Here is a 97,301-nt window from a genome sequence, read left to right as displayed (position 1 = left end):
GATTATCCATGGCTGAAAGAGCGTCTGTCCGCCCCCTTTCAACTCCGATTAGTGTGAGACGGCAACCACGGACAGGTAATCGAAACAGTTTCAAGCCTGGAATGGGGGAGAACTATGCCCGGACGGAATGAAAATCTTCGGTACAGGCCATGGTTTGTGTAGNAAGAACTACCTTTCCGATGCCTTCTGAAAGAAGGAAAGGCGGAATTTTCCCAAAAAGGAGTGGGCGGAACAACTTCGGCCGACCTTTTATTATTTATGCGTCAGCACTGTGTTATGGCTGAAATTAAAGAGGCGCATCAAGTGCTTAAAAACAGCAGGGTAGATCTTGTTCAGAACTATATCGACCGGGCGCAAAAAGATCTGCTTGGCGGTTTTTCATCTTACCATTTCGGTGAAACCGGGGGGCTGATCATTTTAAATACAGTGGCTAAGAAAACGCTGATTGCGTCTGATTTAAATTTTTTTATGCACGATAGGTGGATTCACACAATGTTGACCACAAAAAAGAAAAACCATCCATCTGCAAAAGTCTTCGAACACTATGTGGTGGGATATGAGATATACCCCGACTGGAACTGGCTTGTGGTGGTTTTTATAGAAAAGAAAGAGATCCTGGAGGCCAGGAACCGTTTTCTTTATCAGGCGATCTTTATTCTTACCGGGAGTCTGGCAGCAGGAATTTTGTTGTTGATCTGGTTTAACGGCAGGGTCATAAAACCGATTCGCCAACTTACGGTGGCCGCGGAAAGCATCAGCAAAGGAGAGTGGAACGTCCCGCTGCCGGAAATAAAGGGTAAAAATGAAGTTGTACAACTTTCATCCATTTTTAAAAAAATGTCCCGGAACCTGGCCGGCATGTACAGTGAGCTGAAAAGGAATTTAGACGATATCGCAGAATCTAGAGAAAAGCTGCGTCTAAGCAGAGAGAAGTTCAGGGGACTTGTAGAAACAAGCAGTGATCTGATCTGGGAGGTGGATAATGTTGGCCGGTATACATATATCAGTCCCCAGGTGACTCAATTGCTTGGATATATTTCGGCTGAACTTCTTGGTACAAGCCCTGATGGTTTAAACGCCCCTCAGAACCATCAGGATGAACGGCCACAGATTAAAACACTGCTGTCAGATGGCGTAGCCTTTGCCGGAATTGAAAGGCATCTGCTGAAAAAAAATGGAGAAACCATTATTTTGGAAAGCAGCGGCGTGCCGTTTTTCAGTTCACAAGGGGAAAAACTTGGATTCCGCGGCATTGATCGTGATATCACCGAACGTAAAAAAGCGGCGGCCGAACAGCAGCATTTGCAGGATCAGCTTATCCAGACACAAAAAATGGAGGCAATCGGACGTCTTGCCGGTGGGGTGGCCCATGATTTTAATAATATGCTCAGCGTCATCATTGGTCACGCCGAGATGGGGCTTGATCAACTTTCTGCCTCTGATCCCCATTACCAGGACTTTTATGAAATCAGAAATGCCGGGGAACGATCCAGCCGCCTTACCCGCCATCTTCTGGCGTTTGCCAGAAAGCAGACCGTTGAACTTCAAGTCATCGATCTCAATGAAGTGATTACTGAAATGACCTCCATGTTGAAACGCCTTATCGGAGAAGATATTGATTTTGAATGGATCCCCGGCAACGGGCTCTGGCAGGTTAAGCTTGATAAAAGCCAGGTGGATCAAATTCTTGCAAACCTTTGTGTGAACGGACGGGATGCCATTTCCGGTGTAGGAAAAATAACCATTGAGACATCAAATGAAACAATAGAAGCGGAATATTGTATACATAACACCAATTTTTTGCCGGGTGATTATGTTTGTCTGGCCGTAAGTGATAACGGCTGCGGCATGGATCATGAAACAGTCAGCCGGATCTTTGAACCGTTTTTCACAACCAAAGAAGCGGACAAAGGTACGGGGCTTGGCTTATCAACGATATACGGCATCCTGAAGCAGAACAGAGGCTTTGTTAATGTGTATAGTGAGCCAGGGCAAGGGACGACATTTAAATTATACTTCAGACGCTATATTGGAAACAATGTTGCTTTAGACACACAACACAAAATAAGGACGGCACCGGTAGGCACAGAAACCATTCTGCTTGTTGAGGATGAGCCGGCAATCTTGAAGATGATCTCCTCTGCGTTAAACAAAAACGGATATCATGTGCTGAAGGCAAACATTCCGGACGAGGCCATTAAACTTGCCGGTGAAAATAAAAAAATCGACTTTTTGCTTACCGATGTGATCATGCCTTCCATGAACGGGCGTGAATTGGCAGAATTAATCACAGCCCGGCATCCGTCAATCCGGTGTTTATACATGTCCGGATATACCGCAGACGTCATCGCCCATCATGGGGTGCTGGACGATAACATCAACTTTATCAGCAAGCCGTTTACTGTGAAAACCTTGCTCCGCAAAATACGTTCTATATTAGATGATACTCAGCAGTACTGAAGAACCATTCAATCGAATCAGTGCCGGGGCTGCATCCAGATTAAAGACAACATCCCGGACAATAATTTCGACGCCCTTTAACCTGGCTTGCATCAACTTTTTTGCATATTCAGGGTCAATATCGGCGGCCGGAGTGAAGGCATGGGCATCTGTGCGCTGAACAAGGAAAAACAAAACCGCCCTGTGTCCGCCTGCGGCCAATGCCACAAGTTCCTGGATATGCTTTTGTCCCCGCTTGGTAACAGCATCCGGAAACCTTGCCATTCCGTTTTCCACCAGGGTGCAGTTTTTAATTTCCACAAAACATGGCGCTTTATTGTCGTCTTCCAGCATCAGGTCCAGACGGGTGTGCTCGGAGGTTTTTACTTCCGAGGATACCCGGCTGTAACCGGAAAGCTCCGGAATCAGATCATTTTCCACTGATGCCTTGACCAGCCGGTTGGGCACCAGTGTATTAATACCGATGAACGTGCCGTCAATCCGGGTAAGTTCCCAGGTGTATTTAAGTTTTCGTTTCGGATTGGTGCTTTGTGAGATCCACGCCTCGGCGCCCGGCTGGGCACAGCCTTTCATAGACCCCGAGTTAGGGCAGTGGGCCGTGACCACCTCTCCGTTTTCCAGCTCTATATCAGCCAGAAAGCGTTTATATCGCTTTAAAAGTCTTCCCTTGATCAAAGGCGGCAGTTCATACCCGTTATACATGATAAGTATCGTCCTTTAAAAACCGTTTCAGCTCAGCCATATCAAGTCCGTCACGGATGCCGAACCGAGTCAGACAAAAATCATATTTCACCGGATCATCCGGGCTGATCCGCCTGAAGCCTTCGGTAATCTGGGCGGCACAGACTCCGTCGGCACTTCGTCGTTTTGTAAACCCAAGCAGATGGCCGATTTTAAACATGTGCGCATCCACGGGACACGTCAGCACTTCGGCCGGGATATTAGACCAGCCTCCCGGATCCACCTGATCTTTGCGCACCATCCACCTTAAAAACAGGTGACTGCGCTTGCAGGCAGACGCTTTTAAGGGATCGGCCAGAAGATGCCCGGCATCCCCAGCCCGTAAAACCCGTGTTCTAATCCGGGCAAGTCCTTCAGACAGATCTGCTCCGCCCGCCTGATCCTCAGTAAAACAGGCGCCCAGTGATCCGTAATCGTCAATAACCGCCCGAAGACCCATGATCAGGGCACTTAAGTGATCCCCTGTGGCAAACCTGTATTTAAAGTTTTGAAACATGCAGGAAACGTTTTTCGGATCGGCGTTCATTACAAACCCGCGAAGGTCCGGCCCCATTTTTTCAAGCACGGTCGACACCGCCTGCATGATCATCGCCACCCGGCCATATGCCAGGCCCGATGCGATAATCCCTGCGATCTCCCGGTCCCGGACATCCGGATAGTTGTAAAGAAACAGCAATGGATCAGGATCAACATACTGTTTGCGGTTATATGCTAAATAAAGTTGATCCAGCTTTGATTTGAGTTTTTGTATGCCAAGTTTCATATCAACACGTTAAGCAAAATAGGGGCCAATTCACCTGGAAATAAAAATACGGAGATTCTTCAATTAAATTGAATTTTGTCTTTTCAAAACAGGCACAACATATGGGATGGATAATTTCGGAAAGTGTTCAATCCTGCGAAATTGGCATTAGACTGTAGACAAGTTGCAGGGGATTGGCATACGCAGGGATGATATTTGCCTTGACACGAATTCAGACTGGGCCATAGTATAGGCTCCTTATTATTACTTCAGCCCAAAAAAGGAGGCGGAATGCTTCAGGATAAAAAAATCGGTTTCATTGGAAGCGGAAATATGGGGGAAGCCCTGGTCAGCGGACTTGTGCTGTCCAAGGCGGCCAGACCCGAAAATATTATTTGCTCGGATGTTTTTCCCGAGACACTCAAGGCGATTCAGGAAAAATACGGGGTGTTGACTACATCCAGTAATATTGAAGTGTGTGAAAAATCGGAAATTATTATCTACGCCACCAAACCCCAGATTTTGGGTTCCGTACTTAAGGAGACCGCACCGGCTCTGGATAAATCCAAGCTTGTGATTTCTATTGCTGCGGGTGTGCCTTTAGCCGCCATTGCCGCAGGCCTTAAAAAAGAGTTGCGCCTGATCAGATCCATGCCCAATATCTGCGCATTTGTCAAAGAGAGCGCCACAGCAATATGCTCGGGGCAATTTGTCCAGGATGGCGATGTGGAACTGGCCCGGGCGGTTTTTGATTCCGTGGGAAAAACCGTTTTCATCCAGGAAAATATACTCATGGATGCGTTCACCGGATTAAGCGGGTCGGGCCCGGCCTATATTTTCACCATTGTTGATGCCATGGCTGATGCCGGCGTTAAAATGGGGCTGTCCAGAAAAGATTCTCTGTTTTTATCCACCCAGACCGTATTGGGTGCGGCACGTCTGCTTCTTGAAAGCGGGGAGCATCCGGGACAGCTCAAAGACCGGGTGGCCTCTCCAGGGGGCACTGCCATTGCCGGTATCCACACCCTGGAACAGGGAGGGCTCCGCACGACCCTGATCAATGCCGTTGAATCCGCTACCAAGCGGTCCATGGAGCTGGGTGACATGATGGTGAAGGATTTTATTAAAAACGCCGAGAACTAAGGTCTCGACGGACATTCGGTGTTTGGCGCAACGTTGTCCAGATGCAAGGCACAAAAAAAGTTGCAACCGGAGCAACCTCACGGTTGTGAAGATTGGAAATTTTTGCCGCAGGTGTGTGGCTTTGCGTTCAAACACTAAAAAAACCGGAAGATGGTCAGGACGTCCATCCTCCGGTTCCGAAAAAAAGGAAATTAATGCAGGTGGTTATATGTTGACGGCGGATTACGCATTAAGTTCCTTTTTAAGCCAGTCTCTGACTTTTCCTTCCACGGCATAAATCCCTTTGTACTTGCCGATACCCTGCATGAATTCCGAAACAACATCTCGGGGCAGATCAAAACTGCCGAGTTCTTCGGAATCAAACCCCTTTCTTCTGACAAGGGTCAGGATGGGGTTTTTCTTCCAGGTATTGATAACAAAATAAACGGTTTCATTATTATTGTCCCTGGAATTGTAATAGCTCTGGGAACGTAACGGCCCCCATTCCAGATGCAGGGCAATGGCTTCTTCAGGGGTCATGTCCCAGTCTACGGAATTGATGAGGTTGTAGTCTTTTTTTATGTCTTTAAGTCTCATAGGAAGCCTCCTGTTTTTGCGTTTAATCTTCAGCTGTGAAGATTAAAAAGCAAGCCTTGTGCCAGATTGTACGGAATGATTGTATTGTACATGATAACAAATAGTTATGTCTGAATTAAATCACGCCGGTTACGTGTGAAATTTGTAGTGATACAATAAGAGAGACAGTTTCTCTGAGACGATTTTGTATCTGTTGAGCTGCTTAAAGATCTGAAAAAATCGAAAATGTTTATTGCTTGGGGAATAATAAATAAACGCCTTGCCGGCTTTACCCAGGCAAGGCGTTTATTTATTTAAAACCCGTTATCCGGTTCTGTTTTGCCGAATATCGCCGGACCGTATTTTCAGCCCAGGCACTTAAAGCTTTTCGGGCTGGCACCGCAGACCGGACAGCGCCAGTCTTCGGGCAGGTCTTCAAATTTTGTTCCTTTTTTAATTTTTCCTTTTCGATCACCCCTGTCCGGATCATAAATGAATCCGCAATTGGTAACCTGGCACTGGTACATATCCTTGGGATCTGACATAATTCCTCCTTATATTTTATATATGCCTGTCGTTAAAATTTTCATCTGCCCTAAACCCAAACGCAGTTTTTGTTTCTGGGCAGACATTCTTCCAAAGAATTTGAAGGATATATTAGCAATCAATGTACCACGTTTAAATTAAAACCCAGGGTATCCCGGTATTTTGATTTAAACTGAGAGCACCTTAGTGCCCGTTTATCAGCGCCATACCGGCCAACCTGGCCTGCTGCTGCAGCATGACATCAGCCAGCACAAGGGCGGCCATGCTCTCCACAATGGGCACCGCCCTGGCTACTACACAGGGGTCATGCCGACCCTTGGCCGCAAGCGTGGCCTTCCGGCCCTGGAAATCCACCGTTTCCTGGGCAATTCCGATGGTGGCCGGGGGTTTAAACGCCACCCGGAACGTAATGGGTTCCCCGTTGGAGATCCCACCCTGGATGCCGCCGCTGAAATTGGTTGTGGTGCCGAGCCGCCCGTCTTTTTGGATAAAAGGATCATTGTGGGCGGAACCACGCATTCGCGCCCCGGTAAATCCCGATCCGATTTCAAACCCCTTGGTGGCGGGAATGGAGAGCATGGCATGAGCCAAAAGTGCCTCAAGTTTGTCAAATATGGGCTCGCCAAGGCCTGCCGGTACATTGGTGCAGACGCATGAGACAACGCCACCAATGGAGTCTTTGTCTTCTTTGGCCTTCAGAACAACCGCTTCCATGGCCTTTGCTGCATCCGCATCCGGGCAGCGGATCATGCTGGCATCCACCATGGCCCGGGTAAGATTCAACCCATCGGTTTCCGGTGCTTTGATCTGACCCACCTGACTGACCCAGGCCACAATATCAATTCCCAGTGCGGTGTTGAGCATTTTTTCGGCAATGGCGCCGGCACAGACCCGGCCAATGGTCTCCCGGGCAGAAGAACGTCCGCCGCCTGAGGAGGCCCGGATCCCATATTTTGACTGGTAGGTGAAATCCGCATGGGAGGGCCGTGGAATATCTGCCATGGATTTATAATCCCCAGGGCGATGGTCCTTATTGGGTACAAACAGGCTGATGGGCGTGCCAAGGGTGAGGCCGTGTTCCGTGCCGGACTGAATGACCACCTGGTCCGATTCCTGCCTGTCCGTTGAAACGGCGCTTTGACCAGGACGCCTGCGGTCGAGCTGGCACTGAACATCGGGCTCAGTCAAAGACATGCCGGGCAGACACCCGTCCACAACCACCCCGACCCCGGGGCAATGGGATTCACCAAAGGTGGACACACGAAACAATTTTCCAAATGAACTTGACATGGATTTTCCTTTATATGAAAGATTATTAATCTAATATTGTTGGGTTGCTTTTATGCTTTTACGGGTTACGCCCCGGTGTTTATAGACCAGGTCAGCCTATGGCTGTTTTAATAAACCTGGTCCTGGGAATCAATATACTTTTTTACTGTCCGCCGGTCCAGCCCGGCAATGCGGGAAACCGCTTCATAGGTGCCGTGTTTTTCATACAGGCGGGTGCAATAAAGGGCAAGCAGGTCTTGGGCACTGAGACTGCCGTCTTGAATTTGCCGGGTTAAATCGTCGGTTGTGGACGCCTGTGCCGGTGCCTCATTTATATCATAAGCATTACGCAGCACCACACGCCTGACACATTGTTCCAATTCCCGCACATTGCCCGGCCATGGATATGAAAGGGTCAGTCTGGATTCGATATATCCAAGCACACGGGAGACAATTTCCGGGGAGGGCTGTCCCACAATACGGGCCACCGTATGTGCCAAAAGATCCGAAAGTTCTTCGGGGTCCTGGGCAATCCTTTTGTGCAGGGGTGGCACCGTGATGATATCTGAACATAGGCGATAGTAAAAATCATCCCTGAATATCTTCTTTTCCCGGATCTCCCGGATGTTGCGGTTTGTAGCGGCAATGATTCTGCCGTGAAACCGATGTTTTTCATCGCTTCCCACGGGTGAATAGACGCGTTCCTGAAGCACACTGAGCAGTTTTATCTGAACATGGGTGGACAGTTCACCGATTTCATCCAGAAGAATAGAACCGTTGGGGCTGCACCGGCTGAATACACCCTTATGGTCCTTGACGGCCCCTGTAAATGCGCCGCGCACATGGCCGAACAATTCGGATTCGATGATGGTTTCAGGAAATTCGCTGATATTGAGTGTGGTAAAGGTATTGACAAAATTATGGGTGAACCTGTTTTCATTCTCATCAAAGGGGATATAGCCGGAGCGCCCCATGGCCAGGGCAGCGGTTCCTTTGCCCGTGCCGGTTTCACCAAACAGCAGGGTGGAAAAGTTTTCCATGCGGTTCCATAGATACTGGTCATACATAAGGATGTCATGGGTGAATACATTCTGCCACAGATCCCGCCGCAGTTCCTGCATACAGCGGCTGCGGCCTACCAGATGCCGGAAAATAAAATAATAGGCCCGCCGGAACTGATACGCCAGGGCAATGAAGCGTCGGCTCTCCTCAATACCGAATCCCCAGCCACGCAAAAGAGTCAGGGCCTCGGGCGCAAAATGCGCTTCCAGGGACTCTTCTGCATCATCAAGCTGGCGTGTGATCAGGGTGTCGATCTGTTTTCTGAACAGATGGAAAAAGTGAAACAGCAGTGCAGACCGTAAAAAATACCGGGCCTCTCCCTTAAACGAACTCAAATTGATCCTGCCGCGCGCTTCCATCTGAGCCAGGCGATGTCCCACGGCCTGGCACGCCTTAAGCACCCTGATCTCTTTGGGACTATCCGGTGAAACGCCTGCAATTTCCGCTTCCCGCAGAACCCGTTCCCTGCCGAAGGGGTTGGCGGCACCGGCGTAGTGAACGCATTTAAAAAAAGCCAGCTCTTCGGGCAGAAAATCGGCTACTTCTTTCATATTCCGATCCAATGATTAAATTGTTGTTCATTTGTTGTATGCCACGAATACATTTTTTGTACAATAAAATATAATTCAAATTTTATTTTTTGATTCATGAGATTTATTTCTCTTATATATTCAGATTGTTATCATGCTGTTACACAAGGGTGGCACGATCTTTGTTTGCGTTTTGCCGGAGTAAACTGAAAATAACAAGGAGAAACCCTGTGCTGAATAGAATACTGACCACCCGCCTGCCTTTGCTGGCATATCATCCCCCGAAAACATATGACATTGATTTTTTTAAAACCATCTGGCTGGCTGGTGCCATGCCTGTTTTGGATACTGAATTTATAAGCACATCAACGCTTTCTGATCTGCTTGGACAGCTTAAAAAACAAAATCTGCGCCACGGTATCCGTATCTATGCTGAGGATGAAGATATATGGGACTATTTTAAACAGCACCCGGCAGATCTGCCCGAATGCGTTATTGTTGCCTACCATAATCCGGATTCGCTTATCAAACACAAACAGGTAAATGCCCAGATCCTGATAATGGAGATTTATGATCCCGGGCTTGAATCCATACTAAAAAAGATCAATCCCCATGGCATCATTTTAAAGGGCAGGGAAGCCGGCGGCAGGGCCTCTTCTGCATCAAGCTTCATGCTCAGTCAATATTATGCACAAAAAAGTGACATGCCGTACTTTGTCCACGGCGGCGTGGGGTTCCACACCGCGCCGGGATTCTTTGCAGCCGGGGCTGCCGGTCTGGTGCTGGATGCCCAGCTTTATCTGGCCCAGGACGCGCCGGTTTCCACGGCGTTTAAAGAGGCCCTTGGAAAAATGGAAGAGACCGACACGGTCATTTTAGACGGTGACGGCAATACACAGCACCGGGTGTTTGCCAAACCCGGGACAAAGATTGTCCGGGACCTGATCAAAAAAATCAGTATTAAAAAGGCAGAAGGACAGAGTCTGGATTTTATCAGAACCGAGATTGAACAGAACATGGCATCCCTGGGCGAGGATAATGACGCGCCCATGCAGTCCCTGTTCTATCTTGGCCAGGATGCCTTCTTTGCCCGCCACTTTGCAAAGCGCGGCAGCGGACTCAAGGGGATGATCCGGGCGCTGTTCACTTGCGTGGGGCAGGCCCTGAACGCTGTGGAACAATTTGATCCCTTAACAGAAAACACGGCACTGGCAAAGGAGCACGGTACCCGTTATCCCATCACCCAGGGCCCCATGGCCAACATTTCGGACAACAAGGAATTTGCCAAGGCCGTTTATGACAACGGCGCTTTGCCTTTCTTTGCGTTAGGCAGTCTTCCCATCGAGATCGCAGACGGTATTTTGCCGGAAAAATCCGATGAGCTGCCGACGTTTGGTGCCGGCATGATCGGTATCAAAGCGTTCAACCCCACCCTGGATCATCATCTGTCACTGATTAAAACAAAGAAAACCCCCTTTGCTCTTTTTGCCGGCGGCATCCCCTCCCAGATCAATGAATTGGAAGCCTGCGGCACCCGGGCCTACCTTCATACCCCCATGCCGGGCGTTTTGAAAAACGCCTTTGAGAAAGGCACAAGGCGTTTTATCCTGGAAGGCAATGAAGCCGGCGGCCATATCGGCAGCCTTTCCAGCGCGGTTTTGTGGGAACTGAGCATTGAAGCTCTGCTTGATATGCACGCCGATCAAAGCCTGGATGATGTGAGCGTTCTGTTTGCCGGAGGGATTATCAGTTCTGTGGGATCCCATTTTGTTTCCGCCATGACAGCTCTTCTGGCAAAACAGGGGCTGAAAATCGGTATTCAACTGGGCACAGCATATCTGTTCACAAAGGAGATTGTTGAAACAGGTGCCTTGACACCGGTTTATCAGCAGGTGGTCCAGGAGCACACGTGCACCACCATCATCGGTTCCACCGTTGGGCTGAACTGCCGCACCGCCGACACGACGTTTGCCGGCCAGATGATGAAAAATGAGCATTGCCGCCTGGCAGACGGCGCCATGAATTTAGGCGAACGCAAAAGTGCATTTGAAAAGGATAATCTGGGTTCTCTTCTCATCAGCGCCAAAGGCAAAACCCCTGATTTCAGTTATCAAAATAACGGTCAGTGGATTATATACACCGATGAGGAACAGCGGGAAAGCGGCAATTTCATGACCGGAGAAGGACTGCTTTTCTTTGAAGAGCAGACCACCATCGCCCAAATTCATGAGAAATTATTTCTGACAAAGGAGCCGATGATTGCCCGGCTCAATGCACTTGAAGTTTTGACCTCTGCTGACGGTCAAATCAATGACGACATTGCCGTGGTGGGCATGGGCTGCGTATTTCCCGACGCCCATGACACAGACACCTTCTGGCAGAATATTATTAATAAGAAATACAGTATCGGCAAGGTACCTGACAACCGTTGGGAAGAGTCCCTTTACTATGATCCCGATCCAAAGGCTACAGACAAGTCCTATACCCAGGTCGCAGGTTTAGTGAATGACTTTCAATTTGATAATGAACGGTTTGGTTATACACCGGCCAAGGCATCCAAATTGTCCCGCAGCCAGCAGATGCTGCTGCATGCCGCTTACCAGGCCGTGGAAAATGCAAATCTTTTAACCGATGACAACCGGATTGCAGCAAACGTACAGGACCGCACTGCGGTTGTTGTAGCTACATGCCTTGGCAATGAAATGGCATCGGACCTGCATTTTAAGTACTTTTTCCCGGAGATTAAACAATACCTGCGCAATACGCCGGAATTCAATGCCCTGTCTGAAGCAGAACAAAAGAAATTCATTGACGAGCTGCGCGTAAAGATGTCCCAGGGCTCGCTTTACGAACCTGTGCACGGTGTCACCTTGAACATGGAAGCGGCCCGCATTGCATATCATTTGGGCATCACCGGCATCAACTATGTGGTAGATGCTGCATGTGCCACATCCCTTGCCGCCATTGAATGCGCAGTTCATGAGCTGTTGAGCGGGGCCCATGACATGGTTATCGCAGGTGGTGTCAACACCAATCTGACACCTGAATCCTTTGTGGGATTCTGCAAAATGGGCACCCTGTCCGCCAACGGGTCATTCCCCTTTGACGAACGGGCCGACGGATTTGTTCTGGGCGAAGGGTCCGGCGTCCTGGTCCTGAAACGTCTTAAAGATGCCATCCGGGAAAAGGATCACATTCTGGGTGTCATCAAGGGTATTGCCTCGGCTTCCGACGGCAAAGGCAAAGGCATTGCCGCCCCGGATAAAGAGGGGCAGAAACTGGCATTTCAGCGCTGCCATGAAAATATCAAGACGAAATTTTCTCCGGGGATGGTGCAGTTTATCGAAGCCCATGGCACCGGCACAAAGGTGGGGGATGCCGTTGAGATGGATACCCTGTGCCAGGTATATGACCAAGAGGCGTCCATTGGTGTCTCCTCCATCAAATCCCAGATCGGTCATCTGCTCGGGGCGGCCGGTATGGCCGGCATGATAAAAACATTGCTGGCGTTAAACCATCAAACCTTGCCCCCCAACGGCACATTTGAAAAATTATCTCCGAAAATCGACATGGCAGATACATCCCTGTTTGTTCTGGGCGATCCTAAACCCTGGGATGCACCGGCCAATGGACCGCGCATGGCAGCGGTGAGCTCCTATGGATTCGGGGGCATTAATTACCATGCCGTGGTCAGCGAGTTCCGCCAAGCAGACGCAACGCTTTCCCGAAAGATTTTTGTAGACCTTGACCATGATCCCAATGACGACAGAATCGTTTTTGCCGGCATGGGCGTTGTCCTGCCGAAGGCCAAGAACAAAGACGCGTTCTGGGATGCCATGGTTTCAGGGCAAAAGGCTTACCAGCCTATGCCTGCCGATCGTCTGGCCAATGACTGCTATGCCGAAGAGGACGAAAATTCAGGCTTTCGCCTACCCATGATGAAAAACGGCATTGTTGACGATTTTATGCTGGACCCCAAAACCTTTAAGATTCCGCCTTCCGCCATGACCTACATGGACCGGGCACAGTTGTTCGGCCTGGATGCGGCAGGGCAGGCCCTTGAACATGCCGGTCTTCAGGATAAACTAACTCCCGGCAATAAAATCGGTACCATTTTGGGTACTATTTCCGGGACCCGGAATGTTGAATCTATCATCCGCACCCGGATTCCGTTACTCCAGCGCATGATCCGGTCCATTTCGGAGGTGGATGAAAATACCCTTTCTGCCATTGCAGGTCACGTGGGAGATCTTTTAACTGAGAAGTATCCTGCCATGACCGGGGACAGCATTCCCGGTATGCTGTCAAACATTGTATCGGCACGCATCTCCAAACATTATAATACCCAGGGCACCAATTTTGTGGTGGATGCCTCATGTGCGTCTGCCACCATGGCCTTATATCTGGCGGTTAAAAATCTGCGTGCAGGCAACCTGGATGCCGTACTCACCGGCGGGGTGGACACTAACCTGTATCCGGGAGTGCTGCTGGCATTCAAGCGTCTGGGCATTCTTGCGGAAACAGAACCCAGCCTGTTTGACAATAATGCCAACGGATATGTCATGGGCGAAGGGGCTGCCTGTCTGGTTGTCACCACCTATAAATATGCAAAACAGAACGACATGCCGATCCTGGGTGAATTAAAATGCCTGAACATGGCTGCAAGTGCGCCAGAGCATTTGCTGTCACCTTCTGAAAATAAATATGAAAAGGTGATTGCAAATGACACCGGGGCTTTTAAAACCCGGAAACCCGATCTGGCATATCTGGATGTGTTTGGTGTGTCCCACCCGTTCTTGGATCTGGTTGAAAAACAGGCCATTGAAAAAAGCCTGAACCATCCCCTGGCATACGGAAATGTCAAAACCGAGTTCGGGTACTTTAAAGCCGCCAATCCCGCTGTGGTCATGTCAAGGCTTTTGATGATGTCGGAAAAAGGGGTGCTGCTGCCCACCCATGGATACAAACCCGACTCCACACTTATCGAAAAGGACAGCTTGCTGCACCCGGTCAAAGAGATCACGCCGCTGGCTGATGGTGCGCTTTTAGGCGCTGATGTCAACGGTATCGGCGGCAACCATGCTCATGTGATCATCGGCAGACTGCCCCGGTTTCTGCGGTCCCAAGAGGAGTTGGCCTCAGTGGAACAGCCGGCTGTCACCCCCGGGGCCTGGCCGGATACGGTCCGGACCGCTGCTGTCACAGCCCTCCTTTCAGGCCAGGGCGCTCAGTCGGCAGGCATGCTGAAAGGCCTTTATGATACTGTTCCTGAAATCAAAGCTCTGATGGATCAGGGGGATGCCATTTTCCGGGAGCGCCGGGGAGCATCTTTGCTGGAGATCATGAATGCCGGCGGTTCACCGCTCAACCAGACGGAAAATACCCAGCCCGCCATCTTCCTTTCCACGGCGGCCATCTATCATGCATTGCAGCTCAAAGGCTTTGAACCTGATTTTTATATCGGGCACAGTGTCGGAGAATACTCAGCCCTTTATTGCGCAGGCTTGGTTGATTTCAGTACGGGCATGAACCTTGTGATTTCCAGGTCTGATTTCATGGCCCGGGCAGCAAGTGAAAACCCCGGCGGAATTATGGTGGTCTTTGACGGAGAAAAAGCCGCACAGGACATGATCGACAAGTCCGGTGTCGGAGATATCTGGCTGGTCAACAAAAACAGCGAAAAGCAGACGGCCATTGCCGGTACAACAAAGGGCATAGACCTTTTTTGCGCCCATCTGAAAGACAAAGATATTTTCCATAAAAAACTGGCCCTGTCCGCACCCTTCCACACTCCGTTGCTGGAACCTGCGGCCGACAATATGGCCAAGACCCTTGGGTCGGTAAATTTTAATCTTAAAAATGCCCATAAAATCATCTCAAATCTGACGGCTAAACCCTATCCTGCCGATGAACAGATGATCCGGACCCACCTGGCACGTCAGATCGTCTCCCCGGTGGAATTTGTAGAATCGGTCAAAGGCGTTCATGCCCAGGGCTGCAAACGGTTTATTGAAATCGGGCCGGGCAGACTGCTGTGTAACCTGTTGAAAAACATCTCCATTGAAAATCCGGAATCCATGCCCACGGCAGATGCCAAAAAGGGAGAACTTGAAAGTTTCAACCTGGCCGCAGAGCGGTTTATTGCACCCAAGGCAAAAGAGACTGTTCAGACAAGTGAAGCAGCTCCGATTGAATTGATGAACTTTGAACCTAAAAACCTCAATAATAAAGATGTGAAGCATAAGAGTCAGGAAAAAACAGAATCCCCAAGAGAAGTAATGCACAAGGATATGGATTTTAACACCTTTTTAGAACAGAACAAAAACCTTGTACAGGCGACACTACAGCGCGAATATCAGGCGTTTCAACAGAAAAATGCCCTGGCGGCCATTGAAAATTTAGGCCTGTACACCGGTTCCGTCTGTATTGCCGGTGTTGCCGTGGGCCTGCCGGGCAAAGGACACCAGGTATTCAATGAGAAAAATTTTGACCGTATTCTGGCCGGGAATAATTTCATTGAACCTTTGACCCAGGAAGAGAAACACAAAATTGTGGACATGAATATTACCCGGGTCTACAAACAACCCAACGGCAATGCCAGGTTTGTGGATATCGTAAACACCCAGGATGTGATCCAGCTGGCCGGGAAACTCGGGTATTTTGATCTGTCTACGGAGTACGGTATCAGCCGCAAGTTTGACCTTGTGGATGAACTGGCTATGGCAGCCGGGCTTGAAGCCTTGAAAGACGCCCATATCCCCTTGGTCCAAGGGTATAAAAAAACCTCCACCGGCAGCAGCATCCCCGACGCACTTGTCTTGCCCGAAGAGATGCAGGAGACAACCGGCGTGATCATGACCGGTATTTTCCCCGGGTTTGAGACCCTGTTGCACCATCTCAATGCGTATTATTACAACAAGTTTTACGTCAGACCCTATGAAGAGCTGGAAAACATCTACTATCACCTGATGGAGAATCTTTCGGACAAGGATATGAAGGATGTGATTACGGACTGGTTCTTTAAAATCCGTGAGCGCCGCAAGGTATATGGCCAGTATAAATTTGAGCGCAATATCCTTTTTGACATCGTGTCCCTGGGCGGCGCACATTTCGCCCAGCTTATCCGGGCAAAGGGGCCCAATATTCATTTGACCGGGGCGTGTGCGTCCACCACCCAGGCCATCGGCGTGGCAGAGGACTGGATTAGAAACGACCGGTGCGACCGGGTGATTGTCATCGGCGGGGAAGCGGCCACAAGTGAGGCCCAGATGCCGTGGGTGGGATCCGGATTTCTGGCCATGGGCGCCGCCACCAGCAAGGAAGTGGTTTCAGACGCTGCCAAACCCTTTGATGAGGACCGAAACGGAACGATCCTAGGTTCAGGTGCTGTAGGGCTCGTTGTGGAACGACAAGACACCCTGAAACACAGGGGGTTGAACGGCCAGGCCCGGATTTTAGGCACCTATATCGGCAACAGCGCATTCCATCCCTCCCGTATTGATGTGCACCACCTTGCCGGTGAACTTAATAAATTCGTAAACAAGGTGGAAAAACAAAACGCTTTATCCCGCACGGACATGGCCAAGCAACTGGTGTTCATGTCCCATGAGACCTTTACGCCGGCCCGGGGCGGCAGTGCCTCGGCTGAAGTTGAGGCGTTAAAAACAGCGTTTCCAAATCTTTACAAGCAAATTGCAATCACCAATACCAAGGGATATACCGGACACACCCTGGGTGCGGGCATTGAGGATGCCATACTGGTCAAAGGCCTGCAGAAAAAGACCTTTCCGCCTGTGGCCAACCTGGATCATGTACCTGCTGAATTTTCAGATTTGAATTTTACACAATCAGGGCATGGCGATTACCGCTTTGGACTGCATTTCAGCGCCGGATTCGGATCCCATTTTGCCTTTTTACTGGTGGACCGGGTCCAGGAAGCTGACGTGGAGAACAACCCAGTCTACCATGAGTGGCTGGCACGGATTACCAAAAGCCCAGAGCCCATGCTGGGTGTCATAAACAGAACCCTGTGCGTTTTCCCCAAGGATAAGCACGCAGACACAAAGGCCCCGGAGAAGGTGGCGGAGAAAGTGAGTCGTGCCGCCAGCCAAGACGCACCTGAACGCCGCACATCAAAGAAAGACGATGAACCCAAACAACCGGCAAAAGCTGCGGGAAATGTCCAGGCCACAGATGTTTTAAGCCAAATCACCGCCTTGATTGCCGAACAGACCGGTTACACGCTGGACATGCTGGAACCGGACCTGGACCTGGAAGCGGATTTGGGCATTGACACAGTCAAGCAGGTGGAGACCTTCGGTAAGATCACCAAATCCTTTGGCCTGACCGTTCCCGAAGATATCAGCCTTTCGGAACTGAATACCATCCGCAAAATTGCCGAGTATATCGGCAGCCAGATTCAGACGGATGATACTCCGAAACAGGCTGAATCCGGCACAGCAGTCCAGGCACCGGATTCAGGTTCCGGCAGCGGCCCGGATGTCATGGATGACATCACCGCTTTGATTGCCGAACAGACCGGCTACACGCTGGACATGCTGGAACCGGACCTGGACCTGGAAGCGGATTTGGGCATTGACACAGTCAAGCAGGTGGAGACTTTCGGTAAGATCACCAAATCCTTTGGCCTGACCGTTCCCGAAGATATCAGCCTTTCGGAACTGAATACCATCCGCAAAATTGCCGAGTATATCAGCAGCCAGATTCAGACGGATGATACTCCGAAACAGGCTGAGTCCGGCACAGTTGCCCAGGCACCGGATTCAGGTTCCGGCAGCGGCCCGGATGTCATGGATGACATCACCGCCTTGATTTCAGAACAGACCGGTTACACGCTGGACATGCTGGAACCGGACCTGGACCTGGAAGCGGACTTGGGCATTGACACGGTCAAGCAGGTGGAGACCTTCGGCAAGATCACCAAGTCTTTTGGCTTGAGTGTCCCCGAAGATATCAACCTTTCTGAACTGAATACCATCCGCAAAATTGCCGAGTATATCGGCAGCCAGATTCAGACCGAGGATATTCCAAAGCAAGCTGAATCCGGCACAACTGAACCGGCACCGGCTTCAGGTACTGATAGCGGCCAGGACATTACGGGCGACATCACGGCCATGATCGCCGAGCAGACCGGTTATACCCAGGACATGCTGGAACCGGACCTGGATCTGGAAGCGGATTTGGGTATTGACACGGTTAAGCAGGTGGAGACCTTCGGTAAGATCACCAAAGCATACGGATTGTCCGTTCCCGAGGATATCAATCTGTCTGAATTGAACACTATCCGTAAAATCAGTGAATATATACAGGCACAAGTCTCCGGGGAGGGCAACGATAATGCGGATACCCCGCCGACGCCGGCAGCCCAAAGCGCCCAGGCATCTGAAACTGAACACGCCGGGCAGTCAACGTCAGAGACCTCTGAGCAAACGGGAATTCAACGCTATACCTTTGGATTGCGCAAGCTGCCCGACGCAACACCTGGCAACCCTAGTTGTGAAGGTCAAACTTATTTGATCACCATGGACAAACAGGGATTCGGCCAGGCTGTGGCGAATTTAATCAAAGAAAATAAAGGGAATGTCATCAGTGTGGGCAACAGTGAGCAAGATGATTACATTGTTGATTTAAGCACCGTTGACGGCGCCGAAGAGGTCATTTCCCGGATCAAGGCGGACCATGAGGGTATTGCAGGGATCTTTTTCCTTCACCCCCTGGATTTTGCCATGGAGGCAGGTGAGAACCCGGTGGCAGAGAGTGCATCAGTCAAATTTTTATTTCTGTTGTGCAAGGCATTCGGCATTCGGCTGGATCAATCCCACGGCCGTTTGGCGGCCCTATCGGTTCAGTCCGCCCTGGCCCGTTTCAAGGAACCTGCACCGGATCAGATTTTCCCTGTGTTCAGCGGCATTTCAGGCCTGCTGAAAACCGTGGCCAAAGAGTATCCGCAAACAGGGGTGAAAGTTGTGGAGTTCATGGATAAAAATGAACTTGCGGATATGACCCAGGCCGCTTCCATATTTATGGAAGAGGTGTTCAGCACCAGCACCCGCCGGGAGGTGGGCATTGAAAAGGGGGCAAGATTCGGCATCCGGGCAAAGACCGGGAGTCCTGAAACATCACAGTCCCAGGGCGAAGAGTCCTCTGTCATCAAAGGTACTGACACGCTGCTGGTTACAGGCGGTGCTGCGGGCATCACCTATGAACTGCTCAAGGCGGTCATCCGTCCGGATATGAATTTGGTTATTCTAGGACGCAGCCGGGTGGAGGATGAATTGGAGATTCCTGTGACCGATGCCATGGATGACACACAAATCATGGCCGCGCTCAAGTCCATACACCCGAACGCCAAACCCGTGGAGCTGAAAAATAGAACAGCCGGACTGCGGCGGATTCTTACGGCCCGGGAAAATCTGGGCCAATTGCGTGCCCAGGTAAAATCAGTGGATTACCATGCCGTGGATGTCACCGATCCCGACGCCGTTCTTAAGGCGGTCAACCAATATGACCGTATTGACGGGGTGATTCATGCCGCCGGTGTGGACCGAAGCATTATGATTGAGAAAAAATCCATGGAGGATTTCAATCTGGTTTTTGATACCAAGGTCCAGGGGATGGCTAATGTACTGGCAGCCATTGAAAATAAAAATTGCCGCTATCTCATCGGTTTTTCATCCATTACCGCCAGATTCGGCAATGAGGCCCAGTCAGACTATACGGCCGGAAACGACATGATGGGGGCCATGATACAGGCAATCGCCTTTAAAACACCGGAAATGACCTACAAGGTTTTTGACTGGACCGCCTGGGCCGAAATCGGAATGGCGGCCCAAGGCACCATTGAGGCTGTGTTAAAGGAAAAGGGCATTGCCTTTCTTCCGGTGGCCCAAGGGGTTCGCTTTTTCCAGGAAGAACTGCTCAATCCGGCCGGCAATGAAATCCTGATCGGTGCGCCTCCTGAGAAAAATCCAGCCGCATTCGATCCGGACGGCCTGCTTGCCGTGGGGCCGTTCCTGGATACCGTGGAAAAAGATACCGGTCGGGACAGGCTGAAATTCAAACGCCTTCTGGAAGCGGACAGGGATCTTTTTCTTTTCGACCATGCCAGAAAAGGCGTGCCCCTGTTTCTCGGGGCAACCGGGCTGGAAACCATGGCTGAAGCGGCCCTTGAATGCAGCGGTTCCCAAGGACGCGTCCTTGAAGTCAGTGATTTTAAGATCCCCTATGGCATCAAATTGTTGAAAAATCGCCCGAAACATATTGAAATTTTTGCTGAAAAAAATGCGGACGGTTCAATAACAACAGAGATCCATTCTGTTTTCACTCCCCCGGGTGGTAAAGCCCCTGTCCAGGACACCCTGCATTACCAGGGCAAATTTAAAATCGGCACGGATTTTCCCGTCCTGGATGAGATCTCCACCCCGGCATTGTCCGAATTCAAGGTTGATACCCAGTGGCAGGAACAGATCTACCACCCGGAGCGCCTGTTCATGGACGGGTTGTTCCGCTCCGTGGATCAGCTGGCCGCCTTGGACGAGGACAGCCTGGTTACAGTGGTTCAATGGCGGCCCGGCCGCGAATTTTTCAATGGCCAGACCTATCCTGAATTTGCCACCCCAGTGGTGATCATGGATGCCGTATTCCAAACCGGAGGAATACTGGAGTTTTTCACCAGTGCTGACGTGATGCTGCCCTATGCCATTCGCAAGGTTTCGTTTGCAGGGGATGTTCTGCCCAATACCCCTTATTTCTGCGTGACCCGGCGTATGGCCCAGGACAGTGACACCAAAACGTATCATATGCAGCTGGCAGATCCTTCGGGCCGTGTGGTCGTTGACATTCAGGATTTTCAAATGGTCCGGGTGGATCACCTGGCCGAAGAGAATCGTCCGGCTATGCCCACGCTGAATACGGTCACCGCCTGATGGCCGTATAGATGCAACGCATGAACCTGCTGTTCCGTGAACAGGGCATCCATTTTTGCCTTGTTCACATCCCGGACATGCTCAAAGCGTTATTACCCCAAACTGTCGGGCCTGGTTACCAGACCAGGCCCGGCTGCCGATTCTGTCCGGATCAGTTTGCAAGGCCCATGCTTTCCCCGGCCGAACTCAATAAGCTGAATCAATTGTTTGCCCTGAAAAAGCAGGTGGAACGACTGGCCGGACGATGGGCGGTAAAAAATCTTGTCATGCAGGAGACAGGCCTGTCCCCGGATGCCATTGAGATACATAATGACGCATCCGGGGCACCCGTCCTGGCCCCTGCCTTTGATTATGCCATATCCATCTCACATTCAGGGGATTACGCCCTGGCCGCTTTGTGCAAAAAAGCCCATGCCATCGGTGTTGATATGGAGACCATAATCCCTATGGATATCCCGGCCCTTTTACACGCCGGATTTTCCAACAAAGAACAGAGTGCATACGCCGGGGAAGACCTTGAAAACATCCTGAAAATCTGGACCATCAAAGAAGCCGTGCTTAAATACCGGCGAACCGGTTTAAAAAATTCTGCAAAAAAAATCGAATGGCTGGATGAAACACTATATGAAAATCATGCCCCCGTTGATGACGCTTTTGTAAAATCATACCAGCGGGATAAAATTATTTTTTCGGTGGCCGTTCCAATTCTAAAGGCGACCGGTATGGGATAACTCTTCCAGTCCCCCATGATCTAAAATCAAAAATTTTTTCCCATCCGCCTTGATAAATTCGGCCTGGTCCATTTTTTTCAATACACGGGAAATGGTCTCCGGGGTTGTGCCGATGAGGCTTGCCAGTTGAACCTTTGAAACAGGCAACGATACCTTGGTTGACGTCCGGTGTTCTTTTTGTGAATGCACGCTCTCTTCCCGTGCCAGGGTCAGAATATAAGCGGCAAGCCTGGCAGGCACTTCCTTCAAACTTAAATTTTCAATTTGAACCGTGAATTCCCTCAGGCGCCTGGAAAGGTCTGCCAGCATGTTCATGGCAAGGGCGGGGGATTTTCCAATTTGCCGGACAAAGGCTTGTCTGGGCAGAAAAAGAATGGTTGAGGGTTCCAGGGCCATGGCAGACGCCGGGAAGCTTGTTCCCTGGAATACCGGAACCTCACCGAATGTATGGCCTGGGCCGTATATGTGCAGGATCTGCTCTTTCCCCTCAAAAGACATTTTGAATACTTTGATTTTTCCTGCTGCCACAATGTAAAACCCTTCGCCCCGGTCGCCTTCCTGGAAAATAATTTCGCCTTTGTTTACGGTTAATTCACTGGCCAAAGCGGCGAGAGTCGCACTCTGGTCTTCCGTCAGTCCTGAAAAAAGGGGAATGATGTGCAGATACTGTTCGATGTTTGGTCTCCGGAAAAGTTTTTCAGCAATGGTTTCAATTGGATTGTCTGGACAACCGCAAAAAAATCAACAAAAATTTAACGGCTTGATTCAGATCAAGGTTTTCCCTTTTTTTCTATAGTAACTTCAAACCAAGATGTAAACTTAATTTAAACTTTAATCATAAAAGGTAAGCCCCATGAAAGTTATCCGTAAAATTATAGAGATAGACGAAGAAAAGTGTGACGGCTGTGCCAACTGCGTACCCTCCTGTGCCGAAGGGGCCATTCAGATTATTGACGGCAAGGCAAAGGTTATTGGCGATAAGTATTGTGACGGGCTTGGCGCCTGTCTTGGCGATTGCCCCAGAGGCGCGCTTAAGCTCATTGCGCGCCGGGCTGACGAATATGATGAACAGGCTGTACATGCACGGCTTGACAGGCAAAGGTCCGCAACGATCTCAAAACCCAATGGGTGCCCGTCCCAGCAGGTCACAACATTTCCCATCTCTCCGTTACCGGGTATGGGGGCGGCGACAGATGGATCTGCCGGCGGCTCAGCCCTGGGGCACTGGCCGGTGCAGCTTCGGCTGATCCCTGCCGCAGCGCCCTTTTTAAAAGATGCAACCCTGCTGATCACAGCCGACTGCGTTCCTGTTGCCGCCCCATCGTTTCATTCCGATTATCTGAAAGGCAAGGTCGTCATGCTCGGCTGTCCTAAATTTGATGATGCCGATCTCTATATTGACAAGCTTGCAGATATTTTTGCCCAAAATAATATCCAGGGCATCACCATGATGGTCATGGAAGTTCCCTGCTGTTCAAAAATGAAATGGATTGTTGACTGTGCCATGGAAAAATCCGGAAAGAGTATTCCTGTTCACCGGGTAACCATTTCAACCACAGGCCAACCCTTACCCTGAAATACCTGTCTTTTTTTCCTGCCGATTGTGGGTACAACATGCTGTGCCCATAATCGGCTGGGGTATATTCTCAGCAGAAATACAGCAATTCCCGCATTTACACTTTTGCACCGGAACATTACGATATTGGGTATGGGGAATTGCAACGATACGATTCCCAAAGCTGAAAAGAAGCGTCTACGTGTCTATAAATTCAAAGGAGAAAATCATGAATTCCAAAATCTTGCTTCCGTTCGATGACACTGACAGTGCCGGAAATACTGTTTCCTTTGTCGCAGAACACTTAAATAAAGAGCACGAGATCACACTGTTTCACGTAGTGCCGGATACGGCGGCAGCCTGCGGGCTCGACAGTCCCAGCCTTACACCCTATTTCGAAAAAGAACGTAATGCGTTTTGCCGGATGGAGGAACGGCGCCAGGCTATGATGAAAGAAATCCTTGATGCTGCAAGGCATGTTTTAATTAATGCCGGGTTTTCCAAAGAGAATATTCACATCAAAATTGAGGCCCAGAACAAAAATATCGCCAGTGACATTGTTCAGGAAGCCCAAAAAGGAAAATATAGTCTGGTGGCCATGGGACGAAGGTCGTCTTCAGGCATTAAGGACTTTTTCATGGGCAGCAACGCTTCGCGGGTGATGCACGCCTTGAACGGCATACCCGTGATCATCATTGACTGAGTGAAATATGGGCAGAATCAAAGGTGACGATGTCGTCAAAAATCTTCCGCTTACTGCCTTATGGTGCCTGGCCAGACGTTTGATATGCTGTATGTCTGCAGTTGTTCCCAGGCCAGGCACCAAGTTTTGTAGCCGGACATCTTTATCTATCCGTCGATTGGGCTTTTCACCGGCACCGGTTGATCAATGGCCGCTTGCCCCAACACCTGCCGGATTACTTCGTCCAGTTCACCTGCTGTAAAGATTTTTATTCCCTGCTTGAGCGTGTCATCCATGGCTGCAATTTCAGCCTGGTTTTTGGCAGGAAAAATGACTGTTTTGATTCCGGCGGTTTTGGCTGCCAGCAGTTTTTCACGGATGCCGCCCACAGGAAGGATTCTGCCGCTTAAGGTTACCTCTCCCGTCATGGCCATATCCCGGGGACAGGGAATATCCTTTAACAGAGAAACCAGCGCCACGGCAATGGTCATCCCGGCGGATGGACCGTCCTTGGGAATGGCCCCCGACGGCACATGAACGTGGATATCCCGGCCCTGGAAAAAGTTTGCAGCCAGCCCCAATTGTTCCGTGTGGCTGCGGATGTAGCTTAAGGCGGCCTGGGCGGATTCCTTCATGATTTCGCCTAAATATCCGGTGAGGATCAGACGTTCGGCTCCCATCATCCGCGTGGTCTCCACAAAGATGATTTCCCCGCCGCTTTCCGTCCAGGCAAGGCCTGTGGCGCACCCCACCCGGTCCCGTGCCCCTGCAATTTCATAGTGGTATCTGGCAGGCCCCAGAAGTTTTTCTACGGTATTTTCATCTATTTTTATTTTCCGGGACGCATTGGGCGTATTGAGATACCGCCGGGCAATTTTGCGGCAGATGGCTGAAATTTGGCGTTCAAGTCCCCGTAATCCCGCCTCCCGGGTGTGTTCCCTGATGATGGCACAAAGCGCATTTTGCGTAAATTCAAGGTCGAATCCCGAAAGTCCCGTGTCCTCCTTGGCCCGGGGAATCAGGTGGCGTTGGGCAATGTGTGTTTTTTCTTCGATGGTGTATCCGGACATGGATATCACCTCAAACCGGTCAAGCAACGGCCCTGGAATCCGTGCCACCATATTGGCCGTTGCAATGAACATCACCTTGGACAGGTCAAAGGGAATGTCCAGGTAATGGTCAATGAATTTCGAGTTCTGCTGGGGGTCCAGCACCTCAAGCAGCGCCGAGGCAGGATCGCCTTTGAAATCCTGTCCGATTTTATCGATTTCATCGAGCATGAGCACGGGATTCAAAGATTCGGCCCGGCGTATTTCCTGGATGATTCGTCCGGCAAGGGCACCGGCATAGGAGCGCCTGTGTCCCCTGATATCGGCTTCATCCTTTATGCCGGCCAGGGAGATCCGGACGAATTTACGTTCCAGGCTTTGGGCAATGGACTTGCCAAGTGACGTCTTTCCCGTGCCCGGAGGACCGGCAAAGCAGATCACAGGCCCCTTGGCTTCCACAAGCCCTGTTTTTTTGCCCAGGGCCTTTTTGACGGTTTCCCGGATATTATCAAGTTTAAGGGGCTTGGGAATAAAGTGAAATGAGCCCCGCTTGATGGCATCCACGGCGGTGAGTACCGTGGCATACCCGGAGATGATGATCACTTCTGTGGAGGGGCTTGTGGCCTTTATACGTTCCAGAAGCGCCATACCGTCAATTTTGTCCATTTTAAGGTCCGTGATCACAAGATCTACGGTTTTGTCTTTTAAAAATTCCAGGGCCTGGGTACCGCCGTCGGCCGTGCTGACCTCATAACCCTCTTTGGACAGGACATGCTCCAGGTTCATCCGGGTGATCTGCTCATCATCCACCACAAGAATGGTGTTTTTCCGGGACAGCTTCATTTGCCGGACCGCCAGATGTTCGAGGATTCGCTCCTTGATTTCTTCAAGTCCATAATGGTCGGAGTTCAGGATTCTTTCCGCGCGCTGGATGTCAAGATTGTCCTGGGTGTATCGGTTCCAGGGCAGGGTGGTCACATAGTCGATATGATTGAGCCCGATGGTGTACTCGGCCGCACTTGGATTGATCTTTTCAAGCCGGTCCACCTCTTTGAGTAAAATTTTTTCAATTTCAGCCGGGATTTTTTGCTCCAGCACGGCCTCGCGCAACGCAGCAATTTCTTCTGCTCCCGTATCAACAACCTGCGTTTCTTCTTCTTTTTTAAAGATCCGTTTCACCCTGACAGCCCTTTCTTCTAAGAACTTCAAAATTTGAAAATTATTCAGTTTTTTTTAGCTTAGAGCAATTACCATGCCTGATACCTGATTTGGGGTACGGCGGTTCCTTAAGAAGGGAAGTCATAAGGCTTTTTCACCTTACATCAACCCAAAGTAAGAGATGAATCTCTGATGAATCGTTTCATTGTGCAACACAAACATTGACAATTGCAATGTTTGTAAACAAGCGCGAGATAAGGCTTTGATAATAATTTTTAAATAATATTGCATTCTGCAACACAACCGGCGGCGCAGGGCTGGTGGGAAATCTGTGAAAAGCCCCACTGTGTAGGCAATTAAGACGGTTTTTGGAAACTGGTATGCAACTTGCTCATTATTTGCCAGCAAAGATGGTAAACCCAATACACTTATTAAGGAGGACAGTCGCGTATGCAGTTTTTAAATAGAATATTAAACCTTGGTAAAAAACACGGCAATGCGGAAAAACCGATTCAATTTTCCCAGCGTTGCGATAGCAACGATGCTGGTACAGATGGGGATCAGTGCATGTTGTGCAAGGAAAACGAAGGGAAAAATCTGGTGGTTGCCACCCTTGAAAGCCGGTTTTCCGATGATATGGTTGAGTATGCCCTGGATATGGCCAAGCGCATGGATTACGGCATTATTGCGGTAAATGCAGCTAATCTGACCCATGATGTAACCTCATTTTTTTCCACCACCCAGGAAGAACTGTACGCCGATTTTAAGGAAACGGCGGCAAAAAATGTATCGCCGTTCGAGGCGAAGGCCACAGAACTGGGCCTGAAATTTGCCCATACCACAAGCCAGGCCGATGTGGACCATGCCATTGCCGATATCACCAAGGAGTGCGGCCACATTGAATTTATTATTTCCGAGAACAAGCGCCCTGCTGCGGTAAGGGACGCTGCCGTCAACCAGGATCGGATTGCCCAGCGGCTTTGCGTTTATTCAGTGAATTAGGAGGACTGTTGCATGAGTGCTCATTTTATCATCGGTCTTTGTATCGTTTTGTTTACAGCGGTGCTGTGCTTTATCTACAGAAATGAAGAAGAAGAATAGTACCGGCATTTTAAAATAGTTAATTTTCAATGGAGTGTTTTTTAGAATGACACCTGATATGATTATGACCATGATCATCCTGGTCTTTGTTATCTGCCTCTTTGTGTTCGAATGGGTGCGGGTGGATGTGGTCGGGATAATGATGATGGTCCTTCTCCCCCTGATTGGACTGATCTCTCCTAAAGAAGCCTTTGTGGGCTTAAGTTCCAATGCAGTTTGTTCCATTATTGCCGTAATTATCATTGGTGCGGGGTTGGATAAAACCGGCGTTATGAATAAAGTGGCCAAGCCCATCCTGGCCCTGGCAGGCAAAAGCGAAGCCAAGATCATGCTTTTGGTCTCAAGTACTGTGGGTATTATTTCAAGTATGATGCAGAATATTGGGGCCGCAGCCCTGTTTCTGCCCGCCACCCAGAGAATCTCCAAGCGGGTGGGGATTCCCACCTCCCGCATCCTGATGCCCATGGGGTTTTGCGCCATTATCGGCGGAACGCTTACCCTTGTGGGCGCAAGCCCGACCATCCTGCTCAATGACCTTATGGTGCTGGGCGGTGAAAAGCTTGAACCTTTCGGGTTGTTCACCCAGACGCCCATCGGTGTGTGTTTGTTGGTTACGGCGCTTTTATATTTTTTGATTTTCGGACGGTTGATTCTTCCCAACGCAAGCGGCGATTCCGGCAAAGGCGCCACAGATGTGCTCATTAACGAATATCAGGGTGTCAACAGTCTGGTTGAACTTCACGTACCCGAAGAGACCGGTACCACAGGGCTTCTGGATGATTTAAATATTCGTCCCCGGTTTCTTGTTACGGTCATCGGCATATCTTCTCCCTCTACCCGGACCACCAACCATGTGCCCCGCAGTTATGAAGGCATCAACGGCGGCGATGATATTGCCGTGGTCGGCAAAAGGGAAAATATAGAGCAGCTTGCCAAAGAGTATGGCTGGGAGATAAAGCCGGCCCTTGAAACTTTTGCAGAATTTTTGGCCAATACCAATGCCGGTATGGCCGAGGTCATTGTGGCACCAAGATCCGAACTCATCGGCAAAACATTGAATGAGGTTAATTTCAAGGAAATGTACGGACTTAATCCGCTGGTGCTGTTCAAGGACAATCGAAAATATTACTCCGGGCTGACCAATATCCGGCTGGCCATGGGGGACACGCTGTTGCTCCAGGGGCCATGGGAGAAGTTTCATATTCTGATGAACAGGCCCAAACCCAGATCTTTGGTGTTTGCATCCAAGCTGGAAGGTGAAATCCTGCGGCCCCAGAAAGCGATGCTGGCTGTAGGGTGGTTGGCTCTTGCCCTTTTCCAGATCGTGGTCTTGAAAATTCAGCTGTCCGTGGCGCTTATGTCCGGGGCGCTTGGGATGATCATTACCGGGGTTCTCACGGTTGACGAGGCATATCTGTCCGTCGACTGGATGACAGTATTTCTATTGGCAGGGCTCATTCCCCTGGGCATTGCTTTTGAAAAAACCGGAACAGCCGGGTTTATTGCCCATACGGTGCTTAACCTGATCGGGACGCCTTCACCCATTGTTCTTCTGGCGGTTGTGGGGATTATGGCATCCTTTTTTACCCTGGTTATCTCCAATGTGGGGGCCACGGTGCTTCTGGTGCCCCTGTGCATGAACATGGCGGTGATGGCCGGGGCAGACCCGAGGATGGCTGCGCTGGTGGTGGGGCTCTCTGCTTCCAATACTTTTGTGCTGCCTACACATCAGGTGAATGCACTGATCATGCGTCCGGGCGGCTACAGAACCATTGACTACGCCAAGGCCGGTGCCGTGATGACCGTGCTGTTTCTTGTTGTGGAATTGACCGTGATCTATTTTTTCTACGGTATTTCTTAAACCAAAAAAACAATGCTATTCCCCGGGCCGATCGGATGACCTTATGTCCGGTCGGCCTGTTTATTGTAGCGATTATTTTACCATGAAGACCATGAAGCGCACGAAAAATATATACCGGGAAATCAATCTTCATGTCCTTCATGCGCTTCATGGTTTTAATCCGGAAGTATCTTAACTTTATGACATTGGCCTTGTTTCCCATAGAGAACATATATATATATTGATTATTATGCGTTTTAGTCTTAGACAAAAAGTATCATTTCTTTTCCTGGTTTTCATGGTGGTGAACAGCATTATCTGGTTCATAAACCACTACAGCAATTCCACAGTGTTAAGCACCCTGGTGCTCATTGAAAAAAAACGGGATCTGTTGGATACGGTGCTGGAGGCCCGGCGTTACGAGAAGAATTTCTTTTTAAGAAAGGACATCCGGGATTTGTCCATGGCCCTGTCATACATTGGTAAAATTGATGAAAAACAGGCTCATATTGAAAAAGAGTTTTCTGACCTTGTAGTCAGGGACCCCTTTTTCCAGCAACGCAGCCAGGCCATCAATGCCTACCGCACCAACATGGAAACCCTGCTAAACTTGTATAAAAGTGGTACAGTTTCTTCTGAGCGGTCTTTGCAGATTCAAAATACGGTGACCCAGCTTGGGCGGGAATTGACTACTGATATTGAACAAGTGGTAAAAGCAGAGAAAAAAAAGGTGTTTGAACTGCTGGACCGGTCCAGGGAATACTTAATGGTTTCTCTGCTCCTATTGTTTATTCTCACTGTCGTGGCCACCATTTTTTTGGTCATCAAGCTTAACCGCCCCTTAAAAGCCATTGAAACCGGCATCAAACACATTGCCAAGGGCGATTATGATAAAATTCCGGCAATAAAAACCGGAGACGAGTTTGAGTCTTTGGCCGTGAGTCTGAATGATATGATTGAAGAGCTGGATCGCCGTAAAACCCAGCTCATCCAGGCCGAGAAAATGTCGTCCTTGGGCACGCTTACCTCCGGGGTGGCCCATGAACTGAACAATCCGTTGAACAATATCTCCACCAGCGTCCAGATTATCCAGGAGGAAATTGAAGACCCGGATATTGATTATAAAAAAACGCTGTTGGCCAATGTTGAACAGGAGATCAACCGGTCAAAGGAAATTATCCGGGCCCTGCTTGATTTTTCCAGACAAAGTGATTTCAGTGTTGAACCGGTGGTGTTTAAAAAACTGGTCGGCAACACCATGCACCTGATTACAGGGGATATCCCTTCGGATATTGATGTGGAAATCTCCGTTCCCGATGATATTGAGGGCCACATGGATCCCCGGCGCATCCAGCAGGTGCTGCTTAATCTGATTATCAATGCCGTATTTGCCATGGAGGATCAGGACGGTGGACGTCTGACCATTTCGGCGTTTAAGGACGACCAGGCACGCGCCTTTGTTTTTGCGGTTCAGGATACGGGAAATGGGATAAAAGAAGAACATCTTGCCAAGATTTTCGATCCTTTTTTCACCACCCGGGAAGTGGGAAAGGGGTCTGGCCTAGGGCTTTCCATTATACACGGCATTATTGAGCAGCACGGCGGAACAATCAGCGTGAATTCCAGCCTTGGACAGGGTACGATATTTACAGTCAGCCTACCTGACGAACATTAGGAGAAACATGCAGGAAAACATTCTGATAATCGAAGATGAGCAGATCGCTCTTAAAAATCTTGAACACATTCTTCTCAAGGATGGATACAAGGTTACGGCTGTCGAGAGCGGAACCAAGGGGTTGAATCTTATCAAATCCAAAACCTTTGATCTGATTATCACCGATTATAAGATGAAAAAGATCGACGGCATGCAGATCCTTGAACACAGTCGGAAGTTGCAGCCCCACACCGAAGTTATCTTAATCACCGGCTATGCCACCGTGGACAATGCGGTGATCGCCATGAAAGAAGGGGCCTATCACTATATTGCAAAACCCTACAAAATAGACGAAGTTCGGCAGATCATCAAACAGGCGCTGCTTAAGCGATCCCTTCAATTGGAAAATCAGGCGCTTAAGAAACAGCTTGACCAGCAGGCAAAGCTGCCTGAAATCATCGGTAACAGCCCGCCCATGCGCCAGGTGAAAAAGACCATTGCCCAGGTAGCCCAGACCGATATCTCCGTGTTGGTTTTAGGGGAAAGCGGCACGGGTAAAGAGCTTGTGGCAAGGGCGATTCACAGTCTTTCCAGCCGGAAAAATCATGAAATGGTGGCCTTCAACTGTGGCTCGTTTTCAGAGGATCTCATGGCCAATGAGCTTTTCGGCCATGAAAAAGAGGCCTTTACCGGTGCGATGAAAACCAAAAAAGGCCTGTTTGAGTTTGCCGACCAGGGCACGGTGTTTTTTGATGAAATCGGGGATATGCCGGCTTCCATGCAGATCAAAATTCTGCGGGTGATCCAGGAAAAAGAGATCATGCGGGTGGGCAGCACCCAGACGATAGGCGTGGATTTAAGATTCATCGCTGCCACCCACAGGGATCTGCGCCACGAGGTGGACAAGGGCCATTTTCGCCAGGACCTTTATTTCCGGCTCAACGTGGCATCCATCATACTGCCTGCCCTGGCAGACAGGAAAGAGGACATTCCCTTGCTTGCCTATCATTTTCTGGCAAAAAAAAACCGGGATATGGGAAAAAGTATCAAGGAAATTGATCGCACCACCATGGAGTTTCTTGTCAATTATGCCTGGCCGGGAAACGTCCGGGAACTTGAAAACATCATCGAACGGGCCGTGGCCATGGAAAACAGCGAAGTGATATATCCCGAGGCACTGCCCGACCATCTCACTCAGCTGGCTATTGAAACCTACCGAACGGCCCCGGAAGGCAAAATTCCCACCATGAAGGAGCAGGAAAAACGGTATATCCGGTGGGTGCTGGAACAGACCAACTGGAACAAAACCCGGGCTGCCGAGATCATGGAGATCGACCGGGTCTCTTTGTGGCGCAAGATCAAAGCTTTTAAGTTAGAGTAGCAGCCATGGGCTGACCTTGGTTTATCGAAACCCAGGTTCAGCCCACAACAAGAACCGCACAACTCTCCTTCCATGTTTATGACGTCCGATCAAAAGACGTTCTGTTTTCAATCTTCAATCGGTTTCTATAATCCTGATATTTTAGTATGAGACAACTCTGAAATGTAGTATTCTAATTTCGTAGATCCAAAGACAGGAGAAACAATAATGGGAAAATTACATGGGTCGGCGATTTTATTTTTCATTTTTTTCTGTGCCGCAAGTTTGTTCATTCCTCCAGCGGCGATTGCCGGGAGCGATCAGACAATTGCGCTGGTAATGAAGGCTTTGACCAATCCATTTTTTGCAAAAATGGAACAGGGTGCCAAAAATTTCGCAAAAGAGAATGAAATTCCATTGGAAGTATTCGGTATTATCAATGAAACGGACACGTCCCACCAGATAAGCATTATGGAAAGTCTGATTTCAAGAAATATCCGTGCAATTGTACTTGCGCCGGCGGATTCAAAAAAATTGATACCTGTTTGTAAGAAAGCCGTTGGGCAAGGCATTACAATTATCAATATTGATAATCCGTTAGATAGTAACCTGCTCATTAAAGCGGGGCTAAGCATACCCTTTGTAGGATCGAACAACCAGACGGGTGGTGAACTTCTCGGCACATATATTAAGCAACAACTGAAAGGCAAAGGTCGTGTTCTTGTTATAGAGGGTATCCGGGGGGTAGAAAATGCGGAGCTTCGAAAATCCGGTTTTGTAAAAGCCGTTACGAAAAATTCTTCAATTTGGGTTGTGGGGTCAGAGTCGGCAAATTGGAATACGGAGGAAGCGTTTTCTGTAACCATGAAGTTTTTGCAAAAATATCCCTCCATTGATGCGATCTTTTGTGCAAACGACCAGATGGCCCTTGGGACATTACAGGCCGTCGACATTCTGGATTTGAATAAAAATATCCTCATTGCCGGATACGACAATATAGAATCTGTCAGAAATGAAATCAGACATAAAAAAATCCACGCAACAATGGAGCAGCATCCCGAACTTATGGGGGCATATGGTGTGATGCTGGCCCAAAAAAAAATAAACGGAGAGGTGGTTCCTGATAACTTGGCTACACCTTTGGATATTATCACTTACGAAACTTTTGGTAAAAACGTTGCGTTCTCAATCTCTGATATGAAAAATCCCTTTTTTTTATCAATGGCCGGCGGTGCCCGAAAAGCTGCCGAACTATATGGCGTTGAACTGACGGTTAAAAGTGCTGAGAATAACGATTCAAAACAATTAATGGACCTGGTTGATTTTCAAAAGAATCATTCTGATCTCATTATTTTAAACCCGACACATGCTGAGTCCGTCGTTCCGGGTATTGAGATGGCCGTTATGAATAAGATACCGGTGATCACGGTGGATAGAAAATCCGCCGGCGGAAAAATTCTTTGTCATGTCGCCTCGGATAATATTGAAGGTGGGCGAATGGCGGCAAAATTAGTGGCGGATTTATTAAAAAATAAGGGACGTATTATCGAAATTGAAGGCATTCCAGGTACATCCGCAGCCCATGACCGTGGTTACGGGTTTAATGATGAAATAAAAAGATTTCGTGATATAGAAGTCATTGCCAGAGAAGTGGCAAATTTTGACAGAGAGCAAGCTAAACAGGTGATGGTTAAGCTATTGGCGGAGAAGATCTCTTTTGATGCTGTTTTTGCGCATAATGATAATATGATTTTGGGGGTAGCGGACGCATTGGCAGACGTTGAATTAACCCAAAGTAAAGTTCTTGTGGGATTCGATGCGATTAGAGATGCTGTCCAGGCTGTTAAAACAAAAAAGATATCCGCAACAATAGCACAACACCCCCAGGAAATGGGACGAATGGCTCTTGAAGTAACGGCAAAGTATTTTCGAGGTGAAGAAATTTCATCCAATATACCCGTAACACTTTCCGTAATAAGATAGAGGTGTTCATTTGTTCAGAACCATTACCAGTAAAATCAGTGCGATAGTATCCCTTCTTCTCCTTTTGTTTGTGATGAATTATGGGTTGTTAACTTATTTTCTTAATGAGCAGAAAATATTGGCAACACAGATGTTGGAGATGTCCCAGGCTGAGAGAAGACTGCATTCATTAAATGGTAGATTTTATGAAGTCCGATTTTGGGAAAAAAAAGTTCTTGAAGAAAAAAATCCGGACGCGATTGCAAATTATGGGTCTTCAATTTCAAGTATTAAAGCCGAACTTAGTGATTTAGAAGCGCTTGGAACCAATAAAAAGATTCAAACCGAATTGCATGCCATTCGGGTTGGTATCCTCCGGCATGAAACAATTTTCAATGAGGCCCAGCAATTAAAAACAACCTGGAACCTCCACAGAACAAGCCTGAACACAAGTTATCGATCTTTGATTTCCAATGTTCTGAATAACGATATGAGGCAATTGTACAAGCCCCTGTTCAATTTAAATCATTTCTTTATCGTTTACATCATGCAGCAGGATGGGCCTGTTTATCATTCACTGATCATGGTCGTTGATTACCTCTATAAGAAGATTGAACAAATAGATCCGGCAGACGACAGGACCCGGGAATATCTTCTATCCTTTAAACATTTATTGGCGGAGGATTTTAACCTTTCGATTTTAATTAATAATACCGAAGAAAAGTTCGAGTCGGCAAACAATGGCCTTTTCGAGCAGTTTGAAAGTGTTTTTACACAAGCGTCAGCATTGTTTAAAAATAAATACGTCGAGGCGGAATCCAAAAGAAACAATCTGAATAACATGGCGTTAGTGCTGACAATAGTCAGTGTAATCCTGCTGATTTTTGTTTTTTATCTGTTTTCAAGAACGATAGTTAAACCGATTCGCTCTCTTGCCATAGTGATGCGTAAGGTTAAAGAAGGAAGCTTTGATGAAAGATTCTCTTGGGCCGGCAACAAGAAGGATGAATTAATCAGATATGGATATCATTTCAATACAATGTTGGACACACTTCAAGAAAATGAAGTGCTTCTAAGGACGCTCATTGAAGTTATCCCTGATCTTATATGGCTGAAAAGTCCCCAGGGAGAATACCTGTTATGCAACTTAAGATTTGAACGCTTTTTTGGTGCAAAACAAAAGGATCTCATAGGAAAGACGGATTATGATTTTCTCGATAAAAAATCAGCCGATTTTTTTAAAGAAAAGGACCAAGCTGCAATAAGAGCCAATAAACCGTGTATAAATGAAGAAGAGATCGTGTATGCCGATGATGGCCACAAAGAACATCTTGAAACAATAAAAACCCCCGTGTTTGATTCTGAAGGCAATCTTAAAGGGGTTCTTGGGATTGCAAGGGATATAACTGAACGGAAGAAAAACGAAGCAGAAAAAATTGAAGTATACTTGGCCCTTGAAGAACATAAAAAATTAGCTCTGGTTGGGAAAATTGCCGGAAAAATGGCCCATGATTTCAATAATGTCCTTGGGATCATCATGGGGCAATCAGAGTTAGGATTGTTCAAGTGTAAGGAGCCGGAAACGTTGAAAATACTTAAACGTATATTGGATCAATCTCTGCGGGGAAGAAATTTAACCAAAAATTTGGTCGCGTTTGCCAAAGATCAGGAACCCAAATATGAGTGTTTTTATCTTAATGAAAAAATTGAACTGGTGTTAAGTTTGTTGAAAAAGGATATAGAAGGCATTGAAATCAGAAAAGAGGGCTTGTCTGAAAACATAGAGCTTCTTGCTGACCCGGGGATGATAGAACATTGTCTCGTAAATATTTTTCAAAATTCCATTCATGCATTGAGTAAGTCTGAAAACCCCGTTATTTCCATTCAACTGCGGCAATCCAATGGAACGGTAATTGTTACCATTGATGACAATGGTTGCGGCATCCCTGAGACGCATATTGATAACATTTTCGAACCCTCTTTCTCCCTTAAGGGCAGTAGAGATGTCCTCTCCTCTTATGACAGTTCAATAAAAGGGTCTGGTTATGGAATGGCCAACGTGAATAAATATATTGAGCTTCACAAAGGCAAAATTACAGTACGTTCTCAATTAAATATCGGCACTACGGTTGAGTTGAGTTTTCCATTGATTGAAAAAAAACTCACAGAAGAAGAAAAAATAATTATAAAAAACGAAGGGTGCCCTAGTAATAAAAGGATTTTATTAGTTGAAGATGAAATTCAAATTGCAGAAGTTCAGCGTTTTGTTTTGACCAATGAACCGTGTAATCATATCGTTGATGTCGCACATACAGGAGAAGCGGCTTTAAAATTTTTTGATAATAATGATTATGATTTGATAAGCCTTGATTATATTTTGCCTGGAAAAATAAATGGTAAAAATTTATATGACCATATTCGGTCAAAAAATAAAACGATTCCCATCTTATTTATTTCCGGTAACATAGACTTTTTGGAGTCCATAAAAGATTTAAAAAGGGCTGATCGTTTGGTTGACCACGTTTCCAAACCCTGCCAACATATTGACTATTTGAACAGAATAAAATTACTGCTTGATAAAACCAAGGATTGAAGCGTATAGGAATTTCCATAGCTTTTAGGTATCACTTTTTAAATTTGATTCGGGTAAAAGAAAAAACCACAGCCGGAAAGACAGGATGGGCACCGGCTGTGGTTTAAAAAAGGCGGCGTTAAAATGCCGCCTTTACATCAGGCATGGGCAACCAGTTGTGGCTCTGGTGCTACACGGTTCATAAAGGATGGGCGGCGTTCTGTAACCCTTTTGTAAAGTTGTTCATATTGTTTTTTAATCGGGGCTGAAGTCGGGGTTTTGAAATAATTGCTGCCCGGAAGGATATCTGTTTGGTAAAATAGCCTGCCGCTTCTAGTGTTGATTTTCTTTACTCCGTTAACGGATTGGACCAGGGCTGCCAGTTTTTTGCCGTACCTGGAAAACATTAGTACGGGTTTATGGACAACAAGGTCCAACTGATCATGTCGTGCTGCCACGGAAACCGGATGGCCTTTTTCAGCCATGAGGTGAGAGACTTCAGCGGACAGAGCAAATTCTTGGGGGGTCATCTCTTCTTTTTTGTTTTCCGCGGCACTGGAAATCAGTTCAATCAGATCGGATAGTCCGGTGGTGGTCACATTCACAACGCCGTCACAATCCATGGGTCTGCGGCTTTCCGCTGACCGCAGGTAAAGGGACCAGCGTAAAAACGCTTCGTCACTAAGTTCCAGGTACTTTTTTGTATCAACGCCGGTTTTTTTGCCTGTCTCGCGCTGTATGTTCCGGTTTCTGAAACCCTTTGGCGCTGTGACCAAAATGTGCAGCCCCATTTCTGGCGGGATCAATCTGCCTAAAAATCCGCTGACAACAACAGGGCCCTGTTCGATTTTGTCAGCCAGGACAGACCTTACCGCTGCGATACACTTCGCTTTAACCGGTGTATACCGGTCCGCAAAAGGCGGATCTTTAAAAATACTGCTTTCAATACGGCATTTTTTTAAATTGTACTTTTCGGCTGCCGCATCAATGATGTCCTGGTCGTACAACACCTTACAACCCAGTACGTCTGCTGCCTTTTGTGCCAGTTGTGCTTTACCTGTGTAGGCTCTTCCAAAAAATGTGATGACACTCATGTCTGTCTCCTTTGCTAACGGCCCTTCTTTATTGCGTTTTAAAAATCTTTAGATAATAACTATGGCAACTATTGTGCCGGAGGTGTAAAGAAGTGTAATTGCCTTAATTTATTGTGAATTATTTTTATGAGAATCGCTTGGTCATGTTCTTATGAATTGTTGCATTGTGAAACAATTTGTATGGTTGGATGTGATTTGTCTTTAAATTCATATAGATTGCTTTGTGTTTCATATCTGAATGCCGGATTGAATTTTGCAACATCAAGGTCAAAGGCGTTTGTGTTTTGGAAGAAACATGGTAATATTCGATCCAAAATTGGGTCCAGGTACCGGGACTTAAGGCCATAAATCTCAATTGTTCCGGTTACACGGCAACATTAAGAAAAATCAAATTCAGGATGCATCAGATGAAAGATAATAATAAAACCGCTCGGCTCGGCTATGGCACATTTTTATGTTGTTGTAATCAGATTAGTTTTAAAATATTAAGATTTGTCCTGGCCTGGGGGATTCTTTTTTCTTTGACTACGATTCCTTCCGGTGCACTGGCCCAAGACGGGGCTCAGCTTGCAGACGGTCTGTATGCAAAAATGGATACGGATAAAGGGACCATTCTTCTTCGGCTTTTTTACAAACAGGCCCCGTTGACGGTGACCAATTTTGCAGGGCTTGCCCTGGGGAAAATGGATACAAATGTTAAAAAAGGCGAAAAGTTTTACGATGGGCTATCATTCCACCGGGTCATCCCTGATTTTATGATTCAGGGCGGGGACCCTGAAGGCACGGGCCGGGGAGGTCCGGGATACCGGTTCCCGGACGAATTTCGCCCTGAATTAAAACATGATGGCCCCGGAATTTTATCCATGGCCAATTCCGGCCCCGGCACCAATGGCAGCCAGTTTTTCATTACCCATGAAGCCACACCCTGGCTGGACGGCAAACACACGGTATTCGGCAAGGTGGTCAGGGGCATGGCGGTGGTCAATGCCATTGAAAAAGGGGATAAAATCAAGACCGTTGAGATCCTGGCTATCGGGGACGAGGCAAAGGCTTTCAGAACAGACCAGGCCGGATTTGATGCCATTATTGCAAACAGGGGAGCCAAAGATATGGAAGCGTTTAAAAAACAGATGCATGAAAAATATCCCGATGCCGTGGAAACCGAATCCGGTTTGATGTATGTACCGGTGCAGGAAGGAAACGGTTCTGCCGTTACCTTCGGGGCTAGAGTGCAGGTGCATTATACGGGGATGTTCATCGACGGCAAAAAGTTTGATTCCTCCAGGGACCGGGGCGCACCCATTGAATTCGTCCTTGGCAAGGGGCAGGTGATCAAAGGTTGGGATATCGGGATTGAAGGCATGAAAAAAGGCGAGGCCCGGCAACTGTTGATACCTTATCCCCTGGCATATGGGGAGCGGGGATATCCTGGTGCGATCCCGCCCAAGTCTACCCTGATCTTCGACGTCGAACTGGTAGACTTCCAGTAAATATTTTTATAAGAGAGTTCCCAGCAACCAACTGGATTCTTTCTGTTTTTGTTGTGGGCCGAAGCCTGGGTGTAGATAGACCAAGGACGGCCCGTGGCCGTTATTTTAGTACCGGCATGTTTCTCATTTGTTTCAAGATGCGTGCTTGACGCTGCAGTACATGGGGACCGGGGGAGATTGCAGACCATTTGTGGGGGCTTGGCAGGATGGCGGTCAAAAGGGCTGCCTGTTTAGCTGTTAAATTTTTGGCATCGCAGGAGAAATAAGCCCGGGCTGCCGCCTGGGCACCCACATTGGCCCTTCCCCAATCCACGGTATTCAGATACATCTCCAGAATTCTTTTTTTATCCCAGAGCAGTTCAATCAGGACCGTGTACCAGGCTTCGGCAATTTTTCTGGCCAATGTTCGGCTTGAGGGGAGAAAAAGGGAGCGGGCTGTCTGCATGCTGATGGTGGATGCTCCCCTAAATCCCTTTTGGGCAATGATGTCCTTTAGAGCAATTTTTATTTCCCTGAAATCAAAACCATGATGGTTCATGAATCGCTGGTCTTCGGAGGCCAGCACGGCCCGCTGCAGATACACGGAAATCTGTTCTAAATCCTTCCATTCATAGGACCTGGGCTTGAACGGCATCTTTTTGTGGGCTGCAATGGCTTTTTCATAGATCATGTTGACTGTGAAGGGGGGATTAAGATACCTGAAAATTGCGACCTGGAAAACGGTAGTTGCCATCACGGCAATAACCAGCCCGGCAATGATTTTTTTTATCCAGGTCATTAATTTTCTTTTCACTCTTCTATTGGGTTGCGCTTCGGTATGTCGTTATCAATTTGTTAAGAACATTGCCAAACCATAAATCAGGGCTTATCTTTTCACAAGGACGTGAAAACTGCACGTACGGCCTCGATGTTAAACCCATACCGATATATGGAGGTTATTATGGTAGCAATCGGCAGTATCTCCCAAAACCAGTCCGAAGAATATATCAATATGAATATTAATTTGCCAGACCTGGATTTTGCTGCGGCCAAACAGGCGGCCAAAGAGAAAGCGCTTGAGCTTTGTTCTCATCCCATGATCCTGTCATGGAAAAACGGGATTACCGGGCAGACCTTTCCGGATTATGAGTGCGGCATCGGTGATCAGCCTTTCTGGATTCGTTATGCCCAGGGCAGGGGCGCAAATCTCACCATTGATGTCAATGACGGGGAATATCTGTTCATGGTGCTTAAAATTTGATTGTTTGCAGCGATAGGACAATTGACTTGGCACATATACCGTTTAAGGATACACCATGGATCTTACCCTGCTGGTAGACAACAATACGCTTATAGACCGGTATCTGACAGCCGAGCCGGGATTGTCAATTCTGATTGAAGATGAAGATGTAAAGGTGCTTTTTGATCTGGGGTATTCAGACCTGTTTTTAAAAAACGCTGAGAAATTGGGGAAGGATTTGTCTAATCTGGATTTTCTGGTCCTTTCCCACAGCCACCTAGATCATACCTGGGGACTGGACCCTTTTATCCGTTACCTGACCGAACGTACCATTGAAGGTCTGGACATAAAACATCCGAAACTTGTGGCCCATCCGGAAGTCTTTTCTTCAGTGCGGATTGGCAATCTGGCAGAGATCGGGTGTTTGGTGACAAAGGAAAAGGCCGGTCGCCACATGGAATTGGCCCTGGCCAGAATCCCGGTTAATTTAAGTTCCCGCCTTGTTTTTTTAGGTGAAATCCCCAGGGAAAACACCTTTGAAGGCCAAACGCCCATCGGGATGAAGCAAACACCTGACGGGGCTGTTCCAGACTTGATTTGGGACGATTCCGCCTTGGCCTATAAGTCGGACCAGGGACTTGTCATTATCACAGGATGTTCCCATGCAGGAATCTGCAACATCGTTTCCCATGCCCAAAGGGTGTGTGGGGACGAACGGATTGCTGACATCATCGGCGGTTTCCATCTGCTCAATCCGTCGGCCTCCCAGATGGCGGGAACCCTGGATTACTTCAGGCAGACCAGGCCCATGGCCCTTCATGCCTGCCACTGCACGGGTCTTGATTCAAAGATTGCTCTGGCCGGAGTGGCGCCGTTGAAGGATGCCGGTGTCGGGCTGTCTCTTCATTTTGATCCCATGCCATGATTCTCTCGGGATATTCCGACAGGGTAATCGCATTTAAATCGACTGTTGTAATTTTTGATAAAAGGATGTTTAATTTCTAAATCAATTCATATTTTATAAAGTTTAGATTCAATCTGTCGCGAATTCTATTTTTAAGGAAATGACTATGAACATTATAATAGGGGCTTTTTCATTTGTTTGCCTGGGGGGTGTATTTTATTTTTATTTTAAATACAAAAATATTACCTCTGATTTTACTGATAGAATAGAGTTGATTTCAAAAAATAATCTGCAGACAGACAACTCTGTTCCTCCTGGTAACACAGGGCATGGCGCAATGGTTCTGGTCGAGAAAATACGGCATAACTGGAGCAAAGTATTTCGCCTGGCGGGCGGGAATATTTCTACACTTGGCGCAACTTCCGGAGCCATGAGTAACGCTGCTGATGAATTGACCGATGGTGCCATGCGGTTGTACGATTTGGCGGATACCGTATCTGCCGCTGCAGAAGAAGTGAATTCCAGTATGAATACTGTGGCCGCAGCAATGGAGCAGTCAAGCATTAATGTTTCAATTGTTGCAACCGCATCTGAGGAAATGACTGCTACCATCAACCAAATCTCAAAGAACACTTCCCAGGCCAAAAATGTGAGTTCCGAGGCGGTAGCGAAAGCCAAGAATGCTTCTCAAAATGTCGAGGCGCTTGGATCAGCCGCCCAAAAAATTGACAAAGTCACGGCTGCCATTGAGGAAATATCCAGTCAGACCAACCTGCTTGCGCTTAACGCCACCATTGAGGCCGCCAGGGCCGGAGAGGCTGGTAAAGGGTTTGCTGTTGTTGCCAATGAAATAAAGGAACTGGCCAAACAGACCGGAGAATCAACCCATGATATTAAAATGCAAATTAACAGCATCCAATCGACAACCTCCCAGGTAATCGGGGCTATCAATACCATATCAAAAACCATTTTAATGGTAAGCGAACTGGTTGAGACCGTTGCAAGTGCCGTTGAACAACAGGCCATAGCAAGTGGTGAGATCTCTACCAATATTTCGCAGGTCTCTGAGGGGATACTGGAAATCAGCAGCAATATTTCCCAGGCCTCCCAAGCTAATCAGGGAGTTGCCGGCGATATCGTCAGGGTTCGCGATACCACCGATCAGATCACAAATCGTTGCCTTGAGGTAAGGGAGTACTCCCATGTGCTGAATGATTTGGTGTACGCAATGGATCAATCGGTCTCTCATATTCAGGTTAAACCGCCTCTATTTGATATCGGGACCGTAAAAACTGCGCACTTGAATTGGAAAATTAATCTTGAAGCTGTGCTGGAAGGGCGAAAGCTGATGCAGCCTGAAGAGGTCACCGGTCACCATGATTGTATACTTGGCAAATGGTATGACTCGGCTAAGGGAGATTTTACACAAATGCAATCATTCAAAGATATTGAGAGACCCCATAAAGCAGTACATGACATAGCCAGGGAAATTGTTTCGCTCTATAACCAGAAAAATGAAACCGCTGCGAATGAAAAACTTAAAGAGTTTGAAAATGCCAGAAAAGAACTGTTTACGCTTCTTGATGATCTTTATTTAAGTTGAAGACGATGAACCTGTAAAAAGCTATATCTTAACTGTTTTTTACATGCGGCGTTTATTATGGATTTTGTTCAGGAGAACAATTCCTGTGAAGGATCTCCACAATGGGCAGATACCACTGTTCAATGTTGTTTTCATTTCTAAGCGGTAAATTATTTTCATCGGCATTGCGGATGACCACCCCTAACACCTGGGCATTGAGGATGCCGGGCAGGCGGGATTTCCATTTTTCAACGCCTTTTTGGGATAGGCTGCCCACACATTGGCGGTCCGGATTGAGGATACGGATATAAGCACCATCTTTTTTCAGAAATATACGGTCTCCTGTTTTAAGGGCGGACAGGTGGTCGTGGATGGGATGATTTTTGTCAAACCGTTGGGGAAAAGAGATGTAAAGATCTTCCATCCCAAGAATTGAGATGGTCACATCATTTGAAAAACCTGTTATTTTTGTATCAGGCGCTTGCTTGCAGCAGACAAATGGGTGGCGGGCCAGAACTGCGGTGTGCGGGTTGCCTGAATTTTGAACCGAAAAAAGCGTCAGGTGTTCCATGGCCCGGGTCATGCCGACGTAGTAAAGACGACGCTCCTCTTCTATTTCTTTATTTTTCCAGCCGTGGTCCAGGATAAACACATGTTTAAACTCCATGCCCTTGATGCTGTGGACTGTTCCGGTAAAAACGCCTGTGCCCGTTCTCCGGGCCTGTTGCTCTTCGAGCAGTGCGCTTAGGAAAAATTCCCTTGCCTGGGCAACCGAGATCTCGGTACCGCTGATGATGGAACAGAAATCATCTAAAATTCCCCGGACCTGCTCCGTCCATGAAGACCTGTTTTCAAAAAGAGCCATGACTGCTTCCTTTAGATCTTCAGGCGCCATGCTCTTATGTTTATGTTCATTAAAAAAATTTAAGGTTTCCTGGAATTCCCGGATTTTAAACAGTGGGAACCCAGGGCTTGATTTAAGACTGTAACTGATGGGAATCTTAAGTTTTGCCAGGGCCATGCGAACAGCCACAAGGGCGGGATATTCAATGCCTTGGCGGGATATCACGGCAATGTCTTGGACGGTTGCGCCTTCCTGGTCCAGAAGTTTTTTGATGCGGGCGGCTGCATAGACGGCCTGGCTTTGGATATCCTTGCAGCAGACCATGGCTACCCGCTCTTTTTCAGGTGTTTTGTCAGGGGCCATGGCCAGATGTTTTCGTTTGTCATTGATCCGGCACCGTACTTGCGTTTTCATGCGCTGCCTGTTTTTGGCAATCAGGTCATTGGCGGCTTCAATTACCGGGTGGGGGCAGCGATAGTTCTCGGTGAGGTAAAATTCCCGGGCATTATAATCTTCCTTGAACCGATGAATGAATTTGACGTTAGCATCCCTGAAGCCGTAAATGCTTTGGTCATCATCTCCCACAGCCATGATGGCGATTTTTGCATCGTCGTCGGCTTCCAGCCGGCCGGTGAGTGCCGTAATAAATTGGTACTGGCGTGCGTCAATGTCCTGGTATTCATCCACCAGAATATAACGGTACCGGGCAAGCAGGTACTGCCGGGCCTGGTCCGTGCCTATACCGGGGATCTCCCGTTTGCCTTCCAGAATTTCAACAGCCTCGTCAATCACTTTATCAAAATTGATCTCCCGGTTTCGGTTTTGCCCATTCTGTGAATCCATCAGGCAGCAGCCTGTGATGCGCATGGCAAGACCATGGAAGGTCATGGCCGTCACCCGGGCGCTTCGTTTTCCAGTCAGGGCTTTGATTCTGGTGCGAAGCTCAATCATGGTGCCGTGGTTAAAGCACAGGACAAGAATACTTTCCGGGGGGATTGAGCGTGCCTTGATCAGCCAGGCACACCGGTGGACGATTGTTCTTGTCTTTCCCGAGCCCGGACCGGCCAGCACCAGCAGGTTCCTGTTCTCAGGGACTGCCACAATGGCCTCCTGCACTTTATTCCCCAGGCTTTGGATAATATCTGCATAGGCTTTGGCCGTCATGGCCGTGGTGATTATTTTCTTTTGTCCGGGGAAATACCTGAGAATGAACTTGTCGTGGGAGTGTTGAAAATAGTCCCGGACAAAGTCCAGGGCGGTGCGGATTTTTTCCATGCCGAATTCGGCGTATTTCTCCATGACATGCACCTGAACATTTTTTTGTTCATAATGCTGGGATAAGGGCTCGTAATCTCCCCGGGTGTACTGCCGGGTCAGGGCCGCCTCTTCCACGGACAGGGTAAATGCCTGGCGGAATACCCCTAAACCGTTTTGAAGGGTGATCACCTTTGTGTCGTGCAAAAACAGCAGGCTCTTTTCCACCAGCCTGTTACCGTTTCCCTTGAACCCGGACAGAAAAATGTCTTGGGTCATGGCCTGGGTGATGTCCGAGAGAAAAAATTGCCCCAGGATCTCTTTCTGGGCGGATTTAAGATCCGGTCCAAGATTTTTTATGATGACGTCAATACAAACCCGGGCGCACCGGTGGCGCAGGTCCATGCGTTCTTTTAAAATTTGCCAGGGTACATTAACAAAGACCCGCTGCTGTTCTGCACCTTTTTTCCCGGCGACCTTCAAACTTTTGCCTCCGGATTCCCCCTGGTCGGCGGCCATGATATGCAGTAAGGTGGTACAAATATCCGTGGTGGCGGTTGAAAATCCTTTGTCCTTGAGACGCTGGGCCACCAGGCGCAGATTGATCAGGTCGGCTTTGTCCGCACTGGATTCCGGGGAGAGTTCTGCCATCAGGTCGGCCATGTTTTTTTCCATGCGGGAAAAAAGGTCCAACAGATCCCCGGCGCTGTTTTTGCCCTTTGGCCGGATAAAGGCGGTCATCACTGACCCTTCCCGGATGAGCCCTGCATTGGCCATATTGTTCAGTTCGGTTATGATGGTGCGCGGATCCAGGTATTTATCCGGCAGGTTTTCAATGCCGCTAAGGGCCTCGCACAGCATGTCCGCCGAGATCAGGGCGTTTTTCTTTTCGTTAAAAAGCGTCTGCAACAGCGTCATATATACCGAGTGAACGGTTCGGGACAGGTTAAGCCTTTTAAGTTTCTTTTCCGCCTCATCCAGGCTTTTCACCAAAGGTACCCCCTTGAAAAACAGGGTGCGGTTGAAATCCCGCCGGATAAAGCCCCGTCTCTCCAACCAGGCCACGGCAATCCTGGCCCTTTGATCATCACCGCCCATGTGCTCATATCCTGCCAGGCGAAGGATTTCTGCCGGAGTGATCACGATTTCGGGATGTTTTTTGCCCCGGTCTTTCAGCACTTTGAGGATTTTTTTGATGTCCTGTAACGTCAGTTTAGAATAGGCATTCAAGGAGAACTGGCTGTCAATGTCATCCTGTTCATAAAGCAGGATGCAGTCGGCAAGGTCCTGGTCCCGTCCGGCCCTGCCGGCTTCCTGGAGATAGTTTTCAAGGGAACCCGGGATATCCGCATGGATGACCAGCCGGATATCCTTTTTGTCGATGCCCATGCCAAAGGCGTTAGTGGCGCAGATCACAGGGATGCTGCCTGAGACAAATTCATCCTGGATATTGCGCTTGTCCGGTTCGGTTCGACCGGCATGAAAGGCCCGGCAGACAATACCGCGTTCGCTGAGAAACTGGCTTAACGCTTCGGTGCCTTTCCGGGATGCGCAATAGACAATGGCACTGCCCTTTGTCTCTGACAGATTGTCGTTCAGGGTGCGGGCAATGACATCGTATTTTTCAGCGGCTGTGACAGGATAGACGTAAAAGTGAAGGTTGTCCCGGTCGACACCTCCTTCAAAGCCGTCTAAATCAAGGCAGAGCTTTTCATTAAAATGCTGGCGGATTTCTTCTTTGACATCTTTTTTGGCCGTGGCTGTGAAAGCACCGATCACCGGCAGCCGGCTGGATCGCTTTTTCTGGTCGGCAATGAGATCTGCCACGTGCAGGTAGTCGGGCCTGAAGTCATGTCCCCATTTTGACAGGCAATGGGCTTCGTCGAATATCCAGCAGCCCACCTGGCGGGAGGCGATCAGTTCCACCACGCTTTTATTTCGCAGTTGTTCAGGAGAGATGTACAAAAGCCCGATGTCGCCCAACCGCACCTTTTCCACCACGGCGCCCCGCTCGGGAAGGGTCAGGCTGCCGTTGATTGCTGCGGCGGCCTGGGTGCCGGTGGCATGGTTGAGGTTGTCCACCTGGTCCTTCATCAGGGCCTTGAGGGGTGAAATGACAATGGTGAGCGCGCCTGTCCGTTCATATAGGTGAAGTGCCGGGATCTGGTAGCAGATGGATTTGCCGCCGCCCGTGGGCAGGATGGCCAGGTGATGACGCCCGGAAAGGGACGCGGAAACGATTTCACGCTGGAGCATCCGGCCGTCGGGGATGCTCCGATACGCGTTGAACCCGAAATATTTATTTAAAAGGCGTTCCGGATTGTTATGCTGTGCGCAAAAGGTACAGGCGTCATCCCCGCAGGCCATCCGAAGCCTTGAAACCAGATCCGCGATGCCGTTAAACTCGTGGAGCACCCAGCCTGCAAGAACAGAGTTGCCGCCGGCAACCCGCAACCAGGAAACCAGGTAGGCAAGTTCCGGTTTCCTGTTTGGCGTCCGGCAGATTTCTTTCCAGATTTCCCGGGCCGCTTTGGCACAGCCCCTGTCTTGGCATAAATTTAAAAACAGATCCCGGGCACAGCTTTCATCGGGTTTCTCTTTGCCTATTTTTTCAAAAAGCCGGCTGATCCCCTTAAATTTTCCTGACGGCAGGTCAAAGGCCCAGGCAAAAAAAGCAATGAGCCCTGGTTCGGTCTTTTTTAAAAGAAGAAAGGCTGCCAGTTCATCTTCAAACAGCACCATGGAAAGCTTTGCATCGGCCACAGGATTGTTCTTCGATGTACTTAACAGTTTATATCCTTTGATGAGCCGGTGGTAGGGATTTTCCGGAAAGGCCAAAGGCGAGAGTACCAGCGTGTCAATGGGGATTAAAGACAGAATTTCTGCATCCGGACAATGTTCCCGGACCAGAGCCAGGTCATGCTTGATAATATTGTGCCCCAGGACATACGTTGCACCTTGTGCAAATTGGGACAGCCGTTTGAGTGCCGGGACCGGATTCGAAATGTTGACTTCATTGAAAACCCGCCCGTTAAATACGGCGCCGATGTGAAACACATCGCCATCGGGTGTGGCTTCGAAATCAATGATCAGGAGATTGGCCAGGTAGGTTTTCAGGTCAAAGGGCAGGGCGGCAGGCAGATTCGTTGGTGCAGGGGACGGTATCCTGCCTGATTCCCGTCCACTATTTTGGTCTATATCCTGGGTGATCTCCATTACCGGAACATTTTGGGTGTTAAAAACGCAGTAATCCTCATTTTTCCGGGGCCGATATCGTTCCAGGAATCGGCATCCAGTTCCAGCCGGGCATAGGCGCAGGTCGGTACCTTTTTTAGGGTTGTGTCGGCCATCATCCGGTTGCAGAATTCATGAAAGGCCGGGTTATGGCCCACAATAACAGCCTGGTCAATGTTTGCAGGCAGATCGTGCCGGCAGAATGTCAAAAGGTCGTGGGCGCTGAAGGTGTATAGCTTTTTTGCCACGGTCCAGGTAAAAGAGATGTCTTGAAGATTGCCGGCAATCCTTTCAATTGTTTCTTTGGCCCTTTTTGCAGGACTTGTGAAAACATTGGAGAAATCACAGCCTGTTTTTGCAATTTCAGGCGCCATGACAGCGCATGCCCGGATGCCCCTTGGGGCCAGGGGCCTGTCAATATCTGCAAGGCGTTGGTCCGTCCAGCTGGATTTTGCATGGCGGATCAGGTGAAGTGTTTTCATGGCTTAAATAAGTACTCCAGTCCATTACGCTTTATTTCATATACCGTACGCAGTTGCTCTCCTAATTTGCCCGGGGGAAGCCCCTGTCGGCTGAACCATACCAGATAGGGTTCGGGCAGGTCTACCAGACGGCGGCCTTTGTATTTGCCAAATGGCATTTGTGCCTTTGTAAGCACTTTAAAGGCCTGTTTATCCGGCTCAAGAACGGTTCCCAAAATTTTTTTTGCAACCTCCTTTGTCTTGTGGAAATATGCTGCAAAACAATACGATATGATCACATAAGTGCGCAAGCCCCCCGGACACCGATTTTTAAAAATTGTTATGTTTTGGATTGAATCCGGGCGTTGATAGACCAGGTCAGCCCATGGCTGTTATTCAGGGTATTTTTTTTCTATACACTCATCACATATGCTGTGGCTGAACTCTGCGTCTGAATGGTCGGAAATATAAGCTTCCAGAGTGGTCCAATAGCCTTTGTCATCCCTGATTTTTTTGCAGACAGAACAAATGGGCAACAGGCCCTGCAGGGTTTTAATCTCCTCTTCAGAACGTTTTCGTTCGGTCAGATCTCTTATCACGGTAACTCTTGCTTCTTGTCCGTTAATTGAAATTTTTTTGCCCTGGACTTCCAGGGGAAATTCAGAACGATTTTTTCTTATGCCGGTCACTTCATAGAGTTTTTTAACGTCTTGTGCGACATGGTATTTTACCGTTTCTTTGTGTTCAGGGACCACAAAATCGGTGGGCCTCATGCCCATGAGTTCTTCAAACCCGTAACCGAACATCTCACACATTTTTTTATTGGCATCGATCAAGACGCCGTTTTTTGTGATGGCAACGCCTTCGGACGTTGTCTCGGAAAGGGTCCGGAAGCGAGTTTCACTCACTTGTAGCTCTTGCTCAGTCCTTATCCGATTCTCTATTTCGATTTTCAGCCGGTGATTCCAGAAAAATGAAATTAATAAAATAACGGCCAGCGAAACTAAGATGATTTCTTTATAATAGTATTCGTAAAAGGAGCCTTTCTTGAATAATATTTTGCTTTGGGCAGGCAGTGTGTTCTTGTGGATATGCCAGCGTTCCAGTTGACGCCAGTCGTAGAAAAAACCATGGAATTGATCAGACCATTTCCCGGCAGCCTCTTTGACAAGTTCAGGGTCCTTCAATACGGCTATCATCCGTTCTCCGACCATTTCTCCACTAAGCAAATACCCCCCGACAACTCCGCTTCCCAATAGAGAGGTCCATAAACTGTAAACCGGTACCGTAGCATTTTGGCTGATTTGAGCTGCGGCATCATAAGGGGTATGGCAGACACCGGCCCCATCCCGCATGATGAGTAAATAGAATATGACACCGTCCTTATCCAATTGTGACACCTTTTTACAAAGCTGGTCCATGGGCAGTCCAATCAGGGATTTGACCTTTTGATCCGGATTAAGCTTTGGGAATAGGTCTAAAAATATTTCAACCCTTTTCCTGCTGGGCTCCGTTGCACCGGCAACCAGATATATTGTTTTACCCCGGCTGATCTTTAATAATTCTTTTGCTGCCCTTTGAGTATCAATATTCACAGGAATAACCACTGATCGGTTCTTAAGGGCTTTTTTACTGATGGGACCCGGGTTTAAAAGGTATTTTCGGGCTCCCTGAAACAGATCAGGATACGATGTAAACAGCTTGCCGGCAGGAGCGCTTTCAAAAATGACATGATCAATCCGGTAACCGGCATATTTTTTTGATAGATATTCTTTGAAAATGTCGATCTGGCCCTGACCGTTGAAGTGTCCGGCATCCATATATTCATAAAATAGATTTGGTTTTGACGGCAGTGCCTTGTAATATTGTTCGACGCCTTTTTCAATTTCCATCTGCCAGGGCATACGCTTGTGCCAGGAAAAAATCATCAGAATATTATTTTCTTTTGAGATGTTTGCCATGACAGGCATACCAATCCCTAAAAAAACAAGAATCAATAAAAAAAGTAGTCTTTTTTTTATAAGAAAGCCTCCAACAACTAACTGGATTCTTTCTATCTTTGTTGTGGGCCCAAGCCTGGGTGGATAGACCAAGGACGGCCCATGGCCGTTTATATGAAAATTCCAAAAAGCTGCCAAATTTAATTTCCTTAAATTCGGGTTAAAAATTCCGGATTACCATCTCTTTTTCTGTGGATAGGTCGCCGTAGGACTTTTTTATTTCCAATATGTTACATGCGCCTATGCTCTGCTGAATTTTTATGGCACTACTTGGGCCAATTATCCGGGTTCCGGCTTGTATATGTTTGGAGATCTGCACCCTGGGAATTCCGTTATCTTGCTTTTTTAACTGATCAATTTCCGTAATCCTGTTAGTAATTTCAGCCAGGTTATCCATGGCTTTTTGAATACTTTCCTGATGGGCCTCAATTTCAGCCACCAGGCCATCCTGGGTATTGAACAACTCTCTAATGGTCTTTTCAACAGTTTTCAGCTGGAAAACGGTCTCTTTGTATTCCTCTTTTAAACGGGCTTTGGGGTCTTTTGTCATGTGTTGTACCTGTACCTGTGCCTGCAGTTTGGCTGCATTGTTTTTCAGCGTTTCGCAGGAACTGGAATGGAACATAATTTTTTCATGTATGTCATAATTTTTTTCTTCCAATTGTTTCTTTTTGGGGGTCAGTTTTTTGATAAGGTTTTTTGTCTTATTTTCTTTTTTCGTCAATTTGTCTTTTACTTCATTCAGGTAATCGTTACTGCCGGGTTTGAGCAGAGAAGGTTCTGACTTTTCCGTGCCCACCAGTCTCACAAACAGTCCCATTTTTGCACATATGGCAGACGATATGATTCGGCCTTCCTTGTTCAGGAATTGGCCGTTGATGGAAATTGAGGATTCCATGATTTCCCTGGTTACGTTCATATTGCCCAAGGCTCTAATCTTTGATTTATTAATAAATTGGGCGGTTATATTTCCCTGGGCTGAAACCTGTGCATTGATTACCCCTTTTGAAACTTTCAGGTCTCCGGTGGTCGATATTATTCCACCGTTGATTTCACTGACTGTGAGATTGGCGCAGGAAACTTTGAATCCATCCTTGATACTACCGTGAACAAATACATTGCCCTTAAAATCGATATGACCGGTTTCAAAACCCACATCATTTTTAACGACAAGCTCTTGATAAACAGAAATAATACCCCTGCCGTCCAGGCATGGCTCACCTTCGCCGGCCGCGTACAATTCCAGCCCGTCTTCGGAGAGCCTTGTCCCGGTCCCCCCTTTTAACGCCACTTTTTCCAGTGGTTCGAGCCGGATATGCTCTCCGAATATATTGGGGGTTACAGGAACCTCTTCCCAGAGAACTTTTTTTGCAAGAAGCTCTCCTTCTCTTACAAAGGGGATATCGCCCCGGTCTTTAAAATCTATGGTGCCGTCCTCTTTAAAAATCCCCGGGCGCCGGTCATTGGTATTGATAAAATATTCAATTTTACCGTCTGTCTCTGGCTGGGTTATGGGCGTTTGCGCCACGATCCATTTTTCTCCGGCTCCCAGATAGTCACTTAGAAGCTTTGCGATTTGCTCATCCGCTATTATACCGGATACCACCCCTCTTTTTTCCAGCAACGTCTTAACCAATGTTGTGTTAACATCTTTGAGCAACGGTAATTTATTTTTGATCCATGCCGTGGTGCCGTCGTTGGAAACGATCAGTTCAATAGGGATTTCATCCTCGGACAGGTTTATCGTTTCTGATATTTCTTCAGGTTCACACACCACGTCTGTTTCGGCGGCATCTTCAAACATTTTTTGCCAGGTGTGGTGGTCGATCATATTTTTTTCTAAAAGAAGATCCCTTACGGGAACGCATTCTCCATTCCGCTTAAACCGCCTCATCTGCTCTGACAGACAGATTTCCAGGGCCCCGGACGAAATCAGCTTTTGATCAATCAGTTTCCCGGCACCGGATTTATCCAGAATTCTTGCCTGGATAAACCGTCTTTTTACCACAAGGCGGCTGATATCCAACCGGGAGAGTGCTCCTGATGCAGAGAGTATCTCTTCAGGTTCCCTTCGGGAGGGAGGAACACCCTCTTTGGGTGCCATGTGTTCTTTTAATTCCAAAATTTGTTCCGTCTCAAGCAATCCCTCTTTTTGGGCAAGTTCCCAGATATCCGGAACCGTTGTGTACGACTCAATGTCAACGCCGTCACCAAAAGAGGGGTGGATGTTTCTCATTAACGGTATGGCATTTTGGAGTGCGATCCCCAGGATTTGATCAATCAGGTCGTAGTCGGGGGAGGCCATGCCTGAATGAGTGCCGTCTGCGGGAAAAGAGAGGCTGTGCTTTTGGGCCATGCGGCCAAGGATGGTGTCTATTTCCTGGTTGATGATGTCAAATGCCCGGATAATGACGGTTTGATCCTGGATTTGTTTGTCGGAAAAAAAATGGTCCAGCCCCGGCAACGTTTTTTTCATGCTTTCGGCTTTTTCTAATTCGTTCAGCACCTTTTTAATGGTCGCCAGTTGTTTCCTTTTCGCCGCTTCCTGCTTTTTAAATGCTTGTTTTTCCAAGGCCTTTTGTTTGGCTAACCGGTAAAGTTGTGCGTTTTGATTTTTGATAATAATGCTAATTCGTCTTTTTTCATGGATGTTGTTATATATTTCAATTTCAGTGGTCAGCATCGTCAATAAATCAGATTCGTCCCAGGGTTTGGTAATGTACTTATGAATTCCCCCTTGATTAATGGCATCCATGGCAACATCAAAATCATGATAGCCGGTCATCAGTATCCGTCTTGAATCCGGGCAAAGATTCATGACTTTATTAAAAAACGTGTAACCACTGATTCCCGGCATGTGCTGATCCGACAGAATCACGGAAAACGGTTTGTCCGCATTCCGAATGATGGTTAGTCCCTGCTCCGCGTTTAACGCCGTATTTACGTTGGTGAACCCATGGCGGTTTAAACGCCTGCGCAATGATTTTAGAACATTGTGTTCATCATCCACAATCAAAATTGCGGATTCCAGTATGTCTTGGCTTATGGCACTCATCAGCTTTTTCCCGGCATTGTCAAACCGTTTCGAACCGCAATATCCTGAAATTGGATATATACTTCTTCCTTAATCTGGGCGGCAAACCCTGCAAAATTATTTTGAGTCAGGATGTTTTTATTTCTCATGGTTTGCTCAATGCGGTCCAGTGCATTTTTATTTTTTAAATCAGCGTCTTTGAACGCATTCATTTTATCTGTCAACTTTGCGATCTGCCCGTCCAGTCCATCCATGACTTTGTCAAATTTCTGCGTTTCCTGTTTTAACTCTTTATATAGCTCAAACAGCTTGAGATTCTGGGCTTTGGCTTCTTCAAACATGCGTTTGGCCTCAACGTCGGCCTCAAATTGTGCCACAGCATCTAAAACTGCTCGGATGAACGTCTTCCTATCCAGGGGCTTTGGAATGAACCGGTTGATTGCCCCATTATTTATGGCCCGAATCACTGCAGCCAGGTCCGTATATCCTGACATCAGAAACCTCACGGTGTCTGGTGAGATCAGGGCCGCTTTTTCTAAAAAGGCATCCCCTGTCATTCCCGGCATCTTCTGGTCACTGATCACCAGGGCATAGGGGAGGGCGGCCTGGCGCATTTTCAGCAACGCCTGGTCACCGTCAGCCACATACTCTGTTGTGATGTTTTCCTGTTTTAAGAGCTTTTGGATAATGGTGGCGATAGGTTTTTCATCATCCACGATCAGGATCGGATATGTATGTGTTTCACTCAATGGATCACCCGTCAAATTTAAAGTTTTCAGCCATTGTTTTAAGGCAGGCATCCACAACATCCGGATCATAAAACCTGCCTTGTTTGTCTTGGATCTCCGCCAATGCTTTTTCCATGCCGAGTCCCGGCCGGTAGGGCCTGTGTGAAGACATGGCCTCAACCACATCCGCCACTGTTAATATCTTTGTTTCGGGCAGAATATCATCTCCTGAAAGTCCCAAAGGATAGCCTGAACCGTCCAGGCGTTCATGGTGCTGATAAACAATCCGGGCAACGGGCGTGGGAAAATTGATATTTTTAAGAATGTCATACCCCACCTGGGGGTGGGTTTTTATCAGGCTGAATTCGATGTCCGACAGCGTGCTGGGTTTTGACAGGATTTCGGCCGGGATGGCAATTTTCCCTAAATCATGTAGAATCCCGGCCATGCGGATACTGGAGACCTTGGTTTCCCCAAGTCCCATGGATTTGGCGATCTCAATCGCAAGCTGTGCCACCCGTTTCTGATGGCCGGCCGTATACGGGTCTCTTGCATCCACCGTTGAAGACAGACTGTTTATCACCCCGTCTACAATTTCGTTCATCCGCTTCAGGCTTTGTTTGAGTTCCTGATTGGTCTCACGCTCCTTGATCACCCGGTTAAGCCGGATTTGAAATTCTTTAGTGCTGAACGGTTTTTGAATAAAATCTTTGGCCCCCTGTGTGACGGCATTTTCGTAGGACAAGTCTCTAAAGTACCCGGTCATCATAATAACATCTGCCGAGTAGTTTTCTTTGATCTGTTTTGTCAGCTCAATGCCGCCCATTTTAGGCATGGCCAGATCGGTTATCACCACATCCACCACCGTTTCTTCCATCACTGAGATCGCCTCAAGTCCGTTTGACGCAACCAGGCAGTTATACCCTTCCTGCAGAACCAGACGTTGTGCCAGCTTCAGGATACTTTTTTCATCATCCACCACCAGAACGCTTATTTTTTCCTCTGATCTGTTTTTGTTTTCTGTCATGGTGCTACCCCTTTGTGTTTTCATCAAGCACCTTTCTGATGGTATTGATGAAAATCTCCTGTTTAATGGGTTTTTGCACAAAGGCATGCCATAGATGTTTCATTTCTGCGTCCATCACATGCTTATTTTGATATCCGCTGCAGAGCACCACCGGAATATCCGGCCTGATTTCCAATATCTTTTCCGTCAGTTTATCACCGTTCATCCCGGGCATTGTCAGATCCGTCATAACAAGATCGAATATTGCGGGCTTTTCTTTAAACAGATCAAGGGCGTCACAGGGTGTATTGGCGATAATGACGTCATAGCCCGCCTTTTCCAGCATTCGTTTTCCGACTTTCGTGATGGCGGGCTCATCATCTACCAGAAGGATCATTTCGGAACCCTCACTCGGATAAATGGCTTCTTCTGTGTACGGATCAATTTCTTCGCTGTCTGCAATGGGTATGAAGATGGTAAAAATCGTGCCCTGGCCCAAAGCGGTTTTTACCTTGATTGTGCCGCCGATATCCTTGACAATTCCCTGAACCATGGCTAAGCCCATGCCCGTTCCTTCTCCCTGGGCTTTGGTGGTAAAATAGGGTTCAAACATTTTTTCCATCACATGCAGGGCAATGCCGGTACCGGTGTCTGATACTTCGAGCTTGACATAATTACCCGGTTCAGGATTCTGGGTTGAATTTGTATCTTTTTTATCTATTCGTTCGTCCGTTAGGCTTATTTTTAAAATGCCGCCATCGTTTTTCATGGCATGGGCCGAATTGGTGCAAAGGTTCATCAGTACCTGGTGAATCTGGGTGGGATTGGCAAATACAAGGGACGCACTTTGTACCTCTGTTTTAAGGTCAATTGAGGAGGGAATGGTGGAACGGATAAACTTGGCCACCTCTTTAACAATGTAATCCAGGTGAATATACGAGTATTTTTCATCAGATTGCCTGGCAAAGGTTAAAATCTGCCGGACCAGTTCTTTGGCTCTCAGCCCGCAGTTTAAAATTTCTGTCAGGTCATCTTCCATCAAAGAGTCTTTTTCTGCATTTTTCAGTGCCAACTGTGAAAAACCGATAAGGGCAGACAGGATATTGTTGAAGTCATGGGCAATTCCCCCTGCCAGGGTGCCGATGGCCTCCATTTTATGGGCCTGGAGCAACTCTTTTTCAAGCACCTTGCGGCGGGTGATGTCCGTGAATATCGCAATGAATTTCGTATAATTGTCATTGCCTTCAAACACTGGCGTGGTACTGCGGATATAGGTTTTATCAAAAATCTCTATTATCATTTCAGACGGGGACAAGCGCCCTTTTTTGTGTTTTTTAATAGGGCAATCCGGAATAGGGTTCTTTGATCCATGGAAAATATCATGACATTTCGCCCCGATAAGCGCCTTTTTAGGCATTCCGATTTGTTTGACAGCGGAACGGTTTGCCGCGATAATCGTATGATTGTCATCAATCACCACTGCCATATGGCCAATGGCCTCAAAGATTTCCTCCCATTGCTTTTGTGCCTTTCGAACGCTTTGTTCGGCCTTTTTCCGCCGCTCTATCTCTGCCTGCAGTTCCCTGTTTTTGGCCATTAATTCATGGGTTCGCTCTGCGACTTTTTTTTCCAGCGTTTCCTTTGATGCGGCCAGCTCGCTTTTTTGTCTGTCCAGCTCAAGGAAAATATTGACTTTGCTTAACAGGATTCTGGTTTCAAAAGGTTTGACCAGGAAATCCACAGCACCTGCTTCGTATCCTTTAAATACATGGTAATCGCTTGAATAGACGGCGGACATAAAAATGATGGGAATACTGCTGGTTTTCTCTTCGGAACGCAGGAGTTCAGCCAGTTCGTACCCGTCCATTTCAGGCATCTGCACATCCAGGATGGCCAGGGCAAATTCATGGTGCAGACTGGCGATCAGGGCGTCGTTGCCGGTCAGGGCCTCTATGATTTCAGTATCAATCCCTGCCAGCACTCTTTTTAAGCTGAAGATATTCTCCGGCCTATCATCGACAATTAAGATTTTTTGTTTTATTTCCATACCATCACCTCAAAATGTCAAGCAGAGTCGCAGGTTCCAGGAACCGATCCACACATCCGATATTAATGGCTGCCTGGGGCATGGCCGGACATTGGGCTGTGTCCGGTGCCTGGACAACGGTAAGGCCGCCGGATCGCTTTATAGCAGCAAGGCCCAGAGCGCCGTCATTATTCGCCCCGCTCAGCAGGATTCCGGCCAGATGCTCCCCATAAACAAAGGCCGCGGACTCAAACAGAACATCAATGGAGGGACGGGCATAGTTTACCCGATCATCCACCGTCAGAGCAAAGGTTTTATCATGTTCCACCAAAAGGTGGTAATCCGCCGGAGCTATATAAACGCTACTCGGTTTAATGGGATGTTTTTCCCGGGCCTCTTTTACCCGAATGGATGTCCGGCTGTCCATCTGCCTGGCCAGATCCCCCTGATCCGAAGGATGCAGGTGGATGGCGACGACAATGGGCAGGGGATAATCCGGCGGCAGATTGCCCAGCAAAGATATGAGCACTTCTATCGACCCAGCAGATCCGCCAATGACAACGGCTTCAAACATGCTGTCTCCCTGTTTTCTTTTGGAATACCTTGTGTTTCTCGTCCAGGACCACAAATTTGTTCCTGATGTTCGAACAAATGATCGATTCCCGGCGTCCCAGACATAAAAAGCCATTTTCCGCCAGGCTTTCGTAAAATATGTTAAAAACCCGGTTTTGAAGCTTTTCATCAAAGTAAATCAATACGTTTCGGCACATAATCAGCTGTGTTTCGCTGAATACGCCGTCGATGGCCAGGTTGTGGTTGGCAAAGGTTATGGAATCTTTTAAGCACTGCCGCAGTTTCATGGCGCCGTATTCAGCATGATAATATTCTGAAAAAGACCTGCTGCCGCCGGCTGCCTGGTAATTTTTTGTGTAATCTTTGACATCCTTAATATCATAAATCCCTTTCTTGGCAGTATCCAACGCTGTGTCGTTGAAATCGGTGGCATAAATAACGGTGCGTTTTGCCAGATTTTCCTCCTTAAGCAGAATGGCAAGGGAATAGGCTTCCTGTCCGGTGGCACAACCGGCATGCCATATTTTCAGGGACGGATAGCTTCTCAGGTACGGCAGTACCTTATGTCTTAAAAAAAGAAACAGGCCGGGATTCCTGAACATTGTCGTGACTGTAATGGACAATTCCCGCAGCATCTGTTCAAAAAATGAAGGGTCGTGCAGTATTCTGGGGATCAATTCAGAAACGGTACCCAAACCGGCCTGGGTTTGGATATTGTGAATCCGCCGGTGAACAGACGCCCTGGCATACTGGCGGAAGTCGTGTCCATACCGTTGAAAAATGGCCTCAAGGAGCAGGTTGACCTCAAGTTTTTCAAGTTCGGTTGTTTCCATGGATTAAATTGCCTTTTACTCATATAACCAGACCCGCATCATGGACAAGAGGCGGTCAATGTCCACGGGCTTGGTCAGGTAGTCGTTGGCGCCTGCCTCAATGCAGTTTCTTTTGTCCTGCTTCATGGCCTTAGCCGTCAGGGCAATGATGGGCAGGTGGGCGAATTTTGTATCTTTTCGGATTTTTTTTATGGCTTCATACCCATTCATGACCGGCATCATGATGTCCATGAGCACCAAATCAATTTTGGAATTGTTTTTAATCATCTCAAGGGCCTTCTGTCCGTTTTCCGCCTTTAATACAGTCATTTTCCGTTCGGCAAGCACCTTGGCCAGTGCAAACACGTTGCGCATGTCATCGTCCACGATAAGTATGGTTCTGCCGTCAAACATCTGGTCGCTGTTATGGATATCCGTGATGATCTGTTTTTTATCCGCCGGCAGATCCTTTATCATGCGGTGCAGAAACAAAGATGTCTCATCCAAGAGCCGTTCCTCGGATTTTACCCCCTTTATGATAATGGATTCCGAATACCGCCTGAGGATGCCCTCCTCTTCAAAGGAGAGGTCTCGGCCGGTATAGACGATGATGGGCGGAAGAGCGATTTCCTGATCGTTTGTCAGGAATTCAAGCAGTTCAAATCCGGTCATATCCGGCAGGCCGAGATCCAGAATGATGCAATCATAACTCTTTGATTTAACGGCTTCCAGGGCCTTTTTGCCGGATGGGGCGTTATCAATGGCAATGTCCCGCCCGGTTAAAAGCCGTTTGATACTTTTTTGCTGGGTGACATCATCCTCCACAATCAGCAGGTATTTTACCTTTTTGGTGATCACCGCTTCAATCCTGTCCAGGGCCGTTTCCAGACTTTTGGGGGATACCGGTTTGGTCAGGAACCCCGTGGCCCCTTGGTTGAGTACGTTAAATACGGGTTCTTCAACCGACATGAAATGAACCGGGATATGCCGGGTGGCGGCGTTTTCTTTTAAGCTGTGAAAAACCGCCCAACCGTCCATGCCCGGCAGTGTGATATCCAGGATAACCGCTTTGGGAATGTATTGGCGGGCCAGAGATATTCCGTTTTCTCCCGTCGTTGAATATAGACATAAAAATCCGCGTTTGGCACAGAAATCCATTAATGTTTTACCGAAATTGATGTCATCTTCTATGATGAGAACGCTTTTGCTGTCAGGCGTGATTTCATCCCGGTCATCGGGCAGATGTACCCGGGACTCATCCGGGATATCCGGCAGTGTCTCCGCCTTCTTAGTGAGGAAAAGGGGGGCGGATAACTGATGAGCAGTCTGCGTCTTTTTTTCAATAGTTTGTTTTTTCCGATCAAGTCCGGCCGGCAGGTACAAGGTAAACGTGGACCCTTTCCCTTCATCGCTTTGCAGATGAATTTCACCACCCAATAGTTTTGACAGTTCCCTGCATATGGACAGTCCCAGTCCCGTACCGCCGTACTTTCGGGATATTCCGCCGTCTGACTGCTGGAACGCTTCAAATATCAACGCCTGCTTATTTGGGGCAATGCCGATACCCGTATCCCTGACCGACACGGCCAGAATGTTGTTTCCGGTCAGGCCCCGGCTCTGGTAGACCACATCATTTTCGGGCCTGTAAAAGGTGAGGTAAATGCCGCCTTGGGATGTGAATTTAACAGCATTGGCCATCAGGTTTTTCAACACCTGCCTGACCCGTTCAAAATCACTGGAAATTGATGACAGGCAATCGGGATCAACACGGACATCCAGTTCCAGGTTCTTTTCCCTGGCCAGATGGGCGAAGGTGGTTTCAAGATTCCGGGCAAGTTCGGATATCTTGATTTCACAAAAATTCAGGGTCATCTTTCCGGCTTCAATTTTGGACAGGTCAAGGATCTCATTGATCATGTTGAGCAGATCCGAACCGGAAGAAAAGATCACCTGTGCCGACTCAACCTGGTCCTGGGTGAGGTTGCTTTCTTTGTTTTCCGACAATATTTTTGCCAGCAGCAGCAGGCTGTTGAGTGGTGTCCGCAGTTCATGGGACATATTGGCCAGGAACTCGGATTTATATTTGCTGGACAGGGCCAGGTCCTCTGCTTTTTTGGTCAGCTCAGCCTTCATCTGTTCCAGCGCCCGGTTTTTTTCTTCTATCTGAATTCGGTTGCGTTCAAGGAACTGTGTCTTTTCTTCGAGCTCCTCATTGGAGGCCTGCAGCTCCTCCTGCTGCTTTCTAAGCTGGTCTTCGGATGCTGTCAGCTGCTGGGTCTGTTCTTCCAGCTCTTCGTTGGCCGCTCGGAGTTCTTCCTGCTGTTTTTCCAGGATTTGTTTCTGGGTTTTTGTCTCTTCCAGCAGCCTGTTTTGTTCCTGTCTGGAACGTGCCGCGTTCAGCGCGACCCCGATACGGCCAGCCGCTTCCTTTAAGAATTGTTTGTCAATGTTCGTGAAGGTGTTTAAGGTCCCCAGTTCCAGGATGCCTTCCACCTCGTCATTAAATATCAGAGGAATGATGGCCAACTGCCTGGGCGGCATTTCACCTAAGCCCGAACAGACAGTAAAAAAAGCATGGGGCAAGTTTTCCATATACCTGATTTTTTTTTCAGTTGCACATTGTCCGGTGAGCCCCTCTCCAAATCCAAACTGGGCCTGCCCACCCTGGCCGGGGGAAACGGCAAAACCGGCGACCGGTTTAAAACGATTTTCATGGGTACGGATGTACAACAGGCCGATATGGGACCGAACATGCCCGCACAAAAAATTGATCAACTCCCCGCACGAGCGTTCAAATACCTGCTCTTCCCTTAAAATTGCTTCAAGCCTGGAAATTCCCTGTTCAATCCATAATAAGTCCAAGTCCTTTTTTTTTGCCTGTTTGAGGCTGGCTGCCATTTCATTGAACGCCTTTGTCACATTTCCGATTTCATCCGGGGAACCAATGGGGATGGAGACATCAAAATTACCCTTTGAGATCAATGCGACACCGTTCTCAAGTTTATTGATCGGCCGGCTCAGTCTCAATACAAAGTATAAGGAAAGCAAGGCTGACACCAGCACAACCGCCGTTATAGCCATTACCTGCCATTTTAAAATCAAATTGGCCGAGGCCATGGCCTTAGCGGCTGTCTGTTCCACCACCACCAAAAGGCGCGGTTGAGCTGTGACAAAGGCATTGGATACCACCGGCGTGTTATCCCGGTTCATGTGGCGAGCGAGCGTTATGGGCACCTTTTTGCCTTGTACAAATAAGTCGGCAAGGGGGTTATACATCGCCTTTTCCCGGGCAAGGGCGACACTTTTATCCGGATAAAGGACGATTTCTCCCTTTTTATCCAGAACATACAGGTATCCGGCGTTGAGAATATGTTGGTCCGATACGTTTTCGAGCAGTCGGTTCATATTGATTTCCAGGGTCAAAGCAAAGCTGTTTTCTCGGACCTGTGGGTCGACAAAAAACAGATCAACCGGAAGAATCAAAAAACCGTGGCTGGTCCTTGAAATGGGTCGGAGCCGTTGTTTGGTATTTAACGTGTCAAAGGCCGTCTTAATTTCCTGCCGGGTTTCAATATCGCCAGGGGAATAAGTGTCTTCCTTTGTAACTTTTAATAAGGGCGTTCCGGAAGTATTCGTGACCATCATTGAAGAGAGCTGTGGAAAGGATTTGAGCATCAGTTGGAGGCTCCATTCCCGATCATACCGGTTTTGGCCTTCAAACCCGTTATTTTCCATGATAATACGAATGTCCACGATGGTATCATGAATAGCCGCTTCAATGGTAGCGCCTGCCCTTTTTGCCGCTGCAAAATTGGTCTGGGATACGGAGGCCAACAGTGCAGACCGGATTTTGGCAATGGACATAATACCGAATCCACCCAACGGCACCACAGCCATAAGTAAAATGGCCAGGGTTATTTTGACACTGATTTTATTCCACCATTTCATGGATGCCTCTTTTTTTTAAAATTCAATCTCGACGATTTTGTCCGCCATTTTATACATGTTGGGCGGGAGTGTGAGCCCCAGTTTTTTTACCATCCATGTATTAATAATGAATTCGTATTTTTCAGGTGTTTCAATGGGAATGTTCCTGGGGCTTTCACCGTGGACAATTTTATGTGCCAGCCGGGCAGCCTGTTTTCCGTTGAGATACCTGGAACCGGCATATGAGGCAAAGGCGCCTTTTTCTATGTATGCCATGCCATACCCGAATACCGGAATTTTTTGTTCCATGGCCCTTGGCAGGATGATCTCCTTGAGGGCTCCGTCAATGACGGCCACCGGATTTAAAAGGATCACATCCACATTCTCCCGAAAGATCATCTGCGCTGTGCTGCGGATATCATAAACGGTTTCCACTTTTTTTACGACAAGTTCCAGGCCGAGTTCTTTTGCTTTTTTTCGGGCGATTTTGATGGATTCCACAGAGGCGACGTTGGAGGGCATATGAAAGCAGAATATTTTACGGGCACCGGGCAGAATCCGTTTAATGAACCACATTCGCTTGGCTGTAATATTGGTGTCATTCGTCTCTATGCCGGTGATATTTTTGTCCGGAGCCGTCATGTTTGAGGACAGCCCCCTGTCAATGGATGAGGAGACCGCAAGAAACACCACGGGGATGTCCGTCCCCCTGGTGGCGACTAACAGGGCATCTGCTTCAATCCCCCCTGCAGCCACGGCAATATTCGGCTTAGCCTCAATAATTTCGTTGGCAAGTGTCGGCAGCTTGTGCTTTTGATTGTCGGCATTTAAAATAGTATACGTGAATTTTTCAGTACAAGTGTTTGCAAAATATGTCATGCCGTCTTTAAAACCGTTTACCGAGTTTTGGCGGGTGTCGTTGGCCATGAGGATGCCTATTGTGATCTGCTTTTTTGCTGCCGCAGGTATGGGATGCCCTGCAATGATAAAAAAAAGTATACCGGCCAGAAGCAGGGCAAGCATCCCTCTGCTACCCGGATGAATACGATTTTTTCGTTTTTTAAATGTCTTTCTTTCCGTGACGCCGAGAATGAGATGGTCGTCAATATTCAAATAGCCGATTCCAAGGATTGGTTTATTGTCCATATCCACCACAAATGTTAAGAAAAAAATAAATTATAACGAGTTACGATGTATAAAAGTTTACACCAACGAAGACGATCTTTCAAAATTTTTTTTATTTCTACTATTTTTGGAACGATTGATCATGCCGGGATATATTTTTCTGCCAAATCTTAACTTGGTAATGGTTGAAAATACCTGGCACTCTGACAGAAAAAAATGGTATCTGTAATACAGATCATTCTTGCCGAAACATTATCCGGAGAGCAAATGTTACAATCCTTGCGATCAAGAATACTGATGATAGTCGTGTTTATTGTTGTTTCAACTGTTACCGGTATCATCTATTGTGTTCAAAAAGAAACATTAAAAACCCTGTCCGAGCTTCAGGAAGAAAACGCAAGAAATATATTGAACACGGTTGTGCTGAGTGTCGAAAATGAATACGAGAGTCTGCTTTTTCATAAAAAGAATCTACTTGAAACCCGGAAAAACGAAAGAAAAAACGTTGTCACAATGGCTATTGGAGCGATCCATCAGTTCTACGATAAATTTAGCCAGGGTATTTTGACCCAGGAAGAGGCGAAGAAGCAAGCCATCGCTATAATCCGGGATATGAGGTATGACAAGGGTGTGGGGTATCTGTGGATTAATGACACTGGACGCCCGATACCCAGGATGATCATGCATCCGACTATCCCTGGGCTGGACAATACCATTCTTGACGATCCAAAATTCAATTGCGCGCTGGGGATTAAACAGAACCTTTTCCAGGCATTTGTGGATATCTGTCTTGCCAAGGGGCAGGGATATGTCGATTACCTGTGGCCCAAACCCACCGAAAACGGCCTGACTGAAGATCAGCCCAAAATTTCTTATGTCGCACTTTTCAAACCATGGGACTGGGTTATCGGAACCGGGGTTTATATTGAAGACATTGAACTCGACGCCCGGAAAAGGCTGGATGCCATCGTCTCTGAACTCCGGCAGACATTTTCAAAGGTTCGCCTGGCCAAAAGCGGCTACATGTTTATTTTCACCGGGGACAATCAAGTCGTGGTCCACCCTACCGTTACCGGGCCTGACGGTAGCGTCCTGATCAATCCTTCCACGGGGAATCCTCTATTCAAAGATTTAATGACGGCGTCCCAAACACCTGAAAAGGCGTATGAATATATCTGGGACAAACCAGGGCATAGAGGGGAATTCAAATTTTTAAAACGGGCCTACATTGAATACTTCCCCCCATTTGACTGGTATATTGCAAGCTCCGTTTATGTGAATGAAATCGAAAGTGCATCCCAGGGCTTGATAAAAACCATTTTCTTTTTGTCAATCATCTTTCTTGTACTCTCCATTATTTTATCCGTACTTCTTTCAAAAACCCTGACAAATCCTTTAAGGAAATTGATGGTTGCCGCTGAAGGCATTGAAAAGGGCGGAATATCATCCGGTGACATCCCCATCACCGGGACAAGGGAAATCAAGGCATTGGGAAAAATACTGAATAAAATGATTCATTCCATCAGCAAATCCATTAATGAAAAGGAAAATCTGCTGACCGCCCTGCAACAAGCCCATGGTGAACTCGAAAAGCGTGTCAGTGAACGGACGATGGATCTTGAAACCGCCAATGCGGAACTGCAGATAGCCAAGTACGAAGCCGAAGCTGCCAACCAGGCTAAATCAGAATTCCTGGCCAACATGAGCCACGAGATCCGGACACCCATGAACGCCATCCTTGGTATGATGCACCTGGCACTGCAGACCGATCTGGATGATAAACAAAAAAATTATATTGAAAAGGCACACTACTCAGCAGAAAATCTCCTTGTCATTCTCAATGAAATCCTTGATTTTTCAAAAATTGATGCCGGAAAGGTGGAAATGGAAAATATAGATTTCCAACTCAAAGAGGTCATCGACAACATGGTTAACACGATCAATTTCGGCGCCCAAAAAAAGGATGTTAAAGTTGTGGTAAAGATTGAGCGTGATGTCCCCAAAGCCCTGAATGGTGACCTCCATCGACTAAGCCAGGTATTGATCAATCTTGGTGGCAATGCCGTAAAATTCAGTAATGAAGGGGACATGGTATCCCTTAAAATAAGCATGAAGGAACAAGACGAAACAACAGCTGTTTTGCAATTTTCAGTTCAAGATACAGGCATTGGTATGTCTGTCGAACAACAAAAGAAATTATTCCGGCCATTCACCCAGGCAGATGGCTCAACGACCCGCCAATATGGTGGAACCGGGCTTGGCTTAATGATCTCAAAAAAAATCGTTCAACTGATGGATGGTAAGATTTGGGTGGAGAGTGTAAAGGATGTCGGCAGTACTTTTTCCTTTACGGTCCGTCTTGGCAAACAGGTTGAGCACTCGGACAAAATAGATTCATCTGCTGCAATAAATGAAAGGACCGTTAGTCAGGCACTGGCAAAAATTCGCGGCAGCAGGATTCTTCTTGTCGAGGATAATGAAATCAACCAGGAACTGGCTACGGAACTTTTAACCCATAATGATATTCTGGTTGAAACGGCGAATGATGGCCTGGAAGCACTCAACATGTTGGCAGATCAAAATTTTGACGGTGTTCTGATGGACTGTCAGATGCCGGTAATGGACGGATATGAGGCAACCCGGAAAATCCGTGAACAGAAAAAATTCAAAGACTTACCCGTCATTGCCATGACGGCCAATGCCATGGTGGGTGATCGGGAAAAGGCGTTGGATGCCGGAATGAACGATCATATCGCTAAACCGATAGATCCGGATGAGATGTATAAAACAATGGCGAAATGGATTTCAGCGAAGTAATAATATTAGCTTAATGTAGATGCAAATTCCTGCAAATCCTTTTCAGCCTGCTCAAACTCATAATCCTTAATCGTCTGCATTATTTGTTCAAATGATCCGCGATGCGCTGTGTTCTGGAAAAAAGGAATAAGCTTTCCGGCCACCTCAATTGATTTCGTATCGTTTTCACCCAGGAAGTATCCGAGTTCGGCCAGCAGGGGTTTAATACGATTGAATTCAACAATATCATCCGCATCTGATTTTTCGGCAGAGGAGCTTTTCTGCAGGGTCTGCAGCCCGGCAAGCACAGGTTTTAATTCGGCAGAAACGTCATTAAGCAAGGCCTCCACATTCCCAGCAGCCTCCTTGACGGCAACCTCAAGGGCAGATGCGCAGGTGAACAGGTCCGTCATCCCAAGGTTACCGGCCACGCCTTTCAATGTATGCGCAGCAATTTCTGCAGTCTGGGTGTCATCGCTTTCCCAAGCATTCTTAAAGGTTTCGATGAAATTTGCCTGCTTGTCGAGGAACTTTAAGAGCAGCTTACGGTACAATTTGACATTGTTCTGCGTTATGTTCAAACCGGCCTTGGTATTGATGCCTGGAATATTTGGCAGGCCAGGCTCTACATCCTTTTTAAGGGGATTCTCATCATTCTTTGTAGTCGGTTCAGCAGAAACTATCCATCTGGCCATGGTCATGAACATTTTATCTACATTGAGCGGTTTGGAAATATAATCATTCATGCCCGCATCAAGGCTTTTTTGACGGTCCCCGACCATGGCATGGGCCGTCATGGCGATGACGGGCAGTTTTTCAAACTCAGGGTTTTGCCGTATTTTTTTAGTGGCGGTATAGCCGTCCATTACCGGCATCTGACAGTCCATTAAAACGCCGTCATAGTGCTTCTGGCCAAGACGTTCCAGGGCTTGCTGCCCGTCAAAGGCGCAATCTACCTGGATGCCGTTATTCATTAAAAGTTCCATGGCCAGTTCCTGGTTTATTTCATTGTCTTCAACCAGAAGCACCCTGGTGCCGCGCAGTTTATTTATTGCATCTGTCACCTTTCCAGGGCTGTTGGGTTTCTGCTTTTCAAGACGGAAACACACCGGCTGCTCTTCCTGTTTGCCGAGCAGTACCGTGAAATAAAAGGTGCTCCCGGCCCCAGGTTCACTTTCAACCCACATCCTGCCCCCCATCATCCGCACCAGTTGTATGCAAATGGATAGTCCCAAGCCTGTTCCGCCGTATTTCCGTGTAATGGAGGTGTCTGCCTGGCTGAAAGGCTGAAACAGATTTCGCCGCTCTTCCCCGCTCATTCCGATGCCGGAATCCTTCACTGAAAACCGTAATTTGACCTGATTGTCTTTGTCTCTCGTTTCCTCCATGGAAACCGAAACAACAATTTCTCCTCCCCTGTCCGTGAATTTAACCGCATTATTACACAGATTCAACAGGATCTGGCCCAATCTCATGGGGTCGCCTATTAACGCTATAGGAATTTGGGGCGTGATATTATACATCATTTCCAGCCCCTTCTTGCCGGCTCTGATACCGATGATATTCAACAGGTTGAGCATCACATCCTCCAGGGAAAAATCGATGTTTTCCAAGTTCATTTTTCCGGACTCAATTTTGGAAAAATCAAGGATGTCGTTGAGGATGCCCAGCAAGGACTCTGCCGACCGGTGCACCTTGGAAATGTAATTGCGTGTCTTTTCGTCCAGATCCATCTGCAGGGCCAGACTGGACATGCCGATGATAGCATTCATAGGCGTTCGGATTTCGTGGCTCATGTTGGCCAGGAATTCACTTTTGGCTTTATTGGCTGATTCTGCTTTTTCAGCCATTTCCTGAATTTCACTTGTCCGTTTTTCAACCCGATATTCCAGTAACTGATTTGCGTCCCAAAGTTCCTGCTGTGAACGGCTGAGCTGTTGCGTAATGTATTTAATATTGGACAGAATAAACCTGACAAAAATAAAAATCAGTGCAAAGCCGAGAACAAAAATGGGCAATACAATGAAAATCAGGTGGTTAAAATGTTGCCGCATAAACTGAGTGCTTTGTTGGATACCGGCTACCTCGGATTCAATCAGATCATTGAGGATGTCGATGGCACTGATGATAACCGGCCGAATCTGCTGAGAGAGCAGATTCGGTATCTCTGTCTTGTTGTCTGTTTTTATTGCATCCACCAACTCGTTTATCCGTTGTTGAACCGTCTCAAAGATTTTTTCTCCTTCGTCAAGCAAATGCGCCTTTGCGGCATGGTTAATCTGGTTGTGAAGATGCTTTTCAGATTCAAGAATCAAACGATACGACTGCCACTCTTTTTTTACCAGGTTTTGGGCAAGCTCAAGGATCTCCTTTGCATCATCGCCAGAGACATGGCCACTGAGCATCTCATCAATCGTATCAAGGGTGTTTATGGTGTAGATGTTTTTCATCTCATTCAGGTGCAGGATAGGATTCACATGCAGATCATACATATCCTGGAACAGGTTTTTGGAAAAAAATACATATCCCCCAAATCCTGCGGCAGACGAAAAAATCAGGACCCCGATCCCAATGAAAAGGAAGCGGCTCTGAACAGATACGTCTGATGATCGAAGGTATGATAGTGCACGATTAATCATTGGTCACCCACACTTCTTCAAGCTGTTGAAAATTGCCATCGTGGTAGTTCGTAATGAAAACCCGTTCCAAAGCCTGTCTGTCGTCGGGTGCAATCGTTATTTCGAATCCGTCCAAAGCCTTCCTGTCAAGCTGTTCAAAGGCCGCCATAAAGTTTTTCCGGGTAAGGTCCTGCCCTGCCTTTTCCAAGGCCTTGACAACCAGTTTGGCCGCAAGGAATCCTTCAAATGAAACAAACCCGTAAGGATCATCGGGATAATACGCTTTATATATTTTCCGATACTCCTGGGCCGCCTCATTTTTATTGTCCCACGGGAGCGGTACGACCTGTGAAATCAAAACATTTTCTGTCTGCCCCTCAAGGGCCCGGATCAGATCATCACTTCCCACAAATGAAATATTACAAAATACGGTAGCGTCCATTCCGCTCTTTTTGGCCGACTTGATAAACTCGGTACACGGTTTATAGGCACCAATCATAATCACCGCCTCGGGTTCTGATAGTTTGATCGTCTGCAGGGCATTTCGATAGGACAAGGTGTTTCTTCGATAGCGGCCTTCAGCAGCAATTTTCAGGCCGCGCTTTTCCAGTGCGCGTCTTACACCTTCCCGGCCGGCTTTACCATAACTGTCATTCTGGTAGAAAACAGCAATTTTATCGATATGATACGTTAACCTCAAATATTCTACCAGCGCTTCAGTTTCAGCATAATAGCTGTTGCGCAGGTTGACAATCAACGGACTGGGTGGGTTTCGTAGAAATTCAGCGCCGGTAAAAGGCATAAGGAAAGGAACATGATATTTTTGTGCCTCAGGCAATGCAGCCTTGGACGTGGGGGTCCCCACTTCGCCAAACATTGCGAAAACATGCTGCCGGGTTATCAGTTCAATGGTGTTTTTCCTGGCATAATCCGGCTCGTAAAAATCATCGTACGTAATCAAGCGGATGGTTCGCCCATGTACACCGCCTTGACCGTTAATAAATGAAAAACAGGCAGTTGCTCCTTTCATCATTTGCCGGCCAAGCTGGGCTGCCGGACCGCTGAGTGCACAGCTCTGTCCCAAAACGATTTGTTTACCGACAATATCGTTGCTTTTTAGGGTATACAGCCAGAAAAGAACGCCGATCAGTGCAAAGGAGACAAAATAATATTTTTTCAATGGATTGCCTCTTAATTTTTTAGAAATTATCTACATTGTACCTGACGAAGCCGGATATCCATAGAATTTTTTCTATCAGTTTTTTATAAGAAAGTCTGTGTAAGCGATACATATCTTTCAACATTCGTTGTGGGCTGAGTCTGGGTCTCGATAGACCAGATCAGCCCATGGCTGTTATATCAGGATGCCTGCAAAGAATTTTATTGTTGATTTCGGATAATTCAGATTTCAAGCCGGGTGCCGGTGGCAAACACATGAATAGGGCGTCCCATTTTTTGGGACATGTAAGCCGGCGCATCAGGGCCTGTACAGTGGCCGGTATAATAGGTTGTGCCGGCATAAGATGACAGTTCATTGACCAGGATGTCCAGGCGGCTGTCTGCTTCAGTGACTCGGGTTACCCGGTTATACAGGTGAAATCCGCCGATGACATGGTCAATATGATTCCGGCCTGTACGGGTAAGGACCGTATCAATCATATTCCCCATACCCGAGTGGGCGCACCCGGTGAACAGCACCGTGGTGCCAGCCTCCTCAATCAGCAGGGCCAGTTCATGGGTGAACTCATCGTCAACAAGTTGGCCGTCTTTGTTCTGCCTGAAAAGACCTGCATTGTTCTTGGGGATGAAACCCTTTTTTGAGAAGTCCGTGATAATGGTTAAATCCTCGGACAAGGCCAGGTCCGAATCAATAAACCGGCAACGGCTTTGGTCAATGGCATCTGTGTCAAGGCCGATGTATTTGGGATCATAATTGAGATACTGGGCATAGTATTTTTCATCAAAGGCCTTTTGGGTCATGATGGTTTCAGCGGTTGAATTGATTTTTTGAAAGTATGGAAGACCGCCGCCATGGTCATAGTGCCCGTGGGAGAGTACCGACAGGTCTGTTTTCGTCAGATCCACACCAAGATGCCGGGCATTGTCTGCAAATTTGCTGTCCTGGCCCATATCAAAGAGAATGGACCGGTCGCGTGTGCGGATAAAAAAACTTAAACCGTGGTCAGGGGCCAGTTGCGGGTCCGTAGTGTTGTTTTCAAGCAAACAGGTGATTTTCATGGCGTATTGCTCCCTTTTTTTTAGATACAGGTTCAATTACGGGGCGCATAAAAAATGCAGATTAAAAGAATCATTGGGAATCTCTTCAGCGCAAACCTTTGAAAAGCCCGCTTCTCTGAGCAGATCCATGGCCTGCTGTTTGCCCCACATCATGCCAAGTCCCGAGCCGTTGTCGTTGAGGCCGATGGGCATGCAGTGCATCAGGCTTACCGTATACAAAAACGGTCCCATGGGATGATTTGTATTGTCCTTGATGTTCGTTGATGCCTTAATATCGATCATGGAAAAAAGGCCTTCATCACGCAACATGTATTTCACTCCTTTTAATGCGTCCAAGGGATGGGACTGGTCGTGGACGGCGTCAAAGGCGCATACATAATCAAAGTGCCGGCTGAATTCTGGCGTATCACAGATTTTAGCGGCATCCTGGTTTATGAATTCGATATTGGACAAGCCAAATGATTTGGATAAAGCCCGGGCCTGTTCAAGCGCCTTTTCATGGTTGTCCATGCCGACAAATTCAGAGTTTGGGTAGGCCTGGGCCATCAGACAGGCCGCCACGCCCTGACCGCAGCCCAGATCACAGACCCGGATCCCTTGCTGCAGTCTCTTTTCCAGCCGACCCTGGTCAACATAGGGAATAAATTCCTGGATTAATACCTTTCGGTGCTTGGCATCGGCCAGCTCTGACATGAACTCCTGAAAATCCGGATAATTGGAAAAGGGAACCCCCTGGCCTGTTTGAAAGCCTTGTTTTACAGCCGCCATGGCACAGGAGGTCAGCAACGGAATTTCCTGGGTGTAAACCCCCAAATTATTGTTCCCGGCCCTTCTGCACAAAAGCTCGCCATGGGAAGAAGGCAGAAAAAAGGTGTCATCTGTGTCAGGCTTTTCCGTCATCTCGATAATGCCGCCGGTGACCATGATCCCCAGCCACTCCTTGAGATATCGTGCGTCCAGGCCTGTTGCCTTGGAAAGTTCCCCAAGGCTCAGGGCACAGCCTTTTTCATCCATGACATCAAAGATTTTAAGGGCGTAGCCTATCCCCAAGGCAAGGTTCAGGGAACCGTAATTGAGAATCCGTACCAGTTTATCGGAAAAATCAGCCATGATTTGTCTCCTGGTCTACCTGAGAAAAAAGGGCGGCCACAAACCGGACCGCCCCTGAAACTTGATCTTGCCTGAATATTAAAGGGCGATCTCTTCTAATATCCGATCTTTGATATGGGCACACACCTTGGTCAAAAACTCTTTGTGGGTTATTCCCATTTTGACCTTGCCGTCCAGGGTGCGCACGGACAGGACCTTGTCTTCCTTTTCCTTATCACCAATGGTGATGATCAAAGGAATGTAGTTCAGCTGGGCTTCCCTGATTTTTTTCTTTAATGTTTCGCTGCGTTCATCCACCTCGCAGCGGATGCCATGGACCTCCAGCAGATGCCGGATCTCTTTGGCATAGGGGGCCAGGTCCTGGGTGATGGGCAGGACAACGGCCTGGACCGGGGCCAGCCACAGGGGAAATTTGCCTGCGAAATGCTCCACAAGGATGCCGAAGAACCGCTCCATGGAACCATAGATCACCCGGTGGATCATAATGGGCCGGTGCTTTTCATTGTCTGCGCCTTTGTAGGTCAGGTCAAAGCGTTCCGGCAACGCCATGTCCAGCTGGATCGTGCCGCATTGCCAGGTCCTGCCCAAAGCATCCTTGATATGGATGTCTATTTTGGGACCGTAAAATGCACCATCCCCTTCATTGATCATGAATTCCGTGCCATAGGCCTCCATGGCATTGCGCAGACCGTTGGTGGCGGTTTCCCATTGTTCATCCGTGCCGATTGATTTTTCAGGCCGTGTGGACAACTCCAGATGAAAGGATAGCCCAAACCGCGCATAGACCCGTTCAGCCAGTTTCAAAACGCCCAACACTTCGTCCTGGATCTGGTCCGGGGTCATGAAAATATGGGCATCATCCTGGTGAAAGGCCCGGACCCGGAACAATCCTGACAACGCACCTGACAATTCATGGCGGTGCACCAGCCCAATCTCTCCGGCACGGTGGGGCAGATCTTTATAAGAGTGGGATTTTGTTTTGAAAAGAATCATGCCGCCGGGGCAGTTCATGGGCTTGATAGCGTATTCCTCGTCATCAATGGTGGAAGTGTACATGTTTTCGCGGTAGTTTGCCCAGTGGCCGCTTTGTTCCCAGAGTTTTCGGGTCATCATCACAGGGGTTTTGGTCTCCACATACCCGTCTTTTTTGTGCTCCATGCGCCAGTAATCCAACAACGCATTCCACATGGCAATGCCCTTGGCGTGGAAAAAGGGCATGCCCGGTGCTTCGTCATGGAAAGAGTACAGGTCCAGGCGGGTACCAAGTTTTCTGTGGTCCCGCTTTTTGGCTTCCTCGATCATGGTCAGATAGGCATTGAGCTTCTTTTTGTCAAAAAAGGAGATGCCGTACAGACGCTGGAGCTGCTCCCTGGACTGGTCCGCCCGCCAGTAGGCGCCGGAAGTTTTGAGAAGTTTAACACCTTTGATCATGCCGGTATTGGGGATATGGGGGCCGCGGCACAGGTCAACGAATTTGCCGTTCTGGTACAAAGAGATCTCTTCGCCTTCGGGCAGTTCATTGATCAGTTCCACCTTAAAGGGGTTGTCGGCAAACAGATCAAGTGCTTCCTGACGCGTGACCACTTTGCGTTCAAAACCGGCCTTGGCCTTGATGATTTTTTTCATCTCAGCCTCGATTTTTTCAAGGTCTGCCTCGCTCACCGGGTCCATGTCGATATCATAATAAAATCCGTCTTCCACCACCGGGCCGATGGTCAGTTTGGCGTCCGGATAAAGGTTAAGCACGGCTTCGGCCATGACATGGGCCGAAGAGTGACGCAGGATATCCAGGCCTTGATCGTCTTTCGCTGTGATAAAGCTTACTGCACTGTCCTTTTCAATGACCGAGCCTAAATCGAGAGCTTGACCGTCTATTTCCATAGCCACGCAGTTTCGGGCAAATCCTTCGGAAATGCTTTTTGCCACATCCATGCCTGTGGGCGGTTCGTTAAATTCTTTGACTGCATTATCCGGGAAAGTTATTTGAATCATTTTTTTACTTCCTGTTTATATATCATGCCCCGACCTTGCCCTATTTCCCAAGGCAGCGTATGATCAAGCATTGTAATTAAAAGCCGTTAAATTTAAAAAAAGAATTTTAAAAGAAGTGTTTTAAACAATCAAGGGAAAACTAAGGTGGTTTATCAGTTTGTAACAACGGACAAAGACCTGGCGCAAGTATGCCTGAAACTCGAACCCTGTGAGATCATCGGTGTGGATCTGGAAGCCGATTCCATGCATTGTTTTTCAGAAAAGATATGCCTGATCCAGATTGCGGGACTAGACCAGGCCTGGCTGGTGGATCCTTTTTTGATCAATGATTTTTCACCCTTTTCTCAACTCCTTGAAGACCCGGAGATTATCAAGGTGTTCCATGGGTCGGATTTTGATGTCAGAAGCCTGGACCGGGAGTTGTCCGTTGAAATTGAGAACCTGTTTGACACCGAGATCGCATGTCGTTTCTTAAATATCAAGGAACGGGGCCTGGGTGCATTATTGAAATCCTTTTTTGATATTGATGTGGATAAAAAATACCAGAAGGTGGACTGGTCAAAACGGCCCTTGAAAGATGAGATGATCGCCTACAGTGTGGGAGACGTGGCAACGCTTGTGGAACTGCATGATCTTTTAAAAGATCGTCTTGAAAAGATCGGACGCCTGGCCTGGGCCGAAGAGGAGTTTGATTTGCAGGCCAGGGTGAAATACGAAAGCAATCATTTAAGGCCCTTGTTCAGAAAGTTCAAAGGGGCCGGCAAACTTGATAACCGAAGCCTTGCCGTGCTGGAGCATTTGTTGGAAGTTCGGCTCTCCCAGGCAGAAAAAAAGGATCTGCCACCCTTTAAGATTATGTCCAACCAGTCCATCATGACCATGGTCCAGCGCCGGCCGGCCAGTGTTGAGGCGGTGTTGAAGCATCGGGCGCTCAGCCCTAAACAGGCAGGCATGTACGGGCAGTTGTGTGTTAAGGCAATTCAAACCGCCCTTGCCTTACCCCACCGGGAACTGCCCTCTTACCCCAAAACCCGGATGCCCAGGAAAACCTCCCAGGTCCTTGGCCGTATTGATGCATTAAAGAAAATGCGTGAAGCCGCATCCCGGACCCTGGCCATGGAGCCTGGATTTTTGATCAATAACAATATGATTTCCGCTGTGGCCATGAGCAAACCGGCATGCCTGGAAGAGCTGTCGCAGACTCCGGGCATACGGAACTGGCAGGTTGAGGCACTTGGTGAGCAGATTATGGAGACCCTGTCCCGGGTTCAGTAATTAAAAAAAAGAGAAAGGAAAAACAATGCGCATAGATTTTTGGAAAATGCACGGTATCGGCAATGATTTTATCATGCTGGATGACCGGGACAAGGCAATTGCCGACCACATTGACTATTCGGATCTGGCAGTGCAGTTGTGCCACAGGAGATTCGGCATCGGTGCAGATGGCATCATCCTGGCCCGGCATTCCGATACCCATGATATTCGATTTGTCATCATTAATTCAGACGGGTCCGAACCTGAAATGTGCGGTAACGGCATGCGCTGTTTTGCCAAATATCTGTACGAGAATAATATTCTTGTTAAAGATGAAATGAATGTGCAGACCCTGGCCGGAACCGTGGTGCCCCGGATTGAAAAAAAACAAAACGGTCAGGTGGTCTCCGTTTGCGTGGATATGGGCAAACCAAAGCTTGTTCCCGATCAGATTCCTTTTGTCCATGGCGGAGATATGGCCCTTGAAGTTCCCATTGAAACGGAGCAGGGCATAACATCCGTTTCCTGTGTCTCCATGGGGAATCCCCATGCGGTGATCTTTGTGGATGATCTGTCTTTGGTGGACATTGAAACCATTGGTCCCGTGGTGGAAACTCATCCACGTTTCCCTGAAAAAACCAATGTGGAGTTCATTGAAGTCATCTCTGACAGCCAAATAAAAATGCGGGTGTGGGAACGCGGGGCAGGGGTAACCCTTGCCTGCGGCACCGGAGCCTGTGGTGCCGTTACAGCCGCCCATTTGACGGGACGGGTAGGGCGGCAGGTGCGTGTTCATCTCGACGGTGGAGATCTGGATATTTCATGGGATGAATCCAGCGGACATATTTTTAAAACCGGGCCGGCTCAAACGGTTTTTAATGGTACTGTTGATATCTAGTGCGTTTGAACACTTAAATCCACCACCTGGTTTCGCCCGGTGCTTTTTGCCTGATAAAGGGCCTTGTCCGCCATATCCAAACACAACTGCGCAGGCGTATCTATTTGGGGCACCATTGAATAAATCCCCGCACTGATGGTGAATGTAATCTTTTTCCCGTTATATGTGACAGGGTTATCTGCCATATACCTGCGCAGCGCGTTAACATGGGTGTGAACCTTTGCGGCATCCTTGCCGGTACAGATAATGCCGAACTCCTCACCGCCAAACCGGCATACAATATCGGAGTTGCGTTGGAACCGTTTTATCAGAATCGCGCCGAACCGCTTCAGGCAGGCATCCCCGGCAGGGTGCCCATGGGTGTCGTTTACTTTTTTGAAATAATCAATATCCAGAATTATCACTGAAAAAGAGATTTCGCTACGTTTGCACAGGTTAAAGATACGGGTGAACTCCTCATCAAAGACCCGGCGGTTGAAAAGCCGGGTCAGTCCGTCTGTGCGGCTTAATTCCTCTAATGCACGATTGGCTTCGATCAGCTTCCGGTTGAGTTTGCGCACTTTGTGGGTCCAGAAAAGGGTGACAATCGTCAGGGCAATGACCACACCCAGCGCTTTCCAGAAAGGAGAGTAGTCAAATTTTTGCTCTACCTTCACACTGAGCCAGTGATCCATCACCTGTGACCTTTGTTTTTCGGACAGGGACAGGACCAGTTTTTGGAAAATATCCCCCAGCAGGGGCTCGTCACTCCTTGTGCCGATGCTCGCCTCCAGGTTATAGGGCATTTTACCGGCGATTTTTATATCCACAATCTTTTCCTGCCGCAGATGATAGCCGATATCCGTCATGGTGCCGATCATCCCGAAAAGCGTTCCCCGCTGGACTTCGTAAATACCGTCAAGTTCGCTGTCCATCTCCACAAGATTCATGGCGGGATAGGTAGACTTTAAAAGTTCCGAAATGGATGAGGCCTTGATAACCCCCATGGGGCGGTCCGTAAATTTGCGGAAATCATCAATGAACGGCGCATTCACAGAGGTGGCAATGACGTTGGGAACAGTGAAATAGGGATCGGTAAAGTCCATAAACTGTTGCTTGTCCGGTGTTTTCATGGCGTCCATGCAAAGATCGCATTGTCGTTGTTTTATCTGTTCAAGCAACTGTGCCCAGCTGCGGCTTTCCCTTACCACCACAGGTATGGGTAGCTGTTTTGTAAACAGCGCCATGAAATCCGCACTGATTCCAATGTAGCGGCCATCACTTTCCACTTTTCCAAACGGCAGGTTATCCGAGATGACACAAAGTATCAGCCTTTTTTTTTCTTTCAGGTAGGCGGCTTCTTTATCGGAAAACTGAAGGGTATAGCCGGAGGTGGCGGCGCTGCCGGCCCGGGGAGAAAGCCAGGCCGTTTCAAGCAGCTGCCAGTCGGATGCCGACAGGGAGTGGAGGGCCTTGTTGATAATACCAGCCAGGGGGGCCAGATCCGGCCGGACCCCGAATCGCAGGTCTTCGGCCTTTATCTCCCCGGTGCTGAACTCACCGGCAATAACCAGATTGACCAGCCCCAGTTTCCGGACATAATGATTCCCCGTATTCAGGGCCATCACCACCGCGTCCAGTTTGCCAAAGGAGAGGTCCCTCATTATGGCGGAATGATCGTCGTATTCCCGCAGCCCGTCTCCTGCCAGCCGGGAAATCACCTTTTTATAAAATACATCCCGGGTTATCCCCACCACCCGGCCCTTTAGGCTGCCGATCCCCTGGTAGTTTTTAAAATCGTTGCGCACAAATACCACTGTGGGAATCTGGTGATAGACATCGGTGTATTGGGTAAATTTTGTGCGGTCCTCGGCGTAGGAGATATTGGCAATAGCATCTATCTGGCCGGTTTTAAAAAGATAAAAAACATGGGACCAGTCATCCACAACATAGGAAAATTTCAGTCCGGTCCGCTTTGAAATAATCCTGAGCAAAGAGGCACTGTATCCCACCTGACGTCCCTGGCTGACAAAACTGTAGGGGGAAAAATCAGATAACATGCCCATGGAAACTGTAGGATGGCCGGCAACAAATGCCTGCTCCTCATCGGTCAGCCGCAGTGTGGAAACGCTGTTGTCCATGTTTGGCGGCCGGCTCCACTTCCGGATCAGTTTCTCTATGGTCTGGGCCGGGACGGCTTTTAAAAGCTTGGTCAGGATCGACTGAAGCAGGGGCTCTTGTTGTGAGATGCCCAGCCGGAAATCTTCTTCAGCAATCCCCCTGGCGTTGAAGAGCCCTGCTATGCGGATGCCGGAAAGGCTGTTGTCGCGAATAACAAAGTTCCCGGTCATTTCACTTGCCACCACAGCATCCACCCATCCGAAAGAGAGTGCCTTCATCAGTGAGATATAGTCATCATACTCATAAACGCTTATATGATCATCCTGCCGCAAGGCCTCTTCGTAATAGATATCCCGGATAATGCCGACCCGCTTTCCCCCAAGACTTGCAAGGCCCTTAAAAGGGTGGGGAATATCGTTGGCCCGCATGAACAGGACCAGCCCCTTCACATGATAGGCCGGGGTGAAAAGCATCCAATGGCTGCGCTCCTCAGTGAAGGATATCTGGTCGATCACATCCAGATCTCCGTTTTGAAATGAGGAGTAAACATTAAACCAGCTGCCCAGAACAAAGTTGAATTTCAGGCCCGAGGCCTGCTCTATAATATGGAGCAGATCAATGGAAAAGCCGTTGATCACGCCCCGGGAATAAAATGAATAGGGCGGCTCGTTATCCGTAATGCCGATACGGATACTTTTTTTAGATTGGATATATGTTTTTTCTTCCGGGGTCAGCAGATCGTTGTTTATTCCGGCATGGGCAAACACGGCCGCAAACATCACATAGAAAAATACCATGTGTGCAAGCAACCGTCCTAAAAAAAATTGCGCCTTCCCCATTGGTCTCACCCCATTTCCCCACCGTTTTTTTCATTTTGTATCCGAACTGAATTACCATATTTCCCATCCCTAATATAGAAAAAACCAACAATTCCATAATTCATTAACCGTAGGCTAACCTGGGGTTGACAAATCTTTTTATTCTTTATATAGCCTGATTCATCGTTTGGGGTGGCGCACAGCGTCTGAGATGATACCCATTGAACCTGATCCGGATAATACTGGCGTAGGGAAGAGCGGACAAGACAACAATAAATCGGGAAAAATCCGGATTTAGGTATTTTTTACAGCCACTTGCCCTTCCCTTGAGGGTAAGTGGCTTTTTGGTTTTTAGGGTTTTGCCTATGAATATTTTTGTCAACGGGAAACAGGAACGCATAGAGTCCTGCACTTTGGCTCAGTTGATCGCTTGGAAAAAGCTTGATGCAGGGGCGCTGGTTGTTGAACTCAACCAGCAAATCATCAAACAGGAATTTTGGCCGACGACTGAACTCCGGGAAGGAGATCGCCTGGAGATGCTCAGTTTTGTCGGAGGAGGCTGATTATGAACGACGATGTACTGTTATTAGGGGGAAAAGAATTCAGTAACCGGTTATTGACCGGTACCGGGAAATTCGGCAATCATGGACAGATCCCAAAGATGCTTGCAGCCAGTGGTTCCCAGATGATCACTGTGGCCCTGCGTCGTGTGGACATCACGGAGCAGTCTGAAAATATTCTTGAATACATCCCCAAGAACGTGACCCTGCTGCCCAATACATCCGGCGCCCGCAGCGCAGAGCAGGCCGTCCGCGTTGCCCGGATTGCCCGGGAAGCCGGTTGTGGTGATTTCATCAAAATCGAAGTCATCACCGATATGAAATACCTGATGCCGGATAACTGGGAAACCTTAAAGGCAACGGAAATTCTGGCCAAAGAAGGGTTTCAGGTTTTGCCCTATGTTCTGCCGGACCTGCCCCTGGCCAAACGTCTGGAGAACGCAGGTGCAGCAGCCGTCATGCCGTTGGGCGCACCCATCGGAACCAACCGGGGACTGGAGACCAAACCGCTGATTGCCATGTTGATTGAAAACGCCTCCGTGCCCATCGTGGTCGATGCGGGAATCGGCAAACCGTCCCAGGCTGCGGCGGCAATGGAAATGGGCGCAGACGCAGTTCTGGTGAATACCGCCATTGCCACGGCCCGTGATCCGGAAGTCATGGGGCGCGCCTTTGATCTTGCGGTTAAAGCCGGACGGGCGGCTTACCTGGCTGAGATGGCCGAGGAGTCCACGCACGCCCGGGCCTCTTCTCCGCTCACCGGATTCCTTGACGAATAGAATAATAGAACCACGGAAATCACGGAAAAACACGGGAATGAGGGTTTTGCCTTCTACCTTTCAGTGCATTCCGTGTCCTCCGTGGTTAAAAAAAGAGGATCAAATGATGTCATTCTACGAGGTAGTTGAACAATACCGTGATTTTGATGTACCCCATTTTTTTGACCAGGTAACCGATGAGCAGATCATCCTGAGTATGGCCAGGGAAAAACCCGGCCCCATGGATTTTTTGACTCTGCTGAGCCCCAGGGCTGCGGGACATCTTGAGGCCATGGCCCGCAAAGCCCACCAGTTGACCGTGCAGTATTTTGGACGTACGATTCAAATGTTCATTCCGCTGTATATCTCAAATCATTGCAACAACGGCTGCGCCTACTGTGGGTTTAATCACAAAAACCCCATCCTTCGCCGAAAGCTCAGCCTGGAGGAGATTGAGATCGAGGCCAAGGCCATTGCTGAAACCGGGATGCAGCACGTGCTTTTTCTCACCGGGGAAGCCCAGCATATGACCCCCATGTCGTACCTGGTGGATGCAGCGCGACTGCTCAAAAAGCATTTTGCGTCCGTGGCCATCGAAGTCTATCCGCTTGAGGTTGATGAATACCGCCAACTCTACGAGGCTGGTGTCGATTCCATGACCATGTTCCAGGAAACCTATGACGAAGACGTTTATAAACGGGTTCACCTGGCCGGTAAAAAGATGGATTACCACTGGCGGCTCAACGGGCCTGAACGGGCCGCTAAGGGCGGCATGCGGGTCGTTAATCTTGGGGCGCTGCTTGGTCTTTCCGAGCCGCGGCGGGAAATGTTTTTCACCGGGTTGCATGCCCGGTACCTTGAAAACAAGTATATCGATACCGAGGTTGCCATCTCCCTGCCCCGATTTAACGAGGCAGAAGGCGATTTTCAACCCGACTTCCTGGTGGATGATAAAACCTTTGTTCAGTTCATGACCGCACTGCGCATCTTTCTGCCTCGTTTGGGACTGACCGTTTCCACCCGTGAAAGCGCCACTTTTCGTGACCGTATTCTTCCCCTGGGGGTTACGCGTTACTCTGCCGGATCCAGCACCGGTGTCGGCGGATACACCGAGGTACCCGACGGACAGACGCCGCAATTCGAGATTACCGATGCCCGCACTGTGGCCCAGGTGGCTGATGCGATCCTGGCGCAGGGCTACCAGCCCATATACAAAGACTGGGACTGTATCTGATGAAAATAGGTATTGCCGGGGTCGGCGGTATCGGCTCCAACGTGGCCCTGAACCTGGTGCGAAGCGGCGTCATGCAGCTTAAACTGGTCGATTTCGACCGGGTAGAGTCCGGTAACCTCAACCGTCAGTTTTATTTTGCCGACCAGATCGGCCTGTTCAAGGTTGAGGCGCTTAAAATCAATTTGAGCCGCATTAATCCCAAGGTGGACCTTGAAGCGCAGGTCCAGTGTATTGACAGGCAAAACTGCGCCGAACTGTTCTCCGACTGCGACCTTCTTGTTGAGGGCTTTGACCGCCAAGTTGATAAGAAGATGTTCATTGAAACCTTTGCAGGCAAAAAAGCCGTGGTTTCAGCCTGCGGCATTGCCGGGTCCGATCTGGCCGGTATATGTTCACGCAGAATGGGCAACAGCTGGATTGTCGGCGATTTTACCACGGATTGTGATCAGGCCCCGCTGTTCAGCCACAAGGTGACCACCGTTGCCAATTACATGAGTGAGTTTATTCTCCGTCAACCCGGCGTGCTTCATGATTAAGGGCCTAATTACCAAACAGGCTCTAAGAAAAGATGGACAACTTGGGCGTATATCGGTAAGTACAGACCATGAGAGTCCATTTTAGCATAATCACGATTATTCTTACTTTTTTCGTTTTTCCCGCATTTGCCCAGGAAAACGCTTTGTTACAGGACCGGGATGCTTACATGGCCGGCCTGGTGTCAAAAATAAAAGCCTCCACCGTATCCGTGGGCACTTATTATTATAAGGATGTCCCCATGACCCGGTTCCGGGGTACCGGATTTGCCATCGGGGACGGCCGCAGAATCGTCACCAACCAGCATGTGGTCGATGCCATTAAAGAAAAGAAACTCATGTTCCATCTGAGGATCTTTCACAAGAATTTGCCGGGCAAGGGGGTAAAGGCGGTTCTGGTTGCCGAAGATCCCTTCCACGACCTGGCCATACTGGAGATGGCAGGCAAACTGCCCCCCCTGCCCATGGCGGCGGAAGGTACCCTCAAAGAGGGCCACCAGGTGGCGATTACCGGATATCCCATCGGCTTTGTGCTCGGCCTCAATGCCACCACCCATACAGGTATTGTTTCGGCCATTGCCCCGGTCATTCTCCCCACCCCCCACGGCAGCCTGATCAAAGGAGAGATGATCAAATACCTTGAACATCCCTGGGACATTATCCAGCTTGATGCCGTTGCCTTTCCGGGGAACAGCGGAAGCCCGGTCTATCGGATTGCCACCGGAGAAGTCGTCGGGGTGATCAATAAAGTTTTTGTCAAAGGGAAAAAAGAATACGTCCTGAAGGAGCCAACGGGAATCACCTATGCCGTTCCTGTCGGGTTTGTCCGAAAACTTAACCGGTCCATTAAAAATTAAGTAAAAAAAGTCAAAGCCCCCCGGATCAAGGCCGTGGATAAAATTGCCAGGACAATGGCGAAACTGATACGGCCCATCACCGGACCTGATAACGGCGCAGACAACGGATAATAGCACAGCCCGATGCCGGTACCGGCGAGAAAACCGAACAGATGGGCAGATACATCGGTATTTTCACCATGGCTGAACATGGCTGTTAGTGTGGCTGCTGCGACAAAGGGGGCCAGCGATTTGAGTTTTGGAAATAGTGAATGATTTGATTGTGCACCAATGGTCATGCGTCGGGCCCCCAAAAGCCCTGCGGCGGCCATAACCGCTGTGGAGGCTCCGATGGAGAGCCGTAAATCCCGGCCAAAGCTTTCAGATATCAGATTGCCGGCCGTGCCTGCCGCCAAAAGCAGCAAAAGGCCCTGGCCGTAACCGGTCACACGCAGTAACGGGCCTGCAAGTACAACAATTCCGGCCATATTACCCAGAAGGTGATCCGTGTCGCTGTGAAGAAATAAAGCTGTCACGGCCCTGAAACTTTGCCCCTGGCTTAGATAATATGAAGATGAACCAAAGTTCAGGATCGCTTGTTTGTGAAGGCCCAGGGTTGTGATGATGTAATGGATGGCTGCCAGAAAAAAGGCCAGTGCCAGGGCGGCAGGGGAGAAAAAAATTCTGGTGGGCACATGGGGGGCCGGCCTTGGAATGTCCTTGTTCTCCATTGCGTATTTCTTCAGGTGCTGTCGGGCCCTGGCAACATCGTCATCGGGGACAAGGATGTCGCACGATCCGTCCGGGCCTGTCTCAATGGCCGCCCTGACGGATTGGGAGGCCAGAACCACCAGGATAAGATCGGCCTGCTTTCTGCTGTTTTTATTGTGTATACTGCCCGTGAAAATAGATTTCATTTTTTCCTTGCCGGATGTGATTGTTTCCGGCTATGAATATAGCTCATGCGATAAAAAGAATAAAGGAGCCTTAAATGAAGATCATTCGTTTTACTACCCAGCAGGGTAAAGAAGTCATGGGGTGCGATTGGGACGGAAAGACTGCCAGCTTGGTGGAACAGTCTGAGGATTACACTTTCAGTGATACCGGTGAACGGGTGGAGGTGGTGAAAGTTCTGCCGCCGGTGGAACCGTCTGCCATTATCTGTATCGGTCTGAATTACCGGCGTCATGCCAAAGAGACCGGCCAGGAAATTCCAAAATATCCGGCGATTTTCATGAAATATCCCGGATCTCTGGCCGGGCACGGTGATGCCGTGGTGATCCCGAAATGCGCCTCAGATCCGCCAGAGGTGGATTACGAAGCCGAGCTTGGGGTGGTCATTAAAAAGGCCGCTAAAAATGTGTCCGAAGAAGAGGCCCTGGATTATGTGCTTGGTTATACCTGCACCAATGACGTTTCTGCCCGGCGGTGGCAGAAGCATGCCGGTGCGTTCCAGTGGACCCGGGGAAAAAGCTACGATACCTTTTGCCCCTGTGGACCGGTCATGACTTTGACAGACGAGATTCCGGATCCCCAGAACCTTGCCATTAAATTACGCCTGAACGGTGAAACCATGCAGGACAGCCACACCAGCGACATGGTATTCAGCATCGCCAATATGATTTCCTACCTGTCCCAGTCGTCCACTCTTTTACCCGGTACCCTGATCTTGACGGGTACGCCCGAAGGGGTGGGTTTTACCCGTAAACCCCGCCTGTATCTCAAGCCGGGAGATCGGATGGAGGTTGAAATTGAAAATATTGGTGTACTTGAAAATCTTGTGGAACAAGAGGAGTAGCAAAGGATAAACAAAGGGGTCCCCCCGGGTGGTTACCCGGGGGGACAGGAGAGAAGGGAGTTAATGAAAGGATCAGTAGTTGAGCGGTGGGTATATTAATTATTTTCTGGAGGGGCCTCTTCCTGGGGGGCGTTATAAAAATATCCGGCGCCTTTGCCGAATCCATGATAACCCTTGCCGAATCCATGATAGCCTTGGCTGCCATATCCCATTCCCATTCCCATGGGCATGTATTTTAATTCCGGAGAGATTTTTCTGGCATCCAGGGCAAACTCCAAACGTTTAACAGCCAGGTCTTTTGCCAAATCCGCTTTTTCTATGACCATGGCTTTCAGTTTTGCCGGGTTAGGATCTGATGTTTCCATATACATGCGGATCTGCTGATCTAAGGTCATCATCTCTGCACGCATTTCATAAGTGTCATCAACAAATTTTTGATGCAAATCGCGAAGTTGTTGCTGCTGTTCATCAGTCAGGTTCATACACGCCTGGGGCATGGCCTGTCTTAAGCCCTTGCCTTTGCCCTGTTTTGGGGGGGCTGCAAATGCACCGGCGGAAAAGGTGCATGTGATGATTAGGATCGTTAATACGGTTAATGTTTTTTTCATAAATGCCTCCTTTTGGAGCTTGATTTATATGCTTGATTTGGTTTTTGGTGATCTTAAATTTCGATCATCGTTGCTAAGTTATAAAGCAAATGGCGTGCCACCTGTCGTTAAATTTATTGAAATCACCTTGTGTCAACTCTTTTGCGTCCAAATGGCATATCAGGGTATTTTTTAGAAATTAGAGACGGTGTATACTTTTTACTCAGGTAAAGGTATGCAATCGGGTAAAAAGTACACTGTTTATTACCCCTTGGGTGTCTTGAAGCTAAAATCCTCATGATTTCCAAAATGTTGGGGTAAAGTTGTTTTAAGGTACAAGACACTGGTGCAAATGATTTCGACAATGGGTAATCACATTGCGGCAATGGTGGTATTTGTTTTGCAGAACAGAATACAATGAACAGATTTAAATTAAATATCACCCCGAAAATGCCGGGGTTGGTCCCGCCGCTGGTTATGGTGGGGGTCCTGGTTGTGTTGTTGCCGGTATTTATCCTGATGACCCTGGACCGGGTTAAGAAACAGGATGAGTTTATCCGGGAGCGGTTTTTAATCACCGGCACCTCCTTGATCCGTACATTTGAAGCCGGCACCCGGATTGGTATGGGCTCCATGCACTGGGGCACTGAACGGATTCAGACCATGCTGGAGGAGATCGCAGGCCAGCCCGATGTTGCCTATATCATGATCACCGATGCCATGGGAAAAATCATCGCCCATTCCGATGCCGCCATGGTGGGTAACCTTTATGACAGATGGGCAGACCTTGGCCCGTTGCCCAGGGATCCCCACCTGATCTCCAGCCGGTCCCTGAACACACCGGATGGGCCGGTTCTGGAAGTGGCCAAGCGCTTTGTTCCGTTTAATCATGGATTCAGAGGACGAAGGCGAGGCCTCGGCCATGGCCCTGATTCCGACTACGGCCCTGAAAAGTTGCCTTCCGGGCTCTTGCCGGGTCCTGAAATATCGGGCAGGCCGGCTTTAGGAGCATTTAGTCAGACCGATCATTATATTTTTGCCGGAATGTCCATGACCGGGGTGCAGGCGGCTCAAGCCCAAGGGTTTAAGAATATTGTCATTAAAGGGCTTTTGTTTTTTGTTTTTTGCTGTTCGGGTATTATTGCCCTTTTTGCCCTCCAGGCTTACAGGGCTGCCCAGTCATCCCTGGAACAGGTTATGGCGTTTTCCGACAATGTGGTTCAGAACATGCCTTCGGGTCTGATCACTTTGGATCCAAAGTTTAATGTGACGTCAGCCAACCGGGCAGCTGAAAAAATTTTGGGCGAAATTCCTGAAAAAGCGTTTCCCCAGATGGCTGCCATGGCTGCTGAGATTTCGGGATCAGGGGGCGTCGCGTCCGGGGAAGTCACCTTGAACCAAAAAGAGAAGGGCGACCTTCGGCTGGATATGACCGTTTCGGCCATCCCGTCGGATGAAGACCAGATTCAGGGATTTGTCCTTTTATTCAGGGATTTGACTCAGATTCGAGACTTGAAAAAACAGGTGGAAACCAACCGGCGTTTAGCTGCCATAGGCAAACTTGCCGCAGGCGTGGCCCATGAAATTCGAAATCCGTTGAGTTCCATCAAGGGCTTTGCAACCTATTTTTCCCGGCAATATGAAAATGAACCCGAGGATGTGGAGATTGCAAAAATCATGATCCAGGAAGTGGAACGTATGGACCGGTCCATCACCCAGTTGCTGGAATTTGCCAAGCCCATGGGCGTACAGATCAAGCAGGTCCGGATCGAACCCCTTATCCGGCACTCCCTTAAACTGGTTTCCCATGACCTTGGGAAAAAAAAGATCCGTGTTCAAACCGATATCCGTACCCGAAAAGAAACCATTCATACCGATCCGGAACGGATCTGCCAGGTGCTGCTCAATCTTTACATGAATGCGTTAAATGCCATGGACACCAATGGGATTATAGAAGTTGGGGTAACAGATGCGGACGATGGCATTGAAATCCGGGTGGCGGACAACGGCTGCGGCATCCCGGCAAAAGATCTTGAAAAAATATTTGACCCTTATTTTACCACCCGGCCCAAAGGAACGGGTCTCGGATTGTCCATTGTTCACAGGATTGTTGAAAATCTCAAAGGTGAAATCCGGGTGGAAAGCAGCCCCACAAAAGGCACTGTGTTTTATATCACCCTGCCTGATGATGAAACAATAGAGAAGAAGTAAGGATTGTTTTATGAGCGATAAGACAGTACTGGTGGTGGATGATGACACCGCCCATGCCACCATGCTTAAAACCCTGATGAAAGGGTGGGGATATACCGTGCAGGTTGCCCCGGACGGAGATGAAGGTGTGGCGGCGGTGATGAACAGCCCTTTTGGGCTGGTGCTCATGGATATGAAAATGGTGAAAATGTCCGGGATGGAAGCCCTGGCCGAAATTCATGCCTTTAATCCGGCCCTTCCCGTGATCATCATGACCGCTTATTCTTCTGTGGACACGGCGGTCCAGGCCTTGAAAATCGGGGCCTATGATTACCTGACCAAACCCCTGGACTTTGACAAGCTCAAACTCACCGTGGACCGGGTGTTTGAACGTCTTCACCTGAAAAACGAAAATCAGGACTTGAAAAAACAACTGGAAACCAGCGCCTTCCACCACGATATCCTGGGTAAAAGCCATGCCATGAAGGCGCTGCTGGATACCATACACATGGTGGCCCCCACCGATGCCAATGTGCTTGTCACAGGGGAATCGGGGACGGGAAAGGAACTTGTGGCTGCCGCCCTGCACAACAACAGCATGAGAAAACAGCATCCCTATATCCGGATCAATTGTGCCGCCATCACCGAAACCCTTCTGGAATCTGAACTGTTCGGCCATGAGCGGGGCGCATTCACCGGGGCGGATAAAAAACGCAAGGGCAAATTCCTTTTGGCGGACAAGGGCAGCATCCTGCTGGATGAAATCGGCGAGATGAGCCTTGCCATGCAGGCAAAGCTGCTGCGGGTCATCCAGGAAAAGGAGATTGCACCCGTGGGCTCGGAAAAGACCCTTGCCGTGGATGTCAGGGTGATTGCGGCCACAAACAGGGATTTAAAAGCCATGTCCGCTGAAAAAGAGTTCAGGGAAGACCTTTACTACCGGCTCAATGTGGTACACATTGGTATTCCGCCGTTGCGCAAGCGGATCGAGGATATTCCGGAACTTGCCATGCACTTCCTGGATGAGTTTGCCCGGAAAAACCGCAGAGATATCAAGGGATTTTCACCCAATGCCATGGATACCCTGATCCGGTATGAGTGGCCGGGCAATGTCCGTGAACTGATGAACGCCGTGGAGCGCGGCGTGGTCATGGCCAGGACCGATTACCTTCGCCGGTCTGATCTCTCCTTTATCCTGGATGATGAGCCTGAACAGATCCGGGATGCTGATTTGAACCTTGAAAATATGGCCCTGGCCAAGGTGGAGCAGCGGGCCATCTTGTCCACCCTGTCAGCTGCCGGAGGAAATAAGAGTGAAGCGGCCCGAAGGCTTGGCATTACCCGGAAAACCTTGCTTAAAAAATTAAAGCGGTATGGGAATGAGGCTGATTGAACGGTTTTAGAACCGTTCAATCAGTTTGTTGATAAAATAGGTACTTTCACGCAGGGCCTGGTGGCCAAAGGGGCCGAACCATTCGGCAATCTGGTTAAATTCTTTAATAAACGCGTCCTTGTCCCCGGATTCAAGCATATCCAGGAACTGGGTCAAGGATTCAACAAATGTTTTTAATAGCTGGCGCCGTTCCGGTGTGGCAAAGATGATTTCAGCATACAGATCCGGGTCCTGGGCAAAAAGCCGGCCCACCATACCCAGCTCCAGGCGGTAGATCGGGCTTGAGAATTCAAGGGTACGTTTAATGGGGATGCCTTGGCGGTAAAGAAAGCTGCCGAAACTGAAGGTGGCAAAATGCCGAAGGGCCTGGACAATCTCCATGACCTGGTCATGTTCCCGGGCACTTGCTTCAACAACTACTGCGCCCCAGGCCACCAACTGGTCAATGACCCACTGGCAGGCATCCTCGTTTTGTCCGGCACACGCCGCAATAATCTGTTTGTCCAAGTTGTCCGTGGTGGGGCCGAAAAGGGGGTGCAGGCCCAGTACAGGACCCTTGTGTGCCCGGCACATGGCTTCAAGGGGAATCTTCTTGACCGACGTCAGATCCGTGAGCACCGCATCCGGCCGCATCAGGGGGGCTAATTGTTCAATGACCTTGACGGTGACATTAATGGGAACACAGACAACGACAAGGTCCGCGTTCCCACACAAGCCTTGTGCCCTGTCCCAGTCGTTTTTGTCCAGAATATCCACCTGGTACCCGGTTTCGGTAAAAAAACGGACAAATAAGCGACCCATCTCTCCGGCACCGCCCACAATAAGGATCTTTGCCTGGGGCCGAACCAACGTGGTTTTGGACACACGGGTCTGACTTTTCCTGGATTGGTGCATGATTGTTCGATAAAGATTTTCCACCAAATCGGGGTCTACATCCGTCTCCTTGGCTTTTCCCCGCAGGCGGGATATCACGTCTTCCTCCCGGGCCGGATGATAAATGGGGACCTTGTGCTTCTTCTTCACGTCCACGATTTTTTCCACCTGCTCCCGGCGTTGGCTCAATAAGGAGATAATCCGGGCATCAATGGTATCGATTTCATCCCGAAGGGGTTTGATCTGCTGTTCAAAAGAGGAGTTGTCTTTGGTCATAATTTATGGTCTTATGGCAATTTGTGTTTATGAAAATGGGTTAACACAACCCACAATATCATCAGTCAGTCAGTTCTGGCAATACAAACCCCTGCCGGGTGAAAAATACCCGGGCCGGGCATAGGGATAAGGGTATCAAAAGAAGGGACCGGACATGTTTAACGGTATGCTGCCCAGGATGGATAGAAAGTCAGTTTTAGGATACCTGGCTGTGTTTGCATCAGCCTTTTGTTTTTATATGTCCACCGTGGTGATCAAGTGGTCGGCCATGGCCGGGCTTCATATCCGTACATCCATGTTTACCCTGGCCCGGTTCAGCTTGGGATTTATCGTTGTCTGCGTTATCATTTCTCTGGTCCGTCACAAAATCCGGGTGGTGAAAAAAAGATTTCTGGTGGGCAGGGCGCTGCTCAATACTCTGGCCGTTTTCTGTTTTTTCAAGGGCGTGGCCCAGTCCAGCGTAGCCCAGGCCAATATTTTAAACATGACCTTTCCTTTGTTTATCGCCCTGTTTTCATGGTTTTTGTTTAAGTCCCAAAGGGATGTGGGGACTGTTGTGATTGTCCTGGTGGCCTTTGCCGGGGTTTTTATGATTTTAATGCCGGCGGATACACATTTTTCCCTGGGGGCTTTGTGGGGGCTGGCTTCGGGGATTATCGCGGCCTTTGCCATCATTATTCTGAATATGGCCCGGCAGGACCACGACACCCTGACTATTCTGTTTTTTATGTTCGGCCTTGGGGGCATTGTTGTGTTCTGTCTTTTTTTCTATGAAATGCAACTGCCCAATAGCCGTGAACTGGTCTATCTTTTCTGGTGTTCGGCCATCGCCATCGCCGGCCAGTTTCTGTTGACCCAAGGGTTCAAATACGTTTCCGCCATTGAAGGGGGCATCATCGCCTCAACCCGGATTTTTCTGGCGGCAATCCTGGGACCATTCCTTGTCATGGATCCCGCGCTTTCCTTGGCCGGATCGGTGGGGGCGTTTCTGATTTTTGCCGGAAATGTGCTTTTAACCATAAAAAAAGTACGCAAATTTTCCGGCCGCCCTTCTTCTAACCAGCCTTGACGTTGCTGCAACGGTTAATGATATTCCCTGGCCCGTTTAACCAGCAGTTCGGCACAATTGGTTATATTTTCTTTGGTGTACAGGCAAAATTCGTCTTTATAGGACATGTTGAATAGTTTCTTGACCAGATCAGCGTCATCAAGGGGGGTGTCTTTTATCATTTTTATGATTTCAAGAGCCCTGGATTCCGCTGTTTTTAAGGCTGGAGCGACGTTGCCGGCCATGATGGGACCCTGGTGGGCCGGACAGATGATTGCAGGGGATAGCGCCTTGATCTGCTTAATGGTGTCAAGGTAGTCTGCCGCACTTGTGAAAAACAAAGGCCAGAAATCCCGGCCGGGATAATGGAACCCCAGGGCATCGGAGCCGCACAACACCCGGTCCGGTACGGCAAATCCCATAAGTGCCCCCGGGGAATGGCCTTTTGACGGTAACAGGTCAAAAAAGATTCCGCCACCCAGATCCAGGCGGGCAGGGCAGTCAACCTCTTCAATACGGCTGACATCCGGCGGGGCATCAAGGCTGGGACGCCCGGGCGTTAATCCTTCTTCGCCAAGGCGCCTGGATATGAACCGGTCTTCGGCGATCAGTGCCGCAGCCGCCTTGGGATGGGCCATAAATTTTTTGGCCCCGGTGCCCGAAATGATCCGGGCATGTTTAAATCGGTCAGCCAATCCGGGAAGCCCTGTTACATGATCGGCGTGGGGATGGCTGACCACTATAATATCCGGGGAAACTTCAAGCATATCCAGCTGCCGGATAACTTGATCCACCATACCTGAAACACCGGCTTCAAACAGCAGGCTCTTTTCTGTCCCTGTGACCAGCATAAGGTTAAAATAGTAGTTGCCGATCACCTGGACTGTCGGACTTATCTGCATGGGAAACCGGTTTTCAGGTATGTATGGAGTTTGCATGATTAGCCTTGAATGGCCTGTTCAAAGGGTTCAAGGCCAATACGTTCGATCATCTTTCCAAGGCGCTCCCCTTTTTTGGCATTTTCTTTGTAATACTCGACAATGCGTTTACAGGCGTCCATGGCCTGTTCAGTGCTCAGTCCTTCAGCCACTTTCTGGGCAATTCTGGGGCTCATGCCCACGTTGCCGCCAATGACAATTTTCCAACCGTCCGCCTCTCCGATGAGTCCGAGGTCCCTGACCCAGGATTCTGAGCAGGTCAGTTTGCAGCCTGATACCGCTATCTTAAATTTACCGGGCAGTTCCATGGCATGGTATTGTTTGTCCAATTCCATGCCCACGCCCAAGGCATCCTGTTTGCCGAGTTTGCAGAAGGTGGTCCCTGGACAGGCGCGTACCGAGCGGATACACATGCCCACGGCGGCACCCTTGTCAAGTTCCAGGTCCTGCCAGGCCGAATCAATATCCTCTTCTTTGAGTCCTACAATGGTAATACGGGTGGCCCCGGTCAGCTTGAGTGCTTTGGCCTCATATTTTTCCGCCACATCAGCAATTTTTCTGAGCATGTCCGGTGTAACAACCCCGCATGGAATATGAGGGGCAATGGCATAGGTTTCGTTGTCATTTTGGAGAATGGCTCCCTTTTCACCAAGTTTGAGCATTTAGTTCATCCTTAAATTAAAATTATAAGTGCTGCGGTAACAAAAACAATACGTCAACATAAAACTGTCTTGGGTGTTGTCAAGGCAGGGGATTTTAACCTGGTTTAAGCGGGTCCGGTCATTGTTTTTTTAGCTTATAATCCGTCCAGAGGGCTTTGTACGCCCTTGCCTCCGCGATTGAGGACATGGGTGTAAATCATGGTTGAACAAAACCGCTACGCGGAAAAAAGCAACCTCACAGTAAGCAGGCAGTATTTCACAATCCGTTCCTTTCAAAATTCATTGTAATATTTCATCATCCTCCTGAACATTAACCTTTAATTTTCAGGAGGAAATTATGACAGAACTTAGACATGCATTTGAACGGCACCTTATTTTAAAGCGGTATTCTCCCAAAACCAACGCCGCTTATATGAATGCGGTGGAATCGCTTGCAAAACACTACTGGCTGCCGCCGGACCGGTTAACCGACAGCCAAATCCAGGATTATCTTTATTACCTGCTCAAAAAACGGGGTCTGGCCTGGAGCACCTGCAACGTTCATTTTTCTGCAATAAAATGTTTTTACGATGATTTTTTAAGAAAACCCACAACGGTGTCCATACCTCCGCGTCCCAGACAAAAACAGATCAGTATTGCGCTAAGCGAAGAGGAGGTGAAAAAAATCATTTTTTCCTGCACCAATCTCAAACACCGGGCCCTTTTGTTGACGGTTTACAGCGCAGGTCTCAGAGTCAGCGAGGTCGTCAACCTTGAGCCGGTTCATATCGAAAGATCCCGTAAAATGATCCGGATCGAACAAGGCAAAGGCAGGAAGGATAGATATACGCTTCTTTCGGATCAACTATTGGGGACATTGGAAGAGTATTGGCGGACATACCAACCGGACAAATGGATTTTTTTTGGTAGAACCAAGTCAAAACCCATGCCGATAGAGACCGCACAGCAGATTTATTACAACGCAAAGAAAAAAGCCGGCGTGACAAGGGGCAGAGGGATTCACACATTGAGGCATTGTTTTGCCACGCATCTTCTGGAACATGGTACCAGCTGTCATATCATCAAGCGTTTGATGGGGCATCAGTCCATCCGGACAACGGCCAGATATCTTCATATCAGCAATGAAACCATATCCAAGGTAGTCAGTCCTTTGGATATGCTCTCCCAATGAAATCCGAAGGCTGCGATAAGCGCAGCAGGCCCAAATATGACATCGCAGATATATTTCGACAACACGGGAAACAATTTTTAAGAACCCATGGCGCATCCTATGAACAAGTAAAGGTCTTAAATCATATCGTTGCCTGCCGCACTGCCGCATTAGGCGGGCATATGGACTTTTGCACAAATTGTGATTATCAACGCAATGCCTATAACTCATGCCGGGACAGGCACTGCCCCAAATGCCAGACCATGACTAAAGAAAAATGGCTGATCAATCAACAAAACAACCTGTTGCCGGCCACTTACTACCATGTCGTGTTCACACTACCCCACGATCTTAATCCGGTCATTTTGTGCAACATGAAAGCATTGCTTGATTTGCTGTTTTCTTCTGTCAACCAGGTGATTCAAACCTTTGCTGCAGATCCTCAATGGCGGTTGCAGGGTCAGCCCGGATTCATCGGTGTGCTTCACACATGGAGCCAGACCATCCTGGATCATTTTCATTTACATTGCCTTGTTCCAGGCGGGGCACTGTCAAAAGATCGAACCCGATGGACCCCTTCCCGGGCAAACTACCTGTTCAGGACAAAATCAATGGTTAAAGCCTTCAAAGGAATTTATATCAAGGGCCTTAAACAGCTGTATGCCCAGAGAGATCTCAAGTTCCCCGGAGACACAGGCAAATTTCAAACACCGGACGGGTTTGACCGCCTGATTAAAACCATTCAAAAGAAAAAATGGTCGGGTTATGCCAAGTCACCCAGTTCAGGACCGGAAAAGGTACTCGAATATCTGGGAAGGTACACCCACCGAGTAGCCATTTCAAATTACAGGATCAAATCCTTTAAAAACGGAGAGGTAATATTCACCTGGAAAGACCGGGCACAAAACAATGCTGTTAAAGAAATGCGTCTTGATGCGGTAGAATTCATCCGCAGATTCCTGCTTCATGTTTTGCCCAAAGGGTTTAAAAAAATCCGGCATTTTGGCTTTTTATCCCCCCGGTATAAGACAAAAAACATTGCCCTGATCCGACAATTGTGCAGTATCGAAAGCCCAATTCACCCCCTCCCTGTTGACGAATCAGTTGAAGACATGATGCTGCGATTAACCGGGATAGATATAAAAGTCTGTCCTAAGTGCGGCAAAGGGCGTTTGGTAAGGCTTTACGAACTGATGCCAGAATATATTGACTATATTTTGCCGCAACGAAAAAAAACGGCATGGGACACCTCGTAAAATAATAAATTTCGAAAACAGCTCAAGGGGGAAAATAATGACATAAAGTCATACAGGATAAGTGCGCCTAAAAATAGCTTTACCAGGCCCAGTTTTTAAAAAAAATCAAGAACTATGAAAAGATGCAGCGGATAAAATCGACTTTATTTAAAAAGCTTTTTAAGTTTTACGGCGAATTGCCCTTGCATGATCAAATTGCCCAAGATATAAATTCCATAGCAAAAATTTGCGTGCCGGTAACTGATCCGCGGCATTGTTCAACAACGTTTTATCAATAATCCCGCTCGCAGGATCGAACCGCCTATAATTAAAAAAACAATAAACTATAATCCAACGGCTGTGGCGTTTTTACAGCGGGACTATCGATAAAACGCTTCTGGTTGAACCGCCTATAATTAAAAAAACAATAAACTATAATCCAACGGCTGTGGCGTTTTTACAGCGGGACTATCGATAAAACGCTTCTGGTTTTTTGGACTATCGATAAAACGCTTCTGGTTGTTTTTAGGGGCCAAAAGAGAACAATGAGTAATTCGTTACAAGAAAAAAGAATACTTATAGTCGGTGGCAGTTCTGGCATTGGCCTCGCTGTTGCAAAACAGGCGTGCAAAGCGGGCGGCAAAGTTATTATAGCTTCCAGAAACGCCGTAAAAAAGCATAATAATTTAGCTGCTATTGTTGGTTGTGAGATCGAGACATATTCTTTTGATGTGACATCTGAAATCGAAACAGAAACTGAATTAAGAAAAATTGGGGCTATCGATCATCTTGTCATTACCACAAGGCCAGAGATAACCCCGGCACCCTTTGTCAAAACCAGTCTCGAACAGGCGAAAATGGCATTTGAATTAAAATTTTGGGGTCAATACCAACTTATCCAGAAGGCACAAGGTCACATTAGCCAAGATGGTAGCATTGCTATGACCACCGGCATCGCTGGTGAAAAGATTTTCAAGAACTTTTCAACTATGACCATTATCAACAGTTCCACCGAAGCATTTTGTCGGTCGTTGGCAGTAGAATTGGCACCAATAAGAGTTAATGTTGTGAGTCCGGGTTTTGTTGCACCTAAATCGCCAGAAATTGAGAAATACTCTCAACAGTTTCCAGCCGGAAAAATTGCTTCGCCCAAAGAAGTAGCTGAAGCATATATTTATCTGATGGGAAGCCCTTATACAACAGGAATATCCGTAGTGATTGATGGCGGGGCTAGGTTGATATAACTCCCCTAATCGGGATAGGACTCCCCATCACTGAGGAGCCCTCCCACACCACCCGGCATACGGATCTCGTACCAGGGCGGTTCGGCTGATTTTATGAATCAGTTCCCAGGCAGATATAATCCTTGATCAATAAAATATCGTTCAGGCATGGCAATGGCCACCCATTTGATTTTACTCATGTGCCAATACTTT

The 97,301-nt window shown here is 48.2% G+C and carries 64 protein-coding genes and 1 riboswitch; of the genes, 31 read left to right on the top strand and 33 right to left on the bottom strand.

Features of this window, described 5'->3' with window-relative positions; translation table 11 throughout:
* The first annotated feature begins 276 nt into the window (after positions 1-276).
* Entirely contained in the window at positions 277-2,460 is a 2,184-nt protein-coding gene (locus B147_RS29940; protein WP_169400698.1) for a PAS domain S-box protein, read from the top strand.
* Here B147_RS29940 and sfsA read toward each other — a convergent pair.
* Positions 2,437-3,162 carry a DNA/RNA nuclease SfsA gene (gene sfsA / locus B147_RS27220; protein ID WP_020585759.1) on the bottom strand — a complete coding sequence of 242 codons (726 nt, stop codon included), beginning with the start codon at positions 3,160-3,162 and terminating at the stop codon, positions 2,437-2,439. The two genes, B147_RS29940 and sfsA, sit on opposite strands and share 24 nt — an antisense overlap.
* Positions 3,155-3,964, bottom strand: a complete 810-nt coding sequence (locus tag B147_RS0102925) for a TIGR02757 family protein (RefSeq protein WP_020585758.1) — start codon at positions 3,962-3,964, stop codon at positions 3,155-3,157. Before B147_RS0102925 ends, sfsA begins: the two co-directional genes overlap by 8 nt.
* 270 nt (positions 3,965-4,234) lie before the next feature.
* Between B147_RS0102925 and proC the strand changes: the two genes are divergently transcribed.
* Positions 4,235-5,086, top strand: a complete 852-nt coding sequence (gene proC / locus B147_RS0102920; protein WP_020585757.1) for a pyrroline-5-carboxylate reductase — start codon at positions 4,235-4,237, stop codon at positions 5,084-5,086.
* Between the two features lie 222 nt (positions 5,087-5,308).
* Here the strand turns inward: proC and B147_RS0102915 are convergent, their stop codons facing one another.
* From B147_RS0102915 to B147_RS0102900, 4 genes are all read right to left on the bottom strand, one after another.
* Complete coding sequence (locus B147_RS0102915) at positions 5,309-5,662, bottom strand: DVU0772 family protein (protein ID WP_020585756.1); 354 nt, start codon at positions 5,660-5,662, stop codon at positions 5,309-5,311.
* A gap of 344 nt (positions 5,663-6,006) precedes the next feature.
* The gene (locus tag B147_RS0102910) at positions 6,007-6,186 is read right to left on the bottom strand and encodes a rubredoxin (RefSeq protein WP_020585755.1); all 180 of its coding nucleotides are present in this window, start codon (positions 6,184-6,186) and stop codon (positions 6,007-6,009) included.
* 184 nt (positions 6,187-6,370) lie between these two features.
* Positions 6,371-7,477: a chorismate synthase gene (gene aroC, locus B147_RS0102905; protein ID WP_020585754.1), complete on the bottom strand. Its 1,107-nt coding sequence runs from the start codon at positions 7,475-7,477 to the stop codon at positions 6,371-6,373.
* Positions 7,478-7,584: 107 nt separating this feature from the next.
* Positions 7,585-9,069 (bottom strand): sigma-54-dependent transcriptional regulator, encoded by a 1,485-nt coding sequence (locus B147_RS0102900; RefSeq protein WP_020585753.1) that lies wholly within the window; start codon positions 9,067-9,069, stop codon positions 7,585-7,587.
* A 209-nt stretch (positions 9,070-9,278) separates the two neighbouring features.
* Here B147_RS0102900 and B147_RS0102895 point away from each other — a divergent pair, with 209 nt between their 5' ends.
* Both B147_RS0102895 and B147_RS0102890 read left to right on the top strand, forming a co-directional pair.
* Positions 9,279-20,993 carry a type I polyketide synthase gene (locus B147_RS0102895; RefSeq protein ID WP_020585752.1) on the top strand — a complete coding sequence of 3,905 codons (11,715 nt, stop codon included), beginning with the start codon at positions 9,279-9,281 and terminating at the stop codon, positions 20,991-20,993.
* An 11-nt stretch (positions 20,994-21,004) separates the two neighbouring features.
* Positions 21,005-21,724, top strand: coding sequence for a 4'-phosphopantetheinyl transferase family protein (locus B147_RS0102890; protein WP_157237746.1), 720 nt, complete (start codon positions 21,005-21,007; stop codon positions 21,722-21,724).
* Here B147_RS0102890 and B147_RS0102885 read toward each other — a convergent pair.
* Complete coding sequence (locus B147_RS0102885) at positions 21,701-22,327, bottom strand: Crp/Fnr family transcriptional regulator (RefSeq protein ID WP_020585750.1); 627 nt, start codon at positions 22,325-22,327, stop codon at positions 21,701-21,703. The two genes, B147_RS0102890 and B147_RS0102885, sit on opposite strands and share 24 nt — an antisense overlap.
* A 250-nt stretch (positions 22,328-22,577) precedes the next feature.
* Here B147_RS0102885 and B147_RS0102875 point away from each other — a divergent pair, with 250 nt between their 5' ends.
* Entirely contained in the window at positions 22,578-23,300 is a 723-nt protein-coding gene (locus B147_RS0102875; protein WP_020585749.1) for an ATP-binding protein, read from the top strand.
* Between the two features lie 208 nt (positions 23,301-23,508).
* Positions 23,509-23,982 carry a universal stress protein gene (locus B147_RS0102870; protein WP_020585748.1) on the top strand — a complete coding sequence of 158 codons (474 nt, stop codon included), beginning with the start codon at positions 23,509-23,511 and terminating at the stop codon, positions 23,980-23,982.
* 146 nt (positions 23,983-24,128) lie between these two features.
* On the opposite strand, the gene lon is transcribed toward B147_RS0102870, so the two are convergent.
* A complete protein-coding gene (lon, locus tag B147_RS0102865; protein WP_020585747.1) occupies positions 24,129-26,189 on the bottom strand; it encodes an endopeptidase La in 2,061 nt (686 codons plus the stop codon).
* A 429-nt stretch (positions 26,190-26,618) separates the two neighbouring features.
* Here lon and B147_RS0102860 point away from each other — a divergent pair, with 429 nt between their 5' ends.
* The 6 genes from B147_RS0102860 to B147_RS0102825 all read left to right on the top strand — a co-directional run bounded on the left by B147_RS0102860 (position 26,619) and on the right by B147_RS0102825 (position 36,678).
* Positions 26,619-27,170, top strand: a complete 552-nt coding sequence (locus B147_RS0102860) for a universal stress protein (protein WP_020585746.1) — start codon at positions 26,619-26,621, stop codon at positions 27,168-27,170.
* A gap of 145 nt (positions 27,171-27,315) precedes the next feature.
* Positions 27,316-29,130, top strand: a complete 1,815-nt coding sequence (locus tag B147_RS0102850) for an SLC13 family permease (RefSeq protein WP_026259491.1) — start codon at positions 27,316-27,318, stop codon at positions 29,128-29,130.
* 229 nt (positions 29,131-29,359) lie between these two features.
* On the top strand, positions 29,360-30,784 hold the full coding sequence (locus B147_RS0102845; protein ID WP_020585743.1) for a sensor histidine kinase: 1,425 nt from the start codon (positions 29,360-29,362) through the stop codon (positions 30,782-30,784).
* Between the two features lie 7 nt (positions 30,785-30,791).
* Complete coding sequence (locus B147_RS0102840; RefSeq protein WP_020585742.1) at positions 30,792-32,144, top strand: sigma-54-dependent transcriptional regulator; 1,353 nt, start codon at positions 30,792-30,794, stop codon at positions 32,142-32,144.
* 207 nt (positions 32,145-32,351) lie between these two features.
* Entirely contained in the window at positions 32,352-34,106 is a 1,755-nt protein-coding gene (locus B147_RS29935) for a substrate-binding domain-containing protein (protein ID WP_020585741.1), read from the top strand.
* Between the two features lie 652 nt (positions 34,107-34,758).
* Positions 34,759-36,678, top strand: a complete 1,920-nt coding sequence (locus B147_RS0102825; protein WP_169400697.1) for an ATP-binding protein — start codon at positions 34,759-34,761, stop codon at positions 36,676-36,678.
* Positions 36,679-36,815: 137 nt separating this feature from the next.
* Here B147_RS0102825 and B147_RS0102820 read toward each other — a convergent pair whose 3' ends face one another.
* Entirely contained in the window at positions 36,816-37,751 is a 936-nt protein-coding gene (locus B147_RS0102820) for a cytidylate kinase-like family protein (protein WP_020585739.1), read from the bottom strand.
* Positions 37,752-38,158: 407 nt separating this feature from the next.
* Between B147_RS0102820 and B147_RS33385 the strand changes: the two genes are divergently transcribed.
* Positions 38,159-39,241 carry a peptidylprolyl isomerase gene (locus B147_RS33385; protein ID WP_020585738.1) on the top strand — a complete coding sequence of 361 codons (1,083 nt, stop codon included), beginning with the start codon at positions 38,159-38,161 and terminating at the stop codon, positions 39,239-39,241.
* A 100-nt stretch (positions 39,242-39,341) separates the two neighbouring features.
* Here B147_RS33385 and mtgA read toward each other — a convergent pair whose 3' ends face one another.
* Positions 39,342-40,019 (bottom strand): monofunctional biosynthetic peptidoglycan transglycosylase, encoded by a 678-nt coding sequence (gene mtgA, locus B147_RS0102810; protein ID WP_020585737.1) that lies wholly within the window; start codon positions 40,017-40,019, stop codon positions 39,342-39,344.
* A gap of 162 nt (positions 40,020-40,181) precedes the next feature.
* Here mtgA and B147_RS0102805 point away from each other — a divergent pair, with 162 nt between their 5' ends.
* The 3 genes from B147_RS0102805 to B147_RS0102795 all read left to right on the top strand — a co-directional run bounded on the left by B147_RS0102805 (position 40,182) and on the right by B147_RS0102795 (position 42,967).
* A complete protein-coding gene (locus tag B147_RS0102805) occupies positions 40,182-40,481 on the top strand; it encodes an AF1514 family protein (RefSeq protein ID WP_020585736.1) in 300 nt (99 codons plus the stop codon).
* A 55-nt stretch (positions 40,482-40,536) separates the two neighbouring features.
* Positions 40,537-41,385, top strand: coding sequence for an MBL fold metallo-hydrolase (locus tag B147_RS0102800; protein WP_020585735.1), 849 nt, complete (start codon positions 40,537-40,539; stop codon positions 41,383-41,385).
* 145 nt (positions 41,386-41,530) lie between these two features.
* Entirely contained in the window at positions 41,531-42,967 is a 1,437-nt protein-coding gene (locus B147_RS0102795; RefSeq protein WP_020585734.1) for a methyl-accepting chemotaxis protein, read from the top strand.
* A 55-nt stretch (positions 42,968-43,022) separates the two neighbouring features.
* On the opposite strand, the gene B147_RS0102790 is transcribed toward B147_RS0102795, so the two are convergent.
* The 12 genes from B147_RS0102790 to B147_RS0102735 all read right to left on the bottom strand — a co-directional run bounded on the left by B147_RS0102790 (position 43,023) and on the right by B147_RS0102735 (position 63,991).
* Complete coding sequence (locus B147_RS0102790; protein ID WP_020585733.1) at positions 43,023-48,260, bottom strand: RecQ family ATP-dependent DNA helicase; 5,238 nt, start codon at positions 48,258-48,260, stop codon at positions 43,023-43,025.
* Positions 48,260-48,760: a SixA phosphatase family protein gene (locus B147_RS0102785; protein WP_020585732.1), complete on the bottom strand. Its 501-nt coding sequence runs from the start codon at positions 48,758-48,760 to the stop codon at positions 48,260-48,262. Before B147_RS0102785 ends, B147_RS0102790 begins: the two co-directional genes overlap by 1 nt.
* The gene (locus tag B147_RS30880; RefSeq protein WP_033396769.1) at positions 48,757-48,975 is read right to left on the bottom strand and encodes a DUF3820 family protein; all 219 of its coding nucleotides are present in this window, start codon (positions 48,973-48,975) and stop codon (positions 48,757-48,759) included. The genes B147_RS0102785 and B147_RS30880 overlap by 4 nt, the downstream gene beginning before the upstream one ends.
* Before the next feature lie 156 nt (positions 48,976-49,131).
* Positions 49,132-50,709, bottom strand: a complete 1,578-nt coding sequence (locus B147_RS0102775; protein WP_169400696.1) for a PAS domain S-box protein — start codon at positions 50,707-50,709, stop codon at positions 49,132-49,134.
* 190 nt (positions 50,710-50,899) lie between these two features.
* Positions 50,900-53,794, bottom strand: coding sequence for a FapA family protein (locus tag B147_RS0102770; RefSeq protein ID WP_020585729.1), 2,895 nt, complete (start codon positions 53,792-53,794; stop codon positions 50,900-50,902).
* Positions 53,794-54,522: a response regulator gene (locus B147_RS0102765; RefSeq protein WP_157237743.1), complete on the bottom strand. Its 729-nt coding sequence runs from the start codon at positions 54,520-54,522 to the stop codon at positions 53,794-53,796. Before B147_RS0102765 ends, B147_RS0102770 begins: the two co-directional genes overlap by 1 nt.
* A 4-nt stretch (positions 54,523-54,526) precedes the next feature.
* The gene (locus tag B147_RS0102760) at positions 54,527-55,528 is read right to left on the bottom strand and encodes a response regulator (RefSeq protein WP_020585727.1); all 1,002 of its coding nucleotides are present in this window, start codon (positions 55,526-55,528) and stop codon (positions 54,527-54,529) included.
* A 4-nt stretch (positions 55,529-55,532) separates the two neighbouring features.
* The gene (locus B147_RS29930) at positions 55,533-57,554 is read right to left on the bottom strand and encodes an ATP-binding response regulator (RefSeq protein ID WP_020585726.1); all 2,022 of its coding nucleotides are present in this window, start codon (positions 57,552-57,554) and stop codon (positions 55,533-55,535) included.
* A gap of 4 nt (positions 57,555-57,558) precedes the next feature.
* Positions 57,559-58,107, bottom strand: a complete 549-nt coding sequence (locus tag B147_RS0102750; RefSeq protein WP_020585725.1) for a chemotaxis protein CheB — start codon at positions 58,105-58,107, stop codon at positions 57,559-57,561.
* The gene (locus B147_RS0102745; protein ID WP_020585724.1) at positions 58,100-58,939 is read right to left on the bottom strand and encodes a CheR family methyltransferase; all 840 of its coding nucleotides are present in this window, start codon (positions 58,937-58,939) and stop codon (positions 58,100-58,102) included. Before B147_RS0102745 ends, B147_RS0102750 begins: the two co-directional genes overlap by 8 nt.
* A gap of 15 nt (positions 58,940-58,954) precedes the next feature.
* Positions 58,955-62,866 (bottom strand): response regulator, encoded by a 3,912-nt coding sequence (locus B147_RS27200; protein WP_020585723.1) that lies wholly within the window; start codon positions 62,864-62,866, stop codon positions 58,955-58,957.
* Positions 62,867-62,881: 15 nt separating this feature from the next.
* Positions 62,882-63,991: an ABC transporter substrate-binding protein gene (locus B147_RS0102735; RefSeq protein ID WP_020585722.1), complete on the bottom strand. Its 1,110-nt coding sequence runs from the start codon at positions 63,989-63,991 to the stop codon at positions 62,882-62,884.
* A gap of 276 nt (positions 63,992-64,267) precedes the next feature.
* Between B147_RS0102735 and B147_RS29925 the strand changes: the two genes are divergently transcribed.
* Complete coding sequence (locus B147_RS29925) at positions 64,268-66,787, top strand: cache domain-containing protein (protein ID WP_020585720.1); 2,520 nt, start codon at positions 64,268-64,270, stop codon at positions 66,785-66,787.
* A gap of 5 nt (positions 66,788-66,792) precedes the next feature.
* On the opposite strand, the gene B147_RS27190 is transcribed toward B147_RS29925, so the two are convergent.
* The 5 genes from B147_RS27190 to thrS form a co-directional block, all read right to left on the bottom strand.
* Positions 66,793-69,405 (bottom strand): ATP-binding protein, encoded by a 2,613-nt coding sequence (locus B147_RS27190; protein WP_083927791.1) that lies wholly within the window; start codon positions 69,403-69,405, stop codon positions 66,793-66,795.
* Positions 69,398-70,564 (bottom strand): ABC transporter substrate-binding protein, encoded by a 1,167-nt coding sequence (locus B147_RS0102710; protein ID WP_020585717.1) that lies wholly within the window; start codon positions 70,562-70,564, stop codon positions 69,398-69,400. Before B147_RS0102710 ends, B147_RS27190 begins: the two co-directional genes overlap by 8 nt.
* 221 nt (positions 70,565-70,785) lie before the next feature.
* On the bottom strand, positions 70,786-71,622 hold the full coding sequence (locus B147_RS0102705; protein ID WP_020585716.1) for an MBL fold metallo-hydrolase: 837 nt from the start codon (positions 71,620-71,622) through the stop codon (positions 70,786-70,788).
* 36 nt (positions 71,623-71,658) lie between these two features.
* On the bottom strand, positions 71,659-72,732 hold the full coding sequence (locus tag B147_RS0102700; RefSeq protein WP_020585715.1) for a class I SAM-dependent methyltransferase: 1,074 nt from the start codon (positions 72,730-72,732) through the stop codon (positions 71,659-71,661).
* Positions 72,733-72,810: 78 nt separating this feature from the next.
* Positions 72,811-74,724, bottom strand: a complete 1,914-nt coding sequence (gene thrS / locus B147_RS0102695; protein ID WP_020585714.1) for a threonine--tRNA ligase — start codon at positions 74,722-74,724, stop codon at positions 72,811-72,813.
* 144 nt (positions 74,725-74,868) lie between these two features.
* Here thrS and B147_RS0102690 point away from each other — a divergent pair, with 144 nt between their 5' ends.
* Entirely contained in the window at positions 74,869-75,999 is a 1,131-nt protein-coding gene (locus B147_RS0102690; RefSeq protein WP_020585713.1) for a ribonuclease D, read from the top strand.
* 25 nt (positions 76,000-76,024) lie between these two features.
* Positions 76,025-76,876 (top strand): diaminopimelate epimerase, encoded by an 852-nt coding sequence (gene dapF / locus B147_RS0102685; RefSeq protein ID WP_020585712.1) that lies wholly within the window; start codon positions 76,025-76,027, stop codon positions 76,874-76,876.
* Here the strand turns inward: dapF and B147_RS0102680 are convergent.
* Entirely contained in the window at positions 76,873-79,815 is a 2,943-nt protein-coding gene (locus B147_RS0102680) for a transporter substrate-binding domain-containing diguanylate cyclase (protein ID WP_020585711.1), read from the bottom strand. The two genes, dapF and B147_RS0102680, sit on opposite strands and share 4 nt — an antisense overlap.
* Positions 79,816-79,972: 157 nt before the next feature.
* Positions 79,973-80,067, top strand: a riboswitch (TPP riboswitch).
* A 92-nt stretch (positions 80,068-80,159) separates the two neighbouring features.
* Here B147_RS0102680 and thiS point away from each other — a divergent pair.
* From thiS to B147_RS0102655, 5 genes are all read left to right on the top strand, one after another.
* The gene (gene thiS / locus B147_RS0102675; RefSeq protein WP_020585710.1) at positions 80,160-80,357 is read left to right on the top strand and encodes a sulfur carrier protein ThiS; all 198 of its coding nucleotides are present in this window, start codon (positions 80,160-80,162) and stop codon (positions 80,355-80,357) included.
* A 2-nt stretch (positions 80,358-80,359) separates the two neighbouring features.
* Entirely contained in the window at positions 80,360-81,133 is a 774-nt protein-coding gene (locus tag B147_RS0102670; protein ID WP_020585709.1) for a thiazole synthase, read from the top strand.
* A gap of 103 nt (positions 81,134-81,236) precedes the next feature.
* Entirely contained in the window at positions 81,237-82,346 is a 1,110-nt protein-coding gene (thiH, locus tag B147_RS0102665) for a 2-iminoacetate synthase ThiH (protein ID WP_020585708.1), read from the top strand.
* A complete protein-coding gene (thiF, locus tag B147_RS0102660; RefSeq protein ID WP_020585707.1) occupies positions 82,346-82,882 on the top strand; it encodes a sulfur carrier protein ThiS adenylyltransferase ThiF in 537 nt (178 codons plus the stop codon). Before thiH ends, thiF begins: the two co-directional genes overlap by 1 nt.
* 68 nt (positions 82,883-82,950) lie before the next feature.
* Positions 82,951-83,736: a S1 family peptidase gene (locus tag B147_RS0102655; RefSeq protein WP_020585706.1), complete on the top strand. Its 786-nt coding sequence runs from the start codon at positions 82,951-82,953 to the stop codon at positions 83,734-83,736.
* Here B147_RS0102655 and B147_RS29920 read toward each other — a convergent pair.
* A complete protein-coding gene (locus tag B147_RS29920) occupies positions 83,733-84,632 on the bottom strand; it encodes a rhomboid family intramembrane serine protease (RefSeq protein WP_020585705.1) in 900 nt (299 codons plus the stop codon). The genes B147_RS0102655 and B147_RS29920 overlap by 4 nt on opposite strands.
* Before the next feature lie 74 nt (positions 84,633-84,706).
* Here B147_RS29920 and B147_RS0102645 point away from each other — a divergent pair, with 74 nt between their 5' ends.
* The gene (locus B147_RS0102645; protein ID WP_020585704.1) at positions 84,707-85,513 is read left to right on the top strand and encodes a fumarylacetoacetate hydrolase family protein; all 807 of its coding nucleotides are present in this window, start codon (positions 84,707-84,709) and stop codon (positions 85,511-85,513) included.
* Between the two features lie 95 nt (positions 85,514-85,608).
* Here the strand turns inward: B147_RS0102645 and B147_RS0102640 are convergent, their stop codons facing one another.
* Positions 85,609-86,121: a Spy/CpxP family protein refolding chaperone gene (locus B147_RS0102640; protein ID WP_020585703.1), complete on the bottom strand. Its 513-nt coding sequence runs from the start codon at positions 86,119-86,121 to the stop codon at positions 85,609-85,611.
* Positions 86,122-86,517: 396 nt separating this feature from the next.
* Here B147_RS0102640 and B147_RS0102635 point away from each other — a divergent pair, with 396 nt between their 5' ends.
* Both B147_RS0102635 and B147_RS0102630 read left to right on the top strand, forming a co-directional pair.
* The gene (locus B147_RS0102635; protein ID WP_020585702.1) at positions 86,518-88,311 is read left to right on the top strand and encodes a two-component system sensor histidine kinase NtrB; all 1,794 of its coding nucleotides are present in this window, start codon (positions 86,518-86,520) and stop codon (positions 88,309-88,311) included.
* Between the two features lie 10 nt (positions 88,312-88,321).
* Entirely contained in the window at positions 88,322-89,683 is a 1,362-nt protein-coding gene (locus B147_RS0102630) for a sigma-54-dependent transcriptional regulator (protein WP_020585701.1), read from the top strand.
* 6 nt (positions 89,684-89,689) lie between these two features.
* On the opposite strand, the gene tyrA is transcribed toward B147_RS0102630, so the two are convergent.
* A complete protein-coding gene (gene tyrA / locus B147_RS0102625; RefSeq protein WP_020585700.1) occupies positions 89,690-90,832 on the bottom strand; it encodes a bifunctional chorismate mutase/prephenate dehydrogenase in 1,143 nt (380 codons plus the stop codon).
* A 154-nt stretch (positions 90,833-90,986) separates the two neighbouring features.
* Between tyrA and B147_RS0102615 the strand changes: the two genes are divergently transcribed.
* The gene (locus tag B147_RS0102615; protein WP_020585698.1) at positions 90,987-91,901 is read left to right on the top strand and encodes a DMT family transporter; all 915 of its coding nucleotides are present in this window, start codon (positions 90,987-90,989) and stop codon (positions 91,899-91,901) included.
* A gap of 14 nt (positions 91,902-91,915) precedes the next feature.
* On the opposite strand, the gene B147_RS0102610 is transcribed toward B147_RS0102615, so the two are convergent.
* Positions 91,916-92,818: an MBL fold metallo-hydrolase gene (locus tag B147_RS0102610; protein ID WP_020585697.1), complete on the bottom strand. Its 903-nt coding sequence runs from the start codon at positions 92,816-92,818 to the stop codon at positions 91,916-91,918.
* Positions 92,819-92,820: 2 nt separating this feature from the next.
* Positions 92,821-93,480, bottom strand: coding sequence for a nitrite/sulfite reductase domain-containing protein (locus B147_RS0102605; protein WP_020585696.1), 660 nt, complete (start codon positions 93,478-93,480; stop codon positions 92,821-92,823).
* 337 nt (positions 93,481-93,817) lie between these two features.
* On the opposite strand from B147_RS0102605, the gene B147_RS0102600 reads away from it, so the two are divergent.
* The 3 genes from B147_RS0102600 to B147_RS0102590 all read left to right on the top strand — a co-directional run bounded on the left by B147_RS0102600 (position 93,818) and on the right by B147_RS0102590 (position 97,109).
* Positions 93,818-94,651, top strand: coding sequence for a tyrosine-type recombinase/integrase (locus B147_RS0102600; protein WP_020585695.1), 834 nt, complete (start codon positions 93,818-93,820; stop codon positions 94,649-94,651).
* Positions 94,648-95,886 (top strand): IS91 family transposase, encoded by a 1,239-nt coding sequence (locus B147_RS0102595; RefSeq protein WP_020585694.1) that lies wholly within the window; start codon positions 94,648-94,650, stop codon positions 95,884-95,886. The genes B147_RS0102600 and B147_RS0102595 overlap by 4 nt, the downstream gene beginning before the upstream one ends.
* Positions 95,887-96,410: 524 nt before the next feature.
* Positions 96,411-97,109 (top strand): SDR family oxidoreductase, encoded by a 699-nt coding sequence (locus tag B147_RS0102590; protein ID WP_020585693.1) that lies wholly within the window; start codon positions 96,411-96,413, stop codon positions 97,107-97,109.
* Positions 97,110-97,301: the final 192 nt, after the last annotated feature.

The organism is Desulfobacter curvatus DSM 3379, from assembly GCF_000373985.1.
Lineage (GTDB): Bacteria > Desulfobacterota > Desulfobacteria > Desulfobacterales > Desulfobacteraceae > Desulfobacter > Desulfobacter curvatus.
The sequence above is the reverse complement of the archived record's forward strand: the minus strand, read 5'-3'. Positions and strand labels throughout refer to the sequence as shown.

Coding starts and splice junctions, on each gene's coding strand:
- B147_RS29940 (WP_169400698.1), top strand. CDS start 277: ATGGCTGAAATTAAAGAGGCGCATCAAGTGCTTAAAAACAGCAGGGTA.
- sfsA (WP_020585759.1), bottom strand. CDS start 3,162: ATGTATAACGGGTATGAACTGCCGCCTTTGATCAAGGGAAGACTTTTA.
- B147_RS0102925 (WP_020585758.1), bottom strand. CDS start 3,964: ATGAAACTTGGCATACAAAAACTCAAATCAAAGCTGGATCAACTTTAT.
- proC (WP_020585757.1), top strand. CDS start 4,235: ATGCTTCAGGATAAAAAAATCGGTTTCATTGGAAGCGGAAATATGGGG.
- B147_RS0102915 (WP_020585756.1), bottom strand. CDS start 5,662: ATGAGACTTAAAGACATAAAAAAAGACTACAACCTCATCAATTCCGTA.
- B147_RS0102910 (WP_020585755.1), bottom strand. CDS start 6,186: ATGTCAGATCCCAAGGATATGTACCAGTGCCAGGTTACCAATTGCGGA.
- aroC (WP_020585754.1), bottom strand. CDS start 7,477: ATGTCAAGTTCATTTGGAAAATTGTTTCGTGTGTCCACCTTTGGTGAA.
- B147_RS0102900 (WP_020585753.1), bottom strand. CDS start 9,069: ATGAAAGAAGTAGCCGATTTTCTGCCCGAAGAGCTGGCTTTTTTTAAA.
- B147_RS0102890 (WP_157237746.1), top strand. CDS start 21,005: ATGCAACGCATGAACCTGCTGTTCCGTGAACAGGGCATCCATTTTTGC.
- B147_RS0102875 (WP_020585749.1), top strand. CDS start 22,578: ATGAAAGTTATCCGTAAAATTATAGAGATAGACGAAGAAAAGTGTGAC.
- B147_RS0102870 (WP_020585748.1), top strand. CDS start 23,509: ATGAATTCCAAAATCTTGCTTCCGTTCGATGACACTGACAGTGCCGGA.
- B147_RS0102860 (WP_020585746.1), top strand. CDS start 26,619: ATGCAGTTTTTAAATAGAATATTAAACCTTGGTAAAAAACACGGCAAT.
- B147_RS0102850 (WP_026259491.1), top strand. CDS start 27,316: ATGACACCTGATATGATTATGACCATGATCATCCTGGTCTTTGTTATC.
- B147_RS0102845 (WP_020585743.1), top strand. CDS start 29,360: ATGCGTTTTAGTCTTAGACAAAAAGTATCATTTCTTTTCCTGGTTTTC.
- B147_RS0102840 (WP_020585742.1), top strand. CDS start 30,792: ATGCAGGAAAACATTCTGATAATCGAAGATGAGCAGATCGCTCTTAAA.
- B147_RS29935 (WP_020585741.1), top strand. CDS start 32,352: ATGGGAAAATTACATGGGTCGGCGATTTTATTTTTCATTTTTTTCTGT.
- B147_RS0102820 (WP_020585739.1), bottom strand. CDS start 37,751: ATGAGTGTCATCACATTTTTTGGAAGAGCCTACACAGGTAAAGCACAA.
- B147_RS33385 (WP_020585738.1), top strand. CDS start 38,159: ATGAAAGATAATAATAAAACCGCTCGGCTCGGCTATGGCACATTTTTA.
- mtgA (WP_020585737.1), bottom strand. CDS start 40,019: ATGACCTGGATAAAAAAAATCATTGCCGGGCTGGTTATTGCCGTGATG.
- B147_RS0102805 (WP_020585736.1), top strand. CDS start 40,182: ATGGTAGCAATCGGCAGTATCTCCCAAAACCAGTCCGAAGAATATATC.
- B147_RS0102800 (WP_020585735.1), top strand. CDS start 40,537: ATGGATCTTACCCTGCTGGTAGACAACAATACGCTTATAGACCGGTAT.
- B147_RS0102795 (WP_020585734.1), top strand. CDS start 41,531: ATGAACATTATAATAGGGGCTTTTTCATTTGTTTGCCTGGGGGGTGTA.
- B147_RS0102790 (WP_020585733.1), bottom strand. CDS start 48,260: ATGGAGATCACCCAGGATATAGACCAAAATAGTGGACGGGAATCAGGC.
- B147_RS0102785 (WP_020585732.1), bottom strand. CDS start 48,760: ATGAAAACACTTCACCTGATCCGCCATGCAAAATCCAGCTGGACGGAC.
- B147_RS0102775 (WP_169400696.1), bottom strand. CDS start 50,709: ATGCCTGTCATGGCAAACATCTCAAAAGAAAATAATATTCTGATGATT.
- B147_RS0102770 (WP_020585729.1), bottom strand. CDS start 53,794: ATGAGTGCCATAAGCCAAGACATACTGGAATCCGCAATTTTGATTGTG.
- B147_RS0102760 (WP_020585727.1), bottom strand. CDS start 55,528: ATGACAGAAAACAAAAACAGATCAGAGGAAAAAATAAGCGTTCTGGTG.
- B147_RS29930 (WP_020585726.1), bottom strand. CDS start 57,554: ATGGAAATAAAACAAAAAATCTTAATTGTCGATGATAGGCCGGAGAAT.
- B147_RS0102750 (WP_020585725.1), bottom strand. CDS start 58,107: ATGTTTGAAGCCGTTGTCATTGGCGGATCTGCTGGGTCGATAGAAGTG.
- B147_RS0102745 (WP_020585724.1), bottom strand. CDS start 58,939: ATGGAAACAACCGAACTTGAAAAACTTGAGGTCAACCTGCTCCTTGAG.
- B147_RS27200 (WP_020585723.1), bottom strand. CDS start 62,866: ATGAAATGGTGGAATAAAATCAGTGTCAAAATAACCCTGGCCATTTTA.
- B147_RS0102735 (WP_020585722.1), bottom strand. CDS start 63,991: ATGGACAATAAACCAATCCTTGGAATCGGCTATTTGAATATTGACGAC.
- B147_RS29925 (WP_020585720.1), top strand. CDS start 64,268: ATGATAGTCGTGTTTATTGTTGTTTCAACTGTTACCGGTATCATCTAT.
- B147_RS27190 (WP_083927791.1), bottom strand. CDS start 69,405: ATGATTAATCGTGCACTATCATACCTTCGATCATCAGACGTATCTGTT.
- B147_RS0102705 (WP_020585716.1), bottom strand. CDS start 71,622: ATGAAAATCACCTGTTTGCTTGAAAACAACACTACGGACCCGCAACTG.
- B147_RS0102700 (WP_020585715.1), bottom strand. CDS start 72,732: ATGGCTGATTTTTCCGATAAACTGGTACGGATTCTCAATTACGGTTCC.
- thrS (WP_020585714.1), bottom strand. CDS start 74,724: ATGATTCAAATAACTTTCCCGGATAATGCAGTCAAAGAATTTAACGAA.
- dapF (WP_020585712.1), top strand. CDS start 76,025: ATGCGCATAGATTTTTGGAAAATGCACGGTATCGGCAATGATTTTATC.
- B147_RS0102680 (WP_020585711.1), bottom strand. CDS start 79,815: ATGGGGAAGGCGCAATTTTTTTTAGGACGGTTGCTTGCACACATGGTA.
- thiS (WP_020585710.1), top strand. CDS start 80,160: ATGAATATTTTTGTCAACGGGAAACAGGAACGCATAGAGTCCTGCACT.
- B147_RS0102670 (WP_020585709.1), top strand. CDS start 80,360: ATGAACGACGATGTACTGTTATTAGGGGGAAAAGAATTCAGTAACCGG.
- thiH (WP_020585708.1), top strand. CDS start 81,237: ATGATGTCATTCTACGAGGTAGTTGAACAATACCGTGATTTTGATGTA.
- thiF (WP_020585707.1), top strand. CDS start 82,346: ATGAAAATAGGTATTGCCGGGGTCGGCGGTATCGGCTCCAACGTGGCC.
- B147_RS0102655 (WP_020585706.1), top strand. CDS start 82,951: ATGAGAGTCCATTTTAGCATAATCACGATTATTCTTACTTTTTTCGTT.
- B147_RS29920 (WP_020585705.1), bottom strand. CDS start 84,632: ATGAAATCTATTTTCACGGGCAGTATACACAATAAAAACAGCAGAAAG.
- B147_RS0102645 (WP_020585704.1), top strand. CDS start 84,707: ATGAAGATCATTCGTTTTACTACCCAGCAGGGTAAAGAAGTCATGGGG.
- B147_RS0102640 (WP_020585703.1), bottom strand. CDS start 86,121: ATGAAAAAAACATTAACCGTATTAACGATCCTAATCATCACATGCACC.
- B147_RS0102635 (WP_020585702.1), top strand. CDS start 86,518: ATGAACAGATTTAAATTAAATATCACCCCGAAAATGCCGGGGTTGGTC.
- B147_RS0102630 (WP_020585701.1), top strand. CDS start 88,322: ATGAGCGATAAGACAGTACTGGTGGTGGATGATGACACCGCCCATGCC.
- tyrA (WP_020585700.1), bottom strand. CDS start 90,832: ATGACCAAAGACAACTCCTCTTTTGAACAGCAGATCAAACCCCTTCGG.
- B147_RS0102615 (WP_020585698.1), top strand. CDS start 90,987: ATGTTTAACGGTATGCTGCCCAGGATGGATAGAAAGTCAGTTTTAGGA.
- B147_RS0102610 (WP_020585697.1), bottom strand. CDS start 92,818: ATGCAAACTCCATACATACCTGAAAACCGGTTTCCCATGCAGATAAGT.
- B147_RS0102605 (WP_020585696.1), bottom strand. CDS start 93,480: ATGCTCAAACTTGGTGAAAAGGGAGCCATTCTCCAAAATGACAACGAA.
- B147_RS0102600 (WP_020585695.1), top strand. CDS start 93,818: ATGACAGAACTTAGACATGCATTTGAACGGCACCTTATTTTAAAGCGG.
- B147_RS0102595 (WP_020585694.1), top strand. CDS start 94,648: ATGAAATCCGAAGGCTGCGATAAGCGCAGCAGGCCCAAATATGACATC.
- B147_RS0102590 (WP_020585693.1), top strand. CDS start 96,411: ATGAGTAATTCGTTACAAGAAAAAAGAATACTTATAGTCGGTGGCAGT.